Origin of the sequence: Paenibacillus sp. NPDC101420 (assembly GCF_050277435.1) — a bacterium.
Taxonomy (GTDB): domain Bacteria; phylum Bacillota; class Bacilli; order Paenibacillales; family Paenibacillaceae; genus Paenibacillus_AQ.
Window position 1 is genome coordinate 34,881 of record NZ_JBNNSE010000006.1, and the last position, 115,343, is coordinate 150,223.

Annotated in this window: 94 protein-coding genes and 1 pseudogene (1 of these 95 only partly in view); 70 read left to right on the forward strand and 25 right to left on the reverse strand. The window is 44.5% G+C overall.

Annotated features, from left to right (window positions below; translation table 11 throughout):
- The 8 genes from ACQKMP_RS23085 to ACQKMP_RS23120 all read left to right on the forward strand — a co-directional run.
- On the forward strand, positions 1-980 hold a 980-nt coding region (locus tag ACQKMP_RS23085; RefSeq protein WP_427471236.1), incomplete at its 5' end, for a phosphotransferase enzyme family protein.
- Positions 981-1,070: 90 nt separating this feature from the next.
- Entirely contained in the window at positions 1,071-1,619 is a 549-nt protein-coding gene (locus ACQKMP_RS23090) for a GNAT family N-acetyltransferase (RefSeq protein WP_042185038.1), read from the forward strand.
- A gap of 76 nt (positions 1,620-1,695) precedes the next feature.
- Positions 1,696-2,682: a phosphotransferase gene (locus ACQKMP_RS23095; protein ID WP_076299092.1), complete on the forward strand. Its 987-nt coding sequence runs from the start codon at positions 1,696-1,698 to the stop codon at positions 2,680-2,682.
- A gap of 189 nt (positions 2,683-2,871) precedes the next feature.
- Positions 2,872-3,375, forward strand: a complete 504-nt coding sequence (locus ACQKMP_RS23100; protein WP_076283838.1) for a CYTH domain-containing protein — start codon at positions 2,872-2,874, stop codon at positions 3,373-3,375.
- A gap of 102 nt (positions 3,376-3,477) precedes the next feature.
- Positions 3,478-4,866: a threonine synthase gene (gene thrC / locus ACQKMP_RS23105; RefSeq protein ID WP_427471239.1), complete on the forward strand. Its 1,389-nt coding sequence runs from the start codon at positions 3,478-3,480 to the stop codon at positions 4,864-4,866.
- Positions 4,867-5,126: 260 nt separating this feature from the next.
- Positions 5,127-6,113: a Gfo/Idh/MocA family protein gene (locus tag ACQKMP_RS23110; protein WP_042185046.1), complete on the forward strand. Its 987-nt coding sequence runs from the start codon at positions 5,127-5,129 to the stop codon at positions 6,111-6,113.
- A gap of 19 nt (positions 6,114-6,132) precedes the next feature.
- A complete protein-coding gene (locus tag ACQKMP_RS23115; RefSeq protein WP_042124302.1) occupies positions 6,133-7,008 on the forward strand; it encodes a radical SAM/SPASM domain-containing protein in 876 nt (291 codons plus the stop codon).
- Between the two features lie 127 nt (positions 7,009-7,135).
- Positions 7,136-9,205 carry a class I SAM-dependent methyltransferase gene (locus ACQKMP_RS23120; protein WP_427471241.1) on the forward strand — a complete coding sequence of 690 codons (2,070 nt, stop codon included), beginning with the start codon at positions 7,136-7,138 and terminating at the stop codon, positions 9,203-9,205.
- Positions 9,206-9,304: 99 nt separating this feature from the next.
- On the opposite strand, the gene ACQKMP_RS23125 is transcribed toward ACQKMP_RS23120, so the two are convergent.
- A complete protein-coding gene (locus ACQKMP_RS23125; protein ID WP_427471243.1) occupies positions 9,305-10,063 on the reverse strand; it encodes a hypothetical protein in 759 nt (252 codons plus the stop codon).
- Positions 10,064-10,187: 124 nt separating this feature from the next.
- Complete coding sequence (locus ACQKMP_RS23130) at positions 10,188-11,078, reverse strand: AraC family transcriptional regulator (RefSeq protein ID WP_427471245.1); 891 nt, start codon at positions 11,076-11,078, stop codon at positions 10,188-10,190.
- Between the two features lie 127 nt (positions 11,079-11,205).
- Here ACQKMP_RS23130 and yicI point away from each other — a divergent pair, with 127 nt between their 5' ends.
- Both yicI and ACQKMP_RS23140 read left to right on the forward strand, forming a co-directional pair.
- Complete coding sequence (yicI, locus tag ACQKMP_RS23135; protein WP_427471247.1) at positions 11,206-13,527, forward strand: alpha-xylosidase; 2,322 nt, start codon at positions 11,206-11,208, stop codon at positions 13,525-13,527.
- Between the two features lie 124 nt (positions 13,528-13,651).
- Positions 13,652-14,818 (forward strand): SGNH/GDSL hydrolase family protein, encoded by a 1,167-nt coding sequence (locus ACQKMP_RS23140; protein WP_427471248.1) that lies wholly within the window; start codon positions 13,652-13,654, stop codon positions 14,816-14,818.
- A 100-nt stretch (positions 14,819-14,918) separates the two neighbouring features.
- Here the strand turns inward: ACQKMP_RS23140 and ACQKMP_RS23145 are convergent, their stop codons facing one another.
- Positions 14,919-16,580, reverse strand: a complete 1,662-nt coding sequence (locus ACQKMP_RS23145; RefSeq protein WP_427471250.1) for a response regulator transcription factor — start codon at positions 16,578-16,580, stop codon at positions 14,919-14,921.
- Positions 16,577-18,397 (reverse strand): cache domain-containing sensor histidine kinase, encoded by a 1,821-nt coding sequence (locus ACQKMP_RS23150; RefSeq protein ID WP_427471252.1) that lies wholly within the window; start codon positions 18,395-18,397, stop codon positions 16,577-16,579. The genes ACQKMP_RS23145 and ACQKMP_RS23150 overlap by 4 nt, the downstream gene beginning before the upstream one ends.
- Positions 18,398-18,533: 136 nt before the next feature.
- On the opposite strand from ACQKMP_RS23150, the gene ACQKMP_RS23155 reads away from it, so the two are divergent.
- The 4 genes from ACQKMP_RS23155 (at position 18,534) to ACQKMP_RS23170 (ending at position 23,733) form a co-directional block, all read left to right on the forward strand.
- Positions 18,534-19,415: a carbohydrate ABC transporter permease gene (locus ACQKMP_RS23155; RefSeq protein ID WP_042185061.1), complete on the forward strand. Its 882-nt coding sequence runs from the start codon at positions 18,534-18,536 to the stop codon at positions 19,413-19,415.
- Positions 19,415-20,248, forward strand: a complete 834-nt coding sequence (locus ACQKMP_RS23160) for a carbohydrate ABC transporter permease (protein WP_042185063.1) — start codon at positions 19,415-19,417, stop codon at positions 20,246-20,248. Before ACQKMP_RS23155 ends, ACQKMP_RS23160 begins: the two co-directional genes overlap by 1 nt.
- 61 nt (positions 20,249-20,309) lie before the next feature.
- Positions 20,310-21,611 carry an ABC transporter substrate-binding protein gene (locus ACQKMP_RS23165; protein WP_042185065.1) on the forward strand — a complete coding sequence of 434 codons (1,302 nt, stop codon included), beginning with the start codon at positions 20,310-20,312 and terminating at the stop codon, positions 21,609-21,611.
- 130 nt (positions 21,612-21,741) lie between these two features.
- A complete protein-coding gene (locus ACQKMP_RS23170; protein ID WP_427471256.1) occupies positions 21,742-23,733 on the forward strand; it encodes a beta-galactosidase in 1,992 nt (663 codons plus the stop codon).
- Positions 23,734-24,428: 695 nt separating this feature from the next.
- Here ACQKMP_RS23170 and ACQKMP_RS23175 read toward each other — a convergent pair.
- Positions 24,429-25,262 carry an AraC family transcriptional regulator gene (locus tag ACQKMP_RS23175; protein ID WP_042185067.1) on the reverse strand — a complete coding sequence of 278 codons (834 nt, stop codon included), beginning with the start codon at positions 25,260-25,262 and terminating at the stop codon, positions 24,429-24,431.
- Positions 25,263-25,381: 119 nt separating this feature from the next.
- Between ACQKMP_RS23175 and ACQKMP_RS23180 the strand changes: the two genes are divergently transcribed.
- On the forward strand, positions 25,382-27,412 hold the full coding sequence (locus ACQKMP_RS23180; protein ID WP_427471258.1) for a beta-galactosidase: 2,031 nt from the start codon (positions 25,382-25,384) through the stop codon (positions 27,410-27,412).
- Between the two features lie 75 nt (positions 27,413-27,487).
- On the opposite strand, the gene ACQKMP_RS23185 is transcribed toward ACQKMP_RS23180, so the two are convergent.
- On the reverse strand, positions 27,488-28,150 hold the full coding sequence (locus ACQKMP_RS23185; RefSeq protein WP_427471260.1) for a hypothetical protein: 663 nt from the start codon (positions 28,148-28,150) through the stop codon (positions 27,488-27,490).
- A gap of 176 nt (positions 28,151-28,326) precedes the next feature.
- On the opposite strand from ACQKMP_RS23185, the gene ACQKMP_RS23190 reads away from it, so the two are divergent.
- Positions 28,327-28,884, forward strand: a complete 558-nt coding sequence (locus ACQKMP_RS23190) for a DUF1273 domain-containing protein (RefSeq protein WP_042185074.1) — start codon at positions 28,327-28,329, stop codon at positions 28,882-28,884.
- An 85-nt stretch (positions 28,885-28,969) separates the two neighbouring features.
- Here the strand turns inward: ACQKMP_RS23190 and ACQKMP_RS23195 are convergent, their stop codons facing one another.
- The 4 genes from ACQKMP_RS23195 to ACQKMP_RS23210 form a co-directional block, all read right to left on the reverse strand.
- A complete protein-coding gene (locus ACQKMP_RS23195) occupies positions 28,970-30,427 on the reverse strand; it encodes an amidase family protein (RefSeq protein ID WP_427471262.1) in 1,458 nt (485 codons plus the stop codon).
- Between the two features lie 267 nt (positions 30,428-30,694).
- Entirely contained in the window at positions 30,695-31,186 is a 492-nt protein-coding gene (locus ACQKMP_RS23200; protein ID WP_427471263.1) for a hypothetical protein, read from the reverse strand.
- Between the two features lie 69 nt (positions 31,187-31,255).
- Positions 31,256-32,671, reverse strand: coding sequence for an ATP-binding protein (locus ACQKMP_RS23205; RefSeq protein WP_427471265.1), 1,416 nt, complete (start codon positions 32,669-32,671; stop codon positions 31,256-31,258).
- Positions 32,659-33,339 (reverse strand): response regulator transcription factor, encoded by a 681-nt coding sequence (locus ACQKMP_RS23210; protein ID WP_379423589.1) that lies wholly within the window; start codon positions 33,337-33,339, stop codon positions 32,659-32,661. The genes ACQKMP_RS23205 and ACQKMP_RS23210 overlap by 13 nt, the downstream gene beginning before the upstream one ends.
- A 149-nt stretch (positions 33,340-33,488) precedes the next feature.
- On the opposite strand from ACQKMP_RS23210, the gene ACQKMP_RS23215 reads away from it, so the two are divergent.
- The 5 genes from ACQKMP_RS23215 to ACQKMP_RS23235 all read left to right on the forward strand — a co-directional run bounded on the left by ACQKMP_RS23215 (position 33,489) and on the right by ACQKMP_RS23235 (position 36,562).
- Positions 33,489-34,202, forward strand: a complete 714-nt coding sequence (locus ACQKMP_RS23215; RefSeq protein WP_427471267.1) for a YceI family protein — start codon at positions 33,489-33,491, stop codon at positions 34,200-34,202.
- A 168-nt stretch (positions 34,203-34,370) separates the two neighbouring features.
- Positions 34,371-34,766 (forward strand): 8-oxo-dGTP diphosphatase MutT, encoded by a 396-nt coding sequence (gene mutT, locus ACQKMP_RS23220; RefSeq protein ID WP_427471269.1) that lies wholly within the window; start codon positions 34,371-34,373, stop codon positions 34,764-34,766.
- Positions 34,767-34,803: 37 nt separating this feature from the next.
- Positions 34,804-35,130 (forward strand): nucleoside triphosphate pyrophosphohydrolase, encoded by a 327-nt coding sequence (locus ACQKMP_RS23225; protein ID WP_427471271.1) that lies wholly within the window; start codon positions 34,804-34,806, stop codon positions 35,128-35,130.
- A gap of 34 nt (positions 35,131-35,164) precedes the next feature.
- Positions 35,165-35,518, forward strand: a complete 354-nt coding sequence (locus tag ACQKMP_RS23230; protein WP_339800679.1) for a DUF1648 domain-containing protein — start codon at positions 35,165-35,167, stop codon at positions 35,516-35,518.
- Between the two features lie 45 nt (positions 35,519-35,563).
- A complete protein-coding gene (locus ACQKMP_RS23235; RefSeq protein ID WP_427471273.1) occupies positions 35,564-36,562 on the forward strand; it encodes a Gfo/Idh/MocA family protein in 999 nt (332 codons plus the stop codon).
- An 82-nt stretch (positions 36,563-36,644) separates the two neighbouring features.
- Here the strand turns inward: ACQKMP_RS23235 and wrbA are convergent, their stop codons facing one another.
- A complete protein-coding gene (gene wrbA, locus ACQKMP_RS23240) occupies positions 36,645-37,286 on the reverse strand; it encodes an NAD(P)H:quinone oxidoreductase type IV (RefSeq protein WP_076299112.1) in 642 nt (213 codons plus the stop codon).
- A 153-nt stretch (positions 37,287-37,439) separates the two neighbouring features.
- Here wrbA and ACQKMP_RS23245 point away from each other — a divergent pair, with 153 nt between their 5' ends.
- Both ACQKMP_RS23245 and ACQKMP_RS23250 read left to right on the forward strand, forming a co-directional pair.
- Entirely contained in the window at positions 37,440-37,922 is a 483-nt protein-coding gene (locus tag ACQKMP_RS23245; RefSeq protein ID WP_339245080.1) for a GyrI-like domain-containing protein, read from the forward strand.
- Between the two features lie 788 nt (positions 37,923-38,710).
- Entirely contained in the window at positions 38,711-39,265 is a 555-nt protein-coding gene (locus ACQKMP_RS23250) for a pyridoxamine 5'-phosphate oxidase family protein (RefSeq protein WP_042185093.1), read from the forward strand.
- A gap of 94 nt (positions 39,266-39,359) precedes the next feature.
- On the opposite strand, the gene ACQKMP_RS23255 is transcribed toward ACQKMP_RS23250, so the two are convergent.
- Genes ACQKMP_RS23255 through ACQKMP_RS23265 form a run of 3 tightly spaced genes read right to left on the reverse strand, consistent with a single transcriptional unit; the run spans position 39,360 to position 42,268 of the window.
- Positions 39,360-41,138, reverse strand: a complete 1,779-nt coding sequence (locus ACQKMP_RS23255; protein ID WP_427471275.1) for a hypothetical protein — start codon at positions 41,136-41,138, stop codon at positions 39,360-39,362.
- A gap of 58 nt (positions 41,139-41,196) precedes the next feature.
- Entirely contained in the window at positions 41,197-42,123 is a 927-nt protein-coding gene (locus ACQKMP_RS23260) for a hypothetical protein (protein WP_427471277.1), read from the reverse strand.
- Positions 42,116-42,268: a hypothetical protein gene (locus tag ACQKMP_RS23265; protein WP_179086680.1), complete on the reverse strand. Its 153-nt coding sequence runs from the start codon at positions 42,266-42,268 to the stop codon at positions 42,116-42,118. The genes ACQKMP_RS23260 and ACQKMP_RS23265 overlap by 8 nt, the downstream gene beginning before the upstream one ends.
- A 205-nt stretch (positions 42,269-42,473) precedes the next feature.
- Between ACQKMP_RS23265 and ACQKMP_RS23270 the strand changes: the two genes are divergently transcribed.
- From ACQKMP_RS23270 to ACQKMP_RS23310, 9 genes are all read left to right on the forward strand, one after another.
- Positions 42,474-44,291 (forward strand): vWA domain-containing protein, encoded by a 1,818-nt coding sequence (locus ACQKMP_RS23270; RefSeq protein ID WP_052404158.1) that lies wholly within the window; start codon positions 42,474-42,476, stop codon positions 44,289-44,291.
- A 61-nt stretch (positions 44,292-44,352) separates the two neighbouring features.
- Positions 44,353-47,742, forward strand: a complete 3,390-nt coding sequence (locus ACQKMP_RS23275; protein ID WP_042185099.1) for a tubulin-like doman-containing protein — start codon at positions 44,353-44,355, stop codon at positions 47,740-47,742.
- A 4-nt stretch (positions 47,743-47,746) separates the two neighbouring features.
- Entirely contained in the window at positions 47,747-50,149 is a 2,403-nt protein-coding gene (locus ACQKMP_RS23280; RefSeq protein WP_427471279.1) for a transcription initiation factor TFIID, read from the forward strand.
- Positions 50,150-50,480: 331 nt separating this feature from the next.
- Positions 50,481-51,752 (forward strand): vWA domain-containing protein, encoded by a 1,272-nt coding sequence (locus ACQKMP_RS23285; protein ID WP_042185102.1) that lies wholly within the window; start codon positions 50,481-50,483, stop codon positions 51,750-51,752.
- 22 nt (positions 51,753-51,774) lie between these two features.
- Entirely contained in the window at positions 51,775-52,416 is a 642-nt protein-coding gene (locus tag ACQKMP_RS23290) for a hypothetical protein (RefSeq protein WP_042185104.1), read from the forward strand.
- A gap of 84 nt (positions 52,417-52,500) precedes the next feature.
- Complete coding sequence (locus ACQKMP_RS23295) at positions 52,501-53,763, forward strand: hypothetical protein (protein WP_042124368.1); 1,263 nt, start codon at positions 52,501-52,503, stop codon at positions 53,761-53,763.
- Positions 53,760-56,720 (forward strand): glycosyltransferase, encoded by a 2,961-nt coding sequence (locus ACQKMP_RS23300; protein ID WP_427471281.1) that lies wholly within the window; start codon positions 53,760-53,762, stop codon positions 56,718-56,720. The genes ACQKMP_RS23295 and ACQKMP_RS23300 overlap by 4 nt, the downstream gene beginning before the upstream one ends.
- Positions 56,721-56,928: 208 nt before the next feature.
- Positions 56,929-59,508, forward strand: coding sequence for a DUF4430 domain-containing protein (locus ACQKMP_RS23305; protein WP_427471283.1), 2,580 nt, complete (start codon positions 56,929-56,931; stop codon positions 59,506-59,508).
- A gap of 210 nt (positions 59,509-59,718) precedes the next feature.
- Positions 59,719-61,425: a methyl-accepting chemotaxis protein gene (locus ACQKMP_RS23310; protein ID WP_042185106.1), complete on the forward strand. Its 1,707-nt coding sequence runs from the start codon at positions 59,719-59,721 to the stop codon at positions 61,423-61,425.
- A 74-nt stretch (positions 61,426-61,499) separates the two neighbouring features.
- Here ACQKMP_RS23310 and qoxD read toward each other — a convergent pair whose 3' ends face one another.
- Genes qoxD through qoxA form a run of 4 tightly spaced genes read right to left on the reverse strand, consistent with a single transcriptional unit; the run spans position 61,500 to position 65,365 of the window.
- A complete protein-coding gene (qoxD, locus tag ACQKMP_RS23315; RefSeq protein ID WP_179281646.1) occupies positions 61,500-61,793 on the reverse strand; it encodes a cytochrome aa3 quinol oxidase subunit IV in 294 nt (97 codons plus the stop codon).
- A gap of 1 nt (position 61,794) precedes the next feature.
- Entirely contained in the window at positions 61,795-62,391 is a 597-nt protein-coding gene (gene qoxC, locus ACQKMP_RS23320) for a cytochrome aa3 quinol oxidase subunit III (RefSeq protein ID WP_076283869.1), read from the reverse strand.
- The gene (qoxB, locus tag ACQKMP_RS23325) at positions 62,388-64,331 is read right to left on the reverse strand and encodes a cytochrome aa3 quinol oxidase subunit I (protein ID WP_042185110.1); all 1,944 of its coding nucleotides are present in this window, start codon (positions 64,329-64,331) and stop codon (positions 62,388-62,390) included. Before qoxB ends, qoxC begins: the two co-directional genes overlap by 4 nt.
- Before the next feature lie 38 nt (positions 64,332-64,369).
- On the reverse strand, positions 64,370-65,365 hold the full coding sequence (qoxA, locus tag ACQKMP_RS23330; protein WP_094871516.1) for a cytochrome aa3 quinol oxidase subunit II: 996 nt from the start codon (positions 65,363-65,365) through the stop codon (positions 64,370-64,372).
- 484 nt (positions 65,366-65,849) lie between these two features.
- Here qoxA and ACQKMP_RS23335 point away from each other — a divergent pair, with 484 nt between their 5' ends.
- From ACQKMP_RS23335 to ACQKMP_RS23390, 12 genes are all read left to right on the forward strand, one after another.
- Positions 65,850-66,968: a polysaccharide deacetylase gene (locus tag ACQKMP_RS23335; RefSeq protein WP_052404162.1), complete on the forward strand. Its 1,119-nt coding sequence runs from the start codon at positions 65,850-65,852 to the stop codon at positions 66,966-66,968.
- 211 nt (positions 66,969-67,179) lie between these two features.
- On the forward strand, positions 67,180-67,950 hold the full coding sequence (locus ACQKMP_RS23340) for an amino acid ABC transporter substrate-binding protein (RefSeq protein ID WP_042185114.1): 771 nt from the start codon (positions 67,180-67,182) through the stop codon (positions 67,948-67,950).
- A gap of 29 nt (positions 67,951-67,979) precedes the next feature.
- Entirely contained in the window at positions 67,980-68,639 is a 660-nt protein-coding gene (locus ACQKMP_RS23345) for an amino acid ABC transporter permease (protein WP_042185116.1), read from the forward strand.
- 15 nt (positions 68,640-68,654) lie between these two features.
- On the forward strand, positions 68,655-69,407 hold the full coding sequence (locus tag ACQKMP_RS23350) for an amino acid ABC transporter ATP-binding protein (protein ID WP_427471287.1): 753 nt from the start codon (positions 68,655-68,657) through the stop codon (positions 69,405-69,407).
- A 168-nt stretch (positions 69,408-69,575) separates the two neighbouring features.
- Positions 69,576-69,965, forward strand: a complete 390-nt coding sequence (locus ACQKMP_RS23355; RefSeq protein ID WP_076283874.1) for a GntR family transcriptional regulator — start codon at positions 69,576-69,578, stop codon at positions 69,963-69,965.
- The gene (locus ACQKMP_RS23360; RefSeq protein WP_042185122.1) at positions 69,958-70,860 is read left to right on the forward strand and encodes an ABC transporter ATP-binding protein; all 903 of its coding nucleotides are present in this window, start codon (positions 69,958-69,960) and stop codon (positions 70,858-70,860) included. Before ACQKMP_RS23355 ends, ACQKMP_RS23360 begins: the two co-directional genes overlap by 8 nt.
- Complete coding sequence (locus tag ACQKMP_RS23365) at positions 70,835-72,859, forward strand: hypothetical protein (RefSeq protein WP_427471290.1); 2,025 nt, start codon at positions 70,835-70,837, stop codon at positions 72,857-72,859. Before ACQKMP_RS23360 ends, ACQKMP_RS23365 begins: the two co-directional genes overlap by 26 nt.
- Positions 72,860-73,226: 367 nt before the next feature.
- Complete coding sequence (locus ACQKMP_RS23370) at positions 73,227-74,030, forward strand: nucleotidyltransferase domain-containing protein (protein WP_427471291.1); 804 nt, start codon at positions 73,227-73,229, stop codon at positions 74,028-74,030.
- A 42-nt stretch (positions 74,031-74,072) separates the two neighbouring features.
- The gene (locus ACQKMP_RS23375; protein WP_427471292.1) at positions 74,073-75,455 is read left to right on the forward strand and encodes a 3' terminal RNA ribose 2'-O-methyltransferase Hen1; all 1,383 of its coding nucleotides are present in this window, start codon (positions 74,073-74,075) and stop codon (positions 75,453-75,455) included.
- Positions 75,455-78,076: a polynucleotide kinase-phosphatase gene (locus ACQKMP_RS23380; protein WP_427471294.1), complete on the forward strand. Its 2,622-nt coding sequence runs from the start codon at positions 75,455-75,457 to the stop codon at positions 78,074-78,076. The genes ACQKMP_RS23375 and ACQKMP_RS23380 overlap by 1 nt, the downstream gene beginning before the upstream one ends.
- A gap of 42 nt (positions 78,077-78,118) precedes the next feature.
- The gene (locus ACQKMP_RS23385) at positions 78,119-78,676 is read left to right on the forward strand and encodes an RNA 2'-phosphotransferase (RefSeq protein ID WP_427471295.1); all 558 of its coding nucleotides are present in this window, start codon (positions 78,119-78,121) and stop codon (positions 78,674-78,676) included.
- 35 nt (positions 78,677-78,711) lie between these two features.
- Positions 78,712-79,233, forward strand: a complete 522-nt coding sequence (locus ACQKMP_RS23390) for a mismatch-specific DNA-glycosylase (RefSeq protein WP_427471296.1) — start codon at positions 78,712-78,714, stop codon at positions 79,231-79,233.
- A gap of 157 nt (positions 79,234-79,390) precedes the next feature.
- Here ACQKMP_RS23390 and ACQKMP_RS23395 read toward each other — a convergent pair whose 3' ends face one another.
- Positions 79,391-80,326: an MraY family glycosyltransferase gene (locus ACQKMP_RS23395; protein ID WP_042124401.1), complete on the reverse strand. Its 936-nt coding sequence runs from the start codon at positions 80,324-80,326 to the stop codon at positions 79,391-79,393.
- 168 nt (positions 80,327-80,494) lie between these two features.
- Here ACQKMP_RS23395 and ACQKMP_RS23400 point away from each other — a divergent pair, with 168 nt between their 5' ends.
- Positions 80,495-81,196, forward strand: a complete 702-nt coding sequence (locus ACQKMP_RS23400; RefSeq protein WP_042185133.1) for a YjjG family noncanonical pyrimidine nucleotidase — start codon at positions 80,495-80,497, stop codon at positions 81,194-81,196.
- Between the two features lie 58 nt (positions 81,197-81,254).
- Here ACQKMP_RS23400 and ACQKMP_RS23405 read toward each other — a convergent pair.
- Positions 81,255-82,232: pseudogene (locus tag ACQKMP_RS23405) on the reverse strand (ring-cleaving dioxygenase).
- Between the two features lie 167 nt (positions 82,233-82,399).
- Here ACQKMP_RS23405 and ACQKMP_RS23410 point away from each other — a divergent pair.
- The 3 genes from ACQKMP_RS23410 to ACQKMP_RS23420 all read left to right on the forward strand — a co-directional run bounded on the left by ACQKMP_RS23410 (position 82,400) and on the right by ACQKMP_RS23420 (position 85,537).
- A complete protein-coding gene (locus ACQKMP_RS23410; RefSeq protein WP_427471297.1) occupies positions 82,400-83,197 on the forward strand; it encodes an AAC(3) family N-acetyltransferase in 798 nt (265 codons plus the stop codon).
- A 117-nt stretch (positions 83,198-83,314) separates the two neighbouring features.
- Positions 83,315-84,247, forward strand: coding sequence for a manganese-dependent inorganic pyrophosphatase (locus ACQKMP_RS23415; protein ID WP_076283885.1), 933 nt, complete (start codon positions 83,315-83,317; stop codon positions 84,245-84,247).
- A gap of 183 nt (positions 84,248-84,430) precedes the next feature.
- On the forward strand, positions 84,431-85,537 hold the full coding sequence (locus ACQKMP_RS23420) for a Glu/Leu/Phe/Val family dehydrogenase (protein ID WP_427471298.1): 1,107 nt from the start codon (positions 84,431-84,433) through the stop codon (positions 85,535-85,537).
- 82 nt (positions 85,538-85,619) lie between these two features.
- Here the strand turns inward: ACQKMP_RS23420 and ACQKMP_RS23425 are convergent, their stop codons facing one another.
- Positions 85,620-86,303: a peptidylprolyl isomerase gene (locus tag ACQKMP_RS23425; protein WP_427471499.1), complete on the reverse strand. Its 684-nt coding sequence runs from the start codon at positions 86,301-86,303 to the stop codon at positions 85,620-85,622.
- 204 nt (positions 86,304-86,507) lie between these two features.
- Here ACQKMP_RS23425 and ACQKMP_RS23430 point away from each other — a divergent pair, with 204 nt between their 5' ends.
- The gene (locus ACQKMP_RS23430; protein ID WP_076283887.1) at positions 86,508-87,713 is read left to right on the forward strand and encodes an MFS transporter; all 1,206 of its coding nucleotides are present in this window, start codon (positions 86,508-86,510) and stop codon (positions 87,711-87,713) included.
- A gap of 92 nt (positions 87,714-87,805) precedes the next feature.
- Here the strand turns inward: ACQKMP_RS23430 and ACQKMP_RS23435 are convergent, their stop codons facing one another.
- Complete coding sequence (locus tag ACQKMP_RS23435) at positions 87,806-88,204, reverse strand: hypothetical protein (RefSeq protein ID WP_076283888.1); 399 nt, start codon at positions 88,202-88,204, stop codon at positions 87,806-87,808.
- Between the two features lie 224 nt (positions 88,205-88,428).
- Here ACQKMP_RS23435 and ACQKMP_RS23440 point away from each other — a divergent pair, with 224 nt between their 5' ends.
- Positions 88,429-90,327 (forward strand): ATP-binding protein, encoded by a 1,899-nt coding sequence (locus ACQKMP_RS23440; RefSeq protein ID WP_427471299.1) that lies wholly within the window; start codon positions 88,429-88,431, stop codon positions 90,325-90,327.
- Positions 90,328-90,441: 114 nt separating this feature from the next.
- On the forward strand, positions 90,442-92,352 hold the full coding sequence (locus tag ACQKMP_RS23445; RefSeq protein WP_427471501.1) for an ATP-binding protein: 1,911 nt from the start codon (positions 90,442-90,444) through the stop codon (positions 92,350-92,352).
- A 16-nt stretch (positions 92,353-92,368) separates the two neighbouring features.
- Here the strand turns inward: ACQKMP_RS23445 and ACQKMP_RS23450 are convergent, their stop codons facing one another.
- Together ACQKMP_RS23450 and ACQKMP_RS23455 are read right to left on the reverse strand one after the other, a co-directional pair.
- Positions 92,369-92,608: an NHLP leader peptide family RiPP precursor gene (locus ACQKMP_RS23450; RefSeq protein ID WP_170880314.1), complete on the reverse strand. Its 240-nt coding sequence runs from the start codon at positions 92,606-92,608 to the stop codon at positions 92,369-92,371.
- A 94-nt stretch (positions 92,609-92,702) separates the two neighbouring features.
- Positions 92,703-93,638, reverse strand: coding sequence for a hypothetical protein (locus ACQKMP_RS23455; protein WP_427471300.1), 936 nt, complete (start codon positions 93,636-93,638; stop codon positions 92,703-92,705).
- A gap of 103 nt (positions 93,639-93,741) precedes the next feature.
- On the opposite strand from ACQKMP_RS23455, the gene ACQKMP_RS23460 reads away from it, so the two are divergent.
- Entirely contained in the window at positions 93,742-94,035 is a 294-nt protein-coding gene (locus ACQKMP_RS23460) for a hypothetical protein (RefSeq protein ID WP_076299135.1), read from the forward strand.
- Between the two features lie 41 nt (positions 94,036-94,076).
- Here ACQKMP_RS23460 and ACQKMP_RS23465 read toward each other — a convergent pair whose 3' ends face one another.
- Positions 94,077-95,987 carry a family 20 glycosylhydrolase gene (locus ACQKMP_RS23465; RefSeq protein ID WP_427471301.1) on the reverse strand — a complete coding sequence of 637 codons (1,911 nt, stop codon included), beginning with the start codon at positions 95,985-95,987 and terminating at the stop codon, positions 94,077-94,079.
- A gap of 84 nt (positions 95,988-96,071) precedes the next feature.
- Between ACQKMP_RS23465 and ACQKMP_RS23470 the strand changes: the two genes are divergently transcribed.
- The 18 genes from ACQKMP_RS23470 to ACQKMP_RS23555 form a co-directional block, all read left to right on the forward strand.
- Positions 96,072-96,926 (forward strand): helix-turn-helix domain-containing protein, encoded by an 855-nt coding sequence (locus ACQKMP_RS23470; protein ID WP_427471302.1) that lies wholly within the window; start codon positions 96,072-96,074, stop codon positions 96,924-96,926.
- Positions 96,927-97,242: 316 nt separating this feature from the next.
- Entirely contained in the window at positions 97,243-98,889 is a 1,647-nt protein-coding gene (locus ACQKMP_RS23475; protein ID WP_042185158.1) for a sensor histidine kinase, read from the forward strand.
- A 25-nt stretch (positions 98,890-98,914) separates the two neighbouring features.
- Positions 98,915-99,550 (forward strand): response regulator, encoded by a 636-nt coding sequence (locus ACQKMP_RS23480; RefSeq protein ID WP_042185164.1) that lies wholly within the window; start codon positions 98,915-98,917, stop codon positions 99,548-99,550.
- A 265-nt stretch (positions 99,551-99,815) separates the two neighbouring features.
- Entirely contained in the window at positions 99,816-100,556 is a 741-nt protein-coding gene (locus ACQKMP_RS23485) for a YveK family protein (RefSeq protein ID WP_076283895.1), read from the forward strand.
- Positions 100,540-101,181, forward strand: coding sequence for a CpsD/CapB family tyrosine-protein kinase (locus ACQKMP_RS23490; protein WP_042185169.1), 642 nt, complete (start codon positions 100,540-100,542; stop codon positions 101,179-101,181). Before ACQKMP_RS23485 ends, ACQKMP_RS23490 begins: the two co-directional genes overlap by 17 nt.
- Before the next feature lie 149 nt (positions 101,182-101,330).
- Positions 101,331-102,221: a UTP--glucose-1-phosphate uridylyltransferase GalU gene (gene galU / locus ACQKMP_RS23495; RefSeq protein ID WP_042185171.1), complete on the forward strand. Its 891-nt coding sequence runs from the start codon at positions 101,331-101,333 to the stop codon at positions 102,219-102,221.
- 30 nt (positions 102,222-102,251) lie between these two features.
- The gene (locus ACQKMP_RS23500; protein WP_042124430.1) at positions 102,252-102,944 is read left to right on the forward strand and encodes a sugar transferase; all 693 of its coding nucleotides are present in this window, start codon (positions 102,252-102,254) and stop codon (positions 102,942-102,944) included.
- A gap of 25 nt (positions 102,945-102,969) precedes the next feature.
- Positions 102,970-103,905, forward strand: a complete 936-nt coding sequence (locus ACQKMP_RS23505) for a glycosyltransferase (protein WP_036676610.1) — start codon at positions 102,970-102,972, stop codon at positions 103,903-103,905.
- A gap of 9 nt (positions 103,906-103,914) precedes the next feature.
- Positions 103,915-105,261, forward strand: coding sequence for an O-antigen ligase family protein (locus ACQKMP_RS23510; protein WP_036676609.1), 1,347 nt, complete (start codon positions 103,915-103,917; stop codon positions 105,259-105,261).
- Positions 105,258-106,031, forward strand: a complete 774-nt coding sequence (locus ACQKMP_RS23515; RefSeq protein WP_036676606.1) for a WecB/TagA/CpsF family glycosyltransferase — start codon at positions 105,258-105,260, stop codon at positions 106,029-106,031. Before ACQKMP_RS23510 ends, ACQKMP_RS23515 begins: the two co-directional genes overlap by 4 nt.
- Positions 106,028-107,506 carry an O-antigen ligase family protein gene (locus tag ACQKMP_RS23520; RefSeq protein ID WP_076299139.1) on the forward strand — a complete coding sequence of 493 codons (1,479 nt, stop codon included), beginning with the start codon at positions 106,028-106,030 and terminating at the stop codon, positions 107,504-107,506. The genes ACQKMP_RS23515 and ACQKMP_RS23520 overlap by 4 nt, the downstream gene beginning before the upstream one ends.
- Positions 107,472-108,857 (forward strand): oligosaccharide flippase family protein, encoded by a 1,386-nt coding sequence (locus tag ACQKMP_RS23525; RefSeq protein ID WP_379423324.1) that lies wholly within the window; start codon positions 107,472-107,474, stop codon positions 108,855-108,857. Before ACQKMP_RS23520 ends, ACQKMP_RS23525 begins: the two co-directional genes overlap by 35 nt.
- 26 nt (positions 108,858-108,883) lie before the next feature.
- The gene (locus ACQKMP_RS23530; protein WP_427471306.1) at positions 108,884-109,741 is read left to right on the forward strand and encodes a glycosyltransferase family 2 protein; all 858 of its coding nucleotides are present in this window, start codon (positions 108,884-108,886) and stop codon (positions 109,739-109,741) included.
- Positions 109,728-110,915, forward strand: coding sequence for a glycosyltransferase family 4 protein (locus tag ACQKMP_RS23535; RefSeq protein WP_042185181.1), 1,188 nt, complete (start codon positions 109,728-109,730; stop codon positions 110,913-110,915). Before ACQKMP_RS23530 ends, ACQKMP_RS23535 begins: the two co-directional genes overlap by 14 nt.
- The gene (locus tag ACQKMP_RS23540) at positions 110,915-112,054 is read left to right on the forward strand and encodes a glycosyltransferase family 4 protein (protein WP_036676593.1); all 1,140 of its coding nucleotides are present in this window, start codon (positions 110,915-110,917) and stop codon (positions 112,052-112,054) included. Before ACQKMP_RS23535 ends, ACQKMP_RS23540 begins: the two co-directional genes overlap by 1 nt.
- 61 nt (positions 112,055-112,115) lie before the next feature.
- The gene (locus ACQKMP_RS23545) at positions 112,116-113,216 is read left to right on the forward strand and encodes a glycosyltransferase (protein ID WP_036676592.1); all 1,101 of its coding nucleotides are present in this window, start codon (positions 112,116-112,118) and stop codon (positions 113,214-113,216) included.
- 4 nt (positions 113,217-113,220) lie between these two features.
- Positions 113,221-114,561, forward strand: a complete 1,341-nt coding sequence (locus ACQKMP_RS23550) for a UDP-glucose dehydrogenase family protein (RefSeq protein WP_427471309.1) — start codon at positions 113,221-113,223, stop codon at positions 114,559-114,561.
- 731 nt (positions 114,562-115,292) lie between these two features.
- Positions 115,293-115,343, forward strand: the beginning of a protein-coding gene (locus ACQKMP_RS23555) for a sugar phosphate nucleotidyltransferase (RefSeq protein ID WP_036676586.1). It continues 1,323 nt past the right edge of the window; the window shows 51 of its 1,374 coding nt (coding positions 1-51); the start codon lies at positions 115,293-115,295; its stop codon lies beyond the right edge, outside the window.

Here is a 115,343-nt window from a genome sequence, read left to right on the forward strand (position 1 = left end):
ACCTTATGATCATTGAAGCTGAGAAAGTATTGCTGCAGTATTCGTTCATCGATCCAATCATTGAATTCATTAGACATAATGAGAATATTACATTTAAAGTGACCGACAAAACGGATAACAAGAATTATTTGTTACGTATACATAAACCAATATCTGAAGGGTTCTCAGGCTTACAACATACCCGAGATGGATTACAGGCAGAAATGTTTTTTCTGCGAGAAATAGATCAGAAGAACATACTAAAAGTTCAAAGACCTGTTCTAAATCAAAAAGGGGAACTGGTTACTGAATATAGTTCGGAGCAATTTGGTACTAGTTTGGCCACTCTTTTAGAATGGATCGAAGGCTCGACGCTAACCCAAGATGAAGATAACATTGAACAGATTGTTTATAGATTGGGTAGAAATCTTGCTAGTTTACATGAATTCTCACGAACGCTAATGCCCTTGGAGTTACATAGACCTGTATACAATGTCACAAAGATTGATGAAACTTTAATAGAACTTGGAAAGGGAACAGACAATGGAGCCCTTAATCAGGAGGATTACGAAGTTATTAGTAGCGTTCTACTCGTAGTAAAAGAACAATTAGCAGAAATAGACGCTAGGGACAACTCATGGGGATTCATTCATGCTGATTTTCAACTGGGCAATGTCGTTGTGTCAGAACAAAATCCTATCTTAATAGATTATTGTTTATTTGGTTATGGTTACTACCTGTTTGATTTGGGCTCTGCATCTTCCATGTTGAAAAGTGAGCTCCGCAAAACGCTTTTGGAGGGTTATGCTTCTAAATCAAGCTTTTCGCTTGATGAGATTCGGTACATTGAAGGACAAATATTTATGGATATTTTTATTAGTTACGTATTTTTTATTCATGACTCTGAGAGGAACGGTTGGATAAAAGAGCACGCCTCCAAAATATGCAGTACCCTATGCCTCGATTTTCTTGAGGGAAAAGAGGTATATTATTCGTTTTAACGATGGTGTGATATTCTAATGGGGAATGAAAAATGAAGGGACTGAACTATGCGCAGAGATCATTATTTTTAAACCAACTATTAAAATTTAATGGAGGTAAAAATAATGTTAACTACAGAGTTACACACAGAACGATTACATTTAAGAAAAATGAAGGTATCGGATTCGCCAAGTTTGTTTAAAATTTGGTCTGATCCAGAGGTTACCAAGTTCATGAATATTGATAGTTTTACTGATGAAAATCAGGCAAAAGATATGATAAAACTTCTTGATGAATTTTCTCTAGATAACAAAGCTATTCGTTTCTCTATCATTGAAATGGAATCCAATGAAATCATAGGTTCTTGTGGTTTTAATTCCTTAGACTTTGAAAATGAGAAAGCGGAGATTGGATATGACATTGCTAGAGCATTTTGGGGAAGAGGCTATGCTTCAGAAGCTATAAGTGCTTTGTTAGATTACGCATTCTCAACTTTGAAGCTGAATCGAATCGAAGGAAAAGTGGAACCCGAAAACGTGAATTCAGTAAAAGTCTTGCAAAAGCTGAACTTTATGTTTGAGGGAACCTTAAGAAGGTATGAAAGAGTAAACGGAAAGTTTATAGATCTCAATATGTATTCAAAATTAATAACAGATTGATTATTTAATCCCAGAGGTTATATAGGTCTCCATAAGGAATAAAAACTTATACACTATAAATATAGGAGTTGACCAGATGGAGACAATATTAACAGAGGAAATGATCTTGGATGACCTACTAAAAACATTTCATCGTTTATTCGGTTTGAATGTAATTGAAACTACTTCGATAAAACGAGGCTGGTTAAACTTAAAGTGGAAAGTTACGACGGATGCAGGGGAATTGTTACTTAAACAATACAACAAAGAAAGATATAAATTATATAAGTCAGAGGAGATATTGTTAGCACTCTCTCAACAGATTAGATTGTATGACCAAGATCTAGCGTGCCCCAAAGTGTTATCACAGAATGAAAGTATTTTGCTTGAATCTGATAATGGAGAACGCTTCCTGGTGATGGAGTATTGCCAGGGAAAATTAATTTCACCAGGTAAAATCAATGTCCATCAAATATATGATTTAGGTCGAGCAACAGGAAAAATGCATCGATTGTTAAATGACGGGACACTTGGCATTAAAAATAGTCCGCAATTTATTCCTCCAAGTCGTGAGGAGCGCTTAGCACATTGGAACTCCGTTTGGGAAAAGACTAAGGGACTTGGTAAACCTCAGCTGCTTGCTGAGATAGAAACTCAATTTAAAGCTACTGAAGAAATGAATATAGAACCACTCGAATTACTTCAAACAGGATGGGCACATCGTGACCTTTGGGTAGATAATCTTTTATTTAATGATAACGGATTATCTGCAATTCTAGATTTTGATCGACTAAAATATGACTATCCGCAGCTTGATGTAGCTCGTGCTGTGATGTCATGTGCCTTAGATGATAATTTAGATGTCTCCCTGGCTTCGGCGTTTATGGAAGGGTACAGTGAGGAACGCGACGTGGTAGAGGGCTATTTAACACATTCATTACAGTTGTTGTGGTATATGGAAAGCACATGGTGGATTAATGCTAACATGGATCAACATAGTGTACCGCCAGCTCGCTTTGCGAAGGAAATGATTTGGCTTGCAGAAAATCAAAAAAATATGTCCGCTTTGTTAGGAAATCTTTAGAATCTCCATAATTAGCAGCGACAGTTTAGGGCTTGCTTTTCCACGTCCATGACTGCCGCTGTTTCTATTATTGAGGTAATTCGATAAGAACAAAACCTTTTTCCCCATAATCTACATTGACTTGGGTTTGTCTCACCCCTATGATGATTATTAATATAAAATAAATGGCACGAAGAGGAGCGAAACATCATGGCTTTGGAGATCGAACGCAAGTTTCTGCTGCCGGAATTTCCGGAGCAGCTTATTCAAGAAGGCGAATTGAAGATTGTGACCCGGCATAATATCGATCAGACCTATCTGGCGATAGACGGCGGACAAGAGCTGCGTGTGCGTAAAATTACGGATCTGGACTCAGGTGAGGTAACGTATACACACACGTTTAAGGATGGCAAAGGGATCAAGCGCGAAGAGATCGAATATTTTATCTCAGAGGGTTTATATAATCAGATGATTGAGGCGGTTAATGCGGTAGCCTTGGTCAAAGAGCGGATTACGGCGGTGTGGAATGGCACAACGGTTGAGATCGACGTCTATTCTCAGCTGAAATTGTCCGTTCTGGAGGTTGAATTTGAATCTTTGGAGGAAGCGGAAAGCTTCAAGGCGCCGGAATGGTTCGGCAAGGATGTCAGCACGGAACGGCAGTACAGCAACAAAACCGTCTGGAAAGAGCTGCAAAATAAGACAAAGAATTAACGGACTTTAGCGCGTAAACGTGGTAGTATATAGGGAAAACAGGCAACGATTAAGTGAAACTTATATTTATATATAGTATATGAGGGGTTCAGGAGGATGAGCATGAAGTATATAAGCACAAGAGGCAATGTGGAACCTAAAGGCTTTATCGATACGGTGTTGATGGGACTTGCCGATGACGGCGGATTGATGGTTCCTTCCGAGATTCCTGTCGTTTCAGCAGCTACTTTAGAAGAGTGGAGAAGTCTTAGCTATCAGGAATTGTTCCTGAAGATTTTCGCCTATTACACTAATGATGAGATTCCTTTAGAAGATCTGCAGGACATGGTCAATACTAGTTATGGCAATTTCCGCACGCCGGAAGTAACGCCTATTCACCAAGTGAATGATTCCCTGTATGTACTGGAATTGTTCCATGGCCCTACTTTTGCCTTCAAAGATGTAGCACTGCAGTTTATGGGTGAGCTGTACTCGTATATTTCCAAAAAGCAGAACAAGATCATCCACATCCTCGGAGCAACCTCGGGGGATACTGGGGCGGCTGCGATTCAGGGTGTCCGCGGCAAAGAAGGAATCAAGATCTGTATTCTTCATCCGCATGGTAAGGTTAGTAAAGTGCAGGAGCTGCAGATGACTACGGTTGATGACAGCAATGTACTGAACCTGTCTGTTCATGGTAACTTTGATGATTGCCAAAAGGTGATTAAGGATCTGTTCGCGGATCTCGACTTTAAGAGTCGCTATCATCTGCGTGCGATCAACTCCATTAACTTTGTACGTATTCTGGCGCAGACTGTCTATTATTTCTATGCATATTTGCATGTCGATGGCAGCAGTGAGAAGAAGATTAACATCAGCGTGCCTTCCGGCAACTTCGGTAATATTTTCTCCGGATATTTGGCGAAGCAAATGGGATTACCAATTAACAAGCTGATTATTGCTACGAATGAAAATAACATCTTGGAGCGTTTCGTGAACACGGGTGAATACAAACCGGGCAGCTTCACAAGCACATACAGTCCTTCGATGGATATCCAAGTGGCGAGCAATTTTGAGCGTTATCTATATTATTTGGTAGGCGAGGATTCCGAGAAACTATCCGCGTATATGTCCAAGCTGCAAACCGAGGGCAAGATTACGGTTGAAGGCGAGGCGCTTCAGCAGGTGCAGAAGGATTTTGCAGCGCTTGGCGTGAAGAATGATCAATGCTTGAATACAATTGCTAAGTATCAAAAAGAATATAGCTACCTACTTGATCCGCATACTGCATGTGGAATCGCAGCTTACGAAGCTTTTAATGGCTCGGATGAGATTGGGATTACCTTCGCGACCGCACATCCAGCTAAGTTTGATGAGGCGATTACTCTGATTGACATTAAGCAGGAATTCCCGGCACAAATTAAAACGTTGTTCGAAATGCCACAACACCAAACCGTAGTGGATCATGACAAGGATGAAATTGTGCGTCAATTGCAGGCTTTTTATAAATAAGTTGTAAATCCATATGGCTCAGTAGGCTCCTGTTCTTAAGTTAAGAATGGGAGCCTCTTTACTGCATCCTTCGACAAATCATGTCGCAGTCTACCAGGAATAGTTCGTTCTCGACAAAAGATAGGCAGTGGTGCTTTTTTTCACAAGGTGGATCTATCGGAATTTGTCGGAAATTTGTCCTGAAAAGTAGACATGACTACCCTGAGAGTGAGAAAATAGCATATAGAGCTTTAGTAAGAACTAAAAAGGACGGGATTATCATGACAATTCGTTTCGGGGTCATTGGAACAAACTTTATTACAGACCGCTTCGTGCAAGCCGGCTTGGAGAATGAGGAGTTTATCCTGACAGCCGTGTACTCCCGCACAATGGAGAAAGGTCAGGCCTTTGCTGCAAAATATGCTGGAGCTACAATTTATACGAATTTGGAAGATATGGTTTCCAGTAAAGATGTCGATGCTATTTACATTGCAAGCCCGAACTCCATGCATGCTGAGCAGGCGATTATGTGCTTAAATCATGGCAAACATGTGCTCTGTGAGAAACCAGCTGCCTCAAACAGTGCGGAGCTTAGAGCAATGATTGAAGCCGCTCAGAACAATGATGTGTTGTTGGTAGAAGCAATGAAATCGACCTTCATGCCGAATTTCGGAGTGATCAGAGACAATTTGTATAAGATTGGTCAAGTACGTCGTTATTTTGCGAGCTATTGTCAATACTCATCGAGATATGACGCCTATAGACAGGGAACGGTATTAAATGCTTTTAACCCAGCCTTCTCTAATGGCTCGTTGATGGATCTTGGCGTTTACTGCCTGTATCCTATGGTAGTGTTGTTCGGGAAACCGAAGTCTGTAAAGGCCGTGGGTCTAATGCTCTCTTCTGGAGTGGATGGAGAAGGAAGTATTGTCATGCAATATGATGATATGGATGCAGTTGTGATGCATTCCAAGATCGCTGATTCCTATTTGCCAGCCGAGATTCAAGGGGAAAGTGGTACAATGGTGATCGATAAGATCAACCAACCTTACCAAGTGAAGATTCATTATCGCGACGGAACCGTTGAGGAACTTACGCAGCCTCAGGTATTCGAGTCTATGTATTATGAGGTTGAGGAATTTATCAACTTAATTAAGAATGGTGAACGGGAAAGCAGAGTTAATACACATGCGAATTCCTTGGCAGTAGCAGAAGTTATGGAGGAAGCCAGAGCACAGATCGGCCTCCGCTATGCCGCAGATCTATAAATAGAATGGGGAGCAGCACTTGAAGACTTTTAAAAAGGTATACATTGAGATAACAAGCGTCTGCAACCTGGCCTGCAGCTTTTGTCCACCAACCGCCCGAACGAAGAACTTTATGAAGCTCGATACTTTTAATACGATATTAGATGAAATTAAGCCACATAGTAATCATATTTACCTTCACGTAAAAGGTGAGCCATTGCTGCATCCCAAGATTGGTGAGCTGCTGGATGCGGCACATGCCAAAGGGTTCAAGGTCAATATTACTACCAATGGTACGTTAATTCATAAGGCTGGCCCTAAGATTCTCGGCAAACCTGCACTTCGACAGATGAACTTCTCTCTGCATAGCTTTGATGGGCATGAAGGATCTGAGAACCGCGAAGGGTATTTGTCGGAGATTATTTCTTTTGTACGGGAAGCCTCCGCGCAAGGGGTCATTATTTCCTTCCGGCTGTGGAATTTGACGGAGGATAATCTGACCAATCTGGAGAAGAATCGGAACCGTGAGACCCTTGCTGTGCTGGAGGAAGCCTTTAACCTTGATTTCAAGATCGAAGAAAAGGTTGTACCTGGCAGCGGCGTCAAGGTTGCCCCACGGGTATATCTCAATCAGGACCATGAGTTCCGTTGGCCTGCACTGAATGAGCCTGAAGATGATGGAAAAGGGTTCTGTCATGCACTACGCAGCCAAGCGGCAATCCTTGTGGATGGTACCGTTGTACCGTGCTGTCTGGATGGTGAAGGAGTCATTAACCTCGGAAACATTCATGAGACTCCTTTCTCAGAAATCGTAGAGGGTGAGCGAGCGAACAATCTGTTTTACGGGTTCTCTCGTAGAGAGGCAGTAGAAGAGCTGTGCCGCAAGTGCGGATATCGGCAACGGTTCGGAACTTGAGGATTGGAATATAAACAGAACCGGGACATGGCAATTTCATGAATCCTGGTTCTGTTTTTTAATTAACGGGAGTGTATATATAATAATAAGTTTATATAGTCTCCACTTTGGAGCGAAGGAGGAGTATATGCTGAAATCGTTGGAAGCCATCACCTTATACCGTGAAGGAATACAAGATCATTTGGAGGATAACCTCTGGCTGAAGCTTATTGTCCAAGCCGAGGAGCAGATTGTAAATTTGGAGCGATTGGAATCTCTGGAGGAGTTGGACCGCAGGAATCCCGTGCTGGATTATGTGGAACGCAGTTTGCAGCTGCTAGACCAGCTTCCCCGTTCGATTTGGATCAAAGAGCTTGTGGAAGAAACATTAATCTGGTCAGAAACAGCTAAGGGTGGCACATTGAAGGAGCGGTTACTTTGGCAGGAGGAAGGCATTAACTGTTTTGTACATAACATTGGCTCCGCACAGTTATACGGGAAACATTTGAGCGGTACGGTCCCTGACAAAAGTGCACTGGTTCATCGGCTTATTGAAACCCATGGACTGATAGGACAGCAAATTCGTGGGGAGGTGCCTCCGGAAGTAAATAAGCCGCTTCGTGATCTTGTGGAGGAACAATTACTGACTGCCGAGGAACTTGAACGCTTGCTAACCGTACTCAATCATTGCATCATCGGAGCTGTATCTCCCGAGCTATGGCTGAATGTAGAGCATGAAGTGAAACAGCTTATCACTCTGATTGCATCCGGTGAACTTGCTAGTCCAATGCCGATGAAAGAAAGACTGCGCAGAATGCGGCTAGGTCCGATCTCTAGAGGAGAGGATTTCACTACAGAATGGGCAAAGCTGACACAGGAAGGCTTCCATGCGGAACGGTTGGAGTCTTTAAGTAACACTATCTTCTGGTATGTGGAATCTGCAATGCAGACCTTCTCGTTGGAGCAATTTCTGAAGGTGATGTTGCTTGCAGCTCAAAGGGCTCAGAATGAACCCCTACGCCATATCAGCTTCGAGCAGGTTATGAACAGCATTTACTATGACTACAAGGGTGTTAAGAAGATCAATGTTTATAAGAAGCGGATTATAGAAAAATATTTATCGGAGCTTACATGGGAGGATATCGAAAAAGGGACTTTACCTGATGAGAATCCTCATCTAATGCTTCGTCCATATGCTAAGGAACATCTGCCAGACACGGTGTTTTTTCAGTTTCAATTCTCGGCAGCGGCAGAGAAGCTGATCGAATTCTGTATGGAAGCTGAAAAATCGCCCTTGTATGAACGTGCTGTATTGCTGTTATTTGACTTGTTCGAGCTACGCAGGGACGCCTTCGACCGTTTTCATAATGAAGATACCTACTTAAGTCAAATGAATAATACAGCAGATTATAAGGCTGTGATTCTGGAGCATGTCATTGGGAAAAATGTGCTGGATATCGGCCCGGGCGGCGGTGTGCTGCTGGATTTGCTGGAAGAGCGGATGCCAGAGGTTACCCCTATCGGCATTGATATATCGAGCAATGTAGTGGAAGCTCTGCGGCAGCGCAAGCAACGGGAAGGTCGTCAGTGGGAGGTCCTGCAGGGAGATGCGTTGAACCTTGAAGATTTCGTGGAGGCTGGAACGGTGGGTACGGTAATTTTTTCTTCGATTTTGCATGAGCTATATTCTTATGTGCCGCTTAATGGTAAAAAGTTCAATCATGACACCGTCTCGGCCGCCCTGCGAAGTGCTTTTGATGTATTGTCAGTGGGCGGGGTTATCATTATCCGCGATGGGATAATGACCGAACCCACAGCATTGCTGCGGAAAGTTCGTTTTCTGGAGGAAGACGGTATGGCGTGGCTGGAGCGTTATGCGAAGGATTTTGCCGGACGTCAGCTTCAGTATCAGAGATTAGGGGAAGAAGAAGTACTCATGCCTGTTAATGATGCCATGGAGTTTTTATATACGTATACCTGGGGCGAAGAGGCTTACATTCATGAAGTACAGGAACAGTTTGGTTATTTTACCCCTACGGAGTTTGCCTCATTTATTGATCAGACTTTAGGAAAGCAGGCGAAGATTGAAGTCTTCCGGCATTACTTGCAAGAAGGTTATACCGAAGCGCTGCGCGATAGAGTAAGGTTCATGGATGAGAGCGGACAGGAAGTGGCCTTGCCAGACAGCACCTGCTTTATCGTGATTCGGAAGGAATAGTTGAAAGATAACATCATCTGCATATAAAAAAGCAATCGGCAACCCCTTTGATGTGGTAGAGGTCCGATTGCTTTTTCTATATAGAGAATTTTGTCTTTGTTAGATTAGTATTTCTAGCTGCGACTTATCAGAATCTTCGGCTAAACGCTGAATTTCTTGGTAGGTGGCTAATTTCTCAGTCCGTTCCTGATCTTTAATTTTATCTCCGGTGTCTTTTATGGTATCGCCTAACGTTTCATTCATTTCCGATATTCTATCTTCGATTTTGGATAACTGCTCACGTTTGGCTGTTGCAGAATGAGTAGAACGAGCTTCATCCGATTCTATTTCCTTGGTCAGAACTCTTGCCTCGCCATGCATCTTAGAATGGGTAGAAGAAACTACCTCCATTTGTGAAACATTTTGGCTTATAGCAACAATCGTATTCAATCTTTCGTTTTGTATCTCTTGCTCGGTTTTAGGTTCATCCGATAGATCTTCTTTTTGAGCTTTTTCTAAGTTCTTTTGTTGCTCTTCAAAGGTGTACTTAGCAATTTGTTGGTCAATCGTTTGGAGCTGTTTATCGAATTCCTTAAGTTGATCTTGAATAGAATCAAGGTTATGTGAGTTTTTGGTGGTTCTTTCAATTAGGCTGTTCTTGTTATCGATGATACTCTGTTTTTGTTTAAGTAGAGAATCAACCATTCCGCTCATTTGAGATTGATTTTGAAAAGCTGCTTTTGCAGATTTACTTATCGATAAGTGGTCTCCGCTACCACTTGTTTTGCTGTTTGAATTTATGGTTTTATCGTTAGTTTGGTGACTAACAGCTACATTAAGTCTCGTTCCCATAGCAGAGGTCATATTCGTTATATGCATAGCTTATTCTCCTCCTACGACGATAAGATTTATCTATAATATATCGGTAGATGAACAGGAAGAATTAATAAAGAGAGCCATTAGCTTCAGAACGACCGATGAATAGAAGTCGAACAACAAGATGTCAACAGGACCCCTTCCTAAACTCCGAAGGCGAGCATTTCATCGCTCTGCGAAACACTTTAATAAAATAGCTCACATTATCGAATCCGACCTCGAATGCGATGTCGGATATTTTTCTGTTGCTTTGTTGCAGTAGATCGGCGGCTTGGCGAATTCGGTAAGAGTTAATGTAATCTACTGGAGTCTTACGGGTCATTTCTTTGAAAAAACGGCAGAACTGTCCTTCACTCATGGGGATAAGGTCGGAGAGGTCCCGAGTTCTAATCGGCTCCTGATAGTTATCCTGAATATAGAGAATAATCTTCTTAAGTCGATTGATCTTAGTAGTATCAGCGTCATCCAGCTGGCTGCGGTTTACAAAACGATCCTCTGGAGCAATCAGCGAGAGCATGATGAGTAACGTGCCTTTAATAAAAGCTTCAAACCCGGGAGATTGCGCGGCGTAGGCGTCCATCATGCGTTCTAAGTGCCCGAGAAGTTCATGCTGCCATTTCACAGCCGGTGTTAGGTGGCGAGGAAAGCTTTGTCTTTTCTCCTGAAGGGGTAAGATGGTGTACTGCTGGATCGTATCATATTGGGCACTAGCGAGAAGATCAGGAAGAAACACGAGCGCACAAAATTTGCAAGGCGTATCTTCGTTCAGTACATAGGCAGCGTGAATATCACCGGACTCGATAAATACAGCCTCACCGGCTTTAAGTGGGAAATATTCGGTATCCACCTGAAACAGAATTTCTCCTTCGAGCAGCATAAAAAACTCCGCTTCTTCATGCCAATGGGTATCGAGGACATGTGTTCCAGCTGGTAATTCTATCCAATAAGCTGCAAGCGGAAACATGCTATCGCCATGCACTCTGTCTTCTTTTAGCAAACTCTGGGTTGTACGGTCCATAAATGCCACTCCTTTCGGATAAAACATCAAAATAGTGTTATAAATGAGCTATATAGTATTAGTTTTGTTTATTTTTTATCGGTATAATGCAACTATAAACACCAAATTGAAAGGTGGCAAGTACACAATGAAATTTACTGATGGTCTCTGGCTGGTGCGTGATGGTATCACGATTAACGGTGCAGTTCAAAATTATGTTGTAGAAAAGACTCCAGATGGATTAACAGCAATTACTCAAACAACTCCAATCACAGGGCGTTCAGCGACGCTGAATTCAACCCTGCTTACTGTAAAATTTCATTCCCCGCTTCCAGGCGTGGTAGGGGTTAAGATTATTCATCATGATGGCGTACAAGAACGCGGTCCAGTCTTCGAACTCACGAAAGGTACTGGAGATCACGTTAAGATTGAAGAAAATGATTCCGAAACTGTGCTGATCAGCGGCGGACTTCGTGTAGTGATTCGCAAAGGCCAACAATGGGCTGTGGATTTCTATCGTGGAGACGAGAGAATTACAGGCAGCGGTTTCAAGTCCATGGCTTATATCACGGATCAAGACGGCAACACGTATATGCGTGAAGAGCTGGATCTCGGTGTAGGTGAATTCGTTTACGGTTTGGGCGAGCGTTTTACCGCTTTTGTAAAGAATGGACAGACCGTAGATCTTTGGAACAAAGACGGTGGTACTAGCTCCGAGCAAGCTTATAAGAACGTTCCTTTCTATGTAAGCAGCAAAGGCTATGGTGTATTTGTTAACCACCCTGAGTTGGTTTCTTATGAGATCGCTTCGGAAAAAGTGAAAAAAGCGCAATTCAGCGTAGCTGGAGAGAGCTTAGAATACTTCGTGATTGATGGTCCTACCATCAAAGAAGTTATCAGCAACTATACATCACTTACTGGCAAACCTGCACTTCCTCCAGCTTGGACATTCGGCCTGTGGCTGACGACCTCTTTCACTACCGACTACGATGAAGCAACCGTAAACTCCTTCGTAGATGGTATGGCAGAGCGCGATCTGCCGCTGAGCGTATTCCACTTCGATTGTTTCTGGATGCGTGAATATCAATGGACCGATTTCCAGTGGGATGAGCGCGTATTCCCTGACCCAGTAGGCATGCTGAAACGACTGAAAGATAAAGGGCTGAAGATCTGCGTATGGATCAACTCTTATATCGGGCAACGTTCCCGCTTGTTTGAAGAAGGCAAGGAAAATGGTTATCTGCTCAAAAAACCTAACGGTGACGTTTATCAATGTGATTTGTGGCAAGCAGGTATGGCACTGGTGGACTTCACTAACCCTGCGGCTTGTGAATGGTATGCCGGCTACCTGCGTGATTTGGTAGATATGGGCGTAGATAGCTTCAAGACAGACTTCGGTGAGCGTATTCCTACAGATGTAGTTTACTTCGACGGATCTGATCCGATGAAAATGCACAACTACTACACTCAATTGTATAACAAGGTTGTGTTTGAAGTGCTAGAAGAGAAGCTTGGTAAAAATGAAGCGGCATTGTTCGCACGTTCTGCAACTGCCGGTGGCCAACAGTTCCCAGTTCACTGGGGCGGTGACTGCTACGCAGATTATGAATCCATGGCAGAGAGCCTTCGCGGTGGATTGTCTCTAGGATTGTCTGGTTTCGGTTTCTGGAGTCATGATATCGGTGGCTTTGAGAACACGGCTCCGGCACATGTATTTAAACGCTGGTTGGCGTTTGGACTATTGTCCAGTCACAGCCGTCTGCATGGTAGCACTTCGTACCGTGTGCCTTGGGCTTATGATGATGAAGCTTGTGATGTTACCCGTTTCTTCACCAAACTCAAATGTAGCTTGATGCCTTATCTGTATGATGTAGCAGGACAGGCTCATGAACATGGCTGGGCTTCTATGCGGGCTATGGTTATGGAATTCCCGGAAGATCCTACTTGCGAAGTGTTGGATCGTCAATACATGCTAGGTGAATCCTTGCTTGTAGCCCCAATCTTCCAAGAAAACGGCGAAGCGAAGTACTACTTGCCGGCTGGTCGCTGGACTCACTTGCTTACTGGTGAAACCGTACAAGGTGGATCATGGCGCAAAGAGAAATATGATTTCTTTAGCCTGCCACTATTCGTTCGCCAGAATTCCTTGCTGGCAATCGGCAGTGTGGATAACAAACCGGATTACGACTATGCGAATGGCGTTAAATTCGGCTTATATTCACTTGAAGATGGCACTACGACTTCTGCAACCGTTCGTGATCTCAAAGGTGCTCCTGAATTGACTGTGAAGGCTGACCGTAAAGGCAGTACGGTAACAGTTACTGCGGAAGGTAGCGGTAAAGAATTCTCGCTTTCACTTAAAGATCTGGGAGCTATCGCTTCTGTAGAAGGTGCAGAGCAAGTAGATGAAACTACAGTAAAAGTAAACGCAGGTGCAAAAACCGTATCGTTTACGATTACATTGAAATAAGATTGTTTCTTAAAGCATATTGATATAGCCATAACCTCTCTTGTAAACTGGGTGGACGATCTGTTCTCTTGGTTTATTAGAGAGGTTTTAGTGTTACAATCTTACTGAATAACGGGGGAACGTTATGGATACTAATTTAACAAAGGGAAGTGGAGTATTGAACCAGACGGAATATACCTCAGCAACGGTTCTTTCAACTGCAGCGAATTTTATAATGAATAGGCAAGAACCATTTACGCATACCTTCCGGACTTATATTCGTTTAAGGGAAAATGGTACGTTGAAGTTGAAGTTCTGGCATAGCAACGCGGTGGATTCTACATGGGATCAAGGGCAAGAAGCTGTAGGCAGTGAACCTGGAGGCGACTGGGTTATCGAGACAGCTTATATCGCTGACGGAGGAACAGAACCAGACGGAACAATAGCTGAGAATACACAGCATGCACTTACCTTTGAGGGCAAAGCCTCAAAAACCGTTGCGGCTGGCGAATGTTTCTGGAGTGATGAGACAAGCATTGTTCTGCCGGAGGGTCATTACTTGGCGTTTACGTGGACGATTAAGACACTCACTGCAGGTAAATCGATTCCTTTCAATGTTGAAGGGATGCTGGTTTCAGCTTATGACGCGCCCGGAAATCTTGCCGCACAACAATCAGCGGATGGTTTTACAGCGTCTGATAATCTTTTGGTACTGCCAAGCTTCATTGGGTATAAGAAATCTGTTACCAAGAAACTAGTATTCTTGGGGGATTCGATTACTCAAGGTGTGCGGACATTAAAGGATGAGTACGAATATTGGGTCGCGAGAATTGCGGATGGTCTTGGCACGGATATTGGTGTATGGAATCTCGGCTCTGGCTGGGCTAGAGCTTATGATGTCGCTGCAGATGGTCCATGGCTAAACAAAACTAAGCAAAGTGATGAAGTGATGATCGTACTCGGAGTAAATGATATTGATATTGGCTGCCGTTCGGCGGACGAGCTTCTTGGTGACTTGCAGACCATTATTTCTAAGATCAAGGGGGCAAATGCTGAAGTTAATATTATTCTAAGTACGGTGCCACCGTTCAATTTTCAGGGTGAAAGAGAAGAAACTTGGCGCAAGGTGAATCGTGAGATTTTGTCTAATCCGCCTATAGGTGTGAGCCGGGTGTTTGATATAGCAAGCCTATTGTCATTGCCTGCACCAGACGATCACCGGATCAGACCAGAGTTTATGAGTGGAACAGACGACCCGCATCCGAACGGCATAGCCGGTAAGACGGTCGCGGACGCCTTTTTAAAAATATAAGAAAATATAAGTTTCACGCTATACATTATCTTTATATTTCTGCGAGAAAACGGTTGTCTTCCATAAAGGAGACAACCGTTTTCTCGCAGCGTGGTATTAATTAAATTTTAAACTGGTTTCGATAGTCCTTGGGTGATACACCAACCTGTTTCTTGAATACCTTGCTAAAATACTTCACATCATGAAACCCCACCATTTCGGAAATTTGCGACAGCTTTAGACGAGGGTTCTGCATAAGTAATTTAGCTTTATCTATCCGGACGTTAACGATGAAATCGGAGAAATTAATGCCGTATTCCTGTTTGAATCGGCGTGAAATATATTCGCGGCTAACAAAGAACTTTCCGGCAATTTCCTGCAAGGATAGATCAGAGGCATAATTAAGTTCGATATATTTCACGATATCATGCATAGGATTGCTTTCTTTAGCTTGTTTAGCGGCTATCACTTCTGATATTCGCTCCATCAGATCAAATGACCAGTCACGCCAAGCAAATAAGGAGAACGAGTAACCATTCGTATAAGGAGCTGGGTGAAGCTGGTCGGCTTGTTCTAACTCGGCTAGTGCGCTATCGGCATCAGGGCCTAACGTTTCCCTTACCAACTGGGAACGAAATAAGAGTGCATCATTCTTCCACGAGTTTAGAATCTCTGGTGTAACAATTCCGCATCGGCTAAGCTCGTCCACCCAGTGCTGTGCTGCCGCGGACAATACATCAGTGCTTCCGCTGATGACCGCCATTTTCCAATCTTCCTTCACATGTGCGAAGATCGTCGGCGATGCATGTCCTTGAATTTCTGTCTTTGCGGTTTCATTGCGCTCTTTAAACTCTTCGGAGGAAGTAGAAAAATGGCAGTAATCCTCATGAATTAATAAATTTCTACGCTGTAAGGCCTCAGCCACCTCTGCACGCTGATAAGATAATTGCTTAGGCAGGCTGCCGATGCAGCTAATTCCGAAATGCATTCGGACCTGCAAAGTAGAATAGATACCCTGATTAATTCTCCCTATAAGCTCGACAACAGACGTTTGGATATCCCATAGAATGATGGCAATCTCCGAAGGACCTCCCCAGTAACGAAAAGCCACACCCTTACGCTGACCTTGCAAAAATTCATTACAAATATTGACGATAGCGTAGTTCAGGAGACCGGTGTCTCCTCCAAAACGGTTAAGTAGGAGATTATTTCCTGTATCTGTCTGCACCAGTATTAGGCGCGAAGAGAGGACGTTTTCCGGGATAATGCCATCGCTTCGCAACCTTCGAAGAGATAATTCCGAGTTGATCGGATCATCGATTAGCGCGGATAGCAGTTTTTCTCCGTAGATGGGCTTGAACTCATTAAGCTGAATGTTCTGCTTCTGTCGTTCGCTACGGTCAGCTTCCTCTGAACGCCAAGCAGCCACTGCCTTAGCGATTGCTACATTGATTGCCTCCGCTTCAATGGGCTTAAGGATATAATCAATTCCACCATGACGAACAGTCTGGCGCACGAACTCGAAATCATTATGTCCGCTGACCACAATGAATTTGATGTTGCCGGCAAATTCGTTAACCCATGTCATTAATTCTACGCCATTACCGGATTCCATCATCATGTCCATAATGACCAAGGCTGGTTTCGCTTGCCGAATGATCTCAATAGCTTCATTTCCGTTTCCGGCTTCCAGAATTTCATTGATTTGATGTGCGTCCCAGTCGACAAGAAGTCTAACAGCTTTTCTAACTCTCGCCTCGTCATCAACAATTAACGCCTTCATATCGTCTCACGCTCCGCTATAATGTCTATTTCCAGTCTTACAACCACTCCACCTGCTCTGAGGTTGTCCACCGTCAAGATGGCGCTATCTCCGCATACGAGCTTGAGCCGAGCCAGAACGTTCGGCAGACCAATACCAGATCCTGTAGCTTCTTTGTCTTGCTCTGTATTTCTTAATAAATCTATATCTGTTCTAGTGGAATGTTGAAGCTTCTGCCGCAAAAGATCCAGTTTCGCTGAAGGGATAGCATTTCCATTGTTTTGAATACAGATTTCCATTCGCTTGTCGCCCAATTTGGCCGCGATGATCTCAACAAATCCGTCAGAGCGGGAATGGTTAAAACCGTGTTTGAAATAGTTTTCTACAATAGGCTGCAGAATCATCTTAGGCATAAATGTCTCTAAAAGAGCTTCCTCCATATCGTAACGGAAACTGAATTTATTTTCAAAACGTTCCTTCTGTAGTTCGATGTAAGCTTTGACATGATCCAGTTCATCCTTAACCGTGACAATCTTCTCCTCATTGTACATGCTGTAGCGCATCATTTTCGCTAGCGCCGAAAGAAGAGAGTAGATTTGGGGTACTTTAAGTTCCAAGGCAAGCGTACCGATGATCTGCAAGGTGTTGTTAAGGAAATGCGGATTGATTTGCGCTTGCAAAGCCCGCAATTCATTCGTTTTATTAGTTAATTCCAGCTTGTATTCTCTTAGGATCAGATTGTTGATCGTATCCATCATACTGCGGAACCGTTCTGTAACAACACCGATCTCGTCTTTGCCCATGGGACGGATATCGATATCAAGCTTCCCGGTCTGGACCTGATTCATATAGCGGGTCAACTGCTTAATCGGGGCGGTGATTCGAAAAGAGATTAGGATCGTTAGCGTTGTAATTGTAATCAGCAGCAGGACCATCAGTGCTATATTGATCGTTGCCGCCTCATTGGCTTCTCGGAAAAGATAAGATACGGGAATCTGCTTCACCAGCGTCCAATTTAACCCTGGACCTTCGATATTCTGGTAAATAAACATAGCTTTATCCTCTTCAAAGTATCCTTGTGAGCTTTGCTTGTCCCTGATGTTCGTATCATACCAAGCTGCATTCAGTTTCTTGCCGAATTCTTCACTATTGTCCCCGTAGACAATGTTTCCGTTGCCATCCAGCAGCCAGATTTTCTCCTGCTTCTGATCATATAACTGACTGATGATGTCGGTTAGAGCCGTTAGCTTGACATCAATCGACAGGTAGCCAAGCGCTTTTGTGGTAGGGACTCTTTCGATTCTTCTGTGTAAGGTAAACACTGGCTCCGGTATAAATTGCGGGATCGGTGCCGTTAGGCCGTAGCTATGACTTAAATGCGTACTCTGTAAGGATACCGCAGAATCGGTAGTGATCTTGGAGTCAGGATAAGGTGGAACACCCTGCCAACGTTTCGGTGTATTTTGGGTGAGCAGAGTGGCTTTGCTGTCCTTGACACCGTATAAATAGACCTGAGATATGTCAGGCATAGATGATGAAATGTAATTCAGAGAAGAATAAATTCGTGCATTTGCTAGCATATCCTCGTATCCAGCTTCGAGAGATCTGTAGAATTCTGAATCTGAATAGACGATAAGGGAGAGTCGATTGATTTCCTGAATCAGACTTTCAATGTTTCTAGTACCTTGAAAGAGAAGGTTCGTATTCTCATCTACTGCTCTTGTTCTTAAGGATTGAGTACTAAAGTGGTAGCTTATAAACATCGTGGCCATAATACAAATTAGTGTTGGAAGTAGGATGAAAACGATCATTTTTGTGCGAATCGTGTTCCATTTCATCGAAATTTGTCACATCCGATCAATATTTTACACCTGAAAGATCACTTCCGTAGGTGTGAGGTGCGCTCAAAAAAACAGATAATATGTGTATAAAGCATAAACAAGTAAGTGAGCAAAAGAAAGGGGGGGACAATAAATGCGCGGCACTAAGTTGTCCCAGTTAGGTCAACAGGTATTCTTTGTTGGTCCTGCAGTTTTGTTTTTTACCTTAATAACGATTATCCCATTTATCATGGGGATGTATTACTCCTTCACAGACTGGAACGGTGTATCCGGTAATGTAAGTTGGGTCGGATTTCAAAACTTCACCACTATATTTACGAATGACCCCGACTTCTGGTCTTCCTTTTGGTTTACCGTAAGATTTACTGTGTTAGGTGTAATTTTGACTAATGTGGTAGGGTTTTTCCTAGCTTATCTGTTAACGAAACCATTAAAGACACGTAACATGCTTCGGACGATCTTCTTTATGCCGAACGTTATTGGGGGATTGTTGCTCGGGTTCATCTGGCAATTTATCTTCATCAAAGGGTTCGCAACAATGGGAGAACTCACAGGCTGGTCGTTCTTTAATCTTCCTTGGCTGGGTGATGCAACAACCGGCTTCTGGGCGATTGTAATGGTTTTTGTTTGGCAGTCTTCCGGTTATCTGATGGTTATCTACATCGCTTCTCTCAGTAACGTATCGAAAGAAGTCCTGGAAGCGGCTGATATTGATGGTGCCTCCCGTTGGCAGGTACTACGCAGCATTGTAGTTCCGTTGATTATGCCGGCTGTAACCATTGGTTTGTTCTTGGCCATTTCTTGGTCCTTCAAAATGTTTGACCTTAACCTTTCCTTGACGAAAGGCGGACCGTTCAAATCAACAGAATCGGTTGCTATGAATATTTACAATGAAGCCTTCCTGAACAATCGTTACGGTCTGGGTACTGCTAAAGCGCTGCTGTTCTTCGTTATCGTGGCGATTATCACCCTGATTCAAGTCCGTATTACGAAGAGCAAGGAGGTAGAAGCTTAATGAACGCCAAGACAAAAAGCAGATGGAATATCGGCGTGGAAGTGTTGATGATTCTTCTGGCCCTGCTCTTCCTGTCTCCATTTTATTTCTTGCTAGCAAACTCAGTGAAATCCTTCGGTGAAATTCTGAGTGATGCAGCAAGCTGGCCACAGACATTTATGTGGTCGAACTATACAAGTGCTTGGAAATTGGCACGTTTCGGTGAAGCTTTCCGAAATTCGGTCATCATAACGGTTATCAGTGTTATTCTAATTTCTCTGTTTAGTGCGATGGCTTCCTATCGTATGGTTCGGGCGAATACGAAATTTAATCAGTTTTTGTTACTGTTGTTCGTAGCCGCAATGGTTGTTCCGTTTCAAACGATCATGATTCCAATCTTGAAAGTTGTAAATGTAATGGGAGTAAACAACTCCTTCCTGGGTTTGATTATCACGAATCTAGGGATCAGTGTTCCAATGGCAATCTTTCTATTCCACGGCTTTATCAAGTCCGTTCCGCTTGAAATTGAAGAGGCGGCTACAGTTGATGGATGTAATCCAATTACCGTATTCTTCCGCATAGTACTTCCTTTGCTGAAGCCAATGGTAATGACAACGATCGTGCTTAATGCACTTGGGATATGGAATGACTATCTGCTGCCTTCCTTGATTCTTCAGGCACCAGAACTTCGGACCATTCCGCTGGCGACCTTCTCCTTCTTTGGTCAATACACCAAACAATGGGATATGGCGCTTCCGGCTCTCGTAATCGGGATTGCTCCAATTATCATTTTCTATCTGTTCATGCAGCGTTACATTGTTGAGGGAATAGCGGCTGGCTCGGTGAAAGGTTAACACCGAGCCCTCCGTTCCAAATATTTCATAAGTAGTCCACTATCTTAAGGGGGAAAATATAATGAATAAGAAACGCTCGGCAGTTGCACTTTCGGCAGTAATGGCTATGAGTTTAGCATTAACAGCATGCGGTGGAGGCAATAACGCTTCTAGTAACTCACAAAATGGAAGCGCTGGCACAGATAAAGGTGAAGTAAAGACGGTTAAGATCTTTCAATTCAAGACTGAAATCGTTGAAGGTCTTAATGAACTTAAGGTTGAATTTGAAAAAGAGCACCCTAACATCAAGCTGGATATTCAAACCGTTGGTGGTGGTGCCGATTACGCTGCAGCACTGAAGACTAAGTTTGCTTCCGGCGACGCGCCTGACATTTTCTCAAATGGCGGATATGCTGAAATGGAGCTTTGGGGAGATAAGATGGAAGATCTGTCCGATCAACCTTGGGTGAAAGATCTGATTCCTATGGCAGCAGAGCCAATGACTAAAGACGGTAAAGTGTACGGTATGCCAATGAACCTTGAAGGAATTGGTTTTGTATATAACAAAGACCTGTTCGAAAAAGCAGGCATCACTGAAACTCCTAAAACATTGTCACAGCTAGAAGATGCAGCTAAGAAATTGCAAGCGATTGGCGTAACTCCTTTTGGTAATGCGTATCAAGAATGGTGGCTCCTTGGTAACCAAGGGATCAGCGTAGCATTCGCTCAACAAGATGATGTAAATGGCTTCATTAAGAGCTTGAATGACGGTACGGGTACAATCGTAGGTAACAAAGTGTTTGAAGATTGGAGCAACTTGCTCAACTTGACTTTGAAATACGGACAAAAAAATCCGTTGACTACAGATGCTAACACTCACTTGGCTATGTTTGCTAAAGGTGAAACTGCAATGATGCAAGAAGGTAACTGGGCACAAACCCTTGTTGATAACATTACACCTGACATGAACATCGGTATGTTCCCTATGCCAATCAATGAAGATGCTGCAAAGAATGACAAAATGACTGTAGGTATTCCTGCAAACCTTGTTATCAACAAAGATTCCGGATCTAAAGAAGAAGCTAAAACATTCTTGAACTGGTTGGTAACTTCAGATATGGGTAAAGAGTACATCGTTAAAAAATGGAAATTCATCCCTGCGTTGTCCACCATCGAAGCAACTCCTGAAGATATCGGTAAGCTTGGATCTGACGTATGGAACTATGTAAAAGAAGACAAAGTGTATGGTTTGCAATCCTCTAAATTCCCTGACGGTGTAACTCAAGAATTTGCTAGTGTGATTCAACAGATGATCGCTGGCAAGGTTGATGTGAATGGCTGGATGACAGGCATGCAAGCAGCTTGGGACAAGCTTAAGAAATAAGTGAAGCTCGTTCATAAAGAAGTTTAAAATGGACTAGTGGTTAACAAAGGCGTTCTCCGTATACCTCATCATTATGAGACGGGGAGCGCCTTTTATTTTGGTGATAACAAGATAGGGGGAGAGGACGCCGGTGAAGCGATATAATCTTATTCAGATAGGTGTGGACTATTACCCGGAGCATTGGGAAGAATCCATGTGGGAACCAGATATCAAATTAATGAAGGAAACAGGTGTCAAGGTAGTTCGAGTCGCCGAGTTTGCATGGAGCCGGTTAGAGATAGCGGAGGGCAATTACCAGTTCGGGTGGCTGGACCGCGCGCTGGATCTTTTTCATAAGTATGGATTACAGATTGTGATTGGTACGCCCACAGCTACACCTCCTAGATGGTTAACTACGAAATTTCCAGACGTGCTGCCGGTATTTGCGAAGGGAGAGACCTTTCACCCGGGAGTACGCGGACACCGCTGCTATAATAGTACATCTTTGCGCGAATACGGAAGTCGTATCACGCAGCGACTTGCGGAGCACTATAGTGAACACCCGGCCGTTATTGGTTGGCAGACTGATAATGAATTCGGAATGTTAGATTGTCATTGTGATGCTTGTAATATAGCGTTTCGCACTTGGGTGAAAGCCAAATATGGCAGCCTTGATCGGGTGAATGCAGAGTGGGGAACGGTTGTGTGGAGTGGAGAATATAGCGATTGGAATGAGCTTACTGTTCCACTGGGCGGATCACCACATCAGAATCCATCATTCCTGCTAGATTATCAGCGGTTTCAGTGGGATTCGGTGGTAGCATTCCAGAAGACGCAGATTGATATTTTGCGGTCTATTTGTCCGCAGCATTTTATCACTCATAACTTTCATAGCTATCCGCAGCGTCTGGATATGTACGCAGTCGGTGCTGATCTGGATGTCGCTGCATTTGACTATTATCCGAATACTTCGCCAACCAAGCAAGCGACAACACCATATAGCGGAGCACTTTCACTAGATGTAACCCGTGGTATTAAACGTCAAAACTTCTGGATCATGGAGCAGCTAAGTGGTTCACCAGGTTGTTGGATGCCGATGTGGAGAACGCCGTATCCTGGGATGATTCGTGCTTATGCGTGGCAGACGATAGCCAGAGGTGCGGATACCGTCGTTCATTTCCGCTGGCGTAGTGCAGTCGCGGGAGCAGAGCAATTCTGGCACGGACTGATTGATCACAGCAATGTCCCAGGACGCAGGTTTGCGGAGTTCACTCAGCTATGCCATGAGGTTAATACACTCGGGGAGAAGCTGACTGGAACGACGCTAAAGAATGAAGTAGCTATACTCCATTCTCATGAAGAAAAAGCAGCGCTGGATATTCAGCCTCAGGCTGAAGGATTCAATTATTATGAGAATATTAAACAGATACACCGTGCAGTGACGAAGCTCGGTATGGGTTGCGATGTTATCGATCTTAGACAATCGCTGGATGGTTATAAAGTAGTGATTGCTCCGAATTTATATTTGCTTGATGAGGAGATTGTACGTAGTTTGGAGGATTTTGCACTAGCTGGCGGAACTTTGCTTATTACCAATCGAAGTGGCGTGAAAACTACAAATAACATCGCAGTCATGCAGCCACTACCGGGGCTACTGAGCTATTGCACAGGGGTTGAAGTGCTGGAGTATGATCCAATAGGTGCTGAAACCCATAAGGTCGTTGATGCTGAGGGGAACCAATATGAATGCACGCAGTGGTGCGACGTCCTGAGACCTGTTGTGGCATGGCCCATTGCGTGGTATGGCGATGATTTCTATAGTGGAACTCCGGCTGTAACCGTCAATGCTTTTGGAAAAGGTCAGGTTTATTACTTTGGGACTCATATGGAAGAGAGATTCTGGTCAGTTTTATTGGAGCGCCTTTCCAAACAGCAGGGGCTGTTTAGATTTGAGGGTTTGCCGGATGGAGTACAGGCCTCTGTGCGCTCGGGAGATCAAGGAAGCTTCTTATTCTTGCTTAATTTGAGCCGGGAGTCTGTGACGATCCCGTTGCCGCAGGAGTATAACAGTCTGCTGAACCACTCGATTTGTTCAGGAGAGCTGCAGCTTGAGCCATATGGTGTGGAAATTCTGGAGATGTAGGGATAACCGATGATGGGAAGGGCATTCTTATCTCCTTCGGCGTATGTTCGAATCCTTGTGAATGTGAATGTGAATGTGAATGTGAATGTGAATGTGAATGTGAATGTGATTGTGATTGCACTCTGTGCAATAGAATTCCTTTTTGGGTGGGGGGATTTGAGATCTGTTGCAGATTGTGCAATCAGATTGGTGGGAAACGTCCATTTTGATGGGTTTCACCAGATTCTAATGCACGAAGTGCAATAGAATGCTCGAAATGAGATGGAAAAGGGCATTCTAATGTATGAAGTGCAATAGAATACACTTTTTGGCGGGGACTGTAGCTGTCGAGACAAGTCAGTTGGTACGATGCGGAATAGCTGAACTGGAAGGAACGGAGAGTTGGTTTGGTACAGAATAGCTGCACTTTCTACACTTATTTTATGCTCTCGGCCTATGAAATGGATTTAGTTGTATTTAGTGCAGCTATAATGCAAAGTATCGCGGTTCACAGCCAAATGTCGAGGATATAACTGCACAGAATACACTTATATGGATATTTTCTGCTGAACAGGCTGATTTAAGTGTACAAAATGCAGTTACTCTGACACACATGCCCATACTAATGAGATCTACACAGCGATGGGCTCCGTCATACGTAACCTTATGTAGTATTTCTCTACGCAGGATCCAATCTAGCTTCACTCCTTAGAGTGCTAGTGAAGTCGTCTAAACTGCTCCGGTGTAGTCCCTGACTGCTTGCGAAAGGTGGCAACATAATGGCTAACATCACGGAAGCCTACTCTCTGCGAGATGATTTTTACAGTAAGATCCGGCTGGCTTACGAGCATTTCTTTGCTTTTACGGATACGTAGCCGTACGAAATAGGCATAAGGAGATAGCCCAAAGGTTTGTATGAATAGATTGTTGAGATATCGCCCTGAGACGCCAAGCTGACCGGCTAGATCGTTAAGTCCGAGATCAGGATCACCATAATGGCTGTCCATCCATTTCAGTAGCGGCTGCAGCTTATCGACATTACGGGAAATGGTCGTATTGTTATGTAGTTGCCCGTATTTGCTTAAAGTAAGCAGAAAGCGATAAGCATCAGTGGAGGCAGTCAGACCAAACATGTCCTGTGAGGCATCATACTGATCAAGTATTTCTCTTAGCAGCTTGGAGAGAGGCGCCTCTTTTTCCCAGCGGTAAAAAGAATTCATATTCATCCCCAGCGTCTCCAAAATAGACCCTGCAGAGCTGCCTCCGAACGTTAAATAAGAGGTGCTCCAGTTAGCAGCCGAAGCTTCATAGCGATGTGGAGTATAGGGGAGAAGTAATACACCACTGCCTGCGGGAAGGGAGAAGCTTTTATTCTCAAAATGAATCACCCCTTCACCAGACGCCGTTTGGAGCCAATGATAGGTTTCGTAGCCATCTAAGCGGGATACTTTTTCCTGTTGATGATTGTGACCGATACTGTCTAATGTGATAGGTAGATCCTGTCCACCCTCATGGGGGAACACTATTCTACGATGCACGATTCCCTTCAATGATTCCATCTCCTCTTAGTTCCATATTCTTATATGCTGGGAAGATTATTTTATATTTATAGCGTCAGGTTAACCGATTACAATATATATATAATTATACTATAAAGGATGTGCGAAGTGTGATTAACGATAAATTACCTAAGATTTGGTACGGTGGAGATTACAATCCAGAGCAATGGGATGCGCCTGTATGGGCAGAGGATGAGCGTATGTTTAAACTGGCAGGAATTGATGTTGCCACAATTAATGTATTTTCCTGGGCGCTGATCCAACCTTCCGAAGACACTTATGATTTCTCATCACTAGATGAATTAATGGATAGACTATATAAAAATGGTACTTACGTATGTCTGGCAACAGGTACAGGAGCGCACCCAGCTTGGATGGCTCATCGTTATCCAGAAGTTACTCGTGTTGATGTGAAGGGCAGAAAACGCAAGTTCGGTGGACGTCATAACTCGAATCCAAACAGTCCGGTTTACCGCAAGTTTGCAGCGAAGCTGGCAGGAAAGCTGGCTGAACGTTATAAGGATCATCCGGGGCTTGTAGCTTGGCATGTTTCGAATGAGTTCAGTAACTATGATTATTCTGATTTATCTGAAGCGGCGTTCCGTGTCTGGTTGAAGGAACGTTATGGTTCTCTGGATGCATTAAACAAAGCATGGAATACACGTTTTTGGGGACATACGTTTTATGATTGGGAAGAAATTGTACTGCCTAGTGAGCTGAGTGAAGAATGGGATGGCAACCGCACCAACTTCCAAGGCATTTCATTAGACTTCCGTAGATTTATGTCTCATAGCTTGCTGGAATGCTACAAAATTGAGAGCGATGCGATTAAGGAGCACAGTCCTAACGTACCTGTTACCACTAACTTGATGGGCTTTTATGATGAATTGGACTATTTTGAGTGGGCTAAACATATGGACGTCATTTCTTGGGACAACTATCCTTCACTCGATACTCCGGTCAGCTTTACAGCCATGGCGCATGATCTCATGCGTGGATTGAAGAATGGACAACCTTTCATGCTGATGGAGCAAACGCCAAGCCAGCAGAACTGGCAGCCATATAACTCTTTGAAACGTCCAGGGGTTATGCGCTTGTGGAGTTATCAGGCTGTTGCGCGTGGTGCAGACACTGTTCTGTTCTTCCAACTGCGTCGTTCAATTGGTGCATGTGAGAAGTATCATGGAGCTGTTATTGAGCATGTCGGACATGAGCATACGCGTGTATTCCGTGAATGCGCTGAGCTCGGTAAAGAGCTGGGACAGCTTGGAGATCAGCTATTGGATGCGCGTAGTGCAGCTAAAGTAGGGATTATTTATGACTGGGAAAACCGCTGGGCTATCAACCTTTCAAGCGGACCATCCGTAGCTTTGGATTATGTGAATGAGATTCATAAATATTATGATGCACTCTACCAACAAAATATCGAAGCCGATATGATCGGTGTAGAAGAGAATCTGTTCAAATATGAGATTGTAATCGCACCTGTGATGTATATGGTTAAGCCGGGTTTTGCTGAGAAGGTTGAAGCTTTTGTAAAAGCAGGCGGTACATTCATTACGACTTATTTCAGTGGGATTGTTAATGAGAACGACCTCGTAACCGTAGGTGGCTACCCTGGGGAACTGCGCAACGTACTCGGAATTTGGGCAGAGGAAATTGATGCACTGCTGCCAGGGATGAGTAATGAGATTGTGATGGACAAAGCGTGGGGTAATTTGAGTGGTTCTTACAAATGTGATCTGCTCTGCGATCTGATTCATGCCGAAGGTGCTGAGGTTTTGGCAGAGTACGGATCTGATTTCTATAAAGGAATGCCAGCCTTGACGGTGAATAACTTTGGTGAAGGTAAAGCGTATTACGTGGCTACCAGCCCAGAAGCGGGATTCTTGAAAGGATTCTTAGCCAATCTGTGTGCCGACAAGAACATTCAGCCGCTAGTAACTGCACCGGAAGGTATCGAATCTGTGCAACGTGTGAAGGAAGGCGTATCCTACCTATTCTTGCTGAACCACACCACTGGTGATTTGAGTGCGGATATTGGTGCTACTGAGCGTACGGATCTTCTGACTGGTAATAAGGTTAGCGGTTCTTGTGTTGTGCCAGCCCGTGGAGTATTGATTTTGTCGGATAAGAACTAATTCGTAGTATATATAAAAAGATCTCCGTGGAACTAGCTTGTCCCCGGAGATCTTTTTTTGTGGTGCAGCATTTCATTAGCTGCTGCTCGCGCTGTCATCTGGAGTAGCTCCACCCGGATTGCCATTACTTAATGTAATGCTCTCCGCCACGGTGGAATCTGATTTAAGTGTGTATTGGATAATATCATCAGCCTTCAGTTCTGCTAAGGTGATCGCATTTTCTTGACGCGTGCCATTGTCGAAGGTAACCGCTACGATTTTAGTATCCGCATCAATCGTAATGTCTGTGGTTTCATCGGAGAAGCTTTGCTGCATTCTACCTCCCTGTGGTCCACCGCCTTGTCCGCCACCTTCCGGCATTTCCCCTTGTGGCATCCCACCCTCGGGCGCAGCGCCATGTCCTGTACTTTGATCGCCATCAGGTCTTTCCGGTGGGGTACCGCCTTGACTGTTCTGCCCGTCACCTTCTCCAGCACCTTGTCGGGGCATAGACATGTCCGATTTATAGATGGTAAGGGTAGTATCGCTTACACTCTTAATCTTACCGAAATTCATGGACATATTAGGTCCGCCATTCTGTTGATCGCCGTTTGCTTGTGGTTGTTTGGCTGCTGAACCCCTGTCTGCTTGGTTATTTGCAGCAGTTGTTCCTTCGGCCTCCGAATTCGCGCTGCAGCCAGCCAATAATAGAGAAGCGAGTAGGCCTCCAGATATTAGAATAGGAACGAACTTTCTCATTTTTTATTCCTCCTTAGTAGGTTAAAGATAGATTAGGAGAAATATAACAAACAGTTCTGAAAGTTTGCTTAATTTCCGCTGAGAGTTTGCCTAAAGAAATGAAATATGCAAATGTTATATAATGAACAAATATGCAGACTTAAAGGATAAGCCAACGTTCAGGAAAGAGGCAGCACATGAAGACTTTACTAGTAACGGGGTATCGTGCGCACGAGCTCGGTATTTTTGACAATAAGCATCTAGGGATTCCTTATATCAAAAAGGCACTAGCTAACCGATTAAAACCTTTGATCGAAGAAGGCGTGGAATGGGTGATTACGCCCGGCCAGTATGGTGTGGATCTGTGGGCATGCGAAGTGGTGAGCGAACTTAAGCTGCAATATCCGGACTTAAAGCTTGGGATCATTACAGCGCATACCGGACAGGAAGAGAAATGGAAAGAAGAAAAGCAGAACGAGTATCGGCGTATTATTGCGGGTGCGGATTTCTTCGGGGCGGTCAGTAATGCTCCTTATGACGGTAGCTGGCAGTTTCGGGCTAGAGACGATTTGTTGTTCCGCAAAAGTGACGGAATATTGCTCTTTTATGATGAGGATGCGGCGGAGGGGAGTCCGAAGTTTTTTAAAGAGCGGGCGCTGAAGCTGCATGCTGAAGGAGAGTATGAGTTGTTTCTAATTCACTCTGATGAAATTCAGAATATTGCCGATGAAGAGAATCAACGTGACTATGAGTAAGTATATGTAGATTTTGGAAAAGTAAAGGCCCGTAAACAGTGAATGAGACCATCACCGTTTACGGGCTTTTTGATATAAGAAGTGATCAGATAAAACTCTTTAGCGATGGTGCTTTTCGCACCTTGTAGTTTTGTTCATAAGCATAGGCGAGCTTGATGAGTGTAGGCTCCTGATAAGCTTTCGCTGAGAACGTTACACCGAAGGGGGCGCCGGCTGATGTATAACCGGAAGGCACAACGATGGACGGATATCCTGCTCTGGAGGTAATTCTGGCGCCGAAATCGGCGGGGAACAGCAGGGCATCCAGATTGTGCTCCTTCATAGTGGCGTCGATGCCTTCTTCCTTACATAGTTTTAGGTCAGTCGCACGGTGCAGCAAATACTTTGGTTCGGTTTGTGTGCCGGATGAGGTATATTCCGCATCTATTAACGTAGCTTGACCATATCTTAAAGTCTCCACAGGATGTGCATGGTTAAAATCTATAATATCCTTTAAGGTTCGCATCGGTGCCCCAGGGCCCAAGCGAGATAAATAAGCGTTCAAGGCTGTTTTGAATTCATTCAATACCACCGAAGAATAACTAATTTCCCGGGCGGTCTTAATATCCGCAGGATCAATAATAGTAGCTCCAAGCTCTCTCATTCTATCTACGGAAGCATTGAACAGTGCAAGTTGTTCTTCTGTCAGCTCCTCGAAATAATAATCACGCGGGATACCTATACGCGCGCCTTGCAAGCCATTCTCGTCTAGAAATACAGTGTAATCTTCGTGGATTCTACCTATATTCGTTCCCATTGCTGCATCTTGAGGATCATTGCCGAGCATTGCGTTTAGCAGCAGAACGGCATCACGAACGGTTCTGGCCATAGGGCCAGCAGTATCTTGTGTATTGGATAGCGGAAGGATTCCCGAACGGCTGAGCAGTCCAACGGTTGGCTTAATGCCAATAATGGAGCCTAAGTTACCGGGGTTAAGGATCGATCCCGAGGTTTCTGTGCCAACAGAGACTGTACAAAAGTTACAAGCGACAGCTACCGCAGAACCAGCACTGGAGCCACCTGTTGGTGTAGATATATTGTAGGGGTTAAGGACTTGCCCGCCGCGGGAGCTGTAGCCGGAGGGCATGCCGGTTGTCATAAAATTGGCGAATTCGGTCATATTGGCTTTACCCATAATGATTGCTCCGGCTTCACGCAGTTTTGTAACTATAAACGCATCTTCTCCGGCAAAAGAATTCGCCAAAGCCAGCGAGCCTGCGCTAGTATGCATTTTATCCCCTGTATTGATGTTATCCTTCAATAACACAGGTATGCCGTGCAGGGGGCCCCGGGAACCTTTGATCGTACGTTCAACATCTAGAGATTCTGCGATGAATAATGCATCAGGATTGATCTCCAGCACAGAGTTAATCGTCAGGCCATTTTTGTCATGATCAGCTATGCGTTCATAATACATGAGAACTAGTTGTTTTGACGTAATTTCTCCGGCTTCTAATGCAGCTTGGATCTCCGGTATAGTGGCTTCTACGATTTCAAAACTCATGTGCGTTCACGCTTCTTTCCCTTTAGGATATAGCTTCCCCTTCATCTAACCATAATTTGGGTTTTAGTGGTAGTATTCTTTTTATACTACAAATTATTGAATGATGGTCTCGGCAGTTAGGGGGGATATTAATGTTTTTTATTAGTGAAGTTTTGGGTAGAGCTTGCAAGCGCGCAACTGAAAAAAGGTGTCCAAATCGCCAAAACAAATGGCTGTTAGGACACCTCTTTTTATTTTTTTACTGATAGGAGTTGTTATTACCCCTGCTTACCCCTGTGCTGTAAATCCCTCTTCTGCTAAATATTCTTTAGCTTCCTCAAGGGTCTCAAAGGCCATTTCTAGATTAAGGTCGGCATAGACATACCATAAATCATCCTCAAGTTTTAGAGACAGTGTATGGCCCTCATCATTAGTCCAGAGTGAGTCGGCGGCTGCCGCAGCCTTTTTCTTTCTTTTGCTGGCTACAGGGGCGTCTGGAATGTAGATAGACAGTGAGGTGATGGAGGCATCCAGCAGACTCCGCAGCTCGGCTTCCGAGTAGTCGCGAATGTTCACAAAGCCCTTATCATCTGCCTCATAGCCCCGCAATAAGCCTGCGAACACATAACCATTCCCATTAGGATGCAGATGGTAAGCAACGGTTTTCTTATCATGCTGGCTTTCCTCGTAGTGATAGTTCACGCGCCCAAGGGATACGTTTTTACGTTCCAGTTGGGGGTAAGAGTCGAGAATCGCTAATTTTTGTTCAAAAGTAAGCATATACAGCCTCCGGTTTTCGGTGTGATTGTGCACATGATTATACCATGACGATGGCCCGCAGACTATTTTTTAGTGATCAAGCGGCAGAGACAGCACGAAGGTACAGCCTTCCTGGGAGTGCTTCTCAAGCACAAGGCTTCCGTTCATTGATTCGGCCAAAAGACGGCTGAAGGTGAGACCGAGTCCCAGACCACGTAGTGTGCTCTGTTTGTCGCTACCTCGGAAAAAAGCCTCGAAGACGTGTTCACTATGATTCGATGAGATGCCCAGCCCATTATCCTGAACACGAATCTCCGCCATGCCATGACCTTGCTGTTCAAGCAACTCTACTGTAAGCTGCACCATTCGGTCTGGGGCTTTGGCTTGTACACTGTTATTAAGTAAATTGACGATGATTTGTTGGATACGTAGCGGGTCCCCACACAAAAATAAGGGAGTTCTTGGCATATGGAGCATAGGCTCCGCAACTTCATCCGCTTGTGTCAGCTTCCATTGATACACGATTTCAGATAACAGTGGCACGGCATCCAGTCGATCGTGACGGACAGAGACGATTCCTGCAGTCAGTGCGTTGTAATCCAGAAGATCGGCAACCATCCGTTGCAATCGTCCAGCTTCCTGCAAAGCAATATCTAGAAATTCCACAGCTTCATCGTCTTCGACAACCCCTTCACGAACGGCATGGATTAGGCCTTTAATAGAGGTTACTGGTGTCTTTAGTTCATGGGATACACCGGCTAACATAACCGCACGGGACTGCTCAAATTGTTGTAACTTGCCTGCCATCTCTTCAAAAGACAACATCAGTTCATGGATTTCTCGTTCTTTGGCGTCCTTATCCAGAACGATATCATAACGGCCATGACTGATTTGAGCGGCTGCTTTGGCTACTTTCTGGATCGGTTTTGCCAGTTTACGAGACAAGAGGTAAATGGTTAGCCAACTTAATATGATTAGAAATAGCAACAGGATGGAGAAAAAAATGATCTCCTCCTGAGGGATATGCCTCAGCGATTTCTTGGATTGAAGGACAATCACCTGTCCAAGCGTTTTGCCATCCGATTTTATGGACGCTACTGCAGCTTTGAACTCCGGGCTGCGAGAGTCGTTAAGGCTATCATTAAGTTTATGCCTCATCTCATCTTCAGTTAGAGGCGGCATAGAGTACAGCATCTGATCTTGCTGATCCGTAATGATTACACACATTTCTACGGTTAACTTGAAGAATCGTTTTCGGTCTTCAATGAGCATTCCAAGATTCTGGCTGATCTCTATTGAACCCTCATGATTTACGCTCCGGTCGGCAATCTCCTGTGCTAATAATCCAGTAGTCTGCATCCGATTACTCATAGCTTCTTGTTGGATCCACCAGAACGTCGTTAGTGCAGTTAGCAGGAGGCCAACACTAATGATGAGCAGGTAACGAATCGTCCAATAGGAGAGAATCGAAGTACGTTTGGGGCTGCTTTTCTTTAGGTTGTCCATAATTGATATCCTGTTCCTCTCAGGGTACGGATTTCCCCCTCATCTACTGGCCAATGCGACAGCGCTTGGCGAAGTCTTTTGATAGACAAGTCCACGGCCCGGTCACTTCCTTCGTAATCCATCTCCCAGACATGTTCTAATAATTGCTCGCGAGTACATATTTGATTAGGTCTTTCAGCCAGAAATAACATGACCGACATATCGCGTGGACTAAGACTCAGCTCAACCCCGTTTAAAAAGACAGCTCGTGCAGTAAAGTCGATAAACAAACTGCCATAATGCCGTTTGCGGCTACCATCGGACCACTGCGAAGGACGGCGTAACACAGCATTCACGCGTGCCACCACTTCCTCAGGAATAAAGGGCTTAGACATATAATCATCCGCACCGCCGTCGAGACCGGCTAGTCGGTCATTGATCCCGTCCCTTGCGGTGAGCATGATCACGGGACAGCTGCTTTTTTCACGGATCAGCTTTAGCAGTTCAAAGCCGTCCATGTTTGGCAGCATGATGTCGAGTAATACTAATGAGGGAGGTGTTATAGCAAAAGACTCCAGCGCAGCACGTCCGTCGGCTACACGGGTGACATGGAAGCCTGCTTTTTTCAGATAGGCACTGAGGACCCTGGAGATAGCTTCCTCATCTTCAACAATTAGAATGGATCTCATCATGTGGTGGTCCTCCAATCTATAAAATTACGACAAGTTTAACACATCATAGCTCGCTCTGCTCTGACTTCTTCCCGACTTATTGCTTTGTTAGAATGAGGGACGAGCTTGAAAATATACAGAATATTTTGAATATTGGAGGGAACAGGATGAAGAGAAAAAGAATAGCCTTGATCGCTGCAGGAGTCATTATCGTAGGAGTAGTCACAGGTTATACATTGCTGGATAAATCGCTGGGCAATAATGTACAGATCGAGTCCGTGATTCCAGGGCAAGCCACAACAGCCGGTAATGGAGAAAGCACGACTAACACTGGAGCACCAGCAGGAGCGACGGTCACAGCCGATCAATTAAACGGTGATTGGACGGTTACGGATGCTTCTAAAGTATATTGGTCAGTAACCACCTCTAAAGAAACAGTAAACTTCGTGGATAACAAAGTTCAAGGTACCTGGAAAGTTAATATAGAAGATTCTACTTCGATGGTTGGAGAAGGGTCAGTAGATATGAGCGCTCTGGAATCTGGCAATGGTCAAAGAGATGAGCATGTAAAAGGGGAAGACTTTCTAGCCGTTACGGAATTCCCACAATCTACGTTTGTTGTGAAATCATTCTCGGAGCTGCCAACGGAATGGACCGAAGGAGCCACTGTGCCGGTTGAAATGCAAGGAACGCTTACAGTGAAGGGTGTGGAAAAGGACGTTTCCTTCCAGTCTCAAGCAGCGTACAGTGGTGGACAGCTGATGCTGTCGGGTACAACTACAGTGGCTTTTTCTGATTTTGGCTTAAGCAATCCACACACCGTTGTGCTGGATACGGAGAACAATCTTGAGGTCCGATTAGAGCTTGTGCTGAAGAAATAGCAGCAGTCTTTCCGTAAAGAAGACTTTGCTGTGAATTTATAGAGAAACTGTACGGAAGAGACTTTCCCGGGCCTAATAGCTTTTGGGAGAGTCTCTTTGGTTTGGAATGAAATGTATGTTTTAATAGAAGTATCTGTCTAATAAATAGCAATAAAGGAGGTGTTCCTTGTGATCCAGGTGGCGGCAGCGATTATACATAATGAAGAAGGACAGATTCTTATTGCTCGGCGCAGGCAAGGTAAATCTCAGGCAGGTCTGTGGGAATTTCCTGGCGGCAAAATAGAGCAGGATGAAAGCATCGCAGATTGTCTGCAAAGAGAGCTTCAGGAGGAGATGGGGATAACAATCCTTCCCTATGAAAGCTTTGGCGTGAACGAGCACAACTATGGAAGTGTCGAGATCAGACTGTTTGCTTGGAAAGCCCGATATCTGGGAGGTGTAATTGAACTTGTCGATCACGATGAATATAGGTGGGTGTTTCCAACTACACTCGGTCAGTTCACTTTTGCTCCTGCAGATATTCCTTTTGTAGTACGGCTAGTGGTGGGGTCAGATCAAGTGTGAAGGCAGTCCGAACATCAAGTAGAAGGGAAGAACTTAAGTGCCCATATATGAAAAGCTAGTGCGTGACGGAATTCCCAACCTGATAGCTTCTCAAGGTAAAGACTTTAAAACAAGAATATTAGAGTCCAAAGAATACATAACTGAACTACGTAAAAAATTGAAAGAAGAGTCGGAGGAGTATTTTCGGGCAGTGAGTAATGAAGAAGCTCTAGAGGAGCTTGCCGACATGCTGGAAGTAATTCAAGCGCTGGCGGAGACCCATGGAAGTAATAGCGCAGAGCTGGAGGAGCTTCGTGCGGAGAAAGCTGAAAGTCGTGGTGGATTTAAGGAACGGATATTTTTGATTGAAGTGGAAGGAGAATAACTAGAGATTATTGTTCCGTATAAGGAGGTTATTAATGTTGTCCAAAACCAAACTGATGATGATCTTAAGCGGTGTGGTAGCCTTAATTCCTGTAGCTATTTATTTATTCCTATATTCCAAAATGCCTGATAGGGTCCCGATCCATTACGATGGGAACATGGCTGATAGATTTGTAAGTAAGTCTAGTCTGGAGGTTATTTTGCAAAGCGGGCTTGGATGTTTGGGATTTATAATCATGAAACTCCTGCAGTTCCTTTTGCAAAAAGCGTTTATTCAGAGTTCTAACGAGCATTCAGCGGCTTTGAGCAGGATCTGGAATATTGCTATTTTGGTGGTGACGGTGGTGTTTGCTGGCATCAGTTCCTATACATTTATTAGAATGGTCTGATAGAATTAAAAGAGACTTAGCAGAAGGATTAGGAGGAACATGCATATGAAAATGGATAACGCTTACAAGGTAAGATGGGGAATTCTCAGTACAGGCTGGATTGCCCATCAGTTTGTTACTGATTTAGCTCACGCCAGCAATGGCGTGGCATATGCCGTGGGTTCGCGTTCACAGGAAAGTGCAGATAAATTCGCGAGGGATCATGAAGTACCACATGCTTATGCTACTTATGAGGAATTGGTAAATGACCCGAATGTAGACGCGGTATATATTGGAACGCCACATCCTTTTCATAAAGAAAATGCATTATTGGCGCTACGTGCAGGCAAAGCTGTCCTATGTGAGAAGCCTTTTACCGTGAATAGCGGAGAATTGGAAGAAGTGGTGGCCTACGCTAGAGATCATAAGCTGTTCCTGATGGAGGCCATGTGGAGTCGTTACATCCCGGCGATTGTGAAGGTTAGAGAATGGATCGCCGAGGGTAGAATCGGTGAAGTTCGCTTGGTGAAGGCAGACTTAGGATTTCGCACCGACTGGAATCCGGAAAGCAGATTGCTGAATCCGAAGCTGGGCGGAGGCGCGCTGCTGGATGTTGGGATTTATCCGGTTTCTTTTGCCTCGATGGTGTTTGGACCTCATCCTGAATCTATCTCCAGTACGGTGCATATTGGTGAGACTGGAGTGGACGAGCATTTCTCCATGCTGCTGAATTATGGCAATGGAAAAACCGCTTCGTTGAACGGCGGCATTCGTCTTAATATGCTGGAGGAAGCGCATGTGTTTGGAACAGAGGGTCGTATAATTGTTGAAGGGACGTTAGTGAACCCGAAATCTGCTTCGCTTTATATAGGGGATGAGAAGGTAGAGAGCTTTGTGGATGATCGAGCTTCTATTGGATATTGTTTTGAAGCAGAGGAAGTAGGCCGTTGTCTACAAGCAGGGCTAACAGAAAGCCCAGTCATGTCACTGGATGAATCGTTAGCGATTCTGAAACTGCTGGATCAAATACGTGCGCAGTGGGGTCTTAAGTATCCTGGAGAGTAAATAAAATAAACAACACCCCTCGGTTTACACGCTACAAGGTAGCTCCGAGGGGTGTTTGCTATATCGAACGATAGGTGGAAGTCTAGTTCTGACTATTGGCGTTTTTACTTTTGCCTGCTTGGACCCAGCCGGCCACTTCAACGGTGCGCTTCGCTTGATGAAAAACAGCATCACGGATCCGATCCTGCTCTTCGATCATTTTACCGTCTCCATCTACACTGACGCTTGTTCCGTACGGGTTGCCTCCCGCTCCAAATGTGACGGGATCTGTGTAACCTGGTGCTGCGACAATCGCTCCCCAGTGATACATCGATGTGTAGAGTGCCAAGATCGTTGCTTCCTGTCCTCCATGTGGATTCTGTGCTGAGCTCATGGCGCTGACGACTTTGTTTACGGTGAGTCCTTTGCCCCAAATCCCTCCGGTTGTATCAATGAACTGCTTCATTTGAGAAGCAATGTTACCGTAACGGGTTGGAGAACTGAAAATAATCGCATCGGCCTCGACAATATCGTCGGGTGTTGCGACTGGGATATCTTTTGTCTTCTCAGCCAGGGCCTTCATCGCCGGATTTGCCGCAATTTTGTCCTCGGGAACCAGCTCCTGCACCTTCAGCAGTTTTACCTCAGCTCCTGCTTTCTCGGCGCTTTCCGCGGCCCACTGTGCTAGCTGGTAGTTAGTTCCTGTGGCACTGTAGTAGATGACGGCTAATTTAATTTTTGACATGCTGGAGTCATTCCCTTCGAGTGTAGTTCCATACTATTAATTACCCCATTGATGCTTTTATAACCCAAATCGATAATTCTGCTCTAACTGGACAGACAGATGTCCACTTCCCTTGTGTATACTGAAATCAATTACAGGAAATGAGGGAGAATAATGAATACTTATTTTGCACAAAAACCGAAAATGACATTGGCTGGGGTTAGCATACGTACGACAAATGAAGTAGAAATGGGTCCCGATGGGGGCTTATCGCGGCTGTGGGAAACGTATTTCCAAAGTAATATTGCGGGGCAGATGGATACGGTTAAGCCTGAGTATATCTATGCCTTGTATACAGATTATGAGAGTGATGCGTCAGGAGCTTATACCGTTGTGATTGGGCATGAAGTGGCTGGGGAGAGATATTTAGCGGATAGAGGCATCGTGAGTGCGGCTGTTCCGGAGAGCAAGTATATGGTTTTTACGACGAAAAAAGGTCCGGTATTTGAAGTAGTCTCGCAAGCATGGGGGGATATTTGGGCTTATTTTAAGGCATCTACAGAGGTAAGAACTTACACGGGCGATTTTGAAATTTATGATTCGCGGAATTTTGATCCTGCTAACACGCAGGTTGAGATTTATATTGCGATTGAGTAGATCGGGTGAAAGATATTTTAGCTAAAAGAAATGTTTCGTGGGGATTTGGGGCTGCCGAGAGGCAGTTCCTTTTTTCGCGGATGAGCTGAATCCCTTGGGTGAGGGTGAAGGGTTACTCAACGAATAAAACGAATATATATCAATAGAAGGAATGAGTAAATACGCTTCATATTTAAATGCGGATGTGTCGTTAACCAGTAAACGGTAAAAATTTCGTACCATTCGCTGTGTTAGGCCGAAGTGGTGCAACAGAACGGTAAAAATCTCCCACATTAGCTGCGTCTAGCTGAAGTAGCAATCTTCAAGGGCAGAAATGCCCTACATTTACCGCAAAGAGCCCAAAAAGCAAGAAAGAGGGGCAAAAGTACCCTACATTTACCGGAAAGAGCCCAAAAAGCAAGAAAGAGGGGTAAAAATACCCTACATTTGCCCCAAAGATCCCAAATAGCGAGAAAGAGGAGTAAAAATACCCTACATTTACCGGAAAGAGCCCAAAAAGCAAGAAAGAGGGGTAAAAATACCCTACATTTGCCTCAAAGAGCCCAAAAAGCAAGAAAGAGGGGCAAAAATACCCTACATTTACCCTAATGATGCTCCAAACCGTTTGGAAGTAGATGGAGCAAGTGGAGTGTAAATGAAATAACTTGTTGAGTGAAGTGGATGGATTTTGATGGAGTTGAACTAAGGAAGTGTAGCTGAAGTAGCTGGTTTAGTTTATATGTTCGATGGAGCATGACAGTCCCACCCAACAAATCACACACAAACCAAAACGAAACGGAGAACACCAAATGGGAAAACAATTCACGGCTATATTACCTGCACATCAGGAGTTTATTCTTCGGCAGCATCTTTTTTTCGTAGGGTCAGCGCCGCTATCTGAAGAGGGGCATGTTAATCTTTCACCTAAGGGTCATGATTGTTTGCGGATTTTGTCTCCTAATCAAGTGGCTTATCTCGATATGACCGGTAGTGGTAATGAGACGAGCGCACATCTGCTGGAAAATGGAAGAGTGACGGTTATGTTTTGTGCGTTTGAAGGACCGCCGAATATTCTGAGACTGTATGGAACAGGGACAGTAATCCTGCCTGGTTCATCAGAATGGGAAGCACTGTACCCTATTTTTACACCTCTGCCTGGAGCTAGACAGATCATTTTAATTGATGTTCATAAGGTACAGACTTCCTGCGGATTTTCGGTCCCATTTATGAGTTATGATGGTGAGCGAGAGACGTTACAACGTTGGTCTATCCAAAAGGGCGAAGCAGGTCTGAAAGAATATAGACAAGAGAAGAACACCACAAGTATAGACGGGCTACCGACACCCCTTGGACAAAAAAACTAAGCGGACATGGTGATCCTAGGTTCATGTATATAAAGTTTCACATTCGTCACGATGAGCGATCTCTCAATTCGACTAAGCAGTTATCTCATATATTCTACTGTCCAAAACTCATACTACCCACGGATTCTACCACAAACACAGGCACATATTGCTCTCCCATTTCCGTTCCAACAAGCTGATAACCGTTCTGATATTGACCACTAACTAACGCGTTACCTGTAACGGAACCCAAGTCTCCTTGAAGCAAAATATAAACCCCATTCGAGTAAGCCAGCATATTACCGAAGTTTTCTGCGACGATTTCACAGTGAAAAGATACCTTTTCAAAAGGATGAAGCGCTACATCGGAAGCTGAAATTACCGCATACTCCTGAACAATCTCAGCAAATTGATAGCTGCCATCTACTTTACGATAACGTGCCGTCTGTCCAACGACACCGTCTCCGAGATCCGCGTTAGATACGAGTAAGGAATCATCGGACTGCAGTTCATAGCTATCTCCAGACACTGAAAACAACTGCGAAATACTATCCGATTTCATTTCATATGCTGTAAAAAGGGTACGTCCACCTTCGACCTCAGATTCAGCCAGAACCACGGGGGCACCAGAACCTGAAGAAGCAGCAAGCTGGTCATTAAAAGTTAGACTGCGCAGACTCTCGAATTTTGGTAAAATATTTCCAGTTAAAGTTATGACACTTTCGTCGCTATTCATTGCTGCATAATAGAGGACACCATTGCTATCCGTTCCAGCCACAATGACCTTCTTATCGTGTAGTCCCTTGCTGGAGATGACGTTCCCATATCTGCCTTGCTCTTCACCGCCCGGGAGAAGGCGCACAGGCTCGGCAATATTCCAAGCCAATCTTGTAGCGGCTATGATTGAAGAAGTATCCTCTAACGGAGCAAGATCACTGTATAGCTGAATAGCTTCAGCATATTGACCTTTACTGGTCATGCGCTTGGCATTTTTAAGTAGTTTAGCTTTACTAGTATCTACTAAGGTTAGTACTTTGGATGAAGTAATCCCTGCCGATCCTGCAAAATTACGATAAGCAACAGCATGCCCAGCAAAGGCGGTGATGTTATCGCTCTCTAGATCTTTGTTCAGGATGATCTTTCCGCTACTTTCTGCCTGCCCAAGTACCCATGGCGCTTCGTAACTATGCTGGCTGTAAGCATTCATCATGGAGAGGGTGCTCTCCAGCATGCCTGTAAAGTTTCCTGTGCCTGCTAAGGCTTTTAGTTTAGCTGTATCATGACTTTTGAACTTGGAGGCTAGCAACTCCTCCTTGGATGCAGCGCTTCCGTAATAGGCATCGGGAATCTGCAACAGATTCCATTTAAAAGTGTCTTCTTCACTCTTGTTTCCATCTTGGCTCTGAGCAAGTTCGGTAAGAAACTGCTCCTTAAATTCTCGGAAGTAGGTTATGAACTGGTCAGAAATGCCTGAATCGGTCGATAACTGGCGATAATAGGATTCATAAGGACCACCGGGCTTCATATATGTAGCTTTTAAGCTGAGGAGAGTATCATAACTTTTCATAAATCCGGTGAAATCTTTAGTCGCAGCTTGTGCTTTAGCGGAAGATACCAAGGCCTTCAAACCTTGGCGGATGGCCGTGATTGGTGACAGCTCATCAAGTCGCTTCGCAACCTTTTCTTCCATATAAAGAATGGAATGGTTTGCCGCCGCTAGGCGATACTGATTCTCTGCACTTATCAGATCGCCAGCAGCATAGAGACGGTCGGCTTCCTTGGTTATTTGTATTTTGTCGGCGATGAGAAAAACCTTCTGTCCAAGCATCACAAACATACTTATACACAAAATGATCATAAAGTTTCGCAGGGTTATTAATTGTTTGAACGTCATATAGAGTAGCCTCTTTTTTCAAAATATAAGAAAGCATAGTTTCACATCATTCTTTATTCTATTGAACTTCGGGGTCCCAGCGGTATTTGGCTTCACGAATGTCCGCTACTCTTTGGTCCAAGCCATTCCACGGTTCATGGGGATTAGCAGCAATGAGTTTGGATAACCGCATAAAGCGGTCTTTAGGTAGATCTTGCACGTATCGGCCGATCATACTGGAGTAGAGCAGGGCATAACGCTTCATTCTTACTGCAGCTCCGGCAACTCCCGTAAGGATGGTCATACCATTATTCATATGACGAATTTCTACTTCATAGTTCTTTACGTATCGTAGTGTACGATCTTTGATCAGATCAGGACGGACTTTAGCGATCTCGCCGATATATTCGGCTAGCAGCGGCTCGAAATCCTTAAGAAGAAGCTGCTCCAGTTCTAAATCCATATCCTTGCGAAGCAAAAATCCATGCAGCAAGGCGATACGCTGCCGTGCGATCCGGTCACCACGAAGCAGGATGGAGAGTTCGCGCAGCTTCTCGTAGGCAAGCACATCATCCTCACGGAGTACGGAGACAGCCTCCTGACGGTTGATCTCCAGTCCCTCTTTGATGATGCCAATCCCTCGGTCAAGCAGCTCGTTAAGAGAACGAAGATTCTCGTTCTGCCGTGCTTTTCGCTGCGTATAGTACAATAGTCCAGCGAGGAGAATCCCTCCGGCACCGCATAACATCATCTGCTCTATGCTATTCCCAAAATAGACGGAAGCTAGTGTAAGCAGTAAGATGAGTAGGAGGCGCGTATGCATTTTTCTTCCTGCAATGGATGCAGCTTGCTTCTCTACCGTAATAAGCGAGTCTTTACCGCATTTGGTGCATCGATCTTCACCGAGAGCAGTGTATTGTCCGCAGTGGCGACAAATACGAAGCTTGTCATAAGCGTAACGAGGAGCCTTGAAAGGGCGAAAGGTAACAGGTCTTTTCTTATTCACGGCCTTTATCGCCTCCGTTCAAAGCGGCCAGCAGGCGGTCGTTAATATCATCTCGAGTTAGTGGTTTACGTTGGCGTGCAGCATAGATGGAAATCTGAATTACGACAATTAGGAACGTAATCCCAAGAATGACGTATGAAATCATGGAACAGTCCTTTCTCATAGACGCCTCGCAGTCTGGATGGCTCATAGAATGATAACTCTATGCATCATTGCTACTTTGGTCCGGCGGTCCTAAAGTTGAAGTTTACAAGGTTTAATTATATCATAATGGCATACTATTTACAGATTTTAGCGACAGTGCTGAAGCTGTCATATGTGCCTAATATAACACAAGAGGAGCCCTATTTATGCTTCGTAAATATCAAAGTAACAGAACAACTAAGACACTTTTTCAACGTATCTTCCCGGCATTACTGCTGGCGCTATGTCTTGCTGCCTCACCTTTTGCAGCGGTTCAGGCCTATGCGGCAACGTCGGCGCAATCTCACATTGATGCGGTGCTTCTTATCGATGTCAGCAACTCCATGAAGACTAGTGACAAGAACAAAGTCGCGAACGAAGCGATGAAAATGTTCATAGATATGCTATCCACCCAAGGTGATAAAGTAGGTATTGTTGCCTATACCGACAAGGTACAGCGGGAGAAGGCCCTGCTGGAAATTAACTCAGAGACAGATAAACAGGATTTGAAGGATTTTATTGATGGACTGGACCGTGGAGCTTATACCGACATTGCTGTCGGTGTGGAAGAAGCTGTGAAGGTGCTCCAGAATGGTAGCGATCCGAAACATGAGCCAATCATCGTAATGCTAGCTGACGGCAATAACGATTTCAACAAATCAACAGGCCGGACGCAAAGCGAATCGGATAAAGAATTGAATGCAGCCGTGGAAATCGCTAAGAAGAATGGCTATCCCATTTATACGATTGGTCTTAACGCAGACGGCAAGCTGAATAAACAGAAACTCGCTGATCTGTCCACTGAGACAGGTGGTAAAGCATTTTCGACGGACTCCGCAGATGATCTTCCGCAAATACTTAGTGAAATTTTTGCTAGTCATCTGAAGTTAAAGGTAGTACCTGTGCAGTCGATCACTGCAAATGGGGATTATCAGGATGTGACTGTCAACGTGCCTAACGGCAGTGTTTTGGAAGCCAATATCTCAATTATGTCGTCACAGCCTGTGACCGCGAAGCTAACTGATCCTTCAGGAAATGCTGTCGCCATCCCGTCCAAGGATGTTGTGCTGTCGAAGTCTTCTACTTATAGCTTGATCAAGCTGTTGTCACCGCAAGAAGGAGATTGGAAGCTTCAGGTCAAAGGTGTGCCAAAGGATAAAATTGATATTAATCTAGTTTTTAACTATGATTTGGAGCTTAAGATCGATGCGTTGCCATCAGCAACCTATAAAAAAGGTGATAAAATTGATATTACCTCTCACCTGTTCAGCAATGGTACTCAGGTAACGCTCAGTAATTTGTATCAAGATATGAAGGCGGTACTGCTTGCTACAGATATCGATACAGGTGATGTACAGGAAATCGAACTGGATAACTCCGGGGATGTTTTTAAGGGCACCTTCGAGGTAAAAGAAAGCCATGACTATGAGCTGAAGGTTCGTGCAGAGGAAAGCAGTTTCTATCGTGAAAGTGCTCCTGTAAAAATCAGCGCGAAGGCAGGTGGCGCTGCAACTACCAGTCCTTCGACAGGAACGGGCAAAGAAGAACCTCTGAAAGAAGCTTCATCCAATACCTTGTATTACATTATTGGTGGTATTCTTCTGGTGTTGGCAGCCGCTGCCGCATGGTATGTGCTGAATAAGAAATCGGCACGTGGTTTTGTTGGACAGCTGGTAATTGAGGTTAAAGACGGCAATACGGGTGAAAAGACCTACCCACAATATAAGAAACTTGCTGGATTCAGAGGCAAGTTCACCCTTCATCAGCTGCTGCAATTAGCGCCTGAGCTCAAGGAAAGCGAGAGCATTATTTTCACACCAGCTAAGAATGACCGATTGCTGTTACGCAGTGGAGAAGGTATTACTGTAGAGAGATCCGGACGTGCTGCGGATGCCTCGCGTGGTCTTGAGCTGAAGAGTGGTGACCGCGTTTCAGTGTCCCTGCACACGGTAGATAAGACGATTTATCTCGAATATTTAGTATAGAAGTGGTTTTGCAAGAAATCTGAAGTACAGCTTCCGCAAAACTTTTAGGAGGATAAAGCATATGAAACCAGTAGTAAGAGAGCATATACAGCAATTGGATGTATCACTAGGCGGCGGGATTGTCAGCGATAAGATCAGGGTGGATACGATTGATAATCCGATCCTGATTATTGGACTAGGCGGCACGGGCATTGATGCCCTGCTGCGTCTTAAGTATCAGATTAACCGCCGCTTTAAGCTGCCAGAAGATCCGATATCCAAGAAGAAGCGGGACAAGCCGGATAATGTAGAGTTTCTAGCTTTTGAAACGAATGAACAGGATCGCGGAAAGAAATACAAAGGGATCGGACTCGATCCACAGAATGAATTTGTATTGCTGGCGAATGCTGAAATCGGCGGATTGCTGCAGAACCGCAGTATCCTTGATTCGTACATCACGGATTGGCTGTCACCCGAGCTGAGTATCACAGATGGTATGAACGGTGCCGCTGGTGTGCGGCAGGCTGGACGTCTGCTCTTGTTCACCAAGATTAATCAGGTTGTAGGAGCGATTGATAAGAAGATCAAGACCTTATCTGTAGGCACGAACAAAAAGCTGATGGTCTTCCTTTTGACAGGTCTGTCAGGGGGTACAGGTAGTGGAGCGTTCCTTGATATTGCCTATATCGTACGCGGTATTATTGAACGTGATTATGGATCAGCCGGTATTGACCGAGTGAACACACTGGGTTATCTCTTTACACCGGACGTGAACCTGTCTAATAAAAGTCTAAGTGAGCATACGCGTGAATATATTCGCAAGAACGGTTATGCGGCGCTAAAAGAGCTGGATTACTGGATGAATGTAGATAGTCGTGGGGAGCGATTCCAGCAGCAATACGGGAATATTTTGACGGTAAACTCTCCACTGCCTCCGTTTAATTTATGCCATTTGATCTCTGCAACGAATACCGAAGGTAAGCTGTTAGAGAATGCGTATGATTACTGTATGAACGTAACGGCTGAGAACATCACGAACTTTATGGCAAGTGAAGAAAAGCAGTCTGGTGAAGAATTCGCCATCCATGACTATATCAGTAATATCCGCACCAATATTGCGCAGATGAATAAGACTTATCCAGCTAACTATGAGTACAACATTATCGGCGCCTCGTCTGCCGTGCTTCCGATTGAGGAAATGACGACTTATCTGGCCTTCCGCTTGTTTGATAAAATGGAAAAAATGTTCCAGCAGGCGCCTGGTCAAGAGGATGTTGAGAAATTCGCACGTAAGCTTGGGATTGATCTCGACAGTATGATTAAAACCTTTGAATCCCGTGTGCCTGAGCCATTGCCAGGATACGAGAACAGCGAACGCTTGAGTCATGCCAATGTAGTCAAGAATCAAGTGGTAAGTATGGATACAGAGCTGGAGCAGAACTTCCTGGCTCGTGCCCGTGAGGAATATATTAAATCGAAAAAGCAGCTGCCTGGCGAAATTGTTGGACGTTTCAGTGAAGAGCTGGAGCGCATCTTCCTGCACCCAGAGCAAGGGCCGTTCTACGTTTCCCGCCTGCTGTACACAGAGAAGGGCTTCTGTATTTTGAAACTGATTCAGTCTTATATTGAGGCTTTACGTGAAAGCTTGCTGCGTCTGCCACGCGATATTGAGACGGCGCAGGACAGTGCGGATGAGAAGCTGAGCGATGCACGCAGTGCTTTTGTATCCAAAGAGAAGAAGAAAAATGCCTATATTGACGCTAAAATCAATGAGTATTGGCTGCATGCCGATGTAGAACGTACTGAGCAAATGATTCAATTTTATGAGGACTTATACGAGCTCTTAAACGATGAAAACAGCCGGATTTATGGTGTATTTACGGAGATTCTTAGTGCGCTTAGCTCGATTTTTGCCAAGAATGGGGACATCCTTATCAATGGTGAAGAGCAAGCGGATTATAAAGGAAACAAAACTTATTATTGGAACATTGTTAACGTGCCGGATATTTCGGCGACGATCTCCAAAATCATGGATCAGAAGGACGGCGACGACCTGATTCGCGACTTCACCCGTGAAATGCTGAAGCATTCCGGACGTTGGGTTAAGGAACAGGAGATTGATATCGTTCGCTCGATTTCAGAGTTCCTTAGTGATAAGTTCGGGGATCTGATCACCCGTTCGATGGAAGATTTCCTTGTGATGAAATTCGGCCATGAAGAGCCGCTGGATAAGTTCGTAGAGCGGATCATTGCCGGTAAATTGGACGAAGAGGCTGTGCCTACCTTCCACCTTAGCAACAGCTCGGGCAGCTTGCATTTCCCATCATGGGGCTTCGTTTCCGTACCTGTTAAAGCACCTGGCATCCTGAAAGGGATTCGTAATTATCAGAATAATGCGCTTGGCAAATCACAATTTACAATCAAAGAAAGCCAAGTCAAAAACCGTATTTTCTGGCTTAACACCCGCAACGGTGTGCCACTCTTCGTATACACGCCACTGCGGGTGTTTGAAGAGAACTATGAGCGGACCATTCTAGATAAGGAAGGGATCGGCCGCCATCTGGTGATGACGGATAAGAACAACTGGACGTATCTGCCTTCTCCGATTCCGGAAAAATCATGGGGTGACACCTACGTCAATTCTCGTGTACGTGATTATAACGCACGTGTACGTGCAGACTTTGCAAAGGCGTTGGCAAGCGGAGTGATCATCGAAAAAGGTGTAGACGAGAATACAAGCAACAGATACTCTGTTGTGTTCACGAAACCATTTGATATGGATGCTCTATTGAGTGGATTTGATATGCAGTTAAATTCTTCACGTCCGAATCTCGGAGAAGTGAAGAAGGCGGCTGATGAACTTAAGAATCTGCGCGAGAAGGGCTTGGAACGCGAAGGCATTAAAGATATTTTTGGCAGCATTAACAAAGAAATGGCACAGGAGAATTTAATTCGTTCACCGCAGCTGATTTCTCGTGTTCGTGTTGAGCTAGCTAAATATGCTGAGCTGACTGCAAAAGCAACGGAGCTTGAAGGGCTGCTCCATCAATATCTGGACGAAGACAAGTGGATGGACCAATTCATCGAGGCGTTGTACACGGACAGCATTATCAAGAAAGGCGCACTCTACGTTTATGATCGTGATGAAGAAGAGGACGCTTGGGAGCCGTTTGCCAACTTGATGAAAGAACGTAGCTACGTGGAATATGCCGTGTACCGTCATTTCCGGGAGCTGGATGAGAAGAGCCGCAGCGTTCTACTGCGTAAGGCAGCTCGTCGTGCGAGTGAAATGACTGCCGCTGAAGACGTAACCCCATTGCTCTATAAGCTGGAAGGGCTGTATGTATCCTTCCTTGAAGCACGCGACAGCTTGGAGTATGAACGGGTAGAGTATGAGAGCGGCGATGAGATGTATAGTTTCTACAAGAGTATGACTAGCAAACTCGGCAGCATCCGCAGAAAGTTGAAATAGGCCTATGATCAAAACACTGGCATTATCTTATGGTGAACAATATGCGGTACAGGAAGAGGCACAGCGCAGTAAAGGGGATGGACGCAGCAGCATCCATTACCCTGCCCTGTTTCTGTTCGTAGGCGACAAGGTTGCTCCGGCCATCGGTCCGGTGCTGGATAGCTGCGAACGAAAATGGGATAACGCCGGCGGTGTTATGGCATTGCATGCTGTGTCAGGCACGAAGAGTGAGGACACAGACAGAAGTAAGAGGGGCTCTGATGCAGGAGGAAAAGACCGGGTGCTGGCCATGGCCTTGCCGGATATGGCAGGGTCAGATCCACGCACTGTGCGTCATGAACTTTACCGCAAGTTTCATGAGGATAAACGTTATCTTGCTGAAATGAATAAAGTTATTCGGCGGCTGAGCAACAGTATAGCGGATTATGGACGGCTATATTCATCTTTTGACGTGATCCATCTCTCTATCATTACGCGGGTCGATGACCCGCTTAATGTATTGTTGCCAGAAATTACACTGCTGGCTCGAGCAATACTCAGCCAGTCCTTCAAGTCGGTACAGACGGATCTCTACGCTTTAATCAATGAGCGGGAGCAAGGGGATAATTTTGGATATTCCAGCTCAGTAGGGCTGGCTTTTCTGCGTGAATTGGACAGAATGCAAGCTACGGACTATACGTTTAATGCACCGCTACTTGTAACCGAGGATGGTCTGTCGATTCCAGTGAGTCATGGTCCTTCCGCTTTATTTGACCTTGTGTATCTGCTCTCCGATAAGAATGAGCGCGGCATGATGTCGGCTCACGGCATGGATGATAACTATGAGATCATCTCCCATATTAGCCTACTTAAGAATCGTGTCCGCCCGACTTCTGATCAAGCTACAGGACACGGTGGTTATAACAATATGACCTTCAAAAGCGGTATTAGAGGTAGCACAGGAAGACAAGGCTACGCCTCCGCAGGCTTTTCTGGCGTGAGAAGACCTAATGTCCAAATTGCCTTGGCCGTGCTGTATCACGCCTTCCGGCGCCTTGCAGCGGATATGCGTGAGGGTAGTCCATGGACTATGCGCGAGCGTCAATCTCTATTAGGGCTGGATCCTGATAGTTTGCGGGAGCATAGGGCGCAGCTAGTCCCGGAGAAAGACGGCCTTAGTGAAATGACGGGGCTAATGAGCCATGGACGTCCGTCCTACAATGAGCTGAAGCAGTTGTCACTTCGTGAAGCTGAACAGCAGCTGTTCGGTGATGGGGGCGAAGCTTATTTCCGTAATAATTTTGTCGCAGAGTCTAACCGGAGAGTAGAAGGCATTCATCCTCTTCGTGGATGGCGCACCCTATTGGCGGCACAGGAAACAGCTACGCCAGCAGTAACATTCTATCAGCTTGCGGAGTGGACAGCTGATCGTGATGAGGGTGGCAGTGTGCTGCATGCTTTGCGTCAGCATATGACAGGATTGCGTTCAGCACTTGTCTCCGCGCAGGATGAGCTTGAGGATCTTTATGCGGAAAGTGTGGAGCGCCAACCGTTCCAGCGTGTGCCGCTTTTTGACAAACGAACGGTACGCAACTTCATTCATTACTTATTCTCTGCGGTATATGGCAAAAAATATGAGCTATTATGTATGGAAAGTGAGCTTGCGCTATGCAGTCGTTTGGAATCTGCGCTTGAGCAGCTTCACGTGGAATGTGTGGCCCGTGTGAAAGCTATGGAGACGCTCGAAGAAGAGTTACGTATTACTGTGATGGACAGCATTGGGCGAACGAACGAAACCACTGGCCAGAACGTGATGGAATACTATCGAGTTGTCACAGAAGAAGTAATGAAAGAGATCGAGACCCGGCGTGGGCCAGGAATATTCTTTAGTGACAAGTACATGGGTAGCATTTCTAAGCTTTTAGAGCAAGGCAAAGAAGCGGTAGCGGAGCGTTTGATTGGCATTTGTCAGCGGGAAATATTAACGGCTGATCCGTTTGCTCTATCTTTCGAAGAAGAATTGCTGCGGCGTGCAAATGTTGCGGCTGCTTATGAGAACCGTCAGGTTCTATCCAAGGAAGAGTTGTTCAAGCGTCTGTACCATAATCTGGAGGATAGCGCGACGATCAATGTTCGTCTGTTCGAATACACGCAAGAGCATCGTCATGAGGAAAAATATTTCTTCGGAGACAGCGCATCTGAATTCCTGCGCTATGCATTTGGTGTGGATGAGACGACCCGCATTTATCGCTTAGGCTTTGTGCATGAACAGCGCAGGAGCGGAGTGGAGAAGCTAAATCTGATGGGTGGTTTCCATTTAGAAGACCTGCTCTACTACCGTAATGGTAAGGTTTATTATGAAACCTATGCTCAGAATGGCTATCAGCTTCATGGGGTGAGTGAAGAGCAGCTTCCCGAGATGCGCTGATGGCGTAATAGATGGGTACCCTCACTTTGAGTCTCTTTATTGCATTTTGTGCAATAGAATCATCGGATATAACCTTTAATTAGAGTTCTGTTGTATTTGATACAATAGATTTAAGTAGATTTCTGGAATAGGGACATTTCTCCTTATTTCCAATGCACATTATGCAATAGAATAGAAATAGATGTTTCTTTTATTCCATTCTATTGCACAAAGTGCAATCTGGGGGATGATTACACATCCGGGCAGCCCGTTAATCGGGCTACATAACCCCCGAACAATGTTAAGGCCATAAGAGTACAATTCAGGTTTCTCCCGGAAAGGAAGTATAACGATGCAGAGAAAAATCAATCTGCTCCTGCTCTTCTTCAGTCTGATCGGCGGCGGGGTCGCCTTTCTTTTTGGCGAGTGGCTGCTAAGCTGGTACAACGATCTGCCTTCCATCTTGCTCGTAGGCATTTATTTTGCCATAGTAGCACTCGGTATCGGCATCGGTTGTCTGCTTGCAGAAATGATCTCGCCACGGCTGAACGGAGCCTCGTGGAAGCAGCGCTACCTAGGTTTATCCTGGAAGCTCCTGCCTCTGATGATTGTCCTTGCACTTGGAGTTGGAGCATTAACAGAATTCGTTTATGAGCTGAATTTTGGCGGTGCTAAACCGGTTAAAAATGTTGTAATGGCTATCGATGACTCTGGCAGTATGGCGCAGAGTGATCCTGATAACAGCCGTTATTCAGCCGCTAAGGCGTTAATTGCGAGAATGGACAATGACAATCAGGTAGCGGTGGTGACATTTAACCACGAAGCTGTAGTCGTCCAGCCGTTAACACCACTCTCGGATTCGCAGAATCGTGAGAAGGTGTTGACTGCCATTGATAACTTGAAACCAACTGAGGGTGGCACGAACATAAGTGGTGCGATCTCGGAAGCACTTAAGGAGATAGACAGTGACGGCAGAAAAAATCAAGGCGCTATGGTCATCTTGCTGTCGGACGGAGTCAGTAATTTCGACACCTCACGAGAATTACAGACCTATATAGATCGTGGCATTGCCGTAAATACCATTGGTCTGGGGATGCAGGATCCTGCCGGTACCCAGTTGCTGCAGGATATTGCGAAAATAACGGGCGGTCACTATTATGATGTGACAGATACGGCTCTTTTGGGTGATGTATTCCAGCAAATCTATGATCGTTTGGGAGATCGGACATTGCTTACGGTGCGTAGTGATGCTACGGCAGATAGTCCATACTATGCTGCAGTTCGTATTTTGTCGCTGATGCTAATCGGTGCTGCACTTGGACTCGGTCTTGGTATTATGTTTGATAACCGTCATTTAGCAAAAAGCTTCGGGATTGGCGGCGTAATCTCAGGGTTGTTCGCAGGGCTTATTCTGGAATTTGGACTTAGCGGGCACAATTTCACTGACGGCCTAATTCGCCTCCTTGCTGTTCTTATATTGGCTGCAATCATCTCATTATTTACAGGCGTCATTCCGGTAGGTGAAGGACGTATTTACCGTAATAGAAGAAATAATGCAGCTCCTAATCCACCGTCAGAAAGCTTTCCTGATCGACGGAGAAATCGGAATAGCAAAGGATTCTAGTAGTTGAAAGGGGTTTACAGTAATGAGGTACGCCGAGGATAATGCTTCCGCTCTGGTAATAACGGATGTGACATCTCAAGTGGATGAACGGTTCTGTACGCTGAGATGGCGCTGGCCGGACGGCGTGCAGGCGGTGTACATTCATAAGACCTCCGCAGAAGAGGCTTCTATTGGCACCGGGGATATTCCTCCGGTCGGAATGAAGCTCTACACTCGTGAGGAATACAAATCTAACAATGGATACCGTGATCGATTGGATGAGATCGGCCTAGTCTCCTATACCATATACGCTCGCCTTGCTGAGAACGGAGAGACACTGCTGGTGAGGCAAAGTGACGGTGCGAACCGTGTGGTGGTCAGTGCAGGCAAAGCCAGAATCTATTATTCCGTTCAACAAAAAAGAGGATTATTCGGAAAACAAAAGACCGTACATATGGCGATTACGGCAGAAGTTCCAGTGGCTCGAGATGTCCTCTGTTATGTTAAGAAACGGGGAGGACATCCGGCAGGGAAAGAGGATGGTATTCTCTTTCCCTTTGTACAGGATTTCGCCCCTGGACGCAATGTACTCCCGCCGATTGAGATCGGTAAGGATGATTTTGTACGCATCTTTTTCACCGACGGTCCTAAGTATGGGCTTTATTACGAGCTGGTGCCGGAGTAAGATCAGTCTATGCGTACAAGCGAGTGTTGGACAATGCCTGTCCATAGCAAGATACGCAGATACAACTTTTGGGAGGATGAGTAGATGTCTTTTTTTAGCCGTTTTATGAAAAAGAATCAGCCGGAGCCAAGGCCGCTTTTTTATGATATTGTGTGTCCGTATTGCTTCACTAAGTTCTCTCCGGAGGATGTAGTCTTTCGGGCTATGCATAGCCGAGAGGACGATGAGAATTACGCGCTGGGCGAGGATGATGCCTTGAATAAATACCGTGAGCGCTTTGGGCTCGATACGGTGGATGACATAGAAGCAATCATTAATCCGGCGGATATTCCGGAAGAATACCATCATTATACCGATCATGTGTTAACAGGGCTTACGGATCGTTATGGAGTGCTTACACGCAGACGGCTATGTCCATCTTGCCATAACGAGCTGCCTGTGACTGCAGGTAAGGTTCCAAGTAACATTATCTCGATTATCGGAGCTTCCCAAGTCGGGAAGTCGGTATATATGACCGCGCTGATTCATACCTTGCAGCATACGACAGCAGGTCATTTCGATGCCGCTTGTATGCCGCTCAACGCGGAGATTAGCCGTAAGTTCCGTACGCTCTATGAAGAACCGCTGTTTGAACGCGGGGATCTGCTAGCTTCCACACAGAAGGAGAAAATGCAGGAGCCGTTTATCTTTCAATTTGTTTTTAAGGATGAAGAAAAGCCGCCGCTGACACTTGTGTTCTTTGATGTAGCGGGTGAGGGCATGGTGGATCAGGATTATCTCGGACTACACGGTCAACATATTAAGAACTCTGCCGGTATTCTGTTTATGGTCGATCCGCTGCAAATCCGTTCGATCCGTGAGAAGATTCATATTAACATCGGTGATCGCCCGGGCGAATGGGTCTCGCAATATGACGAGCCGCGTGATGTTGTGCTGACGATGTTCGGTGATTTTATTGCCTATCAGGAAAAGAGCAAAACTGACATTCCAACAGCAGTCGTTCTTGCGAAAAGTGATATGCTGCATTCGCTGAAGGATGAGGATGGCGATTACATCAAGTCCAACAGTAATGTGTTCAATAACTATGTCCATCGCAAAACATTGAATATGGATGAATTCCATAACATCGACGGAGAAATCCGCAGATTTATTGGTAAGGTGGACAGACCTTTTAAAGATACGATGGATGTGTACTTCTCGAATACGGGCTATTTTGCGGTATCTGCGTTGGGCAGTAATCCTGTGAATCAGAAGATTGAGGGTGTAGTAAGCCCGATTCGTGTAGACGAGCCGTTTATTTGGCTGCTGCATAAGCTGAAGTATATTGAGGGGAGCGACGGCCCGTGAATGTTTTCTCAGGGTCTAAGATCGCCCAACAAATGTATACCCGCGAACGCCGCGGATTATTTCGTTCCACTGAAGGTTTTGATACAGTAGCGAAATCGGATAGTCTGGACAATAATTTTATCAAAAAAACACTGCATCCCTTCTGTCTTTACGATGCTCCAGCAGAGCTGGCCGCGCGTGGGGAGAAGGATGAGACTCTATATCCTAGTGCGCTGCACCTGTTCCATGCAGAGAATGGCGACACGGTTCTTGGGACGAGTCGTTATCAAGCGACGGATTTTACGGGCCAGCGGAGCGCCTTTTTTGCACATAACTTTGTAGTTCCGGCCTCACGTTCAGAGGAGATTATTCAGAGCTACGGGGACTTTCTGCATGCTGATTTCGCAAAAAGTTATGAAGGAGAGCTGGGCGGAACCTTGCCGGAGCTGTCTGCTATTCCAGTTATACGTACGGATCGCCGACCTGATCCTATAGCGGGATTACGCTTGCTAGGGATTGATGAAGGGATATTTAAGGCATTGCTGCAAGCGGTGATGCTCTCTGTGGCAGGTAAGAAAAAAATCTATATCGCTCTAAATGTACCTATCACGGAGCTGTCCGCACGTACGGTGGAGCTTACAGAGATTTTATATAGCGTGCTGCCGTATGAATTCCGCCGTAGATTAGGCGTGATTACGTATGCGAATGAACCGCAAAGCCGTAAATATATTCATCTTAGCTTTGTGGAAAAAGGCTCGCTCCGTCCCGGTGATCGCAGCATCGAGAAGGACTTCACATTCGATTTGGTTTCGGGTCGGATGGGGAATGTAGATTTTGGCGAGTCCCGTCAGCCGTATGCTGATCTGGTTTGGAAGCTTTTACTTCTGAATCCAGGGGATCTCGACGATTTCGTAAGTTTTGCCGATCAGATCCTTCGCGGAGAAAGTCCTGAGCATAAACTATCGCTCGCTCTCTATAATGAGTTAGCCGTATTTTATGAGATTGAGCAGGGGAATGAGCACTTATATACAGAGAACAAGAGCGCGGTGCTAAGTGGTTTACTCTCTTATCTTAAAGCGGAGGGGGCGATTCATTCCAGAATCCGACTGAATGATATTTTCTTGGAGCGGTTCGACCGAGAATTTGATTTAGTCCGGCAAAGGAATGTCCCGGATCCTGCAATTATGGAGTGCTTTAAGGATTATTTTGTGCTCAAGGATCATAATTACAAAGTCAGAATTGTTGATTATTTCATTAATGGTATGCTTCATAGCGTGGAAGCGGGACGCAAAGATGTTCTCAATGCAGCTTACGGTATCATTGAGAGTAATGATGAGCTAAGCGCTGCTTTTTTTCAACGGGTAATGTCTGAAGCGTATTTCCGCAAGCAGTTATTAGAACCTTATATGGAATCAAGACTAGTTGCTGCATCTAAATCTGTGGACATTCTGAATTTTGTACTCCATTGGGGCCGTTTTCTGCCAGCTGCGTTAGAGCAACCTTTTGCTCAGGATGCAGTAAGGGATTATTTGCTAGAAAAGCTACAACTGGAGACTGATCCGGTTGCTGCGGTGGCGGAAATTCATGGCACTGTAGATAAAGCGGAGAAAGATCGACGTAGAGGGACAGGCGTATCTTCTAAAGTACTCTCGCTCATGCAGGATCTGGCAGCATCTGCAGACAGATTCTTGCTGAACCGGCTATCCCTCACTGAAATGACGCAGGAGGACTTACTGGAGGTTGTTTTCTTACGTTATGGCAATGTCGTGGATTGGCAGCCGCCACTAGATAGAATTAGCAAGCAGAAAGAAAATGCACTCCGTGCTGCTTATCGCTGGTTTGGTGAAGAGAAGCCGAATGAAGAGATTTTTGCAGGCTTATCTCCAAAGGAGCTGGACGATGTACAACTGCTCGGTCGCCGTTTACTGAAGGAAGCCCGAGTGCTAGAGCCTTTTGAACGTCTGCCTCTAGCTTTCTACTACACCAGTCAGCGCGAGGGTGGTCCACTGGATTATGACGCACTCTTGGAATTAGTAAAGCATAAAGCCGGTACCGATAAGGATGTTATCTATCGATTTTTTGCATGGTCTCAAGGAAATTCTTTATTTACGATATCGAATAAAAAGCTTTATCCGGGTTACCGCCGGGCGATTCTGAAGTATTTCCAGAGCAGTGACCGCGAAGCCTTCAAGAATCGTGAGTTCCGTAAAAGCTATGTTGCTACAGCACGGCCTGCTCTTCAAAATGTGTACAATGAAGCTCGCTCCCAGCTCGCTTCCCCGCTGGCGCGCTGGATCAGCCGCAGTCGATTTCGACTCCTGATCTCCGGTTCCATCACGGGCATTCTGGTGATTATCGCAATTATCGTATTCAGTATGCTGCGTCCGGATGATCCAAAGACGGCTCTGCCGGGGACAAGCCCTGAGCCGACACCCGTTCAGAGTGCAGGCAATGAGCTGCCTCCGGCTTCAGTATACTTGAAGGATCAGAGCGTCGAAGGAGATAAGGGGAGCAGCATATTGGTGTTCACGTTTGCCAAAGCTGATGATTGTGTGCAATTTAATCCGACGGAGATTAGTCTGATGACTTCATCCAATGTGGTGGATAAGAGCTTTAAAGTCGCTGCTAGCCATGGAACTTGTCCAGTTCCGTCAGCGGATGCCACAGGCGCTAATTCTGAACCGGCTGAAGGTGCGGACGCTACTAACTCAGGAGCCGATGCCACACCTTCTCCAACGCCTTCATCTGATGCGGAGAATAACACAGTTGATCCATCCGCGACATCTGTCACAGAAGGGGTACAGCCATCCTATCAGGTGGAGGTTACCTTAGAACCGGGAGCGACCATCGTAGAGAAAAGTATGATCAAGGCGGGAAGATTTACATTGATTGTAGATCCCGCTCCAAAGGATACACTGGGTGTTAACTCAAGTGCTGAACCTTCTCCAACTGCAAGTCCGGAAGGAACAGCTGAATAAAGGAATTTCTGATCAGCAGGACGATGCCGAAAGGTTTGGTTCTGCTGTTCTTTTTTTGTTACTCATACAAAGCTTTTCTATAGACATGCTATGTATTAATAGATATGATTATGAAAATAAGGTTATACCGCCCTTTATAGGGGCGGTCTTTATGTTGTGCGCTCTTATTTTATGTAGTATCCATTCCTTTATAGAAAGAGGTTGAACAATGAAGAAAATAGTCACCTCCAAGTTTTTTGTACTTGGACTGGCCATATTCATGGTCATTTCAATTTTAGGAACATCCCTTGCTCCGGCAGGAACCATCTTCGCAGAGGCAGGTGTTAGCACCGGACTAGATGAATCTAGCGATGCAGCTGCTCAGGCGGAGCGAATTAATGTTGCGGATGCGACCTATACAGCTGCAGAATTTATTCTAAAGGGTGGCGTGCAGTCGGATTGGCAAGCGATTGGGCTGGCTCAAGCGGGATACAAACTGCCAGCAGGTTACCGTCTAGCTCTTGAGAAAAAGGTGAAGGATGCAGAGGGGAATTTCGCGAGCGTAACGGATTATGCGAGAATCGTACTCGCAGTAAGAGCGGTAGGTGCTGATCCTACCAACTTTGCTGGAAGTGGAACAACACCTGGCTATAACTTAATAGAAAAGATCTATAATCATGACAAAATCAGTGGACAGACACTTAATAATCCAGTATATGCTTTGCTCGCACTGGACTCTGGTAAATATAACATTCCATATAACGCGAAATGGACAGCGGATAAGCTCATTGCTGAGATTCTCTCCAAGCAAAATCAAGATGGCGGCTTTGCCTTAACGACAGGCGCTAGTGAGCCAGATATGACAGCGATAGCTTTGACCGCTCTAGCGGCACATAAGCGTAATCCAGAAGCTTACACAGCAGGGCTACAAGCCGTATCTTGGCTCTCTAATGCTCAGGATAGTCATGGAGGTTACGGAGATAGTGCTGAGAGTGCTGCACAAGCTATTCTAGGTCTCACATCCTTCGGTGTAGATCCAAGTGGATTAGAATATACCAAGAATAAAGTGAATCTGATCGGTAACCTGCTGACCTACCGTCTAGCTGACGGAAGCTTCGCTCATAGCCGTGGCGGAAGCAGTAATATTCTAGCTACTGAGCAAGGCCTTCAGGCGCTTGTAGCCTACAATCTACTCTATAAAGGCAGTAATGGTAAGTTATACGATTTTTCTAAGTCATCCGTTCAGAATGCCTTAATCTATGCACCTGTTACTGTAGAGGGTCCTAAGAGTACTTTAGCACAAGGATATGGATATGCTAGCAACGTGCTTGGTGCATTAGAGAAATTGGCTCTTCAGACGAATTTGCCGATCACGAATCCTTCCGGTGCATATGTCACAGGAATTGGAAACATTCCCGCCGGAAGCTATGGCGGCTATGACGGATGGATGTATGCCGTATCCCGTAACGGTCAATGGATCAACCCTGATGTTGGAATGAGTGATTTTGCGCTTAAAGATTCAGATCAGGTCTTGGTTTATTATGCTGGAGATGATACTAAACTTGTAGATTCGGTAACGGTGTCCAAAGCAAGCCTAAAAGAGGGCGATTCTTTTACTGTAGTAGTGACTAGTAAGACATGGAAATGGGATGCTGTAACGAATACATCCTCCCCGGTAGCTGCCAAAGCATCTGGCGTTCAGGTCCAAATTGGAAATCGCATCGTAACAACAAATGCTAAAGGCGAGGCGCTATTCTCAGGGAATGTTCCAGCAGGTGATTACAAGCTGACTGTAACAGGCTATCGTGAAGGAAAAGCGCCATCGATAGCTAAATATACTCAAGATCTAAAGGTAATTCCTAAGCATGTAACGGCTTCACTTACCGTTGAGGGTCCGCAAGGACTGATCGGTGAGGGGACTTTAAAGGCTTCCAATGCGCTTGAAGCTTTGCAGCAATTGGGGTTATCCAATGATTTTAAAGTAGATATCACGAAATCGTCGTATGGTAATTTTGTATCGGGTATTCATGGAGTTACTCAAGGCCTTTATGATGGCTGGTGGAGCTTCGTAGTATGGCGTAGCGGTGAATGGATCTATCCAAGTGTGGGTATGGACGCTTTTGAATTACAGGAATCCGACCGTGTTCTTGTATATTATGCCGGAGAAACCACACAGGTTGTTGATACTGCGGTTGTATCCTCTGCACAGCCGAAGCCGGGTGAAGCTTTCACAGTAACAGTTTCTCAGAAAAAATGGGTGTGGAATAAGGATACCTTTACTTCCGATCCAGTGACTTCTCCAGCCGCTGGCGTGCAGGTCTTGATCGGTGATCAGAAGGCGATCACAAATGCTAAGGGTGTAGCTGCATTTGACCAAGGTCTTCCAGCGAATACCTATACGATCATTGTTACCGGATATGCTAAAGATAGTGTCCCTAGTGTGGCGCGTTATACTCAGTCACTAAACATTGCTTCAGATGTTATTGCTCCTGTTAAAGCTACGGCTACCCTTTCAGTCGTTGGGGATAACAAGAAGGGTACGGTTCTGAACAGTACAACAGTATCGCTAAAAGAAGGTGAAACGGCTTATAGCTTATTGATTAGTCAATTGGGCGATAAGGTAGTATCATCCGGAAACGCTGGAAGTAAATACGTGAAATCTATAGATGGTTTGTCCGAATTTGATGGCGGACCTAGCAGTGGATGGAAGTATAAGACGAATAGAGATGCTGATCCAAGTATCAGCGCGGACAGCTACATTTTAGAGAACGGTGATATATTATATTGGTACTATTCATCGGGTGAATAAGTACGATTGATTATTGTTAGGCGGACACTACGATTCGGAGTATTAGCGGATCGAGTGTCCGTTTTTTTGTTTTCGTTCGTTGCATTATTTGACAACAGAAACTTTTTTTCGACATTTTATTCATGATTTTATTTAAAAATCATCACACTATTCGCCTTTCTTACCGATAAAAATAGATAGTTAGTAAGATCATGTGAAGGCGGAGTGCAGATGAAGAATATGAAAGTGAAATTCAAAATTGGGATTCTATTGGTATTTTCTGTAGTCATGTTGAACATTGTGGGGGTAACTGGCTTTATCACCATGGACAAAATGGCTCAAAAAACAACAGAGACGTATAATGAAAACTTGTTGCCTGTTTCTTACGTGGGACAAATGCGTACAAACAATCGGGCCATTGAAGCTTTTCTCTTGGAGCGCTTGATGAGCGTTGATGTAAACAAGAACAAACAACTGAAAGAGAGCATTACGGAGAAAGTTCAGGAAAATAATAATCTTTTGAACAAGTTGAAGACCGTCCAGTACAATGATAGTGCGGTAGTGAATAAAATAAAGGAATATGAGTCCTCCTTAACAGACTATCGTGCACAAAGAGATAATATTATTCAGGTTGCGGATAGCAAAGGTAGTCAAGAGGCCTTTCAAGTATTCACAGGTGAGTTTAGTAATTCTCGTGAGAAAATGATCAATATGCTTAAAGGAATAAGCGATTCGCTGCTAAAGGGAGCTGGAGATCATAATTCAGAGTCTACGGCTACCGCTAAGAGCATGAAGACTAAAAGTATAGTGTTGATATCGTTCTCTTGGATCATTTGTATCGTGCTTAGTGTTGCAATCATTCGACTGATTACGAAACCTCTTAAGGAACTGCAAGGTTTAATGAAGCGGGCGGAAAATGGGGATTTAACCGTCACAGCAACATATACCGCTAAGGATGAAATCGGCCAAATTAATAGCTCATTTAACAATATGCTGGAGAGCTTACGGAAGATGATGCAAGGCATTGCGGAGAGTGCAGAATTGTTATCAGCCTCATCGCAAGAGATGAGCGCTAGTGCTGAGCAGACCTCGTTGGCTTCGCAAATGATCGCCGAAGCTTCTGGAGAGATTGCAGCGGGGTTTGATGAACAGACGGAAAGCATTAATCGTACTTCTCAGTCTATACAAGCTATGACCAATAATATTTCGGCCGTAGAAAGTAGCAGTTTTGAAATGTCCGATCTTATGGGAGTCGCTTCTGGTTCAACAGATCAAGGGGTAATCGCCGTAGATAACATCATTGAACAGATGAAGGAAATCGACTCCGGCGTAACTCAGAGCCAAGAGATTATTAGTAACCTTGGGCAGCTGTCTCAGGATATAAATACAATTATTACTACGATTAACGGAATTGCAACACAGACGAACCTGCTGGCGCTTAATGCTTCTATTGAAGCAGCGAGAGCTGGAGAACATGGACGTGGCTTTGCTGTAGTTGCCGGAGAAATTCGGGGTCTTGCAGAAGCGACGCGAAACAGTTCACTGAAAGTAACGGATATTATTACGCATATTCAAAAGCAAACTGAAAGAGCAGTAGAATCAATGGCTTTCGGCTCCGAGCTAGTCTCTCACGGCGTAGCTCAAAGTCAGCTCGTATCTCAAGCGTTTCATGAGATTCAAAGTTCTATTAAAGAAGCTACGCTGCAGACGGAAGAGATTAGAGAGGCGGTTGCACATGTCTCCTTAGAGTCACAAGGTGTAGCGGCAGCAATGGAACAGGTCAATGCAATATCCAATAAAGGGGCAGTGGGTGTTCAGGACACCAGCGCAGCTAGTCAGCAGCAACTGTCTGCTATGGAGGAAATGTCCGCATCAGCTCAGTATTTAGCGGTGCTGGCGGAAGATCTGCAGAAGACTTTAGCGCGATTTAAATTATAACGCGAAATGAAAAAAAGGACGTCCCAGAGCCATTTAGGCTTTGGAGACGTCCTTTTGTGTGTTATTGAATGGAGTTAAGCATACCAGCCCCATACGAAGATGAAGAGCGTACCAAAGATCGTAACTAAGCCAACGAATAAGGCATAGGCGATATTGATGTAGAGTTCTTTCTTGGTATCAGCTGATTCTCCAATATGCATGAACAGGAAGAGCTGCAGGGAAGCCTGAATGAGCGCTGTAATAAGCAGGATAGCCATGTTCGCACTATTAGATAGATCAAGGTAGATTACAGCAAGTGCAGCCACAGAAAGGACAAGAGAGGCTAAGAAACCCATCACATGGCGAATTGGAAACAGTTGCTTCATCATGCTACATCAGTCCTTTCAGATAGACGAAACTGAAAATAAAGATCCAGACAACGTCCAAGAAATGCCAGTACAGCGAGAAGATAAAGGATTTATTGGCCGTAGCCGGAGTAATACCTTGACGCTTCAACTGGATTAAGATAGCCGCACCCCACAGGAACCCGAACGATACGTGAGCTCCGTGTGTTCCCAGCAGTACAAAGAGACTGGATAGGAATCCGCTGGTTTGAAGTGTAGCCCCTTCGTGAACATAAGTGACAAACTCCATGATTTCAATACCAAGGAAGCCGAGACCCATTAGTAGGGTTAGTCCGAAAAAGACCATCATAGCTTTCTGGTAACCATGCCGCATAGCATGAACTGCAAGACCGATCGTAAATGAGCTTGTCAACAGCAGTAATGTTTCGATCATCACGGGACCAATTTCAAAAAGGTCCGGCCCGCTAGGGCCGCTGGCAAAACGGTCTACCATTACAAAGTAAACAGTGAACAACGTAGCGAACAGTGCAATCTCTGCTCCTAGAAAGACCCAGAAGCCAAAGATTTTATTACTATTCTCTTCTGTTGAGTATTCAAGCGGCTTAGACGCATCTATTTTCATATTGTCTCACCCCGCAATTTCTTTTCAGTAGCAATAACTTCTTCTGCAGGGATGTAGAATCCATGATCCCGATCGAAGGACATAGCAGCTAGAACGATGAGGATACCTACTCCAGAGAGAATGGCTGGAATCCAGAGACTGAATACCAGAGAGAATCCTGCAATGAAGAAGATAACACCCAGAATAAATGGTTTGCCTGAATTGCTAGGCATATGAATCTTAGTAATCTTATCTTCGTATAGAGGTACGTTGTCTTGTTTAGAGAACCAGTAGGCATCGCGTGTTTTTACGGTTGGAACCACTGCGAAGTTGTAAGCTGGAATCGGACTTTTCGTTGCCCACTCCAGTGTACGTGCATCCCATGGATCTCCATTTGTATCTCTTGGTTCATAACGTGTACTCCAGTAGATGTTATACACCAGAATTACAAATCCGACTGTAAGACCTATCGCCCCTATGAACGAGACCATACTGAGCGGACCAAATCCGGTATCCGCAGAATAAGTGTATTGTCGACGTGTCATTCCCTTAAGTCCGAGAAGGAACAGTGGGAAGAACGATACGTTAAAGGAAATAATAATCCACCAGAAGGCATGTTTACCAAGACGTTCGTTCAAACGGAAGCCGAATACTTTAGGGAACCAGTAGTGGAAACCTGCGATAACGGCGAATACAGCACCTGGAATGAGAACGTAGTGGAAATGTGCTACCAGGAACATTGTATTATGGTACTGATAATCGGCGCTGGCCATGGCCAGCATGACACCTGTTACCCCACCAATCGTAAAGATCGGGATAAAGGCAAGCGAATATAGCATCGGCGTCGTAAATGATATTCGCCCTTTTCGTAAGGTGAATAGCCAGTTAAATATTTTCACACCTGTTGGAACGGCAATGGCCATAGTAGTAATCGAGAAGAAACTGTTAACCATAGCGCCTTGACCCATTGTATAGAAATGGTGAGCCCATACTAAGAAGGACAAGAGGGAGATGATCAACATACTAAAGACCATGGATGTATATCCATACAGGTTCTTTTTGGAGAAGGTGGCGATAATTTCACTATAAATACCGAAGGCAGGTAGTACAACGATATATACTTCTGGATGTCCCCATACCCAGAAAAGGTTGGCCCATAACATATCCATACCGCCGTTGGCCATCGTGAAGAATTGAGAGCCGAATAACCGGTCGAACATCATCAAAGCGAGCGCAACCGTAAGCACTGGGAAAGCGAATACGATAATTACGTTCGTGATTAGCACGGACCATGTAAACATTGGCATTTTCATCAGCTTCATACCAGGAGCACGCATCTTCAGAATCGTTACAATAAAGTTAACGCCTGTGAGGAGTGTACCGATACCTGATATTTGTAGAGCGAGCGAGTAGTAGTTGTTACCCACCGTTGGGCTGAACTCTATACTTGCTAGTGGGAAGTATGCAGACCAACCAGCATCTGGTGATCCCCCGATAACAAACGAAATGTTAAGCAGCATTGCTCCGAAGAAGAAGAGCCAGAAGCTGACAGCGTTAAGACGTGGGAAGGCAACGTCTCTGGCACCGATTTGTAGCGGTACGATAACGTTCATCAGACCGATAATAAACGGCATGGCCATAAAGAGGATCATGATCAAGCCGTGTGTTGTAAATACCTCGTTGTAATGCTGTGCGTCAAGAAATTTCATGTCTGGGGCTGCAGTTTGCAGCTTCATCATAATAGCGTCAACGCCGCCGCGGAAAAGCATTAGTAGCGCAGCAAGGATATACATAACCCCGATACGTTTGTGGTCAACGGTAGTTAACCATTCGCGCCATAAATATCCCCATTTTTTAAAATAGGTTAGGCCGACGATAATCCCGATTGTAGCTAAAACAATACTTGCCATAGCCCCGTAAATCAGGGGTTCGCCATGGACCTTAAATTTATCCCAATCCATTAGGAATCGCTCCTTTCAAGTTGCTCAATTAACATGGACTAATGTCCTTCATGTGTAGTGCTCTGTTCATCCAGTTCTGGATTAGGTTCACTGTTAAATTCTGTCTCGCTAGATGGTGCAGGAGACGGATGAATTTCTTTATTATCCTGATGTTCCATAGTTCCATTATCCATATCCATTTCTTTGCCATTATTACTCATATGGTCGCCATGGTCTCCTGGAGGAGGGCTAAAGGATAAGTGAGTGTTGGTGTATGTTTTGCGTCCGACATATTCCATTTTCAAAAGATTTTTGAATTCGTCTTCGGTTAATGGACCTGCTGTTTCTTTAACGTCTTTTACCCATTCTTGATAGTCCTTATCAGTCATCGCAAGGGCTTCGAACTCCATGTGGGCAAAACCCTTACCATTAAAGTTCGCATTTCTTCCGGTATAAGAACCTACAGTATCCGCTGAAAGATGCAGAGTGGTAAGCATGTCACTCATCGCATATTTCTGTCCTCCCAATTGAGGGATCCAGAGACTTGAGATCGTACCGAAAGAGTACAATCTGAACTCAACAGCGCGGTGAACTGGAATGTTCACGTAGTTTACGGTTTCAATACCTTCCTCAGGATAGCTGAAATGCCATTTCCAGTTGGAGGAGGAAGCGTAGATTACAAGCGGTTTCTGATCTTTATAATCCGCTGCAACGTTTTCTACATCTACTGTCGTTTTGACAGTGACCACGGAGAGGAATGCCACGATAATAATCGGGATTGTAATCCAGATGGCCTCCAACCATTTGTTTCCTTCCTCGTGAGGAGGAATATAATCTTCGTTACTTTTCTTAGCGCGGTACTTCAAAAGTACAAAGACATATAAGATGTAGACAACTGCTAGAACACCGAGCATCACAACAATGGAGAGGATGATCGTGTCAGACAGAGTTCTCGCAGCCGGCCCCTTCGGATTCAGAACAGCGATTGAACTGCATCCTGGCAAGAGTAAAATTAGGCTGAGAAATAAAGCGTATAACGGTCCCTTTTTGTTCATGCTTAAGCTCCTTCCTTCAATACTTCTATTAATTAACCCTCATCATTACCTTCATATATAGTAAGAACTAATGAGAAAGAAAGCAAAAGACTTATTTTTCCATCTAAGCCATAATAGACCTTAATAATGGCGATCAAGTTAAATATGTGTGATCAATTTGTTACAAGTTCCTAATGATATGATAAAGATCACTGTAGCCACGCTGATTAATGGTTATTTATTTCTGTTCAAACTTTGTTCAATAATTTACTAAAGTTGCTAATTTGGACACATCTATTTTGTGCAAAAGGATTGGAATTTAACCATTTATTGTTGGTGTGACAGGATTTGGCCGAAATCCGTATTTGATGAATTTTGTCGAAATATCTGCAAGCCTTAAAAAGGGTAACAAATTATTCTGTATTAAGTTACAATCTCTCAAATTTCTATCTATTAATCTATGATAATGTTATAGGTAAATATACGAGATGGGAGATTTTTTGAGATGTTTAAAAAGAAAGTGTGGCTATTATTTATAGTATTATTCGTATGTACGGGCTTGGTACGAGAGATAGATACAGTGAATGCTGCGGGTGCAGGATCCCTAAAATTAGGGGTGAACGATAAATTAACTAAAATTGATGCAGTGTCGATAAAGGATACATATTATGTTTCGCTGCGTGACTTGTCACTAGCACTGAATCTGAATCTTACCCTTGAGGGTGTTGGTATTCATGTTCAAGGGAACAACGGTTCCATTGAACTGCTGAATGATCACGCAACAGCTCTTCTCCCTAATGGAAAGACTATCCCGCTGAAAACATTTGTGGAAAATGGTAGAACGATGGTTCCTGTGAAGATGACCTCTCATCTTGGATTTTCAATTTCGTTTAAGCCAGCTCAATCTTTATTAAGAGTGTATAATTCCGGGGCTAAATTAGACGATGCTGCATTCGTGAATCAACATAAAAAGGATTTGCAACAAAATGTAACTACAGGGACGACAGGCACAAAGGGGAAAGTTGTATATCTTAGCTTTGATGATGGCCCATCCGCTACAACCTCCCAACTACTTGATATCTTGGCGAAGTATGATGCGAAGGCAACCTTCTTCATGTTAGGAAATAACATGAACGCACACGCGTCTCAAGTGAAACGCTTAGTGAAAGATGGACATGCACCTGCTTTGCACGGCATGACACATGTGAAAGATAAATTTTATGCTTCTCCAGCTTCTGCGTTGAAAGAGATGAATGACGATAATGCAATTCTGAAGAAGATTACAGGTCAAAGTACAACGCTGATTCGTACACCTTATGGTAGTAAGCCTTATTTAACAAAAGCTTATAGAGATAAGATACTAACTCAAGGGTACCATCTGTGGGATTGGAACGTTGACTCTGAGGATTGGAGATATAAGAACGATAGTAATTCCATCTATAATACGGTTATGAGAGAAGTTCATAGTCTGAAGAAGAGCAGCCCAGTGATTCTAATGCATGATCAAAAGGCTACACTTAAAGTTCTTCCACGCATCCTAGAGGCGCTGAAGAAAGAAGGCTATGCGTTTCATATTATTACTTCGGATATGGAGCCTAACAATTTTTGGAACGATAAGCGCTAAATCTGATAGTGGAATTAAATCATTCATATTGTTGAGGCGGCAGATTTGATCTGTCGTCTTTTTTTTGTTGTCTGAAATCTTTGTAGATTTGACACATGTAGACTTCTCTAATCTATCGACGTAGTTAATTTGTCATGTTATCATGATACTCTGATAACGTATTAGCGAACTAAAGCACACAGCACTGTGTCAACGATGGGGGATAAAAGAGATGAAGAAAAATGCACTTTTAGTTTTATTTATGATCATGGTTATTGCAGCTTTATCAGGCTGTTCGTCTTCTGGGAGCAAGGATGGAAAGCTGGTGATTGGGATTGATGATAAGTTCGCTCCGATGGGCTTTAGAGATGAGAATAATGAAATTGTTGGGTTTGATATCGACTATGCAAGAGCTGCAGCTGAGAAAATGGGCAAAGAAATCACTTTTCAGCCTATTGACTGGTCAGCTAAGGAGTCAGAACTGAATAGTGGGCGCATTGATATGATTTGGAATGGTTATACCATCACAGATGAACGTAAGGAAAAGGTGTTATTCACTAAGCCTTATCTTGAGAATAGTCAGGTAGTAGTCGTATTAGCGGATTCCACTATTTCAAAGCTTGAGGATTTGGCGGGTAAAGAGGTAGGACTTCAAAGTCTATCCTCCGCTGCCGATGCTTTAAATGCTAATCCGATTAAAGACCAAATTGCTAATCTGTCGGAATTTCCTGATAATGTGCTAGCGCTCACAGATTTGAAGACTAAGCGCCTGGACGGTGTAGTCATTGATGAAGTGGTAGCCAGATATTATATGTCAAAAGAGCCTAATACCTTTAAGCTACTAGATGAATCGCTTGCTCCTGAGCAGTACGGTATTGGAATTAAGAAAGGCAATGAGGCACTACTGGAAGAACTTCAAAAGGCTTTAGATGAAATGAACAACGACGGAACGGCTGAGAAGATCTCCACGAAGTGGTTTGGTGAGAATAAGGTATTGAAATAGAAGGTCAATATACAGAGTTTATTGGAGAAATGAAAATGGATTATATAATACAAATTTCCGGGCCGATGTTAGAAGGCGCGCGTACAACTATTTTATTGTTTCTTATTGTTATTTTGGTGTCGATTCCGCTCGGGTTCCTAGTCACTTTGATGGCGAAGAGTGTGATCAAGCCCGTGGCTTGGATTGCACATACCTATATCTATGTCATGCGGGGAACACCACTTTTACTGCAATTGTTATTTTTTTGCTTTGGTTTACCACAGATTCCGGTGATCGGGGAATATCTGGTCATGGACCGCTTCGTTGCGGCGAGTCTTGGGTTTATTCTTAACTATGGGGCTTATTTCGCGGAGATCTTCCGTGGGGGTATGCTCTCCATTGATAAAGGGCAGCATGAAGCAGCCAAAGTACTCGGACTGAGTAAATGGCAAACGCTGCGCAAGGTAATTCTAGCGCAAATGTTTAGGGTAGCTTTGCCAGCCGTGGCAAACGAATCGATTTCCTTGGTCAAAGATACGGCTCTACTGTATGCCGTTGCTGTACCTGAGCTACTGAACTATGCCAAAACAGCAGTGAATCGAGACTTTACTGTAACCCCCTTTGTAGTGGCGGGAGTGATTTACTTACTGATGACGCTGGTGCTCACTTTATTCTTCAAAGCACTGGAGAAACGTTTTAAATTCGAGTAGAGGGACTGTCTGAATATGAGTAACATGATAGAAGTAAGTGATTTACAGAAATCCTTCGGCAAATTGGATGTGTTGAAGAAGGTTAGTTTCAATATCCAGGCGGGAGAAGCCGTCGCTGTTATCGGGCCTTCAGGTTCAGGTAAGAGTACGATGCTGCGTAGTCTAGTACATCTAGAGGAAATTACGGGTGGAAGCATCTTCATCCAAGGTAAGCCGCTCGTGGAGAATGGAAAATACGCTAGTGTAGCAAGTATTCGTGAGATCACAGCGTCCATGGGAATGGTATTTCAACACTTTAACCTATTTCCACATTTAACGGTGCGAGGCAATCTAGAGCTAGCTCCAAGGATGTTGAAACGGGAGAGCGTGAAGGAGATTACGGCTAGAAGTGAGAACTTACTTTCTAAGGTAGGACTTGCTGAAAAAGCGGATGTGTATCCTGCAAAGCTGTCGGGTGGACAAAAGCAACGGGTTGCTATTGCGAGAGCATTAATGCTCAATCCTGATATTCTATTGTTCGATGAACCCACTTCCGCGCTTGATCCTGAACTCACGGGCGAGGTACTACGCGTCATCCGTCAACTTGCTGAGGAGAATATGACGATGATTGTTGTCACTCATGAGATGAACTTTGCTCGTGATGTGGCTGATCGTGTGATTTTCATGGACAACGGTGAGATTACGGAGTCTGGAACACCAGAGCAGATTTTTGATCATCCACAGCAGGAGCGCACTCGAATTTTTCTGAATCAAGAGACGAGAGTATGAATACCGCCTCAGGCTAATAAAGTGTCTATTTATGAGAAAAAGTCCCCACAGTTTTTTATAACTGTGGGGGTTTTTGCGTTGACATAAAGATTAAACTGTACTAATAATAGTAGTACAGTTAATACACATCATCATGAACTAAGGGAAGACAGTGAAAGGAGGATGGTTATGTTCGAATTGGACGTTCGCAGTCGCAAGCCGATTTATGAGCAGCTGACCGATAAGGTCAAGGAGATGATTTTACATGGTATTTTGCAGACTGATGAACAACTGCCTTCGGTAAGGACATTATCCCAGCAGCTAACCGTGAATCCCAATACGATTCAGAAGGCTTACCGTGAATTGGAACGTGAGGGGTATATCTATTCACTGCAGGGGAAAGGGAGTTTTGTAGCCCCAATGAAAAAAGAACAGAATGAGATTAAAAAAGCCGAAGTACGTGCTGAGTTGCTTAGACTGATGGCGGAAGCGGTATACCTTGGGTTCACCGCAGCTGAGATTAGTTCATTGTATGAGCAAGTGGAGAAGCAGAGAGAAGGAGGGAAAAGTGATGATTGAGATTCGAGGCGTCAGTAAGTTATTTCAAGGGGAGAAGGCAGTCGACGATATCTCTTTAACAGTACGTAAAGGGACGATTTATGGGCTGCTCGGCTCTAATGGCGCGGGTAAAACTACGCTGCTGAAAACCTTGGCAGGCATTTACTCTCCAGATAAGGGAACCGTGAAGGTGGAGGGTGAAGCGGTATTCGAACACCCGACGACTAAGCAACGGGTTATTTTTATGCCGGATTCTCCGTACTTTTTCCCGCAATCCACCATGCTGCAAATGGCAGCCTTCTATCGCTCGATCTATCCGAGTTGGAATCAGAAGCGTTTTGAAGATTTGGGGACCGTCTTTCAGCTCGATAAGAAGCGGAAGCTTAGTCGTTTCTCCAAAGGGATGCAGCGGCAAGCGTCATTCTGGTTATGTTTAAGCTGTATGCCAGATGTGCTTATTATGGATGAGCCGATTGACGGGTTAGATCCGGTAATGCGACGCCAGATCAAAAACCTGCTATTTCAGGAGGTTGCTGAACGCGAGCTGACGGTAATCATTTCTTCACATAATCTTCGTGAGATCGAAGATCTGTGTGATCATGTTGGGATTATGCATGGTGGGAAGATGCTGATTGAGAAGGACCTGGATGATCTTAAGGCGGATACACATAAGATTCAAGTGGCCTTCCGAGATGAACGGCATGAAATTCCGTTAGCAGCGAAGCTGCAAATATTACATCAAGAACGCCGGGGGAGCGTGAACCTCTACATAGTAAAAGGGGATCGTGAGCGAATTAAAGCGGCTTTTCAAGTGTACGAGCCATACGTATTCGATTTGCTTCCATTAACGCTAGAAGAGATCTTTATTTATGAAATGGGGGATGTCGGATATGACGCGCAGCCGATACTACTTTAATAGCAGTATTATTCGCCAGAACTTCCGCCAGCATGGCTGGATAGGGATTATATATGCACTTGGCCTAATGTTCGCACTTCCATTGCAGCTGTTCATGAGTATCGATCCAAATGCAAAACCGCAGGAAATCGATCATTTATTCCGCATCTCTGGTAATGTGCAAGCATTGTTTATTATTACGATCCCTGTTGCTGCTGGACTCTTTTTATTCCGATATCTTCAGGCAAAATCTCCATCAGATCTATGGCATAGCCTGCCTTTACGCAGAGAGCATTTATTTACGGCTCATCTGACAAGTGGACTTACCTTACTGTTGGTGCCGGTTTGGTTAACTGCAGGGGTGGTTGCGGTTGTTAAGCGATGGAGTGGTAATTTTTATATTTTTCAGGGCGCAGATATTTGGCAATGGTGCATCACAGTTAGTATTCTAACTTTGTTCCTCTTCTGCTTTAGTGTTTTTGTGGGAATATGCACGGGCCAATCTATTCTTCAGGGAATTATCATTTATATTTTGCTTATTCTTCCTGTTGTACTGATTTCATTAATCAATAGCCATTTAGTCATGTATCTTTATGGTTATGCAAATGCAAATGTAAACTTCCGAGATTCTAGTTTGCAGATGTGGTCTCCGTTTGTTCATATCGTGTATTATTTTACCGGCAAACCATTCACCAATACAGAATTATGGATTTATGGGGTATTGGCACTTCTATTTATTGGGTTGTCCTATCTATTATACCGTAAACGAAATACGGAAAAAGCGGGTCAGGCTATTGCTTTTGGATATTTCAACCCGCTGTTTAAAGCAGGATTTATGTTATGTACTATGCTTATTTCCGGGAATTATTTTGCGCAAATGAAGCAACAGCAAATGGGCTGGGTGATTAGTGGTTATGCCATCGGAGCCATTATCGGTTATGTTGCAGCGGAAATGATTATTCGGAAAACATGGCAGATTATGACGCGTAAAGTGTTAGCAGAGTTTGCGGTTTATGCAGTAATGCTGGGGTTACTTCTGTATATCCCGATATCAAGTGTTACCGGGTATGAAGCTAGAGTACCATCCGGTGATAAGATTAGTGGTGTGTATATGGGATCTAACTACCGTTGGTATACCCCCACGGATGATTTGTACACTACTACACCCTATATGGGGCAGGACCCTTTTTCCGATGATAAAGATTATATAGAAGCTGTCCGTAAACTTCATCAAGCGGTAATTGCGGTACGTCCAGAACATACCTCACAACAATACGCTTATGAATATTTTACCATCGCCTATCAATTGGAGAACGGTCACAAGCTAGTGAGGGAATACTGGATCCCTAATAAGGGGTTTGAATCAGAGCTCAAGGCGGTTAAGGATACCGAAGCTTACAAGTATGAAAAGTATAATTTAGCTCTCTTAGACAAAGACCTGGATTATATGTGGGTTACTAACAGGAATAAAAAAGTAGCCATCTCTGATCCTCAGGAAATTTCAGAGCTAAAGGAGATTATCAAACGCGAAATTTCGAATATGTCCTACGAAGTACAGATAGATAAGGACGGAAAACCTGATGTGGCTAATATCCAAGTAGAGGTAAAGGTAAAAGAGAACAGTAATCAAATTTCTACAGATTATGGTTATTATTTTCCGTGGAAGTCTTCTTTCCATGAGCTTGAAAAGTGGATGAACGAAAAAGGCTATGCCGATAAAATACGAATAACAGCTGAAGATATCCAATCGGCAGAGATTGTAAAAGACGACTTTATGGATAAGCAAACAGCTAAGAATCCTACGAGTCCTGAACAAAGATTAGTGCTTGCACGTGAAAAGAATCTTACAGTTGTTACGAAGGATAAGGCACTATTAACGGATATTTTAGATCATCGTTTCAATTATGGAGTTGAGAATGGCAACTACATTGTGAAGCTGCTGTATAAGGAGGGTTATAGTGATTTCGTTATGTTAAAAGCGTCCGATATGACGCCTGAATTGAAAGTATTACTGAAATAAGCTAAGAATAAGGTTAGTAAAAGATTACAGAAAAAGAGTACTGGTTGACAGAAACTGGATAGTTGGATTATGCTTTTGGAGATAGGTTAAGGATGAAATGGTACTGAATAAAATATAATTTGACTTGGGGGTAAGGACAGATGAATAACAATATGAATAATCAGCCATCGTATAATGCTTATCCATATTTGCGTCCATCTGTTACCTTGGCTTACAGGTCAGCCTTAGAATCAGTGTATTCATTTCCGGTGAATCAACAACGCTATATTAACCGGTAAGGAGTTCTGTATTTAGGTGAAGCCCGGCCATGGACGATGGAGTCCATGGTCTTTTTTGCATATTTAGAAGGTTTAAGGGAGGGGTTAATATGTCGGAAATACATCAATCGATCATTCAGCAGCTTCGGACCATTGAATCTGAAGAACAAGTCCGCATTTTGTATGCGTGTGAATCGGGGAGCCGGGCTTGGGGATTTCCATCCAAAGATAGTGATTATGATGTTAGATTCCTATACATACGGAGACCTGAGGCGTATTTATCTATTTTTGAGCACAGGGATGTAATAGAACGGCCGATCAGTGACATGCTTGATATTAACGGTTGGGACTTGAAGAAGGGGCTTAATCTATTTCGGAAATCTAATCCGCCTCTGCTGGAATGGTTAGAATCACCGATTCGCTATGAAGAAAAATACGCTGTAGCCGAAAGTATCCGTGAACTCTCGCCACAAAGCTTTTCGCCAAAATCATGCATTTACCACTATTTGAACATGGCGCGAGGAAATTACCGGGATTATCTGCAAGGCAGTGAGGTTAAAATCAAGAAATATTTTTACGTATTAAGACCACTCTTAGCATGCGCTTGGATTGAAAAATACAACGAAGTGCCGCCGCTCGATTTTAATGTGCTTGTACAGGATTTGATTCCACAAGATTCAGAATTACAGGGAGCTGTGCAGAGCCTGTTATTTCGTAAAATGTCCGGTGATGAACTAAATCTGGAGCCGCGCTTGGATGTTATCAATATTTATTTGGAGGAGAGAATTGCTCATTACGAGGCGGTTGCTTCTGCTTTTGAACAGAGTGTTGGTGTTATGGATGAAGCGTTAGATGTCTTGTTCCGATCAGCACTGATAGAGGTCTGGGGAGAAACGGGGCAATGGAACTGGTAAGTTCACAATTCAATAATTGTTAATTAAGGAGAGATAAAGCTTATGCATTTGATTATCAAGGCGACGGGGTCAGGAGCAGGGATGTTGTCCCATCTGCTGGCTAAAAACCCACATAATTTATATGACAGGAGCGATAAAGAAGCTAGAGTGCGTATAGTATTCACTGCAGCTTCCGACGAAGAGACAGAGGCCTTTATCTATGTCACACCAGATCCAATAGCTCTAGTTAAAGGAAATACAGCTCATAATGACATCACACAATATATTAACGATCGGGAGTTTGTTACGAGCAGCCGGTTCTGCTCTTATATCCGTCCAGCGCTAGGTACAGCTCTTAATGGAAAGCCTAAGGAAGTATTTTTGCCTTGGGTAGATCACAAATTTCAATTGGAGCTGTCCTTTGGCCCAGTAGCATCGAACCTGCCTGATCACACGATTGAGGAACTGTTTCATGTACTTGGCTACGAGCTTGAGCTTGAAAGAGGAGATGCAGTGTATTCTTTTGATTTAAAAAGCCGCAGTTCTGCACGATACATTAGGCTGCGGGGAGAACAGACGCTGCAAAGGGCCCTTCGTCAACTGTTCATTCTGATTCCGGCATTAGATGATGATAAGCATTATTTTATCAGTGATGATGAGATTGAAAAAATCAGGCGTTATGGCGAAGGCTGGTTGGATAGTCATCCGTTGCGTGCGTTAATTCTCAAGCGGTCACTACGATTTGCTAATCTTATTAAGCAATTTGATGGTGAGGAATCCACCCCTTCTTCTGAAAAAGTGGCTGTTACTCCTGCTGAGCTTTCAGCTGAGCCTAAAATTAGATTAAATGATCTGCGGTATGCGGCGATTGCAGAAACAGTAGAAGGGTTGGCTTTCAAGAGTAGTATTGTTGATTTTGGTTCCGGCGAAGGGAAACTTTCGGCAAGGCTCGGAAGTGTGCCGGGCGTTAAGCAGATCTGGGCGGTTGAGCCTTCCGCAAACGCACAGCTACGCGCAATAGACCGCTTCTCGAAGCTTGAAGACCGAGAAGGAGTTACCGTGCCGACGCCTGTTACAGGTTCTTTGTTCTACTTCGATGAATCGCTGCGGAACAAGGATATTATGATTCTATGTGAGGTTATTGAGCATATCGACGAATATAGGCTGGCTCGAGTGATGGAGACTATTCTGGCGGAATATAGTCCTAAGGTATTGATCCTGACTACACCGAACAAGGAGTATAACGAGGTGTATGAGATGGAAGCGGAAGAAATGCGGCATAGTGATCACCGTTTTGAATGGGGACGAGCAGAGTTTTCCGAGTGGTGTATGCGCTGGACGAGCTCCTTTGATTATTCGGTTGATTTTAAAGGAATTGGCGAGGGTTCTGACGCTTTTGGATACCCGACGCAGATGGCGATATTTACGAAGGAGGGAGCATTGTAATGACTACAGAAGAGCAAAAAGAAAAGCAGCGAACCATTCTTTTTCCGCATGCAGGAATTATTGTATTGGTGGGTCCCTCCAATAGCGGCAAAAGCACTTTACTGCGTAGATTAGTAGATGAAGGCACGTTGTTGCAGACAGAAATCGTCTCATCGGATGATTTCCGTAGCATGCTTGGCGACACTGATTTTATGGATTGGAAGAATCGCCCCCGCGAAGAAGCAGATATTATTTTTAATGATTATCAGTTGCTCTCAAGTCTAGCCTTTGAAGCAATGAATTCAGTCATTGCCATGCGCTGCCGACTTGGAAAACTGACGGTGGTGGATGCTACACATCTGCAAGAGGAATACCGTAAGCAATATTTAGATTTAGCAGATAAGTATAATGTTCCATGTATGGCTTGGGTGCTCGATGTTCCAGAGGAAACGCTGCTGGAGCGGGATGTACAGCGTGAGCATCCACGAGGACGCCAGCGGGTCAATCAACAATATGGACAGTTCAAGCGTTCGCTACGGAGTGTTAAGGACGAGGGCTTTGCCTCGACTTATTTTTTGAAAAATACGGAGTCAGTACTTTTTGAACGTAAGCAGAACCCGCTTTGGGTTGAAATCGATAAAGGACTTGATATAATCGGCGACATTCATGGTTGTTATGAAGAGATGATCGAGCTACTCGAAAGATTGGAATATAAGGAAGACGAGCAAGGGTTGTACAGACACCCCGAGAGTAGGCAGTTAATTTCTGTGGGGGATGTGATGAGCCGGGGCCCGGAATCGCTGAAGACGATGAGGTTTTGGAAAAAGCATGTAGATGCTGGAATTGCCCGCATGATCGACAGCAACCATGGCTGGAAAATCGCCCGCTACCTGGATGGCCGCAAAGTTACATTAAGTCACGGAGACGAGAATATCGCCGCCGAGCTGGAGGCATTTGCGCTAGAAGCAGGCGATGAGGAAGCAAAAAGGCTTAGGGATGAACTTAAACAGTTTCTGTTGTCCGCGCCTAGCCACTTGTTGTTTGGCCGCAATGGCGTGCGGCGGGTCGTAGTTACCCATGCCGGCATTCGCGATGAATTTATCGGCAAGCAGTCCAAACGGATTCAGGACTTCTGCCGATATGGGGACACTGATGGAATGGATGGCAAGGGTGCACCTGTAAGGAAAGAATGGTATGTCGAACACGAATCTGGAGAGATTATCGTCTGGGGGCATGATCCTAGACCTTTTCCAACCGTGGTGAAAAATACAGTGAACATCGACCAAGGCGCTGTATTTGGTGGATCTTTAACTGCGTACCGTTACCCTGAAGGGAAATTCGTTAGTGTTAGAGCGAAACGCGATTATGCAGGTGATCCCGACAGTCCGTTAATTCGTTGGGAGCGGGGAAGATTCTCACCACCTAACCTGCGCAAATTCGTGGAGGGCTACTCAGTCCAGTCTGACCTTTACGGTGAGATAACGGTGCGCGGAGAGTTCGTTAAAACGGCTATAGACACGGTCTCCCACTTTACGGTTCCACTAGAGGAACTGGTATATATTCCACCGACCATGAGTCCGCCGCCTTCAGTGTCTATAGATGAGAACTATCTGGAGCATCCGCGTGAAGCTTTTGCTTATTTCCGTGCACAAGGTGTGAAGACAATGATCGCGGAGAAAAAACATATGGGCAGCCGGGCCATCCTATTGTTATTCCGGGATGAAGAGGCGGCATTATCGTATGTGGGCAGGCCGTCGTTAGGCACGATTTATACACGTACAGGCCGAGCTTTTTTTGACAGGGATACTGAATCTGAAGTGTTACGTAGGCTGAACGCGGATCTCGTGCAGGCGAATTATTTTGCGAAAAATAACACGGATTTGCTGCTCCTAGATGCGGAGATCGTACCGTGGAACTTGAAAGCGCGTGAGCTGATTTCCTCCCAATATGCACATGTGGCTGAAGCTGCACTGTTAGATCGTGAGCATCTTTTGGAGAAGCTGCGTGAGGCTGAAAGATCAGGGCGAGATGTTACCTCGTGGATACAGGAAATGGAGGAGAAGCTCCAGAATGCTCATCTTTTTAAGGAAGCTTTCCAAAAGTATTGCTGGGACGTTAGTGGATTAGAGGGGATTAAGATTGCTCCCTTCCACACGCTTGCGCATAGCGGACAAACTTTCTTTGAGCACAGCCATCTTTGGCATATGGAGCATAATCGTGAACTAGCGGAGTTGTCACCTTTATTTATGGAGACTGAATACCGCACGGTTTGTAATGAAGCGGACGAGGAACAGATAATCCGTTGGTGGGAAGAGATGACGGAGGATGGGCATGAAGGGATTGTTATCAAACCGGAAACATTTATAACACGTAATGGAGATAAACTGGTTCAGCCTGCACTCAAGGTGAGAGGGCGTAAATATCTGCATATTATCTATGGAATAGATTATTTACAGCCGGACAATCTTGTACGCCTCAAGCAGCGCAAAACAAGCAAAAAAGAGCGAAATGCCTTAATGGAATGTGCGCTTAGCCGGGAATCGGTGGAACGTTTTATTCGTAAAGAGCCGATAGAACGCGTACATGAATGTGTGCTTGCTGCGCTGTCTTTGGAGTCTGATCCTGTAGATCCACGGCTGTAGAAAATAGAATAGCAATGAGTTATGAATTGAGGTAGAAATATAATGTTAAGCAGTGCTACAGAAGTGTCGTTAAGTAAATTTATGACTAAATTGCTCCGGCATACTCCAGAGCAGTATGGCCTTATTTTGGATCCTGAGGATGGTTCCTGTACGTTGGACGATTTGTTGTCCGTGCTTGTGAAAGCTCCTAGATGGTCTGAGGTGACTGTGGGAGATATTCAGCAAGTGGTTGCAAGCTGCGAGAAGCAACGATTTGAAATCAATGGAGATCGAATCAAAGCTCGGTACGGGCATAGTCATACCAAAATTTCCTATGATCCGGGAACTCCGCCATCTACGCTTTATCACGGAACTCATACTGGCGTTCTCTCAGTTATTTTAGAAGAGGGACTCCAATCAATGGGACGCCAATATGTTCATTTATCCGAAGGGACACATTTTGCCAGTCTGGCCGGAAGCCGCAGAGGGAAATTGATTCTACTGACTGTTGATACGATTAGCGCTGGTCAAATGGGTGTAACTTTTTATTGTGCGGGTAATGAGGTATGGCTGGCGGACCCAATTCCGGCTTCCTGTCTTAATGTGTATACCCCATTGTAGAATTAGAACAACGTTTGGTTAGGAGGCATACTCACATGGATGGAATTTCAGATCACCTAGATCACGGATTACAGATTGTATTTATTGGTTTTAACCCGAGTATTCGTTCAGGTGAAGTGGGGCACCATTACGCGAATCCACGAAATAATTTCTGGAGAATCTTGCACAATTCAGGACTTACTCCTCGGCTATACGACGCGTCTGAGGACGGGGAACTACTTAAGCTGGGTTATGGTTTTACGAATATTGTTTCCAGGCCTACACGCGGAATCGACGATATTACCCGTGAGGAATATAATGAGGGCCGCGAATTGCTTCGCTCCAAGCTGGAATTGTATCGCCCACAGGTCGCCTGTTTTGTAGGAAAAGGTGTATATACAGAGTTTAGCCGTAGGACTAAAGCAAACTGGGGATTTCAAGGGGATGTACCTCCGAAGGTAGACGGTGTACGTGAATTTATAGCTCCCTCTTCCAGTGGATTAGTGAGGATGCCTATGGAGGAGATCATAGGGATTTACCGTAGGTTAGCCGAGTTTACGCAAGAAAGCGACAGATGAGATGATGTGTTTGGCTGCAGAGTTATGGGCCTGAAGAAGTATGAACTTCAAACAAGAAACGAGCAAGTTTCCAGATTGGAAACTTGCTCGTTTTTATTACTTCAATGGACTAGCTGATGCGATTGTTCCTGTACGATACTAATCCGCAAATAATACATCAAGTCTCGATCAACAACAGAATGATAGAGGATAAGGATAGACAAACGCTGATCAAGCATAACACGGCAACGACTTGCTTCTGGCTCAAACCTGCACGAAGCAGGCGGTAATGAGCCTGGGTAGCGTCGGCCTGATAAATGGACTTGCCTTGGATAAAGCGTTTGACGACGACAAAAATATTGTCGAAGATCGGAACGCCCAGCGCCAGAATCGGGATGAACAGCGACAGGGCCGTAGCTTGCTTAAACGCACCGTCGAGTGCGATTACCGCAAGGATGAAACCTAGAAAGGTAGCCCCGGCGTCGCCCATAAAGATTTTGGCGGGCGGTTTGTTATAGCGTAGATAAGCAATGGTGACACCGACGAGTGCAATCGCCATAATCGCAGAAGAGGATTGCCCCTTAGTTAATGCGACAATAAATAGTGTTATGGCCGAAATAGCAGTTAAGGCGCCAGCCAAACCATCCATACCATCCGAGAAATTAATGACAGTGGTTACGCCGAAGATCCAGATAATCGTCAATAGAAACTGTAATACAACGGGTAGAACGATATAATCCCCTGAGAAGGGGTTGTAGAAGCCTGTAAATGCGTTGCCGGAAAGATAAACAAGAACAGCCGCACTAACCTGCACAATCATTTTGGGCAGTGCCGGGAAATCCTTACCTTTTGTTTTGTACCAATCATCTATGGTGCCTATGGTCAGCAGCAGTACGCCCCCTGCAAACAGCGCGACGGTTTCCATGGAGAATTCACGGGCAAATACCAGATAGGTAATGAAAAATCCAATGAATATGGCGTAACTGGCCGTAAGCGGTATAGGCTCTCTATGAATTTTACGCTCAACGTCTTGACGAGGCTTGTCCACAAAATCAAGTCGGAAAGCTAGTCTGCCGAGCGGCGGAATTAGAAAGTAGACGATAGAAAAAGACATTAGAAACGATAAAACGTATAATATGACGCTCACCACCGTTTTCTTTTTAAAATAACACAATTCGCTTAAAACTACCTTAAAAAAGTAAATTTTTGTCGTCTGACTGATAAGTTGACTTGATTGTATCACTGTAGTACCTTTTTGAGAAAAGAGTTTTGGGGGATATTTATGAAATACGACGTTATTTTATTCGATGCTGACGATACACTGTTTGATTACGGAATGGCAGAAAGTCACGCGTTATCTAACGCATTTCTACATGTTGGGATGCCCACAGGTGCTGAGGATTATGCTGCCAGTTATCAGGAAATTAATCATGCGCTGTGGCGGGATTTGGAGCAGGGGAAGATTAGTTCTGCGGCATTACGCGTGGAACGGTTTAATCGGTTATTCGCTGCGAATGCGCTGGAGCTAGATCCTGAGGCGTTTAGTGAAGCATATCTACGTTTCTTAGGCGAGGGAACCTTTCTGATCCAGGGAGCGATCGAGCTGTGCGAGGAGCTTGCCGGCTGTCGATTAGCGATCATTACGAACGGAATTAAAGAAGTGCAAACTTCCAGAATCCAAGGATCACCGCTTAGTGAAACATTTGAGCAGATCATTATTTCAGAGGAGGCTGGTTGTCAGAAGCCGGAGACAGGGATTTTTGATTATGCTTTTGCCAAATTGGGGATTTCGGATAAGGAAAAAGTACTGATTGTAGGGGACTCCTTAACCTCTGATATTCAAGGCGGAATCAATTATGGGATCGATACTTGCTGGTTTAACCCGCTCGGTAAAGAGAATACGTCGGGTGTTCAACCGAAATACGAAATTCGAGTTCTGTCGGAGCTCTTAGACATTGTAGGCAAGACAACGGATCTTCAATAAAAAATAAGGTGTGAGCGCATCAGCGCCTCACACCTTTTATTAAGTGAGCTGAAGAATCTTATTGCCGAGTATCCAGCGGCTTCAGATAAGCTTCGATTTGCTGGCGTTTCGATTCCAGAAATGGTGGCAGTGCAAGAGATTCGCCCAAATTTTCCATTGGCTCATCTGTTGCAAAGCCTGGCCCGTCTGTAGCTAGCTCAAAAAGAATGCCGTTAGGCTCGCGGAAATAAAGAGAGCGGAAGTAGAAACGATCCACGAATCCGGAGTTAGGAAGCTGAGCTGTGCGTATATGCTCGACCCATTGCTTCAATTCCTCCTCGTTATCCACGCGGAATGCGACATGGTGCACACCACCTCGTCCTAAATGTTCCTGCTCTAGATCATTGCGTTCCTCTAGGTGAACCTCTGCACCTGATCCGCCTTCTCCAGTCTCAAATACAATCACATCTGGCTGGCCCGCAATGGTTGAAGGATAAGTGCCTTTGCGGCGGAAGCCAAGCAATTGCTCCAGTACAACCGCCGTATGCTCTGCACTTTCTACTGTAAGATGTGCGGGACCTAGACCAACAATCCCATATTCAGCAGGTACCTGGCTTTTAGCCTAAGGGATGCCACCGGCAACACCATTATCATTTTCGTCGGATACTAGAATGAAACGTTGCCCTTCGTGATCACGGAAGGCTAAAGCCTGGCGGCCACCGATGGTTTGAATCGTTTCATGCTCTACGTTAAGCTCGGTGAAACGCTGCTCCCAATAGGTAAGTGCAGCATCATTTGGCACTCGAAGGGAGAGCGCGGAGATGCTGTTATTGCCTGCACGGTTGCGGCCCGCCATCGGGAGTTCGAAGAAAGTTAATTCGGTTCCGGGATTACCCTTCTCATCACCATAGAATAAATGATACACTGAAATATCATCCTGGTTTACTGTCTTTTTAATGAGACGCAGTCCAAGTACTTCGGTATAGAACCTAAAGTTTTCTTGCGCTTTACCTGTAATTGCGGATACGTGATGTAGTCCTTTTAATGTTAATGTCATGTGTAATTACCTCCGTGTTAATGCTAAATGTGAGTAAGTTATATTGTGATCTTTAAAAGATTTAGTGAGTATTATTAAGTTGCTATAATTTTAATAGTAAAATACGATTTTTGCAAGTAGATGTTTATGCATCATAAAATCCAGTTCATACATAAGGAGAGCGTACAATGCACACAACAACTAGCTTGATGAAACAATTGCAGGAGCTAAAGCTTGATCCATACGGGACTATTCTGGTCCATTCCTCTTTAAAAAGCATTGGGGAAGTAGATGGAGGGGCGAACACAGTACTGGATGTACTCAGTGAATATATGAAGGACGGACTGCTCGTATTGCCAACTCATACATGGGCTTATATTAATGCAGACAATCCAAGGTTCTCTGTTCAAGATTCCCCATCTTGTGTAGGGATATTACCGGAGTTATTCCGTAAACGTCCAGGTGTTATTCGCTCTTGGCATCCGACGCATTCTGTAGCGGCTTTAGGTGCAGATGCTGAGGAGTTCACTACGGGGGATGAACGCTGGGATACGCCGTGCGCCCGTGGTTCAGCATGGGGCAAGCTACTTGATCGAAAAGCGGAAATTGTACTGCTGGGAGTCGATCTTCGGCGGAATACGTTCATCCATGGCATTGAAGAGTGGGTCGATATTCCAGGCAGAATGACGGATACCCATGAGGAGCTATATACGGTGACGCCGGGAGGAGATGAAATCATGGTGCCTTCTCGCAGACATTGTGGCCTCTCTTGGTCGGAGCATTTTTGGAAGGTGGAGCGTGAGCTTGAAGAGGGCGGTGCCATGCGCAAGGGTAACTTTGGAGACGCGTTAGTCAGGGTATGTGGGACGGTAGAAACGACGGATATTCTAAGCCAGATGCTGACAGAGAATCCGGACCTTTTCTCGGATAATGAGCCAATGCATGGGGAGGACAAGCCGGTACCACTTCCAAAGACTAGGGCGTGAACAACTTAGAAGAGGCTAATTGAATGCCGATAAAGCATTTTTCAAACCACACAATCTGGAAGCCGCTATCAATGTATGGTATATTAATCTCACTAAAACATAGTAAGGAGATTGGAAATGGAAAAAACTTTGGTTTTTGGACACAAAAATCCGGATACGGATACCATTTGTTCTGCAATTGCTTATGCTGCACTCAAAAAGGAATTGGGCTGGGATGCTGAGGCCGTTCGTCTGGGCGAGGTTAGTGGTGAAACGCAATTTGCGCTTGATCATTTCGGAGTCGCTGCTCCTCGTCTGGTAGAGAACGTAGCTGGTGAAGCAAATCAGGTTATTCTTGTTGACCATAACGAACGCCAACAAAGTGCGAATGACATTGATCAAGTGCGCGTGGTTGAAGTTATCGACCATCACCGGATCGCAAACTTTGAGACTGCACATCCGTTATACTATCGTGCTGAGCCAGTAGGCTGTACAGCTACTATTCTTAACAAGTTGTATAAAGAAAACGGAGTTGCTATTCCTAAAGAAATCGCCGGATTGATGCTGTCTGCGATCATTTCTGATTCCTTGCTGTTTAAATCACCAACTTGCACTGCGGAAGATGTAGCTGCAGCACGTGAGCTTGCTGAAATCGCTGGTGTAGATGCTGAAAGCTACGGTCTCGACATGCTGAAGGCTGGAGCTGATCTTAGCGACAAGAGTATCGCTCAACTGATTTCCTTGGATGCAAAGGAATTCAAAATGGGTGAATACAAAGTTGAAATCGCTCAAGTGAACGCGGTGGATGTTAATGATGTTCTCTCCAAACAAGCTGAACTGGAAACTGCACTTACTTCCATTATTGCTGAAAAAGAATTGGATCTGTTTTTGTTTGTAGTTACAGATATCCTTAATAATGATTCCGTAGGTCTGGCTCTGGGTCGAGTTGCAGGTGCAGTAGAAACGGCGTACAATGTTAAGCTTGATGACAATAAAGCACTTCTCAGAGGTGTAGTATCCCGTAAATCGCAAATCGTTCCTGTTCTTACAGAAACAATTGCTAAGCTGTAACACATTTTGACAATTGCACTCTATTCGGTGCAGTAGCATTCATATAAGAGCCACGTCATCCATTGAAAGTTATAAGGGTGACGTGGTTCTTTTTGTTTTACGACACATTCTGCTACAATACTTTGAGAGGTAAGAGTAACAACCAACATGTGGAATATAACAAAGAGATAGGGGATATTAAGAATGGAATTGTTTGCAACACTCGAGCAGGACGATTACGAGGAACTGTTATTTTGTCAGGATAAAGCATCAGGATTAAAGGCAATCATCGCCATTCATGACACGACATTAGGGCCCGCACTGGGTGGAACACGGATGTGGACATATGCTACAGAAGAGGAAGCGATTGTTGACGCGCTTCGATTAGCGAAAGGGATGACGTACAAAAATGCAGTATCCGGCCTAAATTTAGGCGGTGGGAAAACAGTAATTATAGGGGATCCCAAGAAGGATAAGAATGAAGCGATGTTCCGTGCTTTTGGAAGATACATACAGGGCTTGAATGGACGTTACATAACAGCCGAGGATGTTGGCACTACAGAAGAAGATATGAACATTATTTATCAGGAGACAGATTATGTTACAGGTACATCTCCTACTTATGGTTCCTCGGGTAATCCATCACCAGCTACGGCTTACGGCGTATACCAAGGGATGAAGGCAGCGGCCAAAGCAGCGTTTGGCAGTGATTCGCTCGAAGGGAAGATTGTAGCCGTTCAAGGCGTTGGGAATGTGGCTTTTTCGCTGTGTAAGCATCTTCATGAAGAGGGCGCTCAGCTTATCGTAGCTGATATTCACAAAGAAGCTGTGGGGCGTGCAGTAGAGGCTTACGGCGCCAAAGCAGTCGATCCCGCAGATATTATCAGTACAGACTGTGATATCTATGCTCCATGCGCACTCGGAGCAACGATCAATGATGAGTCCCTCCGGGTAATTAAGGCGAAGGTGATCGCTGGCGCAGCCAACAATCAGTTAAAAGAGGCCTATCATGGCGATACTCTGCACGAAATGGGCATTGTATATGCTCCTGATTATGTGATTAATGCTGGTGGCGTTATTAATATTGCGGATGAACTGAATGGTTATAATAAGGAACGTGCGTTTAAACAGGTTGCAAAAATTTACGATAACATCACCCGCGTGCTGGAAATCTCACGTCTAAATGGAATTCCTACTTCTGTTGCGGCAAATCAGCTTGCAGAGGAGCGGATTTCCTTATTAAGAAATACTCGTAGTACTTTCTTGCGTAACGGTCAACATGCTCTTAGCAGAAGATCACTACGGGGATAAGGTGCATAGGTACTTAAATTAGTCTTTCACAAGCAAAAACGCCGTTGGCGTCCTTTAAGGACGCCAACGGCGTTTTTGCTTGTTATTGTACCTTTTGTGGTTCTGGGTAAGTGACGCCCAGGGTGTCGACGGTTACTTTCTTCATCACTGGTGGCTCTTCTGGACGATCTGAACTGTCTGTTTTCAAGCCAACAATGGATTTAACCACGTCCATGCCTTCGGTAACTTTACCGAAAGCGGCATAGCTTCCATCTAGACTAGGATAAGCTGTATCCATAATAAAGAACTGGGAACCGGCAGAATCTGGAGCCTGCGATCTTGCCATGGACAGAACACCTTCCGTATGCAACAGGTTATTAGTAAACCCGTTTCCAGAGAATTCTCCAGCGATGCTATATCCTGGGCCACCCATACCGGTACCATCAGGGTCACCGCCCTGAATCATGAAGTCAGGGATCACTCTATGGAATATGGTGCCGTCATAAAATCCTTTTTGAATCAGTGAGATGAAGTTGTTAACAGTGTTAGGGGCAACTTCAGGATAAAGCTCGGCTTTGATGATGCCTCCGTTATCCATCTCAATAGTCACAATGGGGTGGCTTGCTGTAGCTGAAGGGAGTCCTTCGTTAGCGCCAGCATTTGTCTCGCTGCTTGCGTTATTTCCTGCTGCCCCACTGCTGCTTCCATTATTACTGCTGGCATTGTTATTGGTAGGCTTATTACCGCAACCTGCTGCAATAACCATCACCAGGCATAACATGACCATTAGGATAGCAGATCTTGCTCGTGTAGACTTCACTAATCAATCTCTCCTTTTTCTTGAATAATCTCGTAGGTACTTCTCATAATAACCTCTTTGTCCCTTTACATGCAAAGGTCAGTTATGACATGTGGGATTGGCACATTCTCAAAAGAGGTTTACAATAATAGGAATGTTTCCGCGAGAACATCAAGAAAGGATGTGTAGATCATGCGCTTTTCATGGAAACGGAACTTGATCGTGCTTTGGGTGGGTGTCTTTTTTTGTAGTACGGCGTATTCGATCTCTATTCCGTTCCTCTCTATTTTTTTGAGTGACGAGCTTGGGGTTACGAATCATTTGGAAATTTGGTCTGGGGTTAGCTTTGGCATAACCTTTCTAGCCAGCGCTTTAATTTCTCCCTACTGGGGTTCCCTCGCCGACAAATATGGTCGGAAGCCGATGCTTATTCGCTCGGGCTTCAGTTTGGCAGCCTTATATCTGATTAATTACTTCGTGCATGATCCTTACGTCTTTCTGATCGTGCGCGTACTACAAGGATTGCTTGCTGGATTTGTTCCGGCTGCGATAGCCATGGTGGCTACGAACACACCTGAGGATAAGACCGGTTATGCGCTGAGTATTATGTCTACAGCCGGAGCAACGGGCAGTATCATTGGTCCATTGATCGGCGGTGTAGTGAGCTTTTACACAAGCAATCGGGTTGCTTTTTTATTCTCAGCAGGTATTGTACTCGTTTCGGCACTTATTGCTACTTTTTTTGCTAAAGAAGAGAATTTTGACCGATCTGCTCCGAGGTCTCATGTAAGTGATGATATCAAGGAAGCGCGAAGCAATCGCGCATTTATGACTTTGCTATCGCTGGCGGGGATAAGCACCTTTTCTGTTATGATTCTGGAGCCGCTTATTCCGATACATCTGCTAGACATGGGAATCGCCAAAAGCAGCGCCTCGCTAAGCTCAGGAATTGTATTCTCCGCTGTGGGTATTGCTACTGTGCTAATGGCTCCGCAGTGGGGGAGAATCGGAAGCCGGAAGGGCTTCGGGATGATCTTGTTCATTGGATTAATCGGTGGAGGTATCGGTAATATTCTGCAATTCTTTGTTACAGGGTATGTGGAATTCGCCGTTCTTCGTTTTGCCTACGGCTTGTTCTATGCAGGTGTGCTTCCATCTGTAAATGCAATGATTGTACAAGTGATTGAGCCCGGGTTTCGCGGACGTGCTTTTGGTCTCAACCAAGCGGCATCTCAACTCGCGACAATGGCCGGGCCTATTATAGGCGGTTTACTTGGGGCTTTTATCCAGATCCGCTGGGTGTTTGTGATCAATGGGGTGATGCTGCTTGTAGCAGCGGTATTGGTTAAGACCCGTAAGCTGGATTCCCAAATTGCAGCAGCGCGTTCAGCAGAATAACCGGCAGCTCAAGAGTAACCCTTACGGAGGAAATTGCTCATATTGAAAAACAAATAAAGCCGCCGGATCCTAGCCCGGCGGCTTTATATAGTCTAATCTCCCTGTGATCCATTTAAGACGTCCGTTCCAGGCATGCCATCTACTGGTGGTGAAGCAGGGTCGATGATGGATCCAGGATACACCTCATCTGCATCAGGAATATCTTCCAATGGCGGATCCTCCTCTTCCATTTCTAGCAGCTCCTCGTCCTCAGCATTATCGCTACTTGTTAGTCCTGCCGTTTCAGCGGCGAGGAATGCATCGGATTCCAGTAAGTCATTTCTTTCGAGTGTTTCCTCAGGTTGGTTTAAACCAATATCCGCCGCCAAATATTTATCGCCAACCAACACGGGGTCGGCATCTTCATTGACAACATCCTCTACATCAATATCAGCTTGTATATAACGTTCATATGCAAAATCGGCTTCAGTTTTATTAGGTGTATCTTCCATAGCCGTTCACTCCCTCGGTAGGTTAAGATTTGGACTTCTCATATGTATCTTTACCCGATTGCCTATGATCGAATCGTTTTATAAATAATCAGGGAAATAACGCCGATAAATAACGTCTTTTTTCGAGAAAATTTACAAGAATAGGCAGGAATAGTGCGAAGGTTGTCGAAATTAAGAATCATATATGATCATTTAAACAACTAATGAATTACTGAGGTGCTACGATGAAGTTGCCAAAACCAAAGATAGCGGCTACTTTGCTATTATTTCTATTGCTAACAGCAATAGTGCCTTACGGTGCGGCGATAGTGAGTGCTGGATCATCAGACTCTGCGCTGCCAAGTTGGGAGATTAGATTTGGAAATACAGAAGCAGAGACTGTCGAAGAAGCTGTAGCAGCTTCAGATGATGAATGGATTCGCGTAACGCCTCATAATCACAAACCAGAGATGCCAAAAGGTACATCCTCAGCGTGGCTCCGGTTTTCTTTGCCGCAAATGAGCGAGAAATCCGCGTTATTCATTAATAAGGTATATGGAAATAGCGTCAAAGCTTATGTGAATAACGCGTTAGTATATGATTCTGAGAATAAATACAATTTCAACGGCAGCAAAATTCTAATTCCTTTATCCACAGAAGATGGAGGAAAGGAACTATACATATGGACACACGGAGGAAGCAAAGATTTAGGAATAGAAGGCGAAATAAGAGTAGATCGCTACAGTGAGCTGTTGTCCATTTATGTGAAGCAGGGCTTAATGGATATCATCATTGGGATGACGTTTATCTTTATAGCTATTGTCCTGTTTATTTGTTCATTATTCTTGAGAAAAGGATTTTTTACGGCCGGATTTTTGTTGGTGTTAATTCTCTTATCCATTGGAGTCATAGTGGTTACGTATTCTTCGTTTTTGCCGATCATCCTCGGAGATTATGGGAAAATCGTGCTTGTATTCTTTGATTTAGCATTGTACACCTTGTTGCCATCAGTAACCTTTTATTTTGAGAAAATATTCGGTTCAGGGAAAAAACAAATCGTCACCCGATTCCGTAAGTTTCAATTGGTTTATTCTATATTCTGTCTTTCACTAATGGTTATTAATATCCTTCTGTCGTATCAGCTGGAAGACTTTTATAGATTCATGACTGCTGATATTCTAGGCATCATTATGATTGTGCAATTTATATTATTGGTAAGCTTAGCGTTTATTCATACTTATCGCGGCAATGGGGATGCTATTGTTTTTACTACAGGATTTACAATCTTTGCATTTATATCTCTTGTCGAATTGATCGTATACTACATATCCAGAGAATCCTATCAATTATATTGGTGGAAGTGGGGGATGATGGTTTTCGTATTATCCTTAATCGTCATTCTGGGGAGAAGGTTTACGAGAAACCATGAACAACTCGTTGAATATTCTCGTAAGCTTGAGACGTTTAATAATGATTTACAGCGTTCCGAGAAAATGGAGATTATAAGTGAATTGGCAGCTTCTGTAGCGCATGAGGTACGGAATCCTTTACAGGTAACCCGTGGTTTCCTTCAGATCCTAGGAGAACGCTCAGATTATAAGGAGAGGGAATATATGCAGATGGCTATCGCAGAACTGGATAGAGCTACGGTTATTATCTCAGACTTCCTTACCTTTGCTAAGCCAGGGCTAGAGACCATTGAGAGGCTTGATGTATCCGAGGAGTTACGGCATGTGTCGGGTATTCTCGCTCCGCTTGCGAATTTGCAAGGGGGAGTCATTGAACTCAACCTGCAGTCGGAACTCTGCGTGATTGGATCATCTGCCAAATTTAAACAAGCGTTTATTAATATTATAAAAAATAGCATCGAAGCTTTGCAGGATAATGGACTTATTAGAGTTACGGCCTGGAAATCCGAAGCCCATGTAATGATTAGTGTACGTGATAATGGAGAAGGGATGAATGGTAGCGAACTGGCCCGATTGGGTGAGCCCTATTACTCTAATAAAACAAAAGGAACAGGACTTGGACTTATGGTAACCTTCCGAATAATTGAGGCGATGGAAGGGACAACGGAGTTTCATAGTGAGAAGGGGGAAGGAACGGAGATTATCATTAAATTGCCAACGGCTAGAAAAAATTAGGAGAATTTAATGATTATTCCGTTTTTTAGAAGGAAAGGGTAGCATAGTGAGCGAAGTAGTAACACACAGAATATTGTTTCTGAAACTTCCTTCTGAGGTGCCTATATGCGCTTGATGGTTAGAATACTCCACATTACAATCACCCTTTCACTCCTCCTGATAGGTTGTGGCTCTATTATTGTATCGGCAGCGAACCCAAATCCATCCCAAGAAATTACAAAGTGGCAAATGAAATGGGAGGATGAAACAGGAAATACAGGACAAGAGATTCCGTGGAGTGAAGGCCAGCAAAGCTGGATGAACGTAGATTCTAAGAAGGAACTCCCAGAGTTACCTTCAGGAGTATCCTCTTCTTGGACCCGCATTTTCTTACCCGATTTAAGTTATGTGTCTCCTTCGGTGTATATCGATACTTTATATGCTCTTCATGTGAGAGTGTATGTGGAGGATCGTTTGATCTTCGAGGAAAATCGTAAATATATCAAGGATAACTATTCTTTGCTGTTGCCTTTAAGTAAAGAAGATAACGGGAAAACACTATATATCTGGACAGAAACCATGCAAGACAGAATTGGAATTAAAAAAAGTGTAATGATCGGTGAACATAGTCAATTAATTAATGAATATATTGAGAATGGACTAAGTGATGTGATTTTGGGCTGCGCTTTTTTTCTGGTGGCTATCGTTCTATTTATAAGTGCTCTATACATAAACAGAGATTATTTCTCCAGTGTTGCTTCACTAGCAGTGGTTATAGCGGCTACCGGAATCCTTTCTATAACCTACTCCCCCTTCATCTATACCTTTTACAATAAATTGGGGCCAATTAGTAACGTTTGCCTAGACTTAGCCCTTTTTTCACTTCTCCCAGCGCTTACCTTTTTATTTGAGAAATTATTCGGTAGTGGTAAATTCAGTATCATTCGAAAATTTCGTCAATTTCAAGTGCTTTACTCTTCTTTTTGTTTGCTATGTCTTTTAATCAATCTCCTATCAAATAATCGCTATATTGAGTTCTATTATTTTATTTCTACCACCATTATAGGGGTTATCCTTATCCTCCAATTCATCCTGCTGATCGCATGTGTGGTTATGTTCTCTCTTAAAGGAAATAAAGATGCTATTGTGTTTGCCATTGGATTTGGAACCGCTGCGTTTACTGTAGTTGCAGAGCTATTATGGTATTACATCCAAAAAGGGAATTATGATTTGTTCTTGTGGAAGTGGGGGCTGGTTGCTTTCATTATTTCCTTGATCGTAATTCTGGAACGAAGATTAGCCTATAACCATCAACAGGTTGTTAATTACTCTAGAGAACTAGAGCGTTTCAACAATGAATTGGAGCGTTCGGAAAAAATGGAGATCATTAGCGAGCTTGCTGCATCGGTAGCTCATGAAGTAAGAAACCCACTACAAGTCACTCGGGGCTTTCTTCAGCTGCTTAGCGAGAAATCCGTTAACGAAGAGCAAATTTATATGTCAATGGCCCTAAGTGAACTAGATCGTGCATCCAATATTATTACAGATTTCTTAACCTTTGCTAAACCAGAATTTGAGACGATCTCTAGTCTGAATTTATATGATGAATTCAAGCATATTGAGAGTATTATGCAGCCCCTGTGTCACATCAATGGAGGGAAAATGATTCTGGATGTATCCGGCCAATTATGGGTAAAAGGAAATTCCTCGAAATTTAAGCAGGCGTTCATTAACATTATCAAGAACAGCATTGAATCATTCAGTGAAGAAGGGTTCATTTATATGTCGGTGTACGGTGAAGATAATAAAGTGATTATTCACATCAAAGATAACGGGGAAGGAATGGACCCTGATGTTCTGCACCGACTCGGAGAACCATATTTCACCAAGAAAAATAAAGGAACAGGTTTAGGATTGATGGTCACCTTCCGCATCATTGAAACTATGCAAGGTGAAGTAAGATTTACAAGCAAAAAAGGAGTAGGAACCGAATCCATTACCATACTGCCATTGGCAGAAGCTCCGGATGATTCCTACTCCCTATGAGGTTAATCCTGCTGTCTTACCAAGAACCGCGTGGTGCTGCGGTTGCTTTCAATACATCTGATGATGGACTTGGTGGGATTACAAGATAGAATTCATTTGAACCTTCTTCAACGGCTTTCAAGGTAACGCTGTCGGGAATGATTACGCCTAGCGCTTCTTGGAGAGCTGCTTTTGGATCTGCGAGTAGTCTTTGCTTAAAACTTGGATCTTCCCATGCCTTTTGAATGACTTGATTTCTAAGAACTGCTTCTGACATAATAATCACCCTTTCCAAAATGTATATATTTACCTTTAATAATATAACATAGCAATTGTGCTAAATCTATTCTTTTTATTACAAAATAATAGATTTATTGTATATTTTTTGACAAATAGTAAAACAAGCCCCCACCTTGTAAAAGCTGTTTTTCTGCTTCGATAGAATCTGAGATCTGTTGTAAGTTCGTCACCAACATGGAGTGGAATGCTAGGAGCTGAGGTATATCTAAGCTGGAAGCCATTACTTTGCGATGCGTATCCTGCGCTAGCTCAGCATAGGTACGTAGTCCGTTTGCTGTAAACAGGAAGAATTCGACCTCTTTTGATGTGAGTGTGGTTGCTTTATCAGTGGATAGATAGCTTCGTGTGAGTGAGAGGAGACAATTATAGCTGCCTTCTGATAAATCTTCGTTCCAGTCTTCATAGTCGTCAAGCATTTGAAGTGTAAGTAGAACAGAGTCGATCATTTCCTCAGACTGCGGTACAAGAGAATCCTTACCAGATAGCAGAAGGGCAGCGGTACTGGATAGTTTGAGCGGACTGGCTTTATATGGGATCTTGATCCGATCATTAAGAAAATAATCACTGGTGGTTTCATTACTAACACTGTCTGCCCATTGAGCGATATAACGATTGAACGATGTCCAGAAAGAGGAGTCATTCGGAAATAAAAGTCTGTAGATATTCAAAAATTCAACATAGAGTAGGTTCGCTAAAGGTAATCTTTCGTATGTAGAGGATTCTTTGCTGTCCATCAGGTCATCCTGTATGAAAAAATATAGCATGAAGAAGACATTGCCCATCGACATTTGACGGGTAATTTCTGCTGAGAGCCCACAGCTTTTCTGAAGCCAAAAGGGCAATAGATAACATATGTAATTTTTGTGGCTTTCCGCATTGAATACGTTAAAATGTTCAAGATAGGACATGCCTTGTGAATTTAGAGGCTCAGGAAATTCGGAGATGATCTTTCTACTTTCTTGAAATACTAAGCGGAGTTCTTCTTCGTAATCATTTAGCCAATCCATTGCATCCCTCCTACAATAAAATTGCAAAAAACTGGTTCTTTCGCCCTGATTATATCCTTCTCTTTATTCCATTACAACTAAAATTTAGGAGGTTTAAGGACGAATGGAGTGCTATACTTTTGGACAAATGCTTATGACTATTCGAATGGGGCAAAAGGCTGAAACGCCAGACGGCCGCATTGTGATGCGTACCTCTGCGGGACTTATTTGGACCAATGGGATATTGAATGGAAAAACAGTAGAAATCAAAGATTATTTGTTCTCTGATCTGTGGCAAATCTATGAGGATGAGGAAAGCATGAAAGAGGGAATCGGCAGAGAAAAGCATGAAAAGCGGGAGCGGGAAATGCTTGAAAATCAATATGAAGAGCTGCGCATAGCGAGCCGGAAACATTAAATTCAACGTTCGACTCGCCAATTGCAGCTAGGATGAGGAAATTACTTCGATTTCAATGCTTCGTATTGACCTCTAAGACGTAGAAGTCTCCAAATACTTTGATCTAAGCCACCGAGTCGGTTGCGCTCGGTCCACAATAGACGATATTGATGAAGTAGAACATTCAAATCATTGATTTGCTCCGTAATCAGATTAGGGTCAATCGAATCTGGCGCGGATGCCAGCTGCAGTTTAATTCTTCCAAGCTGCACAGCGTGCTTCACAAAATGGATTCCGTTACTCAGTTCCTTAAGAACAAGATCAGCATCAGCACATTGAAGATCAAGCCCCGAGAGACGTGCCTCGATAGAGAGCATGTATTCTTCAAGATTGTTGAAATGCTCTTCGGTAAGTTTCTCTACAATTAACAAATTGTCGAGATTAGTACGAAGAAGCAGAGACATTTCCGTATCATTTGAACGAATGATCTCGGATTCAAGCTGATAGTAATTGCCGAGATCAAGGAGTAGTTGACCAATACCCTCGGAACGATCCGCGAAGATGAATGTATTTAAATATTTAGCAGTGTCTACATCTAGATTGTTATCTACATTCCAGGAAAGCGCAGCACCATAAACATATCCAGTGTAGCTGATTGGGAGATGCTGCCAATGCCCATGATCACCCCAATCGGTAATGAGATAGCCGATAGAACCATTATTTTTGCCATGAATAGCTGCACTACGCAGATTAGCAAACATATTGTCGCTACGCCCTGTAATGGAGTTCCATGAGCTGGTACCTGGGCAGACATAGAAAGGAATGCCTGCTTCACGGAATTTGAGGGTATCCGACTCAAAAGGATGTTCCGCACTGTAACCCCATTCCATAGCAATAATATCTTTAGGCAGGTGAGGGATCAGTTCGGGATGTTGGATAATAATATCACCCCAGAATTGCATCGTCTTGCCGCGTTTCGTAACAAGCTCATAAATCTTCTGAAGAAAAGATAAATAGATCTGACCTTTGCCTTGTGATTCAGCCAGCGCCTTGCTTTTGCCAAGACCAAGCTCATACGTCTCATCACAGCCTACATTAAATTGATTAGAGGAGAAGTATGGAAGCAGATCGTCGAACATTTTTTCTAGCAGAGGGAGCACGGCAGGATCTTCGGTATCAAACGTACCGGGATGCATAAATAGTCCTTCTGGATATACATCCCCCATGTACAATTCCTTGGGAAGCATAAATCCCTCTGGAATTTCGGCTAAAGCATTGAATTCAGGACGGGAAAGCCAGCCTTCCATATGTCCAAAGCTGTTCTGGTTTGGAACAAGCTCAATATAACGCGCCTTACAGTAGGCATCTAGAAGCAGGATTTCCTCTCCTGTGATTGGAGTCTCAAGCTCCCACACTTGAGGGAAAGATTCGTACGCGAACGGCGTACCTTCTATATATAGCTGAAGCTGGTTCATCTTCAGATCGGCCATAAGGTCAATGATTCGGTACAAGGTTTCTTGCTTTGGAATTTTATTGCGGCTGATATCAACGGTTATCCCTCTAGCTCCAAAATCAGGTTCATCGCGAATATGCAGATGAGGAATAGATCTGCCGCTTTGTTCAATGATTTGTTTCAGAGTGGCTGCTGCGTAGAAGGCACCGACAGGTGAGCTATAGGAGACAACGATACCGCTCTGATCAACAACTATTTCGTATGCCTGCTCAGATAATGACGGCACATAGCTAAAGATACAAGCGGATACAACCGTTGGACGAGTGCCAATAGATAAGGTCAAATGAAGATTTAAGGCTTGTTTAATCACAGCTTGCAGCTTTTGTGCAGCAGGCATTGAACTTTGCTCTCCTGTACTAGGAAGTACAATGCTTCCGCTTATTGGGAAACGGTATGAGCCCTGTGACAATGTGAATTCACGCGGATTAGGCAGAAGCAGTAGTGTAGAATGATTAAGCATAGCGTGGACACCTCTTATTCATGTAGAATATGATCAACTTCACAATAACCTTATCACTACTAAATAGAGGGGGGAATGTCTATAATGTCCAAGCGCATGGATTATATGATCAGTCCATATCCAATACGAATTATTGATCCGAAGGTGGAGTCCTCTAAGCTGAAGCTTAAAAATATTAGAGTAGGACAAGCCGGCCATTTGCCTGGAAGAACGTTATTCCGTTCAGGCGTAGTTTTTGAACACTGGGCTATTGTTCACATAGTATCTGGTGGTGGCACCTATATGGAGACTTCGGGGAAAGAACAGCAGGTGCGTGAAGGCAGCTTATTCTTTTTTCGCCCAGGATACAGTTACAATTTCGGCCCACCACCTGGAGGGAGCTGGGATGAGTATTATATTAATTTTAATGGGACACGTGTATCGGAATGGCTAGAGTCGGGTCTAATCGCTGGCGGGAATGTGTTCCAAGCGAATTCGATCATGGGTCTTTCGACCTTATTTGAAGAGGTACTACAACGAATGGAGAGTGGAGAACCTGCAGATGCGGATCGGGCCGCACTACTCGTTGAAAGGATGCTATTGGAGTGTTCTTTTATAATAGAAGAAAAAAGTTGGAATGCTCAGGCAGATTATATGCGTCAGATTCGGGAGGACCTGAATTTATGCATTTATGGTGAAATGGACCTAGAGCAAATTGCGGCAAAACATCATATCTCGATGTCTACCCTTCGTCGTCTTGTTCGGCATAGTAGCGGGTATCCGCTTCATGAATATATTCACCGTCTTAAAATGGCTGAGGCCAAAAAGCTGCTTCTAAATACCCCATTACAAGTAAAAGAAATATCGGGCATGCTTCATTATAATGATCCATTCTATTTTTCACGTTTATTTAAAAAATATATGGGGATTGCGCCACAGCTTTGTCGTAGTAACATTTAAATCGACATCATACTACTAGAGTCCCAATGTGAATTGTTATAATTATATAATTGTTGTCGTTTTATGAGATATGTTAAAAATTATGGATTAATATTACATAAATACGTTAGTTCTTTATAACTATAGTGGATAAAATGACAAATTTTAGGTATAAAACCTTCTAAAAAAATAATAAATTTTTTGTAACTATTTTTCAAATGGAAGCGCAAACATGGGAAATGTCAGCTTGTTATTGTGATTTTTCTCATGTATGATGCTTTTATCGAGCACAGTACAATCTCGCATTTTCCAAAAAACTGGAGAATAGGGTGGTGGGATGAAAATCAAACCAACTGCAGAAGACAAACTGATTGAGTATTACAGGTACTTCTCTTTGTCCCTCACATCGCTCATGTATCTTCTAGATAAAACGGGACCTTCCGTAATTTATAAATCCCTTGTTATTGCCATACTCTTTCTGTTTGCACAAACGTTCTCATTTTTTTATCGGAGGTTACGAAGCAGGCCAAAGACTCTCGTCTTGGCTGTTAGTATAGAGATGGTGGGAATTATTGCATTGACTTTGTTTACCGGTGGGTACGAGAGTTCCTTTAGGCTCTATGTGCTAAACCCTGTATTGATTGCTGCAGGCTCATTGTCCATTTATTTTGGATGGTCGCTGCTTTTAAGTTACATCAGTATTTTTGCGGTGCTCTGTTATTTTTTTATCAATTCTGCGAACAAAACTTTTTTGGAAATTGTATTTGTAAATGGGAATCTGTTTCTAACACTGGTACTTACGGTTATAATAATGCAGATCGTTAATCGGATGAAGCGGCAACGTGAAGAATCGAATGCTCGCACGAAAGAGACGATGGAGCATATCAAATCGCTGTACCATATCGTGGAAACCTCAAGCCAACATGATTTCATGAATATCGGTCAAGTGATCACCGATTATGTTGTTAAGCTAACGAAGCTAGATAAGGCTTTGTTTTGGTTCGCCAAGAAAAGTGGAGAACCAGCACCGCAGAGCAGGCAGACCGGCTGGCAGCAGGAAGAGGAACAGTTCTTATTCTCAGAACTGGGCAAACATGAACATGAATGGAGATTGCAGCGAGAGCCTATTTTTAGAAATCTTCCGGGATTAGGAGATTTCCTGCTGATGCCTGTACGGATGAGCACCCGATTTGTAGGGATGATTGGACTCAAGCTGGAGTCTACAGAGGGGCTGGAAGGCCGCAGATGGTATATTCAACAATTGATATTCTTATCTGAGCTAAGTGCGAATATTCTTGAAAGGCATGAGCTTGGTGTGATTGAGAACCGGTTGATCATCACGAACGAACAGAACCGGATTGCGGATGAAATGCACGACAGTGTATCCCAAAGCCTTTTTGGTATTGTGTATGCGACGCATTCGCTGAAGGAATCGTGGAAGAGAATGTCAGATCATGAGCTAGAAGAACAAATTGAGCTTATTCATGACTCTGCTACAAAGGTTGCTAAAGAACTGCGGATCACGATCTACAGTCTTAGCTCCAAGAAGAGTGGCGGGCCTACATGGCTCGGTATGGTAAGATCACATTTAAAGAGCTTATCTAGATTAAATGATGTTGATATTGAATTAAAAATAACGGGAGATGATTTCAGTCTCCCTTATCCTTACCACAAAGCGCTTTTTCGGATTATCTCCGAAGCCACTGGTAATGCCATCAGGCATGGTGCTGCCAGTCGAGTGGATGTAGAACTGTCTCTGAAGCCGACTTGGATTCGATTATTGATTTGTGATAATGGTGTTGGTTTTGATACTGATTTGTTATGGATTGAATCCGAAGATAGTGCGAGTGGGCTTGGCATGAAGAATATGCAATATTTGACGCAGTCGCTAGGTGGCGACTTCCAGCTGTCCAGTAATGAAAATATGGGAACGAGAATCTTGATTTCCATTCCTGTGGGTGTAGCTGAATTAAAGAATGCATAAACTTTAGGGCGGGAGGTCGTTTCTAATGAAAATCGTCATTGTAGATGATCATCCTCTAGTTAGAAGAGGGCTGGCATCCGTTATTTCGATGCAACCGAATGTGAAGTTTGCTGGAGAGGCGACGAACGGCCAAGAAGCGCTTCTTGTGATTGAGGAGACGCAGCCTGACCTTGTACTCATTGATCTTAAGCTAGCGGATGAATCAGGACTTGATGTCATCAAGAAAGCGCGTGCTCGTGGAATCGTTAGTAAGTTTATTCTGCTGACATCATCTGCAAGCAGAGAGGATTTTCTGAAAGCTGAGGAAGTGCTGGTAGACGGATATGTACTGAAAGAGGCATTGCCAGAAGAGTTACTATTTGCTATCCAGTTGGTCCATAAAGGAAGAAAGTATTATGATCCTGGTCTGATGGAAGATAAGATGCGAATGAGTGAAAGCAGTCCGACAGATGAATTGACCCCGAAAGAGAAGGAAGTCTTAATCGAACTAGGACAGGGCGCTTGCAACAGAGAAATTGCCTCACGTCTTTTTATTAGTGAATTTACAGTGAAAAAGCATGTCAGTCAGATTTTAGCGAAATTACAGGTGGCAGATCGTACACAGGCAGCGCTTTACGCAAATGCTGTCGGATTGACCAAATATGAAATGTCTTATGAGTGAAAGTTGAACTAATTTATAAGCATTGTACATAAACACGGACTCGATGTCCGTGTTTTTTTGTGCGTCAAAACTTAAATTAGCCCTAAATATGGCGCTAAAGTATACCTCACCCCCCTCTTAAGGAGTACAACGTCTTACTCCAAAGTGAAGAGGAAAGTGATGATATGAGCCATGTGGCGAATGGTGTGGATTGATAGAATTAAAGCAACAACTGAAACTTTCATGAATGCTTTCAGAATGTAATTTTAGCGGAAGGAGGGTTACTGTGGAAAAGACGATTCTGGATTACATTAACCTGATTAAAAAAAGGTTTTGGCTCATCATGGTGTTCGTTTTGATCTCCTGTGCTACGACTTACTACGTTAGTAAAAACTTCGTTGAACCCGTCTATTCCGCTTCCGGACAGCTGCTTGTCAACAATATTGCCAAGGCTCCCGAGAGCAACAATCTTAACGATTTGAGCTTTAGCCTGAATTTAATTGAGAGTTACAAGGAAATTATGAAATCACCGACCATCATGAAAAGCGTAATAGAAAATCACCCGGAGTTTGGTCTGACGGCTGATGAACTAAGTCAGAAGCTTGAGATTAAAACTTCAGAGAAGAGCCAGGTGATCAACCTCAATGTTCAGGATGAAAACTACACCAAAGCTGCCGGGATCGTAAATGCGGTTTCGCAGACATTCATTCGTGAATTGCCATCGCTGATGAGGGTAGACAATGTGACCTTGCTGACACCGGCCGATCCGACTGATGTTCCAGGGCCCTCGAACGGCGGGTTTGCGATGAATCTCATCATCAGCTTTGTTGTATCGCTTATGGCAGCCCTAGGAATTATTTTGCTGATGGAAACTCTTAACGGCACATTAAGGTCTGAAAAGGAAGCGGAATATGACCTTGGTCTTCCGGTAATTGCTTCGATCGCAACCATTCGTAAACGCGATTTGGGTAAGGCAGCAGGCGGCAACACAAGAGTGAAGGAGGGTGCTTATGTTGCGGCTAAATAAGAGTCTGGTTACGGATGTTAATCCATCCTCGCATATCTCGGAATCGTTCCGATCGCTACGCACATATATACGCCAGCTTGGAATAGCGCAGGGTAGCGGAGGAAAAGTGCTACTCTTTACGTCAGCAGAAGCTGGAGCAGGCAAGACGACGATTTTGTCAAATCTAGCGGTGTCTTTCGTCCAGGATGGCAAGAAGGTAGCGGTGGTGGACTGCAATCTGCGACATCCCGGTCTTCATACAGTGTTTGAAGTAGAGGGTAGTGACGGGCTTGCGGCTTATTTAAGTGGGCAAGAGGAAGCAGATAACATCGCAGTCCTCGGAAATTTGGCCAATCTTTCGGTCATCCCGGCGGGTAAAACGCATGTTAGTCCGCCGGATTTGCTGGGCAACCCCAAAATGACCGCTTTGCTTGAGGAACTAAAAGAAAACTACGATCTGATCCTGCTGGATTCTCCTTCGGCAGTCGATTTCAGTGATGCTCGTATATTGGCACCTCAAGCGGACGGCGTGATCCTGGTGGCCAGATACGGAAAGTCCAAACGGGAATCGATCCGCAAAGCGAAGACGCTGCTTGAACAGACCGGCTCTAATCTAATCGGAATTGCCATGAACCAGGCGAAGTAAATGTTTATGCTTTCGAAGTAAGCTTTGCTCGAAGTCAAATCATTGAAGCTAATGCTCACAAAACTTAAGTTTATGCTTTCGAAGTGAGTTTTGTACGAAGTCAAATCATTGAAGCTAATGCTCACAAAACTTTTAGGAGGTAAAGTGCGATGAAAAAGGTAAAAAAAGTAATCATACCCGCGGCAGGACTAGGTACGCGCTTTCTTCCTGCAACGAAAGCCATGCCTAAAGAAATGCTTCCGATTATCAATAAACCAACCATTCAATACATTGTGGAGGAAGCTATTGCTTCCGGTATTGAAGATATCATCATTGTTACTGGTAAAGGTAAAAGAGCCATTGAAGATCATTTTGACAATGCGTTTGAGCTGGAGTCTAGGCTTCTGGAAGATGGAAAGCTGGATCTGCTTAAAGAGGTTCAACGTTCAGCCAAGGTAGAAATTCACTATATCCGCCAGAAAGAACCGAAGGGTCTGGGGCATGCCGTATGGTGTGCAAGACGGTTTATCGGAGATGAGCCATTCGGTGTCATGTTAGGCGATGATATCGTCACAGGAGCCGTACCTTGCCTTAAGCAGCTGATCGATCAATATGAAGAAACACAAAACTCGGTTATCGGAGTTCAAGAGATTCCTGATGAATTCACGAATCGTTACGGTATTATTGAACCGGATTTGCAGGACGGTAAATTGTATCGGGTTAACAATTTTGTAGAGAAGCCGCCACTAGGTACGGCACCTTCTAATCTTGCGATCATGGGCCGGTATGTGTTTACGCCGAAGATCTTTAAGTATCTCGATTTGATGGAAGAAGGCGCTGGCGGAGAGATCCAGTTGACAGATGCCATTCAGAAGCTGAATCAGAGCGAACGGGTATATGCCTATAATTTTGACGGAACAAGATATGATGTCGGCGAGCGGCTTGGATATATTTTGACAACACTTGAATTTGCACTGCAAAGTGAAGATTTGCGCTATCCGGTGATGGATGCAATGGCGGAATGGCTGAATAAAATGGGACAAACCAGCTTGAGTAGTTAAGTTGAGTTCGCAAAATTTTAGATGAGGAGGATGAGCATGCAAAAACTGCCGGAAGACTACGAGGCGGTCCTGCCGAAACTTTACATGCTGCATACCGATGAGAGAAGGAAAGAAGCGGAGTCCTATTTGATAATGAAACGGATGATCGATATCTTTTTTTCCGCTCTTGGTCTTCTCGTGTTAATGCCATTATTTGTTGTCGTGGCGATTCTGATCAAGCTGGAGGATCCGAAAGGAAAGGTGTTCTTTCGGCAAAACCGGGTTGGGAAGAATGAAAAGCAGTTCCCGATGTATAAGTTCAGATCCATGGTTAGTAACGCTGAGGAGTTAAAAGAAAACCTGATGGCCTATAACGAAGTGAGCGGTGCCATGTTCAAGATTAAGAACGATCCGCGGATCACACAGATAGGGAGATTCCTGCGCAAGACGAGCATCGATGAGCTACCTCAGCTGTGGAATGTGCTGATAGGTCAAATGAGTCTGGTCGGTCCTCGTCCTCCGCTGCCTGAAGAGGTGGCTCAGTATACGGAATATGACAAACAGCGTTTGACGGTTACACCAGGCTGTACCGGATATTGGCAAGTAAATGCCCGAAATAGTGTCGGCTTCGACGAAATGGTACAGCTGGACTTAACCTACATCCATATTCGGAGCACCATGCTGGATCTAAAAATCATTGCTAAAACCGGACTGATGTTACTCGGTTCAAAAGATGCTTATTAATAATGTGGAAATTAGGTGAATGCCGATGCGTGAATACGGAGACGTTCCTAAGCTTTCCATTATCATCTGTACCTACAACAGAGCACCTTTATTGATCAAGACGCTTCAGTCACTTTTAAAGCTAGATCACTTAGAGCAGGCGGAGATCATTGTTGTGGATAACTGTTCCAAGGATGATACTGAAGCTTGCGTCAAAAAGTTTATAGGAAAGCATGGAGCTGATGTGGATATCCGCTACATGATGGAGCCGATGCAGGGGCTTTCAGCGGCTAGAAATACAGGAATTCTGGCTTCCAAATCGCCGCTGATTGCCTTTCTCGATGATGATGCGATACCTTGCCAGCGATGGATAACAACGATTGTCAGTACTTTCGAGAGTAAACCGGAGGTCATGGCTATGGGAGGCAAAATCGCTCCGATATTTGAAAGTAAACGTCCGGACTGGTTGATTAAACCCTTTGAGCTTCCGTACACGATTGTTGATTTAGGTAGCCGGATTAAGGAATATCCCAAGCAACTTCATCCTTGTGGGGCCAATATGGCGATGCGGAAGCTCGTATTCGACATCAGTCTTTTTCCCCTAGATCTCGGAAGAAAGGGTGATTCTCTGCTCTCCGGTGAAGAGACCTGGTTATTCGGACAGATTCAAAAAGAAGGGCATTCCATCCTCTACCATCCGGAAATGGCGGTTGACCATTTCGTTCCGGCGGCCCGTTTAACGGAAGATTGGATTATGAGGCGCTATTATAGCCAAGGCATCTCTAACGCTATGAAAAGCGAAGGACTAAAAGGCAAGCTGCTTCTAGTGGGAAAGACAGCGGCTAAGCTTGTGTATATCCTGGCTGATTCTATCCTCTCAAGAAGTAAAGGAAGAAGGCTTTTGAACAAATGCAGGCTGGAGAGTATTCGTGGAACGCTTCATATGATTCTCAATCGGGAGAGGCATTCCGCAGCGGGGTGAGGGATTAATATGACAAATTTTGAGTGGGGCTCCAAATTAAATGTTTTGCCATACGGGATGCTCTATCTCATGTCGGCCCTGTTCTTTGGAACGGCGGTCATCTACCAGCCGATGATTGCGATAGCTGCCGTGCTTCTGATTATTTTGCTGGGAATCTCAATTTCACGGCCTGAACTGATCAGTTATTTCGTTCTAATCACGACGGCAATATCGATTAACTTTTTATATGATGGCAGCATGTTCGGAATGGAGATACTGTCCCTTTATAAATTGGTTATCGTGATGCTGCTTGTTCCTTGTATTCTGGTCAATGGCTTGCGGTTTCGTCTGAGTCACCCCTTGTGGGCAATGGTAGCGCTGCTGGTGATTACCTTTGGATCTTCGATCTGGCTGCCGGAAATGACCTCATCCATTGCAGTTAAAGCTTTTATCGGTCTATCAATTCCATTCGTATTTTTATTAATCAACTGGAAAAAGAATGTAGCTGAGCTGCAAATCAAAATTATCTGTATGCTTCCCCTTGTTAGTGTAGTGGTTGGTTTGTTGCTGCAGCTTGCGCATGTTCATAATTTTCTCAACATCGAGTATACAGGCGCTGTACGGATTCAGGGGGCTAATATTCCTGCGCATCTAGCGATGCTGGCCTTTATGGGAGTAGCGATTCCATTTATAGAGGTGAAGCGGAATCCGCAGCAAGCACGCTTTTTCTATATCATGTTAGTTCTAAATTTCTTTATCTTGATTGGAACAGGAACAAGAGGGCCTATATTGGCACTTGGACTTACCGTTCTCTATTACTTCTATGATATTCTCCGCCAATATTTGAAGGGCAGAACCTATCTGCTAATTCCGTTGATGGGTGCATTTTTCCTGATTATGGTCGCCGTTTTCTGGCAGCTCGATAATTTTGAGAAACGTTCCTTTGAGAGACAGACAGATACGGCTGTTGATTTATCAGGAAGGTCAGAGGCATGGGAGTATTTCTTAAACAAGGCTGCGGACTCTCCTTGGTCTGGTAGAGGGCTTGGAGCAGTGACGGTAGCAAATGATGGAACATTGTATAAGGGTTTTGTAGTTCCGCACAACGAGTATATCCGCTTTTACTTCGATGGGGGATATATTGGCGCTATTCTGTTGATGTTCTCTTTATTGGCTGTATTTATTCTGGTGTACAGAGCATTGGCTCCGCCGATCAAACCTTATTATCTGTTATTTATTGCAGCGTTTTTAATCTACTCATTCTCCGATAACACGCTGTCGACGGTCCAATTTATTATTCCGTTCTGTTGGTACCTGAACTGCCTGTATCGATCTTCACAGCCAACCGATTCCCCACAAAAAGAAGTGATACGATGAGTCAAGTGAACATGTTCGATGTCAATTTTGATAACTATGATTTCATGGATTTGCTTGATTACATTGATAAAACCATTCAGGAGAGGAATCAGTCTTATATCCTCACTTGCAATGTAGATCATGTGATCAAGCTTCGTAAGGATAAAGAATTTCAAACGGTATATTCGAAGGCAGGCGCAGTTGTTGCTGACGGAATGCCACTGATCTGGGCATCCAAAATGCTAGGCAAGCCGCTTAAGCAGAAGGTATCCGGCGCGGATCTATTTAATCGATTGGGCAACGCCTTTGAGCAAAGGAAGTACCGGCTGTTCTTCTTAGGCTCAGCTGAAGGCGTGGCGGAACGGGCAGCGATGAATTTGAAAACAGCGCATCCCGGAATAAATGTGGTTGGCTGTTATTCTCCATCCTATGGATTCGAGCACAATGAGGAGGAGAATGAACGCATTATAGAAATGCTGACAGAGTGCCAGCCAGATATCGTGTTTGTTGGTGTAGGAGCGCCTAAGCAGGAAAAGTGGATTTACCGCCACTATACCTCTTATCAAGCTCCGATATCGATCGGAGTGGGAGCGACCTTTGATTTTCTGTCAGGCTCAGTGAAACGAGCGCCTAGCTTTATGCAAAAAACAGGGTTCGAATGGTTCTGGCGGCTAAGCCAGGAGCCGGGCCGACTCTGGAAAAGATATCTTGTGGATGATGCACAATTTCTACTTTTATTACTTAAGGAACTGCGTAAGCGGGATAAGGTGAAGGAAGGAGGCTTGGAATGAGTGTATTTACGCCCCCATCACTTAGGTTCATCAAGACAGTTGGATTAATAGGGGGGACTGCAGCTGCAGGTGTCTCTCTTCCGCTGATCATCGGCTTCTCCAGTGCGATGCTGAGTTCATCGAACAGTCTGCAGGGAGCCATTCTCTCAGCCATCCTATTCCCGGCTTTCTTGCTAGCCATACTTAGACCGAAAATGCTGGTTGCTTATACCTTGCTAATCTGGGCCGTAGCTCCAGAGCTGCGCCGCATTGCTGACTGGTCAGAAGGAGTGTATCACTCTGTATCCTTGCTGAGCTTAGCTCCCTTGTTAACCGGTGTAACCTTGATTATTCCGCTGCTGAAGGAGATTCATAATATTCAAAAAGCCTCCACGCGGATCATGTTAATGTTCGCAGTAGCACTGGGTTATGGTGCTTTAATCGGTTTGGCTAAGAATGGCATGGGCTCAGTTTATGACTTAGCGAATTATATTGTGCCACTGCTGTTATTGCCGTACTTTGCCGTCACGAAGTTCAAGCCGAAGGATATCGATCGATTGCTTACCGCTTTTGCCAATATTGCAGTCCTAGTTGCCATTTACGGGATTGTTCAGTATTTAACGGTGCCACCTTGGGATGTGTTCTGGATGAAACATGCGGACATGATGTCCATCGGAAATCCATATCCATTGGAAATCCGAGTGTTCTCTACGCTGAATTCGCCGGGACCGGCTGCAACATTCTTAGCGTTTGCTTTAGTTCCGATGATACTGGAGAAAAAATGGCGGGGAACATTGCGCTGGATCGGCGTGCTGCTGGTTGTAATCTGCCTGCTGACTACTTTAGTACGCGCGGCATGGCTGATTCTTCTGGTGATGCTGCTCATGTACATTGGAACCTCTCCTTCTAAGGGAAAGTGGAAAACCTTGATCCAATTAGTTTTTGTGGCTGCTGCGTTGTTCTGGGTTGTGCCAAAATTGCCTGGCGCCGAAGGACTGGTTGCTCGGGTAGAGACACTTTCTTCTGTTCAGGAAGATCACTCTTATAATGAACGGCTAAGCTTATGGCAAAACATGCTGCCGATGGTCGCCGCCAATCCAGTAGGTCAGGGAATCGGTAGTGTAGGCCAAGGGACTAAGCTTGGTAATGACGGCGAGCTTGGAGAGTACGGAATTATGGATAACGGAGTTATCGCCTTACTGCTTACCTTTGGTATTCTGGGTGCTGTTTTCTTCTTCGGAGCTTTAGGCGCAGTTGTCAAACAAATATTCGCTAGAGTAATCAGCAGGGACCAATTGCAGCCATACGCCCGACTTGCTCTTGCTACTTGGACCGGTGCGATAGTCAGTTTGGTATCAGATAATGGGTTTCCCGGACTCAAGGGATACTTAATCTGGATGCTGATCGGTCTTGGCCTCAGCGCAAGGGAGATTACACAAAGTAGAAGGAAGGGAACACCGTATGCAGCAATTGAATGCAAAATCTCTCCCCGCTAGAACAATCTGGTCATCTTTTAGATTGTTCGCGAAGAGTAAGGATAACAGCTCGGCAGCCGTGAAGACAATGTTTGTCAGTGTCATGATCCTACTGATTAACATGTTAACGGGTGTACTGACCGCCCGTTATCTTGGACCGACAGGACGTGGGGAACAAACGGCAATGATTAACTGGTCACAGTTTCTGGCCTTTAGCATGAGCTTTGGGATTCCATCAGCTCTGATTTATAACGCTAAGAAAAACCCGGAGGATGCCGGAGTGCTTTATCGAATGGCATTGCTGCTCGGCATCATTTTTGGGGTCATCGCAATGATTATAGGCATAGTGGTCTTACCCTATTGGCTGAAATCCTTCAGTCCGGAGGTTGTAACCTTTGCCCAGTGGTCAATGATTCTGTGTCCGATTATAGTGATCTCTCAAATTAACAATGCAGCTTTTCAATTCAGAGGTGAATACAAGAGGTTTAATTGGATTCGCTATCTAGTGCCGTTGCTTACACTGACGATGATTGGGATATTGATCGCGCTGGATCAGATGAATCCTTTTACAACTGCAGTTGCCTATCTCCTTCCTGGAGCGCCGCTATTTATCGGAATGACGATTTCCTTGCTTCGCACCTATAAGGTGAAGATGAGAGGAGCCTTTCAGAGTTTAAAAAGATTGTTTACTTACGGACTTGGTTCCTACGGCAATGACTTGCTTGGCAATTTCTCTTATTATATCGATCAGATCGTAATTGCCGGTTTGTTAAGACCTGCTGATCTGGGGCTGTATGTAGTGGCTGTGAGTCTATCGCGAATGGTTAATTTTTTCTCAAGCTCGATTACTATCGTACTGTTTCCCAAGGCCTCTGAGCTGTCAAAAGAACAGGCAGTTGAGTTAACATTCAAAGCCTTTCGCATAAGTACGACTTTCACCATGCTTGGCGGAGTAGTCCTGATGCTCTTAGCCCCTTTAGTAATTCCGTTGATGTATGGCAAAGACTTCAATGCGGCATTAACCGTGTTTCGCTTATTGCTCCTTGAAGTGACTATTAGCGGGGGGACGATCATTCTGGCGCAGGCCTTTATGGCGCTAGGCAAGCCGAAAATTGTTTCGATGCTTCAAGGTTTTGGCTTACTCTTGGTTATCCCAATGTTGTTCCTGCTCATCCCTAAGTTTGGCTTACTCGGAGCAGGGATAGCGATGCTGTCATCAGCAATCCTGCGATTCTTCTTCATTGTTCTCAATATAAAGTACACCTTAAAAGTTAAACTACCCCGGCTGCTCATTACCCGGGAGGACATCCAGTGGATGAAGACGACGATGAATTCTTACATTCGCAAGAAACCGATGGATATGAATGGATAATGCGAAAGACAAAGGAGGAAACCTTCATGGATTCAGTAAAAAGCGTGGTAGGCGGCCAAGGCAATTATCCAATATCGGCTGTCATCATCGCTCAGGATGACGAAGTTCGAATATCTAAGGCCATACAATCCTGCAGGTTATTCGCCGACGAGGTGATTGTGATTGACGGAGGCAGCAAAGACGGGACAGTTCAGCTTTCCGAAAGCTTGAATTGTCGTGTATACGTCAACCCATGGCCCGGATATGCGAAACAGAGGGAGTTCGGAGTAGAACGCGCGGTTCATGATTGGGTCTTCCTTATTGATACTGACGAAGTGGTCAGCGACGAGTTGGCCGCAAGTATTCTTGAACTGAAACCGTGGCTTAAGGATCAATCGGTTGCCTATTCTATCTACCGGATCGGTGATTTTATGGGCAGATGGCTGGATCGTGGCGAATATCTAGTGCGCCTTTACAACCGCAAAGCGTATGGAATTCGAAACAGCTTGGTGCACGAGATGCCCGAGGTTTCTGAAGAACGAACTATACGTTTGACAGGAACTCTCTGGCATTATGGTTACCGCAGTATTAACGATCATGTGGCACGATTCAATAAGTATACTGACTTGGAAGCTGAAAGTGCGTATGCCAAGGGCAAACGATTTCGGGTCAGTCATCTGCTGTTAAGACCGCCAGCCCGTTTCCTGCAAAAGTATTTCTTACACGGTTTGTTCAAGAAGGGAATGTCAGGTTTCGGTGTATCCGTATTCTGGGTCATGTATGAATTCATGGTCGGCTTCAAGCATTACGAATTAATTAGATCGGGAAAGCTGACTCAGCACAATGCGAAGACGAGTCAGACCGAGAAGGAGAATAAAGGAGAGAGAAGCTATGCCGTACAGTGACGGATTGAACATTATGACGACTGGCCTTAGCTGGCCGTCGCTACAGCCGGGTGGGCTTAACACGTATTTCAAATCCGTTTGCGAGCAACTCTCCTCACGTAATCGGGTGCATGCGCTGATTTGCAGTCAAGAAACGCCTGCTACCCCTGAGGAATTGATTATTCACAATGCCGGAGATCCAAAAGATGGGATCTGGAAACGTAAGGATGCTTTCCAGCGTAAGGCGGCCGATCTGATGGGAGAGGGCAGTGGCCGTATAGATATTTTATACACTCACTTTGCTCCTTATGGTATTGGTCCAGCCTTGGAAGCAAAGAAACGCGGGATTCCTGTAGTGATGACTTTTCATGGCCCATGGAATGAAGAAATGAAAATCGAAGGTCAAGGCATTAAGCACCGGGTCAAAACAACCATCGCCAAATCCATTGAACATAGAGCCTATAAACTAGCGGATAAGTTCATCGTGCTTAGTGAGACGTTCCGGGACATTCTCCATAAGCTGCACGGAGTGCCTCTACACAAAATTATAGTGATTCCAGGAGCAGCTAATGTGGAACGTTTTATTCCCGCTACGAATCGATTGGCGATTCGCCGAAGCTTAAATTTACCTGAGGGAGCAACAACCGTGCTGACTGTCCGGCGGTTGGTCAATCGGATGGGACTACTACAGCTGCTTGAAGCCTGGAAGCAAGTTGCGGAGCGTTTCCCGAATGCAATTCTGCTGATTGGTGGTAAAGGGCCGTTGCGGGGAGAACTGGAAGAAAAGATCGCCGACTATGGCTTAAGCAATAAGGTAAGACTGCTAGGCTACATTCCCGATCATGAGCTAGCCTCTTATTATCAGGCAGCGGATATGTTCGTGGTTCCCTCACAGGCATTGGAGGGCTTTGGTTTGATTACCGTTGAAGCTTTATCTTCAGGATTGCCAGTGATGGCTACACCGATTGGCGGCAATAAGGAAATTTTGCAAGGCTTCCGGCCGGAATTACTATTTAAGAGTTCAAGTAGTGACCACATGGCTGAAGGTATGATCCATATGCTTAGCAATCGAAAGCTGCTTCCGAGCCGGGATGAATGTAGAGAGCATGTACTGGAGAGATATACCTGGGAGCATGTTACGGATCAAGTAGAATCCGTGTTCCTACAAGCCTTAGGAGAGGAGGTGACCACGTAATGCTTAGAGTAGCCTATATAGATCACACTGCTAAATGGAGTGGTGGAGAAGTTGCCCTGTTTAACATCCTTACCCATATTGGAGAACAGATCGATCCACTGGTAATTCTGGCTGAGGATGGTGCGCTGGCTGAACGGCTACGTGAAAAAGGGATGGATGTCCGTATTATTCCGCTGGATGAGAGCATCAGAAGTCGGGGGAGAAATGCTGTCAACTTGGGAGCACCTGCTGCAGCCTTCAAGCTGTTGGCTTATGGCCGCAAGCTTGCGCCGCTCTTAAAAGCGGAGAAGGTAGATTGCGTGCACACCAATTCCCTAAAATCTGCATTATACGGAGCCATCGCTGCAAAAATAGCGGGCGTTCCATTGATCTGGCACATCCGGGATCATATTGGGGCCCCTTATTTAAAGCCAATCGTTGCCAAAGGAATTCGTTTGCTGTCACGCCTGCTCCCCAATGGAGTCATCGCAAATTCACATTCTACGCTGAATGCTTTGGAGCTGCCGCGTTCCAAAAAAACGCTGGTCGTATACTCCGCTTTCGCTAAAGCGATTGGTAATGGGATCGGCATGCGGGACCAGAAGGATTTTAACGTACTGCTAGTTGGTCGATTGGCGCATTGGAAAGGTCAGCATATTGTGCTGGAAGCCGCAAAAAGCTTTAAGAACGAACCTCGTGTGAAATTCTGGCTGGCTGGAGATGCTCTGTTTGGAGAAGAGGCTTATAAGCAGGAATTGCTGCAAAAGATAAAAAACGACGAGCTTACTAATGTAAGCATGCTAGGGCATGTGGATGATATTCAAGGTCTTATGAATACTGCTGATTTACTGATTCACACTTCGGTAACTCCTGAGCCTTTTGGCCAAGTTATCGTTGAAGGAATGGCAGCGGGATTGCCGGTGATCGCCTCCAATGAAGGCGGGCCGGTAGAAATTGTAGTTCAAGGTGAGACAGGGCTACTGATAGAGCCTGGTGACGCGGCGATACTGGCAGATTCCATTAAATGGATGCTGGATCACCCAGAGGAAAGACGGCGGATGGCGGACAATGGGATGAAACGAGTGAAAGAGCATTTTGTTATCGAGAATACGGTCAAGGACATCGTTGACTACTATAAAGGTTTGTTGGCGGGCACCTGACAGATGCTATGACGCGGTAATTCTGAAGATGATGCTCCATAAAACTTTGAGGATGATTCACATGAAAATTGCGATAGCGCACGATTACTTAATCCAAATGGGCGGCGCGGAAAGAGTGGTGGAAGTCTTTCATCACATGTATCCCGAGGCTCCAATCTACACAACGGTTTTTAACGGAAGCCGCCTTACTGACAATCTCAAAGATGCGGATATCCGTGCCTCCTGGCTGCAAAAGATTCCGGGGGTAAAGACCAATTTTAAAGGGGTGCTGCCACTTTATCCAATGGCCATCCGTGATTTGGACTTTCGCGGTTTCGATATCGTCCTGAGTTCCAGCAGTGCTTTTATGAAAAGTATTCAAGTTCCTAAACATACGTTTCATCTTTGTTACTGCCATACGCCTATGCGCTTCGCATGGGATTATGACACCTACATGGAACGTCAGTCGAATTCCGGGCTGTTCAAAAAAATGCTTAAGGTATACATGCAGCAGCTCAAAACGTGGGACCAACGGACTTCCAAAAATGTGAATCAGTTCGTAGCCAATTCATCAGTAGTGAAGACGAGGATTCAGAATTATTATCACCGGGATGCAGATGTCATATTTCCACCGATTAATACAGCCCGGTTTACAAGCTCTTCAACCATTGGTGACTATTATTTAATTGTCTCCCGGCTTGTTTCCTACAAGCGGATTGATCTGGCAGTAGAGGCTTTTAACCGTAACGGACTTAAGCTTTATATCGTAGGGGATGGACCAGATCGCAAGCGTCTCGAAGGCATGGCTAAGGATAATGTATCGTTTCTGGGCCGGCTAGAAGATGAGCAAGTGACTGGAATGATGGCACAGTGTAGAGCGTTCATTTTTCCAGGAGAAGAGGACTTTGGAATTACACCGCTGGAAGCGAACGCTGCAGGAAGACCGGTAATTGCTTATCAAGCAGGTGGGGCACTGGATACTATTATTCCTTATGTAAATGGTGTGTTCTTTCAGCATCAAGAAGTGGAGGATCTGCTTAAGGCTATTTATGAGGTAGAGTCCTACGCTTGGGATATCGATCAAATCATGGAGCATGCACGTAAATTCGATGAGCAGGCGTTTATGGTTAAGTTCAAGCAGTATGTTGAGCAGGCCTACGTCAATTTTCTAAAAGGAGGATGATTGTATGAAGCTGACAGTAATCGGTACTGGGTATGTGGGTCTTGTATCTGGCGTGTGCTTTGCACTTAGCGGACATCATGTCATCTGTGTGGATAAGGACGAGGAAAAGATTAAGAAGCTGAAACAGATGGAATCGCCCATCTATGAGCCGGGAATCGAGGAATTGATTGAACTGAATCTTCGTGAAGAACGGTTATCTTTTTCTGCAGATCTTCAGGATTCGGTGCGGCATTCAGATATTATCATTCTTGCTGTAGGTACGCCATCGCTGCCTAATGGTGAAGCTGACTTAACCTACATTGAGGGTGCAGCTGCTGAAATCGCTAAAGCGATGGAAGGGCACAAAATTATAATGACTAAATCTACAGTTCCCGTAGGGACAAATGAGAAAATCTCCAAAATGCTCTCTAAGTTTACCCATCATTCTTTTGATATCGTGTCTGCTCCCGAGTTTTTACGTGAAGGGTCAGCGATTCGCGATACCCTCCATCCCGACAGAATTGTCATTGGTCTTGATAATCCAGAGCTGGAACCAACCATGCGCGAGCTTCATAAGGGTTTCACTGAAAATGTATTTGTAACAGATATACGCAGTGCTGAAATGATCAAATATGCTTCAAATGCATTTTTGGCCACGAAGATCTCCTTTATTAACGAGATCGCCAATATTTGTGAAAAAGTGGGAGCTGATGTAACCGAAGTAGCACAAGGAATGGGTATGGACCAAAGAATCGGGTCATCCTTCCTGCAGGCTGGCATCGGTTATGGAGGCTCCTGTTTCCCGAAAGACACTAATGCACTCATTCAAATTGCGGGCAACGTCGATTACGAATTCAAATTATTGAAATCTGTAGTCGAAGTGAACAAGGGACAACGGTTTATGATCATCTCCAAGCTGCATGAATCACTTGGCAGCCTGCGCGGTTCGACGATTGGGATATGGGGGCTTGCTTTTAAGCCTAATACTGATGATGTCCGCGAAGCTCCAGCCAGAGAGATTGTTGAGGCACTGGTGGCTGAGGGGGCAACAGTCAAACTATATGATCCAATCGCAGCTACAAATTTCAGGCAGCAATATGATCATCCGCAGCTTCGCTGGTGCAATCTGCCTGAGGAAGCGGCTGAGGGCAGCGACGCCGTATGCCTGCTGACCGATTGGAGCCTGCTCAAGGAGATTGATCTGCATCAGCTGGCGAAAAGCATGCGTAATGGGGTATTGATCGATGGACGCAACGTGTATTCCAAGGAGCAAATCGAGGGTACCGGCCTCGTTTATCATTCTGTCGGCCGCCCGCAGATGGGTGGATTGAGCGGTTATTCTGCTAGTGTGGCTGGAGCGGTTTAATCTAAGTTATATTGATTGAACTTGTGATTTTTCTATTTAGGGATGAGCCGTGACTCCAGAGAATGTTTGGACTTCCGGCCGCTGTTGTCTGCAGATTTCCTGATTTTAACCGCTGATAGCGGTAGAAATCCGCAGACAAAGGCGGACGCTATCGCTCTTACAGTTCCAAAATTCCCCTCCGCCACTTCGTTCCCTTATTTTAAGGTTCTAAGCAATTTATAAAGTTAGGTACTCTGATTATATACCGCAGTAGCAGTAGCAGTAGCAGTAGCAGTAGCATTTGTAGTTGTCATTGTCATTGTCTCTGTCTCTGTCTCTGTGGTGGCTACTAGTCTTGCTCTTGTAGTTGCAGTTGTTCTTGCAGTTGCTGCTGCCTCCCCCAGAGCAGAAGCAAATCTTTAGAAAAACGTGCTTGCTTCCGGCTGGTACAGCCCGGTACGCACGGATCAAGTATTAAGAAGAAGTTGGTTAGGTTAAGAACGGAAAGGGAATTTGGAACTGTAGAAACGGAGTGTTCGCCTTTATCCTCGGATTTCTACCGCGAGAAGCGGTTCAATCAGGAAATCTGAGGATAACAGCGATCGGAAGTCCAAAATCCCTTGGAGTGGTTTCTACCTAACAAAGATATAGCTTTTAATACAATCCATTCTAGCTACCACCAAACGGAAGCCAGACGTTTTGATAACAATTCAAATATGCTCGATTTCCATAATTCAAGGAGGGTTCATTCTATGAAAATGGTACTTCTATCAGGCGGTTCAGGTAAACGGTTATGGCCGTTG

Coding starts and splice junctions, on each gene's coding strand:
- ACQKMP_RS23090 (WP_042185038.1), top strand. CDS start 1,071: ATGGAGGTAAAAATAATGTTAACTACAGAGTTACACACAGAACGATTA.
- ACQKMP_RS23095 (WP_076299092.1), top strand. CDS start 1,696: ATGGAGACAATATTAACAGAGGAAATGATCTTGGATGACCTACTAAAA.
- ACQKMP_RS23100 (WP_076283838.1), top strand. CDS start 2,872: ATGGCTTTGGAGATCGAACGCAAGTTTCTGCTGCCGGAATTTCCGGAG.
- thrC (WP_427471239.1), top strand. CDS start 3,478: ATGAAGTATATAAGCACAAGAGGCAATGTGGAACCTAAAGGCTTTATC.
- ACQKMP_RS23110 (WP_042185046.1), top strand. CDS start 5,127: ATGACAATTCGTTTCGGGGTCATTGGAACAAACTTTATTACAGACCGC.
- ACQKMP_RS23120 (WP_427471241.1), top strand. CDS start 7,136: ATGCTGAAATCGTTGGAAGCCATCACCTTATACCGTGAAGGAATACAA.
- ACQKMP_RS23125 (WP_427471243.1), bottom strand. CDS start 10,063: ATGCATATAACGAATATGACCTCTGCTATGGGAACGAGACTTAATGTA.
- ACQKMP_RS23130 (WP_427471245.1), bottom strand. CDS start 11,078: ATGGACCGTACAACCCAGAGTTTGCTAAAAGAAGACAGAGTGCATGGC.
- yicI (WP_427471247.1), top strand. CDS start 11,206: ATGAAATTTACTGATGGTCTCTGGCTGGTGCGTGATGGTATCACGATT.
- ACQKMP_RS23140 (WP_427471248.1), top strand. CDS start 13,652: ATGGATACTAATTTAACAAAGGGAAGTGGAGTATTGAACCAGACGGAA.
- ACQKMP_RS23145 (WP_427471250.1), bottom strand. CDS start 16,580: ATGAAGGCGTTAATTGTTGATGACGAGGCGAGAGTTAGAAAAGCTGTT.
- ACQKMP_RS23150 (WP_427471252.1), bottom strand. CDS start 18,397: ATGAAATGGAACACGATTCGCACAAAAATGATCGTTTTCATCCTACTT.
- ACQKMP_RS23155 (WP_042185061.1), top strand. CDS start 18,534: ATGCGCGGCACTAAGTTGTCCCAGTTAGGTCAACAGGTATTCTTTGTT.
- ACQKMP_RS23160 (WP_042185063.1), top strand. CDS start 19,415: ATGAACGCCAAGACAAAAAGCAGATGGAATATCGGCGTGGAAGTGTTG.
- ACQKMP_RS23165 (WP_042185065.1), top strand. CDS start 20,310: ATGAATAAGAAACGCTCGGCAGTTGCACTTTCGGCAGTAATGGCTATG.
- ACQKMP_RS23185 (WP_427471260.1), bottom strand. CDS start 28,150: ATGAGAAAGTTCGTTCCTATTCTAATATCTGGAGGCCTACTCGCTTCT.
- ACQKMP_RS23190 (WP_042185074.1), top strand. CDS start 28,327: ATGAAGACTTTACTAGTAACGGGGTATCGTGCGCACGAGCTCGGTATT.
- ACQKMP_RS23195 (WP_427471262.1), bottom strand. CDS start 30,427: ATGAGTTTTGAAATCGTAGAAGCCACTATACCGGAGATCCAAGCTGCA.
- ACQKMP_RS23200 (WP_427471263.1), bottom strand. CDS start 31,186: ATGCTTACTTTTGAACAAAAATTAGCGATTCTCGACTCTTACCCCCAA.
- ACQKMP_RS23205 (WP_427471265.1), bottom strand. CDS start 32,671: ATGGACAACCTAAAGAAAAGCAGCCCCAAACGTACTTCGATTCTCTCC.
- ACQKMP_RS23210 (WP_379423589.1), bottom strand. CDS start 33,339: ATGAGATCCATTCTAATTGTTGAAGATGAGGAAGCTATCTCCAGGGTC.
- ACQKMP_RS23215 (WP_427471267.1), top strand. CDS start 33,489: ATGAAGAGAAAAAGAATAGCCTTGATCGCTGCAGGAGTCATTATCGTA.
- ACQKMP_RS23230 (WP_339800679.1), top strand. CDS start 35,165: ATGTTGTCCAAAACCAAACTGATGATGATCTTAAGCGGTGTGGTAGCC.
- ACQKMP_RS23235 (WP_427471273.1), top strand. CDS start 35,564: ATGAAAATGGATAACGCTTACAAGGTAAGATGGGGAATTCTCAGTACA.
- wrbA (WP_076299112.1), bottom strand. CDS start 37,286: ATGTCAAAAATTAAATTAGCCGTCATCTACTACAGTGCCACAGGAACT.
- ACQKMP_RS23245 (WP_339245080.1), top strand. CDS start 37,440: ATGAATACTTATTTTGCACAAAAACCGAAAATGACATTGGCTGGGGTT.
- ACQKMP_RS23250 (WP_042185093.1), top strand. CDS start 38,711: ATGGGAAAACAATTCACGGCTATATTACCTGCACATCAGGAGTTTATT.
- ACQKMP_RS23255 (WP_427471275.1), bottom strand. CDS start 41,138: ATGACGTTCAAACAATTAATAACCCTGCGAAACTTTATGATCATTTTG.
- ACQKMP_RS23265 (WP_179086680.1), bottom strand. CDS start 42,268: ATGATTTCATACGTCATTCTTGGGATTACGTTCCTAATTGTCGTAATT.
- ACQKMP_RS23270 (WP_052404158.1), top strand. CDS start 42,474: ATGCTTCGTAAATATCAAAGTAACAGAACAACTAAGACACTTTTTCAA.
- ACQKMP_RS23275 (WP_042185099.1), top strand. CDS start 44,353: ATGAAACCAGTAGTAAGAGAGCATATACAGCAATTGGATGTATCACTA.
- ACQKMP_RS23280 (WP_427471279.1), top strand. CDS start 47,747: ATGATCAAAACACTGGCATTATCTTATGGTGAACAATATGCGGTACAG.
- ACQKMP_RS23285 (WP_042185102.1), top strand. CDS start 50,481: ATGCAGAGAAAAATCAATCTGCTCCTGCTCTTCTTCAGTCTGATCGGC.
- ACQKMP_RS23290 (WP_042185104.1), top strand. CDS start 51,775: ATGAGGTACGCCGAGGATAATGCTTCCGCTCTGGTAATAACGGATGTG.
- ACQKMP_RS23295 (WP_042124368.1), top strand. CDS start 52,501: ATGTCTTTTTTTAGCCGTTTTATGAAAAAGAATCAGCCGGAGCCAAGG.
- ACQKMP_RS23305 (WP_427471283.1), top strand. CDS start 56,929: ATGAAGAAAATAGTCACCTCCAAGTTTTTTGTACTTGGACTGGCCATA.
- ACQKMP_RS23310 (WP_042185106.1), top strand. CDS start 59,719: ATGAAGAATATGAAAGTGAAATTCAAAATTGGGATTCTATTGGTATTT.
- qoxD (WP_179281646.1), bottom strand. CDS start 61,793: ATGATGAAGCAACTGTTTCCAATTCGCCATGTGATGGGTTTCTTAGCC.
- qoxC (WP_076283869.1), bottom strand. CDS start 62,391: ATGAAAATAGATGCGTCTAAGCCGCTTGAATACTCAACAGAAGAGAAT.
- qoxB (WP_042185110.1), bottom strand. CDS start 64,331: ATGGATTGGGATAAATTTAAGGTCCATGGCGAACCCCTGATTTACGGG.
- qoxA (WP_094871516.1), bottom strand. CDS start 65,365: ATGAACAAAAAGGGACCGTTATACGCTTTATTTCTCAGCCTAATTTTA.
- ACQKMP_RS23335 (WP_052404162.1), top strand. CDS start 65,850: ATGTTTAAAAAGAAAGTGTGGCTATTATTTATAGTATTATTCGTATGT.
- ACQKMP_RS23340 (WP_042185114.1), top strand. CDS start 67,180: ATGAAGAAAAATGCACTTTTAGTTTTATTTATGATCATGGTTATTGCA.
- ACQKMP_RS23345 (WP_042185116.1), top strand. CDS start 67,980: ATGAAAATGGATTATATAATACAAATTTCCGGGCCGATGTTAGAAGGC.
- ACQKMP_RS23350 (WP_427471287.1), top strand. CDS start 68,655: ATGAGTAACATGATAGAAGTAAGTGATTTACAGAAATCCTTCGGCAAA.
- ACQKMP_RS23355 (WP_076283874.1), top strand. CDS start 69,576: ATGTTCGAATTGGACGTTCGCAGTCGCAAGCCGATTTATGAGCAGCTG.
- ACQKMP_RS23360 (WP_042185122.1), top strand. CDS start 69,958: ATGATTGAGATTCGAGGCGTCAGTAAGTTATTTCAAGGGGAGAAGGCA.
- ACQKMP_RS23365 (WP_427471290.1), top strand. CDS start 70,835: ATGACGCGCAGCCGATACTACTTTAATAGCAGTATTATTCGCCAGAAC.
- ACQKMP_RS23370 (WP_427471291.1), top strand. CDS start 73,227: ATGTCGGAAATACATCAATCGATCATTCAGCAGCTTCGGACCATTGAA.
- ACQKMP_RS23375 (WP_427471292.1), top strand. CDS start 74,073: ATGCATTTGATTATCAAGGCGACGGGGTCAGGAGCAGGGATGTTGTCC.
- ACQKMP_RS23380 (WP_427471294.1), top strand. CDS start 75,455: ATGACTACAGAAGAGCAAAAAGAAAAGCAGCGAACCATTCTTTTTCCG.
- ACQKMP_RS23385 (WP_427471295.1), top strand. CDS start 78,119: ATGTTAAGCAGTGCTACAGAAGTGTCGTTAAGTAAATTTATGACTAAA.
- ACQKMP_RS23390 (WP_427471296.1), top strand. CDS start 78,712: ATGGATGGAATTTCAGATCACCTAGATCACGGATTACAGATTGTATTT.
- ACQKMP_RS23395 (WP_042124401.1), bottom strand. CDS start 80,326: ATGTCTTTTTCTATCGTCTACTTTCTAATTCCGCCGCTCGGCAGACTA.
- ACQKMP_RS23400 (WP_042185133.1), top strand. CDS start 80,495: ATGAAATACGACGTTATTTTATTCGATGCTGACGATACACTGTTTGAT.
- ACQKMP_RS23410 (WP_427471297.1), top strand. CDS start 82,400: ATGCACACAACAACTAGCTTGATGAAACAATTGCAGGAGCTAAAGCTT.
- ACQKMP_RS23415 (WP_076283885.1), top strand. CDS start 83,315: ATGGAAAAAACTTTGGTTTTTGGACACAAAAATCCGGATACGGATACC.
- ACQKMP_RS23420 (WP_427471298.1), top strand. CDS start 84,431: ATGGAATTGTTTGCAACACTCGAGCAGGACGATTACGAGGAACTGTTA.
- ACQKMP_RS23425 (WP_427471499.1), bottom strand. CDS start 86,303: ATGGTCATGTTATGCCTGGTGATGGTTATTGCAGCAGGTTGCGGTAAT.
- ACQKMP_RS23430 (WP_076283887.1), top strand. CDS start 86,508: ATGCGCTTTTCATGGAAACGGAACTTGATCGTGCTTTGGGTGGGTGTC.
- ACQKMP_RS23435 (WP_076283888.1), bottom strand. CDS start 88,204: ATGGAAGATACACCTAATAAAACTGAAGCCGATTTTGCATATGAACGT.
- ACQKMP_RS23440 (WP_427471299.1), top strand. CDS start 88,429: ATGAAGTTGCCAAAACCAAAGATAGCGGCTACTTTGCTATTATTTCTA.
- ACQKMP_RS23445 (WP_427471501.1), top strand. CDS start 90,442: ATGGTTAGAATACTCCACATTACAATCACCCTTTCACTCCTCCTGATA.
- ACQKMP_RS23450 (WP_170880314.1), bottom strand. CDS start 92,608: ATGTCAGAAGCAGTTCTTAGAAATCAAGTCATTCAAAAGGCATGGGAA.
- ACQKMP_RS23455 (WP_427471300.1), bottom strand. CDS start 93,638: ATGGATTGGCTAAATGATTACGAAGAAGAACTCCGCTTAGTATTTCAA.
- ACQKMP_RS23460 (WP_076299135.1), top strand. CDS start 93,742: ATGGAGTGCTATACTTTTGGACAAATGCTTATGACTATTCGAATGGGG.
- ACQKMP_RS23465 (WP_427471301.1), bottom strand. CDS start 95,987: ATGCTTAATCATTCTACACTACTGCTTCTGCCTAATCCGCGTGAATTC.
- ACQKMP_RS23470 (WP_427471302.1), top strand. CDS start 96,072: ATGTCCAAGCGCATGGATTATATGATCAGTCCATATCCAATACGAATT.
- ACQKMP_RS23475 (WP_042185158.1), top strand. CDS start 97,243: ATGAAAATCAAACCAACTGCAGAAGACAAACTGATTGAGTATTACAGG.
- ACQKMP_RS23480 (WP_042185164.1), top strand. CDS start 98,915: ATGAAAATCGTCATTGTAGATGATCATCCTCTAGTTAGAAGAGGGCTG.
- ACQKMP_RS23490 (WP_042185169.1), top strand. CDS start 100,540: ATGTTGCGGCTAAATAAGAGTCTGGTTACGGATGTTAATCCATCCTCG.
- galU (WP_042185171.1), top strand. CDS start 101,331: ATGAAAAAGGTAAAAAAAGTAATCATACCCGCGGCAGGACTAGGTACG.
- ACQKMP_RS23500 (WP_042124430.1), top strand. CDS start 102,252: ATGAGCATGCAAAAACTGCCGGAAGACTACGAGGCGGTCCTGCCGAAA.
- ACQKMP_RS23505 (WP_036676610.1), top strand. CDS start 102,970: ATGCGTGAATACGGAGACGTTCCTAAGCTTTCCATTATCATCTGTACC.
- ACQKMP_RS23510 (WP_036676609.1), top strand. CDS start 103,915: ATGACAAATTTTGAGTGGGGCTCCAAATTAAATGTTTTGCCATACGGG.
- ACQKMP_RS23515 (WP_036676606.1), top strand. CDS start 105,258: ATGAGTCAAGTGAACATGTTCGATGTCAATTTTGATAACTATGATTTC.
- ACQKMP_RS23520 (WP_076299139.1), top strand. CDS start 106,028: ATGAGTGTATTTACGCCCCCATCACTTAGGTTCATCAAGACAGTTGGA.
- ACQKMP_RS23525 (WP_379423324.1), top strand. CDS start 107,472: ATGCAGCAATTGAATGCAAAATCTCTCCCCGCTAGAACAATCTGGTCA.
- ACQKMP_RS23530 (WP_427471306.1), top strand. CDS start 108,884: ATGGATTCAGTAAAAAGCGTGGTAGGCGGCCAAGGCAATTATCCAATA.
- ACQKMP_RS23535 (WP_042185181.1), top strand. CDS start 109,728: ATGCCGTACAGTGACGGATTGAACATTATGACGACTGGCCTTAGCTGG.
- ACQKMP_RS23540 (WP_036676593.1), top strand. CDS start 110,915: ATGCTTAGAGTAGCCTATATAGATCACACTGCTAAATGGAGTGGTGGA.
- ACQKMP_RS23545 (WP_036676592.1), top strand. CDS start 112,116: ATGAAAATTGCGATAGCGCACGATTACTTAATCCAAATGGGCGGCGCG.
- ACQKMP_RS23550 (WP_427471309.1), top strand. CDS start 113,221: ATGAAGCTGACAGTAATCGGTACTGGGTATGTGGGTCTTGTATCTGGC.